Source organism: Mesorhizobium sp. WSM3859, from assembly GCF_002295065.1.
GTDB lineage: Bacteria > Pseudomonadota > Alphaproteobacteria > Rhizobiales > Rhizobiaceae > Mesorhizobium.
The window spans coordinates 227512-339404 of the sequence record NZ_NSGG01000003.1 but is presented as its reverse complement, the minus strand read 5'-3'; the positions used below and the strand labels follow the sequence as shown (position 1 = coordinate 339404).

The following is a 111893-nucleotide window of genomic DNA, read 5'->3' as shown; positions in this document are numbered from 1 at the left end:
CTCGCACTGAGCATCCTTTAAGGCAGCATCACCGCTCCCGCCGCGGTGCCAACCTACCGGTGGCAAGAAATGCCACCGGCCTGTTGTCTTTAACTGAATCATCTGATCATTTTTGCGTAGATCTTGCGGCCCAAGGCTTTTGCATGAGCCCTGTGGCCGCTGATCGCAGGTGGATCGATTTGCAGGCCTTGCGGCCGCTTGCCATTGACAAGCCATCTTTGCTCCGCCACCTCATGCCCGGAACTTTCAGATGAAGGCGACCGGCATGACCGGATATTTTTCCTCTCCCTTCCCGCGGCGCACGTCGGTCGGCGTGTCGGTCGGCGGTGTGATGGTTGGCGGCGGCGCTCCGGTCGTCGTGCAGTCGATGACCAACACCGACACCGCCGATATCGACCAGACGGTCGCCCAGGTCGCGGCGCTGCATCGCGCCGGCTCGGAGATCGTGCGCATCACGGTCGACCGCGACGAGAGCGCCGCGGCGGTCCCGCGCATCCACGAGAGGCTGTTGCGGCTTGGCATCGATGTACCGCTGGTCGGCGACTTCCACTATATCGGCCACAAGCTCTTGGCCGATCACCCGGCCTGCGCCGAGGCGCTGGCCAAATACCGCATCAATCCCGGCAATGTCGGCTTCAAGGACAAGAAGGACCGCCAGTTCGCGGCGATCGTCGAAATGGCGATCAAGCACGACAAGCCGGTGCGCATCGGCGTCAACTGGGGCTCGCTCGACCAGGAGCTTTTGACCCGGCTGATGGACCAGAACCAGGCTCAGGGCTCGCCGCTCACCGCGCAGGAAGTGACGCGCGAGGCGATCGTCCAGTCGGCGATCCTGTCGGCCGAGATGGCCGAGGAGATCGGACTTGGCCGCGACAAGATCATCCTATCGGCCAAGGTCAGCGGCGTGCAGGACCTGATCGCCGTCTATACCGAGCTTGCCACACGCTCCGACCATGCGCTGCATCTGGGTCTCACCGAGGCCGGCATGGGCACCAAGGGCATTGTCGCCTCTTCCGCGGCGATGGGCATCCTGCTGCAGCAGGGCATCGGCGATACGATCCGCATCTCGCTGACGCCGGAGCCGAATGGCGACCGCACGCGCGAGGTGCAGGTGTCGCAGGAACTCTTGCAGACTATGGGCTTCCGCCAGTTTGTGCCGATCGTTGCCGCCTGCCCCGGCTGCGGCCGCACGACGTCGACCGTGTTCCAGGAACTCGCCCAGAGCATCCAGGCCGATATCCGCAAGAACATGCCGGTGTGGCGCGAGAAATATCCGGGCGTCGAGAACCTCAAGGTCGCGGTCATGGGCTGCATCGTCAACGGCCCCGGCGAATCCAAGCATGCCGATATCGGCATCTCGCTGCCCGGCACCGGCGAGACGCCGACGGCGCCTGTCTTCATCGACGGCAAGAAGGCGGCGACGTTGCGCGGTCCGTCCATCGCGCAGGATTTCGAGAAAATGGTCGGCGATTATATCGAGCAGCGCTACGGACACGGCAAGGCCGCGGCCGAGTAGGCCGATGCACCGTTTCCTCACGGTCGCCCTGGCCTTGCTTTGCAGCCTGAGTTGGGTGGCAGGCGCGTCCGCCGACCCGCCGCACTCGAAATCGGCTGCCAAGCGGTTGATCAACCGTGTCTGCGATCTGATCGAAGCCCAGGCCCAGCAGAATGGCCTGCCCAAGGATTTCTTCGCCAGGCTGATCTGGAAGGAAAGCCGCTTCGATCCGAACGCGGTGAGCCCGGTCGGCGCCGAAGGCATCGCGCAATTCATGCCCGGCACCGCCAAGATGCGCGGCCTGGCCAATTCCTTCGACATCGAGCAGGCGCTTCCCGCCTCGGCGAAATATCTCGCCGAGATGAAGGCAGGCTACGGCAATCTCGGCCTCGCGGCGGCGGCCTACAATGCCGGCGAGAACCGTGTGTCGCGTTGGCTGGATTCCGGCGGCTTCCTGCCGATGGAGACGGAAAGCTATGTCTTCGACATCATGGGCGAACCCGTCGACAAATTCTCGGACAAATCTTACGCCGGCACCGTCGAGCCGCTCGACCCCAAGATGAGCTTTGCGGTCGCCTGCCGCAGGCTGCCGGTGATCATGTCGCGGACCGTCGCCATGGCCTCGATCAACGTCAAGCCGTGGGGCGTGCAGGTGGCGGGCAATTTCCGCCGCTCGGCGGCGATCGGCCAATGGCTGAGAGTCAAAGGCCGGTTCCCGGCGCTGCTCGCCAGCCATGACCCGGTGGTCAGCCGGGTGCGCACGCCGATCGGCCGACGCGGCATCTACGCGGTCAGGATCGGCGCCGACTCGCGCGGCGAGGCCAACGGCATCTGCGACAAGCTGCAAAGCGTCGGCGGTGCCTGCGTGGTGATGCGCAACCGATAGCAGTAGGCCGGAAAGAAACGTCGGCGGGACAGCACCCCCCTCTGTCCTGCCGGCCATCTCCCCCGCAAGGGGGGAGATCAGACGTCGCGCCGGCCTTCGCCAATCGCCAACGTCGCAGGACTGAGCGAGGCGCCGAAACTGCCAATCTCCCCCCTTGCGGGGGAGATGGCCGGCAGGCCAGAGGGGGGTTGGCGGGAACTCGGCAGTCGATCCTTATCGAGAGCCGCCCTCGTTCGGCGAAACGCTCAAGCCGTCTTCGCCGTCACCGTCTCGCTGAGCCAGGTGCCGATCTTGGCGCCGAGGCGATCGGGCGACACCGGCTTCGGCAGATAGTCGTCCATGCCGGCCTCGATGCATTTCTCGCGGTCGCCCTTGAGCGCATGCGCGGTGACGCCGATGATCGGCGTGTGATCGCCGCTCTGCTCCTCGATCACGCGGATGGCGCGGGTTGCCTCGTAGCCGTTCATCTCCGGCATGGAGACGTCCATCAGCACCAGGCGGGGGCGCAGCGCACGGTACATTTCGACCGCCGTGCGGCCGTTGCCGGCGATGCGGTAGCTCAGCCCGAAACCATTGAGGATCTGGCCGAAGACCAGCTGGTTCACATCATTGTCCTCGGCGATCAGGATATCGATCGGGCCGCTCGGCGCTACGGTCGGTTCCAGTGCTGCCGGCACGGGAACCGCCGGGCCGCGGATGACGGTGAAGGCCGGCGGCGCCGCCTGCGCCGCGACCGGCTCGCGCACGAAATGAGCCTTGGCGCCCTGCGTGCGCGCCTTCTGGATGGCGGAGATCACCGTGCCCAGCAGCACCGCCGAACGCGCTGGCTTGGTGAGATGCGCGACGATGCCGAAATCGATGACCATCCTGCCGAAATCGACCTGGTCGACCGAGGTGAGCAGTACGACCGGGATGGACGAAAGACGGCTGTCCGAGGCGATCGCCTTAGCGACATCTGCGCCGTTCATGCCGGGCATCTGGTAGTCGAGGATGATGCAGTCGACCGAGGCGCCGAGCTGGCAGGCGCGGTCGAGGAAGGCAAGGCCGACGGCGCCGCTTTCGGCGGCCGCGCAGTCGAAGCTCCAGCTTCTGAGCTGCTCCAGCAGGATCTCGCGGTTGACCGGATTGTCGTCGATGACCAGCACCCGGGCGCCGGTGACGTCGACTGGCACCAGCTTGTCGGCCGCCTCCTGGTTGTGCGCGGGCAGCGGCACGGCGAACCAGAAGACGGAGCCGCGGCCGATCTCGCTTTCGACGCCGATCTTGCCGCCCATCAGGTCGACAAGCCGGGCGCCGATTGCGAGGCCAAGCCCGGTGCCTTCGTGGCGGCGGGTCGACGAGCCGTCGACCTGGGCGAACTTCTCGAACACGCTTTGCAGCTTTTCGGCCGGGATGCCGATGCCGGTATCCTCGACGCGGACCTTGAGCTGGACCACACCGTTGACGACATCGCCGCCGACATCGACCAGCACATGGCCTTTCTCGGTGAACTTCACGGCGTTGCCGAGCAAATTGGTGACGATCTGGCGGAAGCGCCCTGCATCGCCGACGACGAAGGCCGGCAGGCGCGGATCGACGCGCACGATGAGCTCGAGGTTCTTTTCGGCAACGCGCGCCGAGACCAGCGTCGCCACATCCTCGACCGCTTCTGCCAGGCGGAAGGGCGCGGGGTCGAGCGTCAGTTGGCCGGCATTGATCTTCGAGAAATCGAGGATGTCGTTGATGATGGTGAGCAGCGCGTTGCCGGATTTGACGATGACGTCGGTGAAGGTCTTCTGGCGCGGCGTGAGTTCCGTCTTGGCCAGCAGCTCGGCCATGCCGAGCACGCCGTTCATCGGCGTGCGGATCTCATGGCTCATATTGGCGAGGAATTCCGACTTGGCGCGATCGGCGGCTTCGGCCTTGAACAGCGACGCGGCGCTCTCGGCGAAGGCGCGGCGGATCGCGTTCTCCATCGGCCGGAAGATCAGAACCGCGGCGATGCCAAGCACGGCAAACAGCAACCCGCTCGCCCACAGCAGCAGCCGGTCGTTGGAAGCGTCGGCGAGGCGACGCTCCTCGTCGAGCGCGGTGCGCACCTTGACCAGCATCGGCTGCGCGAACAGGTCGTTCTGATTGCGGATTTCGCGGTAGCTCCATTCATCGACCTTCTGGGCGGTCGACATCAGATTGAAGTTGCGCACCATGTCGCGTGCCGACCAGAACAGGTCGTTGTTCACCGAAGCGGTATCCAGCGTGTTGATGGTGTTCCTGGACAGGCGCGGCTTGATCGCGGCAAGCTGGGCGTTCAGGATCTCGATCTCGCCCGTCAGCCGCTCGGAATGCCCGCGCGCGGCGGCGGTCAGCGCATCGCGCGTTTCGCTGCGCCAGGCGGTGCCGGTCGTCTCGGCGAAATTGGTGGCGTTGCGCAGGTCGCGGGCGAAGATGACGAAATTGCCGCTGAGGGCATCGACCTCGTGGCGGTACGAATTCACACGGTTGAGCGCGAACATGACCGCCGCCGAAGCCAGCGCGAAGACAAGCAGTCCCGAAATGTAGCGAATCCGGATCGACCGGAGGAAGGAAGAATATTCCGGCATGCGCAACCCCAACACATACGCACAATTTTAATGGTCGGGATTACGCTTGATTTACATTAAGATTTCGTTGGTGGGCGAGATCCCCCTGCGCTGACGGATCAGGTCGGGCGGGTCGCTCTGCAAGCGGCCCGCTTTTGGTCAATTCAGACCACCCTATCCTTTGGCCCGATAGGCGTCGGGAATGACGAAGACCTCGTCGGCGCGGCCATAGCCCCCGTCGGGAACCTCCTCGATCAGCACCATCGTGTTCGGACGCACACCTTCGCCGAAATAGTCGACGAACATCTGCGTGGTCTTGTGGACCAGGTCCTCTTTTTGGGCCTTCGTGAGAGCGGCTTGCGGCATCTTGAAGTTGGCAAAGGGCATTTCCAGGTTCCTTTCAGGTTGGGTTGCAGGGCTTTGGACGAAGGAGGTCGGCAAGTCCGATGCGCTCAAGGAGCTGGGCGCGGACGCGGTCGGCGACGCCGTTGACGATGGCCGCACCGTCATCGGACGGGTCGATATGGACGCGGAACGGGCGGCGGCCATGCGGCATCGCCACGAGATCGACGATGGCCTCGGCGACTTTCGCGGGATCGGCATCGGCGGGCTCCAGGCCGGGCAAGACCTTTTAACGCCTGCTCATCCGCGCCGGCGCAAGGGCCGGACCAATAGGCCGCGGCGCGTTCGGTGTCGGCCGGCTTGCCGGAATGGGCGAAATGCTCGGTGCCCTTGGTGAAGGCGCCCGGCACGACGATGCTCGTCTCGATGCCGAAACGGGCAAGCTCCAGCGCGTAGCTCTGCGCCAGCGCATCCATGCCCGCCTTGGCGGCGAAATACGGCGCGAGGAATGGCGGCGTGCCGCCGCGCGTGCTGCTCGATCCAACCCATATCATCAAGGCCCGGCCAAGCGAGCGCATGCCGGGAAGGACGGCCCGGTTGACGCGCTGGGTGCCAAGCACATTGACGTCGTAGAGCTGCGCCAGCTGTTCCGGCGTGAAGGCTTCGACAGGTCCGAACACCATGTGGCCGGCATTGTGGATAACGACGTCGATGCGGCCGGCTTCCGCGAGGATGGTTTCCACGGCCGCCTCGATCGACGGTTCCGACAGCACGTCGAGCGCGATGGCGCGGATCGCCAGGTTCTCGTCGCGGGCTAGTCTTTCGATCTCGGCCGCGGCGGCGCCTCCACGCGCTTGCGGATCGCGCATCGAGGCATAGACCCGGTGGCCGACCCTGGCGAGCGCCTTCGCCGTCATCGCGCCAAAACCGCTCGATGCGCCGGTGATGAGAATTGTCCGCTGCATGACCGCCTTCCTCAGATAGCGCCGCCATTGGCGCGGATGGTCTGACCGTTGACCCAGTGGCTGTCCGGACCGGCTAGGAAGGCGACGAGCCCGCCGATATCGTCGGGCTGGCCGAGGCGGCCGAGCGGGATGAGCCTTGTGATCGCCTCGATCTGCGCGGCGCTCTTGCCGTCGGTGAAGAGTTCGGTGTCGACCGGGCCGGGCGCGACGGCATTGACCGTGATGCGGCGCGGGCCGAGCTCCTTGGCAAGGATATGCGTCATGGCCTCGACGCCGGCCTTGGTCGCGGCATAGACGCCGTAGGCCGGCTGGTAGAAGCCCACGACACTTGAAGAAAAATTGATGATGCGGCCGCCATCGTTCAATCGCCTTGCAGCTTCACGCATGCCGCGGAATGTGCCGCCGAGATTGATGGCGAGCTGGCGTTCGAATGCAGCGTCGTCGGTGTCGGCGATCGCCGACAGCTGCATCATGCCGGCATTGTTGATGAGGATGTCGGCCTTGCCAAAGGCCTTTTCGGCCGCGTCGAACAAGGTGGCCATGCCAGTCGGTTCGCCGATATCGGCCTGCACCGCGAGAGCGGCGCCGCCGGCGGCCTCTATGGCCGAGACGACCTCGCCGGCCGCGTCTTTGCCGCGCGCATAATTGACGATGACGGCGATCTCGTCCCGGGCGAGCCGCTTGGCGATCGCGGCGCCGATGCCTCTCGATGCGCCTGTCACGATCGCGGTTCTTGTCTTGTGCATGATCGGTCTCCGTTCGTTTGTTGTGAAGCGGATATAGATTGTCCCGCCTTCCGGATAATCGCCCTGGTATTGACAGCAGCATTCGGATGGAGCGAACAATCAGCCCATGGATCGATTGGACAGGATGCGGCTGTTCGTCCGCGTGGTGGAGCGGCGCAATTTCACCGCGGCCGCGGCCGATCTCGGCCTGCCGCGATCGACCGCGACCGAAGCGATCCAGCAACTGGAGGAGCATCTGGGGACAAGGCTGCTGGACCGCACCACGCGCCATGTCGCCACGACGCTCGACGGGCAGGCCTACTACGAGCGCTGCCTTTTCATCCTTGGCGAGGTGGAGGATGCCGAGGCCGGGTTCCGCAGCGCCGAACCGCGAGGTCTATTGCGCATCGATGCGCATCCGCTGATCACGCAGCGCTTCCTTTTGCCGGAACTACCCGCCTTCCTCGAACGATATCCCGAGATCGGCCTGCATATCGGCCAGGGTGACCGGCTGGTCGACCTGGTGCGCGAAGGCGTCGATTGCGTGATCCGCGCCGGTGAACCGCAGGACAGCGGCATGATCATGCGACGCCTGGCGATGATTAGCGAGATCACCTGCGCGAGCCCGAGCTATCTGAAGCGGCATGGGATGCCGGCCTCACCGGAAGCGCTGGACGGCCATCAGGCGGTCGGGTTCGTCTCCTCGCGCACGGGCGAGGTCCTGCCGCTGGAGTTCACGATCGGCTCAACGGTGCGTCAGGTCACGTTGCCCGGCCGGCTGCGTGTGAATAATTCCGACACCGCCGTCGCGCTGGCGCGCCTCGGTCTCGGGCTTCTGCAAGCGCCACGCTACCGGCTGGAAAAGGACCTCACGGAGGGGACGCTGGTCGAGGTTCTGGGGGATTTTCCACCAACGCCGACGCCGCTCTCGGCGCTCTATGCGCAGAACCGCCAGCTCGCGCCGCGACTGCGTGTGTTCCTGGAATGGGCGTCGGGCATTTTCGCCAAGGCAAAACTGTGAAACCGGTTCGGCTCGGCTAATACCCACGTCTTCAGTTATTGCGCGTCGCCACAAAAGTCGCGGCTTCCTTGAGCAACTCCGCCTGCTCTCCATAAGGCTCGAGCAGCGCATGCGCCTGGTCGATCAGGCCGTGCAACTGGCCGCGCGCCCAGTCGGGTCCGTGCAGCGCGGCAAGCGTGGCCTTGCCGGCGGCGGCGTCCTTGTTCGTCGCCTTGCCCATCTGCTTTGCGTCGGCCGTCAGGTCGAGCAGGTCGTCGGCAAGCTGGAAGGCAAGCCCGATCGCCGAGCCGAATTCGGCCAGCCGCTCGCGGTCGGCGGGCGGCGCGCCGGCGACGATCGCGCCGGCCTCGCAGGCGAAGCGGATCAGCGCGCCGGTCTTCATGGCCTGCAACGTGATAACGCCCGCCTCGTCCGGCCGTTTGCGCTCGGCTTCGAGATCGAACATCTGGCCGCCGACCATGCCGCCGGCGCCGGCCGCACGCGAGAGCGCCAGCACGAGCGCCACCCTACGGTCGGCAGGCAAGGCCGTCGCCTCGTCGGCGATGATGTCGAAAGCCAAAGTCAGCAGCGCGTCGCCGGCGAGAATCGCTGTGGCTTCGTCGAAGGCCTTGTGCACCGTCGGCTGGCCGCGCCGCAAATCGTCGTCGTCCATCGCCGGCAGGTCGTCATGGATCAGCGAATAGCAATGCACGCATTCCAGCGCCGCGGCGACGCGCAGCGCCGCGTCGTTATCGGCGGAAAACAGCGCGGCGCTTTCCATGACCAGAAAAGGCCGCAGCCGTTTGCCGCCATTGAGCACGCCATGCCGCATGGCCGCCATCAGGCGCTCGGGCCGCGCGATCTCACTGGTGAGCGGACGCGCGTCGAGAATCCGGCGCAGCTCGGTCTCGACGGCGGCGGCGCGCATCAAAAGCGCGGTTTCGAAGGCGATCTGGTCGTCTTTGCCCATGGCCGGGAGCGGTAGCCGACACTCAGACATTGCGCAAGCAGGCGCGCGCCTTTATGCCGGAGAGGGCGAGGCACGGGTGGGACGGCTTGACGGAACCGATCGTCGAAGATGGAAGCGAGGGGCTGGACATGGCGCGGTCGCGGCGCCTGAGCCGCGCCAGTCTGAGGCGCATCGGCCGGCGCTGCCTGGTCGTCGCGCTCGTGCTGGCGGCCATCCCGGTCGTGCTCACCTTCCTGTACCTGCCGTCCTTCGTGCACCCTGTCTCGACGCTGATGCTGAAGGACCTCGCGACATTCTCCGGCTACGACCGGCGCTGGGTCTCGATCGATGACGTGGCGCCGGTGCTGGCGCATTCGGTGATCATGTCGGAGGACGGTCAATTCTGCTTCCATCGCGGCGTCGATCTGGGCGAATTGCGCGGCGTGGTCGACGACGCGCTGGCCGGCGAAGCGACGCGCGGCGCCTCCACCATCACCATGCAGACGGTGAAGAACCTTTTCCTGTGGTCGCGGCCGCTTGGCAGCGTGCGCAAGGTGGTCGAGCTGCCTTTGGCCGTCTATTTCGACGCGGTGATGTCGAAGCGGCGCATCATGGAGATCTATCTCAACATCGCCGAATGGGGGCCGGGCATCTACGGCATCGAGGCCGCCGCGCGGCATCATTTTGGCGTCTCGGCCAAGCAGTTGTCGCGAAGGCAGGCGGCGCTGCTGGCCGTCAGCCTGCCCAACCCGATCGCGCGCAATCCGGCCAAGCCGGGGCCGGGACTGAGACGTCTTGCGAGCTTGATCGAGCGCCGCGCCAGCCGGTCCGGCGCCTATGTCGGTTGTCTTGATTAGGGGCGTGATCCCGAAAAGTAGGAACCGGTTTTCGGAAAAGATCACGCTCCAACGAAGACCTGGACAAGGACGGCGTTTCGACGAAACGGCATCCTGATCCAAGCGAAGCGGCGCCCGCTCAAAAAAATTCGCGGCTAACGCTGGCCAAAACGGCGCAAGGCGTGTATAGGCACCCGACTTTCTCAGATTATGGCCTCGATGCGGCCCTTTCGCGAGGGTTGCCGGGGCATTTTGACCATGTAGTGGAGCATATCCATGGCCGTTCCAAAAAGAAAAACCTCTCCGTCGAAGCGCGGCATGCGCCGCTCCGCCGACGCCCTCAAGGCCCCGACCTATGTCGAGGACAAGAATTCCGGCGAAATGCGCCGCCCGCACCACATCGACCTGAAGACCGGCATGTATCGCGGCCGCCAGGTTCTGGAGCCGAAGGAAAGCTGAGAAGCTTCCAAGGTTTACGACTTTCAAAAGACCGGCCTCTGGCCGGTCTTTTTGTTTTGGCGCCCTGCCGGTCCGCCGACTTGCCCCGAAGTCGGCATGGGGTGGCTCTTTCAGAGATCGCGCCTGCAGGAGACGCGATGTCAGCCGGTCAACCAGCTGACATCGTTATTTCATTAGGTCTTACAGCGTGTTCGCCGCCGCGGCGAAAAACCTTGACGGCGCGCTTGCCGCGGATTTTACAAAAGGGTGCCCCATTGGAGTCGCCCAGATGTTCGGTGCCGTTCCGCTGCTGATCGTGCCCTTTGTCCTCTACAATCTCGGCCTGCTCGGATTGTTCGGCGGCGGCGACGATCCCTGGATGACCGAGATGTTCTCCTTCCGCATGATGTCGGGCGGCGTGTTCTCGATGACTCTCGGCGACCTGATGGTGCTGATCGGGCTGATCTTTCTCTTCGTCGAGATCTCGAAATCGGTGCGCACGACCAATGCCTCGATCCTGGATCACCTTCTGTCGACGCTGGTCTTCATCGCCTTCCTCGTAGAGTTCCTGCTGGTGAAGGGCGCGGCGCACTCCGTCTTCTTCACGCTGATGATCATCGCGCTGTTCGACGTGCTGGCCGGCTTCTCGGTGTCGATGCGGTCGGCAAGCCGCGACATCAATCTGAACTAACCCGGCAAGGAAGTTTTGACGGGCCGATTCCGTTGCCGGATGGCATGCGTTGACGGTTGGCGGAAACCGCCGGCTCGCGCAGACCATGGCAGCACGACAGATTCCGGCTGCCAACGCGGCCTCAACCTGTCAAGATCGCCCGACCGCTGAACCAGATCGTGACCTGCCCTCGTATCTCACCGCATGAACCTCATCGGCGCCGCGCTCCTCTTCCTCATCGCAATCCTCTTTGCCCTGGCCGGCGTCACCCGCGCCGGCGTCTGGCTGATCGAGCGACGCAGCCCGCCGGCCGGCGAGTTCGCCGAGATCAACGGCGCGCGCATCCATTATGTCCATATACCGGCGCCCGCCGGCGCCGACCTGCCGCCGGTCGTCTTCATCCATGGCGCCAGCGCCAATCTCATGGACCAGATGCTGCCGCTAAAACTCCTGCTCGAGGGCCGCGCCGAAATGCTGTTCCTCGACCGCCCGGGCTTCGGCTGGTCGGAACGCGGCGACAATGAAACGCTTGCCAAGCAAGCCGACACGATCGCCGCGCTGATGGACCGCCTCGGCATCGAAAAGGCGGTCATCGTCGCGCATTCCTTCGGCGGCGCGATCACCACGGCTTTCGCCCGCCAGCATCCAGAAAAAACAGCCGGTCTGGTCTTCGTGTCACCGGCCACGCATCCCTGGCCGGGCGGCGCGACCGCCTGGTACTACAAGCTCACCGCCATGCCGGTGGTCGGCTGGCTGTTTTCCGAAACGCTCGCCTATCCGGCCGGTATGTTGCGGATCAGCGATGCGACGGCTTGCGTCTTCTCGCCCAACAACCCGCCGGACGATTACATCGGCAGAGCTTCGATCCCGCTGGTGCTGCGACCGTCCGCCTTCCGCGCCAACGCCCGCGACGTCGCCCAGCTCTATGACTATGTCCGGGCCGCCTCGCCCGCTTACCGGGGAATCAAGGCGCCGACCGTCGTCATCTCGGGCGACCGCGACAAGGTGGTCTACGCGACGATCCACTCTGTCGGCCTCGAGCGCGACATTCCCGGCGCCGAACTGGTTTGGGTCCGCAATCTCGGCCACAAGCCGGACTGGATCGCGCCCGATCTCGTGGTCGGCGCAATCGAGAAGGCGGCCGGCGCGCCGATCGCCTTGCAAGCAATGGCAAGGACCGTGGAAGGCCGTATCGCCGGTGATGCCTATAACGACGGAAAATGCCCCGACATCAAAGCGCCCGACGCCGAGCTCGCGCCGACCTGATGAGTTGCGTTGCTATCGCCAAACGACCTCAGGTCAGTGCTGCCCCTCATCGCCCTGCCGGGCACTTCTCCCCGTATAGTGACGGGGAGAAGGACGCCGCCATCGACGATTTCGCCAATCGCCAAACTAGCAGGAAGGGCGCCAGGTTTGCGGCCAGCCCTCTTCTCCCCGTCACTATACGGGGAGAAGGTGCCGGCAGGCGGATGAGGGGCAGCGCCGACCCTGAAAGCTTTCATGTCGCGATCGCGACGGATGCCTTACGGCCCTAGTCACTCGGCAATTGACCCAGCCACTGACAGCTAATGCGTGTCCGACCCGATATACGCAATGCGCAGCATATTGGTCGATCCGGGTGTCCTGAGCGGCACGCCGGCCGTGATGATCACGCGGTCGCCGGGCTTGCCGAAACCTTCTTCCAGCGCGATGCGGCAGGCCCGGTCGACCATGTCATCGAGGTCGGTGGCATCCGGCGAGACGACGCAATGCGTGCCCCACAAGAGCGACAGGCGGCGCGCGGTGTTGAGGATCGGCGACAGCGCCACGATCGGCACCTGCGGCCGCTCGCGCGCGGCGCGTAAGCCGGTCGTGCCCGACGCGGTGTAGGAGATGATCGCCGACAGTTTCAGCGTCTCGGCGATCTCGCGCGCGGCGAGCGAAATGGCGTCGGCGCCGGTCGCCTCGGGTTCCGAACGCTGCGCGTTGATGATGCCGGCATAGGTCGGGTCGGTTTCGACCTTGGTGGCGATGCGGTTCATCATGGCGACGGCTTCGACCGGATAGGCGCCGGCCGCGGATTCGGCCGAAAGCATGATCGCGTCGGCGCCTTCGAAGACGGCGATGGACACGTCGGAGACCTCGGCGCGGGTGGGCACGGGCGCGGTGATCATTGATTCCAGCATCTGTGTCGCGATCACCACCGGCTTGCCGGCGCGGCGCGCCGCACGCGTGATCTGCTTCTGGATGCCGGGCACGGCTTCGATCGGCATCTCGACGCCGAGATCGCCGCGGGCGACCATCAGCGCATCGGACAGCTCGATGATCTCGGGGAGCCGGGCAACGGCCTGCGGCTTCTCGATCTTGGCCATGATCAGCGCGCGGCCGCGCGCGATCTTGCGTGCCTCGGCAAGGTCCTCCGGCCGCTGCACGAAGGACAGCGCCACCCAATCGACGCCGGTGGCAAGCACGGCGTCGAGATCGGCGCGATCCTTGTCGGTCAGCGCGCCGACCGGCAGGTCGGTGTCGGGCAGGCTGACGCCCTTCTTGTCGGAGATTCCGCTACCGGCAACGACGGTGCAGGTGATCGACTTGCCGTCGGCCTTCACCGCCTTCAGCTCCAGCTTGCCGTCGTCGATCAAAAGTCTGTGACCGGCCTCGACCGAGCTCAGGATTTCGGGATGCGGCAGGTACACACGCTTCGACGTGCCGGGTTCCGGATTGTCGTCGAGCGTGAAGGTCTGGCCGACAGTCAGCGCTTCCTTGCCGTTGGCGAACTTGCCCACCCTGAGCTTCGGACCCTGCAAATCGGCGAGGATGCCGATCGGCCGGCCGACGGCGGCCTCGACGGCGCGGATGCGGCCGACCAGCGTGCGCATCAACTCGTGATCGGTATGGCTCATATTGATGCGGAAGACATCGGCGCCGGCTTCGAAGAGCTTCTTCAGCATTTCCTCGGAGGAGGAAGCCGGACCGATGGTGGCGAGGATCTTGACCTTGCGGTTGCGTCTCATTGACTGTTTGTTCCCGGAGCGGGGGTCGCTGCTGGCCCGCCTCCCGTTGCGGGCTCGTCGGTCAGCTGGACCATCCAGCTGGCCTGCTCGCCCGTGTCATATTCCTGAAAACCGGCGCGCTGGAAGCCCCGGGCGACGCAATCATTCACGCCGGCGATTTTGAACTCTTTTTCAGCGACGCACATGTTGATCGGGCCGTCCCAGCGCCCGCCACGCTCGGCGTCTTCTGCATAAAGATAATAAAACCTTGATGACAGCGGACCCTCGATCAGCGTCTTGCAGGTCGATCCTTCGATGTGCCACCAGCCCTCTGTGATCCAGCCGGCCTTGGCGCGATAGCCGATGCCGACGCCCACCAGATTTTGCGTTGCGTTGCAAACGCGGAAGTCGGCCCGGGCCGGCGAGGTCGCGAAAAGCCCGCACGACCCGGCGCAGACGATCAGCAACGGCAGGGCCAGGCGCTTGCGCAGCCGGCCGGCAAAACCCATCGCAGATCCCCTTGCGAACCACATTTGCATCTCTCGAAGCCCCTTTTCAGCAAACTCCGGTCGCATGTCAACGCGCCGTTTTGTTCAATTCCAATCGATTTAGAAGGGCCCGTCGCGCAAATTCACCCCTGCCGGGGATTTTTTGCGGAAACCTTGGCCAAACAACGGCATTGCGCCGGCGTCCTCTTCGTGGAATGACGATACCACATCGAAGCCGCCGTCCCCTTTTCAGCCGATGACCCGATCCACAGTTTTCACGCCGTTCGACATCGTCGACGGCGACCGCAAGAAAGGCGTCGTGCTTCTGGCCGATCACGCCCGTCGCGACCTGCCGGAGGAGTATGGCAGTCTCGGTTTGTCGCCGGCCGAATTCGACCGCCACATCGCCTATGACATCGGCGTCGAGACGGTGACGCGCGAGCTGGCGGCCGCGCTCGACGCGCCGGCGGTGCTGGCCGGCTTCTCGCGGCTGTTGATCGATCCCAACCGGGGCGAGGACGATCCGACCATGATCCGTCAGCTCTATGACGGGACGGTGGTGCCGGGAAACTATCCGATGGCTCCGGAAGAGCGAGAGCGGCGGCTCGACCGCTTCTACCGGCCCTATCACGACGCTGTCGGCGCGATGATCGCGTCCGTGGCGCATGCCTCAGGCAAGGCGCCGTTCATCTTATCCGTCCATTCCTTCACGCCGGTTATGCAGCGCTTTGTCCGCCCCTGGCATGTCGGCGTGCTGTGGGACCGCGACGACCGCGTGGCGCGGCCGCTGATCGACATGTTGGCGCAAGACAAGGCCCTCGTCGTCGGCGACAACGAGCCTTATGACGGCGCGCTGCGCGGCGACACCATGTTCCGCCACGCCATCGTCAACGGCTACGCCCATGCGCTGATCGAGATCCGCCAGGACCTGATCGCCGACCGCGCCGGCGCGCTTGCCTGGGCCGAGCGGCTGGCGCCGATCGTTGACGCCATCGACCGCCGTGCCGATATACACCAGGTGAAAATGTTCGGCTCGCGCACCGGGCCGGCGTGAAGGCCGACAGTCCAGGAGTTTTCCGAGATGACCGAACTCAGCGACGACCAGAAGCGCGATTTCGAGGCAGCCGCCTTCCGTCGCCTGGTAGCGCATCTGCGCGAACGCGGCGATGTCCAGAACATCGACCTGATGAACCTCGCCGGCTTCTGCCGTAACTGCCTGTCCAACTGGTACCGCGAAGCCGCCGAGGCCGAGGGCGTGGCGCTGTCGAAGGATGCGTCGCGCGAGATCATCTACGGCATGCCTTATGCCGAATGGCAGGCGCTCAACCAGACCGAGGCTTCCGCAACCAAGAAGGCCGAGTTCGAGGCGAAGCGCCCGAAGGATCATTGATAGGCCGAGCGCCTTCGCGACTTCGGGATGACGAACGGACAGGCGGTCCTGGCAAATCTCCAAAGCAGCAGCCTGCCACCAACCACGCCGGCCCCTCGGTCGCACTTCGTTGGTCCAAGCACTTCCTCATCACGGTCCTTGACTACGAATTGAATCGATCTAATTTGCCGCGCAAAACCCCTTTGCATGGCAGATTTCAGAACCATGAGCGTGCAAACCACGATGCAGGCCGCGACACGCGGCCGCTGGGCCGTCGCCGGCATTTTCCTCGCCAATGGTTTCTTGACCGGCAGCTGGGCGCCGCAGATCCCGGTGTTCCTGACCCGGCTCGACATCACCAAATTCACGCTCGGCCTGCTGATCCTGCTGTTCGGCGTCGGCGCGGTCATTGCCATGACCTGGTGCGGCCATCTCATCTCTAGACATGGCTCGCGTAGCGTGACTCGGCTGTTCGGCATCTGCGGCAGTTTCGGCCTGCTGATCGTGGCGCTTGCGCCCAATGTGCCGCTGGCGGCGATTGCCATGCTCATCTTCGGCGGCTCGATTGGCGGCATGGATGTCGCCATGAACTCGAATGCCGTGGTGGTGGAAAGAAGGCTTTCCCGGGCGATCATGTCCTCCTCGCATGGCTTCTGGAGCCTTGGCGGCTTCGCCGGCGGCGCGCTCGGCGGCTATTCGATCCAGAACTACGGCTATCTCCCCCATGCTGTCGCGGTGACGGTGATCGCCTTCGCCGTGATCGCCTTCGCCATTGGCCACCTTGTCGCCGATGACAAGCCGCAGGCGGTCGAGCATCAGAAATTCACGCTGCCGCGGCACACCGCCGTCTACCTGGTCGGACTGATGGCGCTGCTCACCATGATTTCGGAAGGCGCGGTGCTCGATTGGGCGGCACTCTTCCTGCATCAGGAACTGGGCGCCGACCTCGCGGTCGCCGGTCTCGCCTATGCCGCCTTCTCCGGCGTCATGGCGCTGATGCGCTTCCTGGGCGATGGCGTGCGCAACCGCTTCGGCGCCGTGGCGACCTTGCGCGGGTCGGCGCTGGTCGCCGCTGCCGGCATGCTGGTCGCCGGCCTGTCGTCCTCGCCTTACCTCGCCATCGCCGCCTTCGCCTTCTGCGGCTTCGGCATCGCCAACATGGTGCCGATCCTGTTCTCGGCCGGCGGCAACCAGGAAGGCATGTCGTCCGGCACCGGCATGAGCGTCGTCACCACCATGGGCTATTCCGGCATATTGGTGGCACCGTCGGCGATCGGCTTCGTCGCGGAGCATTCGAGCTTCGGGCCGATCTTTATCGCCCTCTCAGGCCTGCTGGTGATCGTGCTGTTGATGGCAGGGCTTGCTCACCGGGCTGAATTCGCGCCCGAGCCGGCACCGGCGGAGTAGCGCTTCAGCTCCTCGTGCAGGAAATCCGCCACACGGCGGATGCGCATGCTGGTGCGCACGTCGCGATGCATGGCGAGCCACACGGGCAGAACCGGCAGGGGTACATCGGGCAAAAGCTTTTCCAGGTCCGGATCGCGGTCGGCCAGCGGCTCCTGGCCGAGGCCGATGCCGTTTCCGGTCCGCACCGCTTCCCACAGCACGATCTGGTTGTCGGTCCGGAAACGGAAATGGTTGCGGGCCACCGGAGTGCCGAAGGCGGTGAAGCCGCGAATGATCTCATCGCTGCGGTCGAAACCGACCAAGGCGTGGTCGGCAAGGTCGGCTGGCGTTTTTGGGCGGCCGCGCCGGTCGAGATAGGCGCTCGCGGCGCATAGGCAGAGCGGAATGTCGGTGACCTTGCGCGCCACCAACTCGTTCTGCGCCGGCCTGACCATGCGTATGGCGATGTCAGCGTCGCGACGCAAAAGGTTCTCGACCTGGTTCGAGGCGACGATCTCGACCTCGATACCGGGCTCCTCTTCGCCGAGCCGCGCCATCATGCCCGGCAGTACGAAGGCGGCGACCACCTCGGAAGCAGCGATGCGGACAGTGCCCTCGATCGCCTCGACCGACCCCAGCGCCAGGAGCGAGAACGCATTGGCCTGCTCGCTGACCGCTTGGCCGCGCTCATAGAGCGTGCTGCCGGCTTCCGTCAGCTCATAGCCTCGCCGCCGGCGCCGGAACAGCGTGACGCCAAGTGCCGCCTCCAGCTCGGCGATGTGGCGACCGAGCGTCGGCTGGCTGGCCGCAAGCCTGCGCGCGGCGCCCGACAGGCTGCCGGTCTCGGCGACCGCGACAAAACTCTTGATCAGGTTCCAGTCGAATTCCTTCATTCATTTTTGAATAACAGATCGCCGATCTCAGTCAATTTCAATTCGTTTGTGAACGCCTCACATTAGCCGGGCAAACGCAAACAACGGAGACCAACAATGACCAAGATCGCAATTCTGGGTGCCAATGGCCGGCTCGGCCGCGTGGTTGGCAAGGCTTTCATCGACGCCGGCTTCGACGTTCACGCCGTCACCCGCACCGGCAAGATGCCGGCGGAGCTCAAAGCCGCAACGGCAGTTGCCGGTGACGCGCTGAACCGCGAATCCCTCATCCGCGCCACCCAAGGCGTCGACATCATCTTCAACGGGCTGAACCCGATCTACACCGATTGGGGCAAGTGCATGCCGATGGCCGAAAACGTCATCGCCGCCTGCCGCACCAACAACGCGCTGCATCTCTTCCCAGGCACGGTCTACAATTACGGCTCGCCGATGCCGCAGGTGATCACGGAAGCAACGCCGTTCCATCCGACCACCGAGAAGGGCCGCATCCGCTGCGCCATGGAAGACCTGTTCCGCGGCGAGGCCGAAGCCGGCCGGGTGCGCACCATCCTCCTGCGTGCCGGCGACTTCTTCGGCGGCACTGGCAGCGGCTCCTGGTTCGACCTCGTCGTCGCCGCCAAGATCAGCAAAGGCGTCTACACAGCGCCCGGCCCGGCTGACCTTACCCATGAATGGGCCTATCTGCCGGACTTCGCCGTGGCCTTCGTTGGCTTGGCGCGCAATCTCGACAAGCTCGGTTTTTACGAATCCATCAACTTCCCCGGCCACGCCATCACCGACCTCGACATGAAGGCGTCAGCCGAGAAGGCGCTCGACCGCAAGCTGAAGCTCTCCTTCATGCCCTGGTGGGTGCTGCGCGCCGGCAGCCCGTTCGTGGCCATGTGGCGCGAGATCGTGTCGATGTCCTATCTGCGCTTCGAAGCGCACCGGCTGGTCTCGACGCGGCTGGAAGGGGTCATCGGCGAAATCCCGCACACCCCGCTCGACCAGGCGGTAAAGGAGGCGCTGCGGGATATCGGCATCGCTGCCTCGACCTCGCGTCAGGCTGCCTGATCGCAAGCTGCATCGGAAATGGAACGGCCGGGTTTGGAAGCCCGGCCGCAATTCGTTGAAGTCAGATCCTGCCCATCAGCAGCAGGATCAGAAACACGATCAAAAGGACGCCGACGATGCCGGACGGGCCATAGCCCCAGGAGCGGGAATGCGGCCAAGCCGGCACGGCGCCAATCAGAATCAGGATCAGGATGATTACGAGAAGTGTGGTGATGGTCATGAGAAACCCTCGCCGTCTAATCGAACTTGAGGGAACAATGCAAAAAGCCGCCCGGTTGTTCCCTGGCGGCTTTTGTCCTTGTGGTTGTGAAACCGCTCTATTCCGCGGCTTTCGGGAAGGCCTCCGCCGGCTCGACGCCGGTCTCGGTGGCGGGCGCGTTGGTCGAAATCTCGCCTTTGCCGCGCCGGAACAGGCGGCCGAACCAGTTGCGCCTCGCACCGGGCTTCACCTTGGCGCGGGTGAACACCATCAGCATCGACGGCGTCACCACCAGCGTCAGCAGCGTGGCGAAAGACAGGCCGAAGACGATCGCCGAGGACAGCGATATCCACCATTGCGTCGACGGCGCGTTGATCGTCGTCTCGTGATGGAAGATTTCGAGACCGAGGCCGAAGGCGATCGGCAGCACGCCGAGGATGGCCGACACCGCCGTCAGCACCACCGGACGGGCGCGTTCGCGGCAGGTTTGCAGCACCGCGTCCATCTTGTCCCAGCCTTCCTCGCGCAGCCGGTCATAGGTGTCGATGAGCACGATGTTGTTGTTCACCACCACGCCGGCCAATGCGATAACGCCGATGCCCGACATGACGATGCCGAAGGCCTCGCCGGTCAGAAGCAAGCCTAGGAACACGCCGATCGTCGCCATGACCACGCAGGACAAGACAAGCCACACGCTGGTGAACTTGTTGAACTGCGCCAGCAGCACAAGGAAGATCAGGAAGATCGCAGCACCAAAGGCCTTGCCGAGGAAGGCGCTGGCTTCCGCGCTGTCCTCGTTGGAGCCGGCGAGCTTCCAGCGGATGCCGCTGCCGAGATCCATATCGGTGACGGCCTTGGTCACCTGTTCCTGCACCGCCGCGACCTGCGCGCCGGCACTGACATTGGCCTGCACCACCACGGTGCGCGCGCCGTCGATGCGGTTGAGGATGCCGACGGTCGGCTCGGGCTTGCGCACGACGAAGTTGGAGATCGGCACCGACCCTTGCGAGGTCTGCACACGGAGCTCGTCGAGCGTCGACAGCGTGCGCCGGTCTTCCGGCAGGCGCAACCTTATGTCGACCGCGTCGTCGGCGCCGGCCGGTCGGTATTCCGAGAGCTTGAGGCCGTTGGTGACCAGTTGCACCACCGTGCCCACCGAAGTCGGGCTGATGCCGTATTGCGCCGCCTTGGCGCGGTCGACCTCAAGCGCCCAGTCGACGCCGGGCGGCGGCAAGCCGTCCGAAATGTCAATGACGTTGGGGATCTTGGCGATGCGCGCCGCCACCGCGCGCGCCTTGTCGTCCAGCCCCGCCGGGTCAGCGGCCGACAGCCGGATCTGGATCGGCTTGCCGGTCGGCGGGCCGGCTTCCGGAACGCGCACCTCGACATCGACGCCGGGAATGCCGGCCATCACGCCGCGCAGATCGTCGAGGATCTGATTGGCGGATTTGCGCTCGCGCCAGTCGACGAACTCGTACTGGATGACCCCGACCACGTCTTCCGGAACATCCTGGCCGCCGCCCTGCGTCTTGCCGACGCGCGTATAGACCGACTTCACGCCGGGCCAGCCGAGCAGCCGGCTTTCCGCCGTCTTGGTGGCGGCGTCCATTTCGGCCAGCGAAAGATTGCCGCGGGCATGGACATAGAGCAGGCCGTAATCCGGCTCGACGCTGGGGAAGAACTCGACGCCCGCGCCATATTTCGAATAGGCGAAGCCGACGCCGACCAGCAGGCCGACGGTGAGCAGGATGACGGTGACCGGGAAGCGCACCGCCTGCTTGACGATCGCCATGTACCAGCCATCGCGATTGCCTTCCTCGTGATGCTCCGGCGCCTTGGCGAAGATCGCGCCCAAAGTCGGCGCGAAGACCAGCGCGTAGAGCATCGAGGCCGACAGCGTCACGATCAGCGTGATCGGCATGTACTTCATGAAGTCGCCGATGATGCCCGGCCAGAAGAGCAGCGGCGAGAAGGCGGCGATGCGCGTCATTGTCGCCGCGATCACCGGCCCGGCCATGCGCTTGGCGGCGAGCGCGAAGGCGTCCGCCTTCGGCATGCCCTCGCTCATGCGCCGTTCGGCGAATTCGGTGACGATGATGGCGTCGTCCACCAGCATGCCGACCGCCAGGATCAGGCTGAACAGCACGATCATGTTGATCGTGTAGCCCATCATGGCAAGCAGCAGGATGCCCATCAGGAAGGACGACGGGATGGCAAGGCCGATGAGCAGCGAGGCCCGTCCCGACAGCGCATAGAGGATGACGATGAACACCAGGATGACGGCGATCATCACATGGTTCTGCAGGTCGCCGAGCAGCTGGTTGACGAAGACCGACTTGTCCTGCGTGTAGGTGACGTGCATGCCCTCGGGCATCGTCTTGATGAAATTGTCCGACACTTCCCTGACATGGGTCAGCGTGTCGATGAGATTGGCGCCGATGCGCTTCTTCACCTCGATGGCGATCGCCGGCTTGCCGTCGAGGCGGGTGACCGTCTCGGCATCCTTGAAGGTCGAGCGAATTGTAGCGATGTCCTTCGCCTGGACCACGGCGTTCGGCGTGGCGACCACCGGCAGGTTGGCGACATCTTCCGGCGTCTCGATCAGCGACGGCACCTTGACCGCGTATTTGCCTTCCGAGCCCTCGAGATTGCCTGCCGCCACCAGGCTGTTGGAGGAGGCCACGCCCTGGATCACCTGGTCGAGCTGCAGCCCGTAGGAGGAGAGCTTCACCGGATCGACGACCACCTCGACGAGGTCGTCGCGCGCGCCCTGCAGTGAGCCTTCGAGCACGCCCGGCACTTCCTCGATGCGGTCGCGCAGCTCGCGCGCCGCCGATGTCAGCACGCGCTCCGGCACATCGCCGGAAAGTGTCACGACCAGGACCGGGAATTCCGAGACGTTGACCTCGTTGACCGTCGGCTCCTCGGCCGCCTGCGGCAGGTCGGCCTTGGCGTCCTGCACCTTGCTTCGGGTATCCTGTAGCGCGGTCGCCAGATCGGTCTGCGGCTGAAATTCGACCAGCACGTAGCCGCCGCCCTGGAAGGCGGCCGAGCGCATCTCCTTGAGCCCCTTGAGGCTCTTGAGCTTGCTTTCCATCGGCCTCAACAGCAGCCGCTCGGAATCCTCCGGCGAGATGCCCTGATAGATCAGGCTGACATACATCATCGGAATCGGAACGTCGGGTTCCGCTTCCTTCGGTGTCGACTGATAGGCAACCCAGCCCGCTACGACCAGGAACAGCAGCGCCGATATTGTGAGGCGGGCGTTGTTGATGGCGAGTCTGACGATATCCATGACTTCGGCCTGTTATGCTTCAAAGGCTGCGGACCCACCGCCGGATTGGACTGGTGATGGCGCGTCGTGCTTTACTGCGTGCCGGCGGTGGCTTCGCCGATCAGCTTGTTGATGGTCGCCTGGTCAGCCTCGACCGGCTTCACCAGGTCGCCTTCCTTCACCAGCTCCTGGCCGGCGACGATGATGCGCGCATCTTCCGGAATGCCGCCCAGCACTAGTCCATGCGGCGTGTCGTCGACCAGGTCGATCGGGAAGAACGCCACCTTGTTGTCCTTGCCGACGGCGCGGATGCCGAGATCGCCCTTGTCGCCCAGTGTCACCACCGAGCGCGGCAGCATGACCGCATTGGTCGGCTCGGCGCTGAGCGTGATCTCAGCCGTCATGCCGGCGGGGATGGAGCCGTCGCCATTGGGGATCGCCACTTCGACGCGGAAGGTGCGGGTCTGCGCCGAGGCGTCGCGGCTGATGTAGCGAACCGTGCCGGTGACCTTCTGGTCGTTGACCAGGCGGACATCGGCCTCGTCGCCGATTTTGACATAGCGCAGGTCGCGCTCGCTGATCTCGCCGCGCGCGATCACCGGATCGAGCTTAAGGACCGTCGCCACCTCGCCGCCCTGCATCACCGAGCTGCCGAGCTCCACCGGAATGCGGTCAATGACGCCGTCGAACGGCGCCTTGACCTCGTTGCGGTCGAGCTCGGCCTGCGCGGTTTCGAGCTGCGATTGCGCCTGGGTCAGGTTGGACCGGGCGGTGTCGAGCTGCAGCTTCGGCAGATTGCCGGTCTTGGCCAGCCGCTCGGCGGCATCGAGCTCGGCCTTCCGCTGCACCACAAGCTGCTTCGCGTTGTCGACCATCGAGATTTTCTCTTCGGCGGCAAGCATCAGCACCAGGTCGCCTGTCTTGACGTGGTCGCCCTGCTTGACCGGCAGCTTGTCGATGACGCCATTGACGCGCGTTGCAAGCACCGCGCGCTTGTCGGCCTCGGTGAGACCCGAGATCCGTATCGCCCGCGCGAAGGTCTTGCGCGGCGGCGTCACCACCGCGACGGTGCGCGGCGCGGCCTTCGGCTCGGCTTCGGCAGTGTTCGGCTTGGCCGCCTCCGGCTTCGCGGCGCCGGCCTGTTTGTCGGTGGTGACCGACTTGTCGGTGGTAGCCGACTTGTCGGCGGCGCTGCCGACGGAGGAAAACTCGCCCGTTCCCATCCAGGCCGCGAAACCGATGAGCACAGCTATGGCCGCAAGCTTGTGAAACCTGATTTTCGGCATCGTCATTTTTCCGTTGCAGGACCTGGCGAAGTCGGCGCTTCCGACTCCGGGCGCGCGGCCGATATGGGTGCGCGCAGGGTCCGGTTCAATTTGCCGTGATCGGCGAAGTGCGCCTTCTACCCGAAAGTTGCGGCGCAATATAGTCGGAAAAGTTGCAGGATCATTGCGCCAGGGAACGCAATACCTCGACAAAACGAAGCTTTTCTGCCAGCCGGCCGCACTTTAGCGGGCACGCAGATGACTTTTCCAAGGCTTCCCCAAGGTCACTGGCAGCAGCCGTCAGCATGATGCAAAAAATCTTCGACATCCGGCGGCGATTAGCTGGTTGAGCACGGCCCTGCCCCGGGCTTCCTGGGCTGAAGCTGTCAAGTGATGAGGTTCAGCAACCGGAAGATCCACTCGAAGGTCTTGCCATAGGGCGGACGCAGCAGGCCGCCTGCACTGAACTTAGACTGGATGAAGATCGGCTTTTCCTTGCTGAAGGTGCGGAATCCCCATTCGCCGTGATAGGCGCCGGTGCCGCTCTCGCCGACGCCGCCGAAGGGCTGCCGCTCCTGCACCAGATGCAGCATGCAGTCGTTGATCGTGACGCCGCCGGCCACCGTCTCGCGCATCACCCTTTGGCGATTGGTGCTGTCGCTGCCGAACCAGTAGAGCGCCAAGGGTCGCTCGCCCCGGTTCACATGCTCGATGGCCTCGTCGACCGCGCCATATTCGACGATCGGCAGCACCGGCCCAAAGATTTCCTCGCGCATCAGCCGCAGATTGTCGCCAGCATTGCGCACCAGCACCGGCGCCATCTTGCGGTCGCTGACGCCAAGCGTCTCGTTGGCCGGGTTGACCTCGACGATATCGGCGCCGCTGTCGCGCGCCTCGGCGACCATATCGGCCAGCCGCCGGTGATGCCGCTCGCTGACGATCGCCGTATAGTCGGGATTGTCGCCGAGGCGCGGATAGAGCTTGGTCATGGCGGCGGCAAACTTGTCCGCGACCGTCGCGCCCTGGCCCCGCGGGACCATCAGATAGTCTGGCGCTATGCAGGTCTGTCCGGCATTGAGCAGCTTGCCATAGGCGACGCTGGCGACCGCCGCGTCGAGGTCGCAGGACGGGTCGAAGATTGCCGGCGACTTGCCGCCGAGTTCCAGCGTCACCGGTGTCAGATTGGCGGCGGCGGCCAGCGCCACCTGGCGGCCGACGGCGGTCGAGCCGGTGAACAGGAGATGGTCGAACGGAAACGACACGAACGCCTTCCCGACATCCGCGTCGCCGACCATCACGCTGACCTCGTCGGCGGCGAAGTATTTCTCGACCAGGCTGGCAAGCAGGTCCGAAAACTTCGGCGTCAGCTCCGACGGCTTGATCAGCACCCGGTTGCCGGCCGCGATTGCCGCGGTCGCCGGCGCGATGGCGAGTTGGAATGGATAGTTCCACGGCGAGACGATGCCGACGACGCCGAGCGGTTGCGGCAAGAGGCGGTTGCGTCCCGGCAGGAACGGCAGGCTGGTTGCGACGCGCCGCTCGCGCATCCAGGCGCTCAGATGCGACAGCGCATGCCTGATGCCGGCGCGCACGACGAACAATTCGGCGAGCCGCGTCTCCTCAGCCGAGCGGGCGGAAAAATCGCTGTCGATCGCCGCACATATCTCGGCCTCGTGCTTTTCGGTGAGCGTCAGAAGGCGGTTCAGCCGGTCCTTGCGCACGTCCAGTGTCGGGAAGGGCTCCTTCTCGAAAGCCCTGCACTGCGCTTCAAACCGGACTCCGAGCGCGTTCTGCCTGGTCTGCAGCATCGCAACCTCCCCTTTACGTTCAGGTAAGACTACATCGCGCCGCGGGCATGATCCAGCGCCCCGCCGGTTCCGTTGGGGAAGATGCTGACAGTCAAGGTGGACTTGCTGACAGGCAGCGAGCCGCTCTACGCCCGACGTCGCGCGGATTCCGGCTTGATGCGCGCGGCGAGGAATTCCTTCACGCGGCGCCCCGGCGCGGGGCCGCGCAACGGCCTGAAGCCGTCATCGAGCTCGCCTGAAAGATCCAGCGTGGCGCGCTGGCCGACGGCGTCGTAATTCTCTTCCAGCCAGTCGCTGGCGGCACTGCGGCCGAGGTCGCGCAGATAGGCGATGAAAGCCCATTCGGCATTGACCTTTGACGACGCCGAAAGGTCCTTGAACGCCTCGTCGGCATCGATGCGGTGCATGCGGATGTCGCGGTATTCGCCATGCGGCAGGCGTCCGGCCGCGATCAGTTCCTTGACGAAGGCGATCGAGCGGAATTCGCGCAGCAGCCCGGCGTTGAAAGTGATCTCGTCGATGCGGTTCTGGATCTCGTTGGCGCTTTTCGGCGTGCCTTCGCGCACCACGGGATTGATCTGCACCAGGAGCACATCCTCGGTCGCCGCCGTCTTGAAGAACGGATAGAGCGCTGGGTTGCCGCCATAGCCGCCATCCCAATAGGGCACGCCCTTTATCTCCACCGCCTGGAACAATTGCGGCAGGCAGGCCGAGGCCATCACCGTGTCGAGGTCGATTTCGCCGTCGGAGAAGACGCGCAGCTGCCCGGTCTCGACATTGGTCGCCGAGATGAACAGCTCCATCGACTTGCAGGCGCGCACATTGCCGAAGTCGATCTCCTTCGCCACCACATCGCGCAGCGGATTGAGGCCGAGCGGATTGGCGACATAGGGCGAGAACACCCGCGACATCGTGTCGAAGAAGAGATAGCCCGGCGTGTTCTCGATCGACCAGTTGCCCCACGCGATGTCCCACGGCATGCGCTGTACCGGGCTGAAACGGCCCTTCGAGGCCACCGCCCGCCAGAAATCGTCGAGCTTTTTGCGCGCCCCTTCCACGCCGCCCCGGACAAAACCGTCGGCCAGCGCCACCGCGTTCATGGCGCCGGCGCTGGTGCCGGACACCGCCGCGATCTCCAGCCGCCCATCCTCCAGCAGCCGGTCGAGCACACCCCAGGAGAAGGCGCCATGCGAGCCGCCTCCCTGGAGGGCGATGTTGATCTTCTTCTTTTCCTCCGACTTGCCGTTGTTCGCCATGGCGTTGTCCTTGATATGCCGAGCGCCTCGCTGGATCTGCCATCGGACAGCATCAAAGCGAAATTATGTTGCAGTGCAGCATATAGGCACCCCGAAACACAAGGACACATGAAATCTTTGTCACCAGGCTCCAGACAAAAAGCGCCGCCCTGAGGTGTGTCGAGATTCAGGTCAGGCCGAGTCGGAGTCGAAGACGGGCGCGAAGCGACCAAACTGGGTGGTTTCCGAGAACCGGAGCGAAACGTACTTTGCGTACGCGAGCACCGGAAGCGCAGGAAGCCGCCATTTGCAGGCAGGCCTCACCTGAATATCGACGCACCTAGGCCACCAGATCGGGCACCGGCCCGACATAATGCGACTGCGGCCGGATCAGCCGTCCGGTCGCCTGCTGCTCGCGTGCATGCGCGGTCCAGCCAGCGACACGGCCGGCGGCGAAGACATTGGAGAAAGCCTCTTTCGGGAACCCGACCGCTTCGAGCAGAAGCGCGGTGTAGAACTCGACATTGGTTTGGATCGAGCGCTGCGGCTTGGCGATCCTGAGCACCTCGAGCGCGGCCTGTTCCACTGTCTCGGCGAAGGCCAGCCGGCTACCGGTCTCGTTGCGAGAACCAAGCTGCCGCACGACCGCCTTCAGCGCGTCGGCGCGCGGATCGCGCACGCGGTAGATGCGATGGCCGAAGCCCATGATGCGCTCGCCATGCGCGATCTCATTACCGAGCCATGCGGTGGCGTCGCCGCTGGCCTCGATGGCGTCAAGCATCTCGATCACCGGCCCCGGCGCGCCGCCATGCAGCGGGCCTTTCAACGCGCCGAGCCCGGCCAGGATCGCCGAGGTCAGCCCGGCCTGTGTCGAGGCCACCACGCGGGTCGCGAAGGTCGAGGCATTGAGCCCGTGTTCGCAGACCGTCACCAGATAGCTGTCCAGTGCCCTGGCAAGCGCCGGCGAGGCGGTGCCGGCAAGCATCCTGAGCATATCGCCGGCATGATCGGCTTTTGCGTCGGGAGCGATCGGCGTCTCGCCCCGGCCAAGCCGCAGCAGGGCCGGCGTCAGCACCGCCGGCGCCGCGATGAGCCTGAGCGCGTCATCAAGCCCGTCGCCATCCGGCAGGATGGCCATGCCGGCCCGCGTGCCGCTGTAGATATCGAGCGGCGCAAGCTGGGCAAGCAGCGGTTTCACACGCTCAAATACCTCGACCCGCGCCTTGCCGATCGCCCTTTCCAGTGCGGCATCGCCTGGGAGGTCGTCGAAGAAGCCGTCGAACAGCAGGCGCACCACCTGCGCGTAGCGCCAGCGGCCGACGAGCTCCGCCAGAGAATGGCCGCGGATGGTCAGGTGCCCGCCCGCACCGTCGACATCGGAAAGCACCGTGTCGGCCGCCACAACATCATCGAGCCCATTCGCCATGATCGTCTCCTTGACCTTTTGCGCATTGCAATTAATGCTGCGCAATCAATGCATCAATCTTGATCAAGATAATCAATGTAAGGCGGCAAATGACGGAATGGCTGACGCGGGAGCAGGCGCTGGAGCGGCTGAATGTCCGGCCGCAGACGCTCTATGCCTATGTCAGCCGCGGCCGTATCGGCATGAAGCCGGACGACGCCGACCCGCGCCGCAGCCAGTACCGCGCCGACGACATCGCAGCACTTGCCACGCGTCGCGACCGCGGACGGAGCCCGCAGGCGATCGCCGAAAGCGCCATCGCCTGGGGCGAACCGGCCGTCGCCACGTCGATCTCGACGGTGCTGCATGGCCGGCTGATCTATCGCGGCAAGGACGCGGTGGCGCTTTCGGCGGCGGCGACGCTGGAGGAGACCGCCGAACTCCTGTGGGCCTCCGACCGTCCGGTGTCGTTCGCCTCGCTGACGCCGTCGGCCGCCCGGCAGAGCGGCACGCCGACGGCTTTCGCCAGGCTCTCGGCGCTCGCGGCCGAAGGCTGGCCCTCGCTCGGCCGCAGGCCGGCCATGCTGCAGCAGGACGGCGCCGCAGCGACCAGCGCGCTGGCCACCGCGCTCGGCGCAGCGCCGGATTCCGAGCCCGTGCATGCGAGGCTGGCGCAAGGCTGGTCGGTGGAAGCTGGCGGCGCCGACCTTATCCGCAGGGCGCTGGTGCTTTTGGCCGACCACGAGCTCAACGCTTCGACCTTCGCCGCCCGCGTCGCGGCTTCGACCGGCGCACCGGTCGCCGCCTGCCTGCTCGCGGGTCTCGCGACGCTGAGCGGCCCGCGCCATGGCGGCGCCGGTGCTGCGGCGATCGCGCTGGTCGAGGATGCGGAGCGCCTGGGTCCCGATGAAGCGATCGCCCGCTGGCTCGCGCATGACCGGCCGCTGCCGGGCTTCGGCCATCCGCTCTATCCGGAAGGCGACCCGCGCGCCGAGGGCCTCTTCTCCGGCCTCGAGATCGACGACGGGCTGTCGCGGCTGCGCAAGGCGGTCCTTGCCGCGACCGGCCTGCATCCGAACATCGATTTCGCCCTGGCCGCTACAACGCGCAGCCTGCGCCTGCCGGCCGATGCGCCCTTCCGCCTGTTCGCGCTCGGCCGCAGCGTCGGCTGGACCGCGCACGCCATCGAGCAGGTGACCAGCAATAGGCTGATCCGGCCCCGCGCCCGCTATAACGGGCCTATCAGCGCGGGATGAAGTTTTGCAGATTAGCCGGGACGCGTTTGAGGTCGCATTCTAGGGCGAAGCAAGGAGCGAAGCGACGCGCGCAGGCCCTAGAATCCATTCCGTGACGCCAAAGCGTTGCAACGATTAAAGAATTCTGCGCCGATGCACCCTGCGGCATCGGTCACGGAATGGATCCTCGGGTCAAGCCCGAGATGACGAAGGGATAGGCCTTTGCGCCAATCTCCAGCGTTCGCGATCGCCGCCAAACGGCGGCGCGCTCGTCAGGACATCGTGTCGAGCTTGCGCTGCATGGCCGCGATCTGTGCCTTCAATTCCTGCAGATCGTCGGACTTCTCTTCCTTCTTCGGCGGCTCGGCCGGGGCTGCGGCATTGCTGCCGGCGGGCGGGAACGGCGTGAACATGCGCATGGCGTTCTGGAACATCTCGACATTGCGGCGTGTCTGTTCCTCGAGCGCCTTCATCGGCGTCTTCATCATGTCGATCGGCGTCTTGCCGAAGGCGCCCTTCAGCTGCTCGCGAAACCGCTCCTGCTCCTTGGAGAAGGCGATCATCGACTGTTCGAGGAAACTCGGCACGATCATCTGCATCTGATCGCCGTAGAAGGAGATGAGCTGTCGCAGGAACGGGATCGGCAGCATGTTCTGCCCGTCCTTGTTCTCCAGCTCGAAAATGATCTGCGTCAGCACCGGATGAGTGATGTCGTCGCCGGTCTTTGCGTCCTGGACCGTGAACTCCTCGCCCTTCTTGACCATCTCGGCCAGGTCCTCGAGCGTCACATAGGTGCTTGTGCCGGTATTGTAGAGCCGGCGATTGGCATACTTCTTGATGACGATCGGGTCGTCTTTTGCGGCCATCCGTATCCTCCCCAGGACACCGGCACCTCTAGGAGTAAGCGGCCGGTAACGATTGCGCCCTCTATCGAGGATACGCGCAAAAGCGTCACAATTCCAAGTGGTTTGTGCACTGCGGCATCAATTAATGCTGCACAGCCATTGCAAAATCCGCCGCGCGGCCGACGTCACGTTACCGCGACTGGCGCGCGCTCTGCTTGCCGCGCATGGGGGCCATGCCCATTTCCGGTTTGACTCAGATCATTGAACGGGCAAGAAAAGTCTTCAACGATAGCCTAAAATACGACACCTCGAAGTCTGGAGAAGAAAATGGCCGCTTCCAATTCAATCGTCGTCGCCAGCGCCGCACGCACCGCGGTAGGCTCCTTCAACGGCAGCTTCGCCGCCACGCCGGCGCATGAGCTCGGCGCCGTGGTCATCAAGGAACTGCTCGCCCGCGCGGGCGTCGAGGCCGCGGAAGTCGACGAGGTCATCCTCGGCCAGGTGCTGACCGCGGCTCAGGGACAGAACCCGGCCCGCCAGGCCTCGATCAATGCCGGCCTGCCAAAGGAGACCACCGCCTGGGGCCTCAACCAGGTTTGCGGCTCTGGCCTGCGCGCCATCGCGCTCGGCATGCAGCAGATCGCTGCCGGCGATGCCAAGGTGATCATCGCCGGCGGCCAGGAATCGATGTCGCTGTCGCCGCACGCCGAGCATCTGCGCGCCGGCGTCAAGATGGGCGACTACAAGATGATCGACACCATGATCAAGGACGGCCTGTGGGACGCTTTCAACGGCTACCACATGGGCAACACCGCCGAGAACGTCGCCCGCCAGTTCCAGATCACGCGCGAAACCCAGGACGACTTTGCGCTTGCCTCGCAGAACAAGGCCGAAGCCGCGCAGAAGGCCGGCAGGTTCAAGGACGAGATCGTCGCCTTCACCATCAAGGGCAAGAAGGGCGACACGGTCGTCGACCAGGACGAATATATCCGTCACGGCGCGACGCTCGACGCCATGACCAAGCTGAAGCCGGCTTTCGACAAGGACGGCACGGTCACCGCCGCCAATGCCTCCGGCATCAATGACGGCGCCGCCGGCGCGCTGCTGATGACCGAGGCAGAGGCCGCCCGCCGCGGCATCACCCCGCTGGCGCGCATTGTTTCCTGGGCGACCGCCGGCGTCGACCCGGCGATCATGGGCACCGGGCCTATTCCCGCCTCGAAGCGGGCGCTGGAGAAGGCCGGCTGGTCGGTCAAGGACCTCGACCTCGTCGAGGCCAACGAGGCCTTCGCCGCGCAGGCCTGCGCCGTCAACCAGGGCATGGGCTGGGACCCCTCGATCGTCAACGTCAATGGCGGCGCCATCGCCATCGGCCATCCGATCGGCGCGTCCGGCGCCCGCATCTTCAACACGCTGGTCTACGAGATGCGCCGCCGCGGCGCCAGGAAGGGCCTTGCCACGCTGTGCATCGGCGGCGGCATGGGCGTCGCCATGTGCGTGGAAGCGCTGTGAGCGAATAGCAAATAGGGAGTAGCGAATAGGGAAGAAAAAGCGACGCGCGGTGGGACATCAAATCCCTACTCGCTATTCGCTACTCCCTATTCGCTAAGACGATTTCAAAGGGAGGACCACATGAGCAAAGTAGCAATCGTCACCGGCGGGTCGCGCGGCATTGGTGCTGCGGTATCGGTCGCCTTGAAGAACGCCGGCTATTCGGTCGCGGCCAACTATGCCGGCAATGACGAGGCGGCCCAGAAATTCAAGGCCGAGACCGGCATCCCGGTCTACAAATGGTCCGTCGCCGACTACGATGCCTGCGCCGCCGGCATCAAGCAGATCGAAGCCGATCTCGGCCCGGTCTCAGTTCTTGTCAACAATGCCGGCATCACCCGCGACGCCATGTTCCACAAGATGACGCCCGCGCAGTGGAAGGAAGTGATCGACACCAACCTCTCCGGCGTCTTCAACATGACGCACCCGCTGTGGGGCGGCATGCGCGACCGCAAGTTCGGCCGCGTCATCACTATTTCCTCGATCAACGGCCAGAAGGGCCAGGCCGGCCAGGTCAACTATTCGGCCTCGAAGGCCGGCGATATCGGCTTCTCGAAGGCGCTCGCACAAGAAGGGGCACGTGCGGGCATCACCGTCAACGTCATCTGTCCGGGCTATATCGCCACCGACATGGTCAAGGCGATCGACGAGAAGGTGCTCAATGAGCGCATCATCCCGCAGATCCCCGTCGGCCGCCTCGGCGAGCCGGAAGAGATCGCGCGCTGCGTCGTCTTCCTGGCTTCCGACGAGGCCGGCTTCATCACCGGCTCCACCATCACCGCCAATGGCGGCCAGTACTTCGCCTGACATCATTTGTCGCCGGGGCGGCTCCGGCGTCGGGGCCGCCTTTTTCGCCAGCAGCAAAGCCGGCGCGGCACCTTGCCTCAATTCGGGACGCAAAAGTTAACAGCCCCCGTCGCGCTCTGTGCGCAACCCTCTCACAAGCTGTGAATCCTCGGTGGGTAAGCTGTGGATAACACCATATCTAGGGGTGAACAAACCGGGAAACTTCCTGCATCTCTGATTCGTCGCCGATTCGTTCTGGCTTTGGCCGAAATGTTAACGGCGGAGGGCGAAAACCTTACCCGAATCGTTAAAAGCGATTAAGAAAAATCAACAAATTCATAACCTTGACGACGGTCCTCGAATCGACCGCGACCTTCACCGACAAAAGTTAACGACGGCTCGATCCCGGCGGAGGCAAAGCATGAATCGGGCCAGTTTCCCGATTCAGCATGTGGTGAGACTCACCGTCAAAAAATCCACATATAGCCGTGAACAAAACCTGAATCAGACCGAGTCAGCGATTCGTCGCTGATTCGTTCCAGACTCGTTCCACCCGTTAACGCCAGGCGGTTTTGACCGGGTCCGCCGATTCCCGCCAGCCCAAAAGAACATTCCGCTTTCGCTCGGCGTCCTAAATCCCTATGTGTCGGCTGTCACACGCGGCGGCGCCGCCGCGCGCCGACCAGAAGCGGCAGAAACACTTAATTCCGAGCCGATGAATATCCAGCCGAAACACTCCCAGCCGCTGATCCTTTCGGGCCGCGACGTGACGGCCGTGCTCGGCCCCACCAACACCGGCAAGACCCATCTCGCCATCGAGCGCATGGTTGCGCATGAGAGCGGCATCATCGGCCTGCCGCTCCGGCTGCTCGCCCGCGAGGTCTATGCCCGCGTCTGCGAAAAGGTCGGCGCCCACAAGGTGGCGCTGATCACCGGCGAGGAGAAGATCGTCCCTGCCGGCGCGAGATATTCGGTCTGCACCGTCGAGGCGATGCCGCGCGAGACCGACGCCGCCTTCGTCGCCATCGACGAAGTGCAGCTCGCCGGCGATCTCGAGCGCGGCCATATCTTCACCGACCGCGTCCTGCATCTGCGCGGCCGCCAGGAGACGCTGCTGCTGGGTGCGGCCACCATGCATGGTATCCTGCAGAAGCTCTTGAAGGGCGTATCGGTGGTGACCCGGCCGCGGCTGTCGCACCTTGCCTATGCCGGGTCGAAGAAGCTGACCCGGCTGCCGCGGCGCACAGCGATCGTCGCTTTCTCGGCCGACGAGGTCTATGCCATCGCCGAGTTGATCCGCCGCCAGCAGGGCGGCGCGGCCGTCGTGCTCGGCGCGCTTAGCCCACGCACCCGCAACGCGCAGGTGGAGATCTTCCAGTCCGGCGACGTAGACTATCTCGTCGCGACAGACGCCATCGGCATGGGGCTGAACCTCGACCTCGAGCACGTCGCCTTCGCCCAGAACCGCAAGTTCGACGGTTACCAATACCGCAACCTCACCGCCGCCGAGCTCGGGCAGATCGCCGGCCGCGCCGGCCGGCACCTGCGCGACGGCACGTTCGGCGTCACCGGCCAGGTCGACCCGTTCGACGACGATCTGGTCGCCAAGATCGAGGCGCATGATTTCGACCCGGTGAAGGTGCTGCAATGGCGCACCGCCGATTTCGATTTTTCCAGCCTCGACGCGCTCAAGCGCTCGACTGAGACCAATGCGCCGGTCGAAGGGCTGACCCGCGCACTGCCGGCTGTCGACGCGCAGGCGCTGGAGCATCTGTCGAAGGACGGCGACATCCGCGCTTTGGCCACCGGCAAGGAGCGTGTCGCGCTGCTCTGGGAAGCCTGCGCGCTCCCCGACTACCGCAAGATCGCGCCCGCCCAACACGCCGATCTCATCGCCTCCATCTATATGGACCTTGCGCGCCATGGCCATGTCGATGAGAATTACATGGCCGAGCAGGTGCGGCGCGCCGACACGACGGAAGGCGATATCGACACGCTCTCCCACCGGATCGCGCAGATCCGCACCTGGACTTTCGTCTCCAACCGCCCTGGATGGCTGGCCGATCAGCTACACTGGCAGGAAAAGACGCGCGAAATCGAAGACAGATTGTCGGATGCGCTGCATGAGCGGTTGACGAAACGCTTCGTAGACCGCAGGACTTCCGTCCTCATGCGGCGCCTTAGAGAAAATACCATGCCTGAAGCCGAAATCAGCCCAACCGGAACCGTCCTCGTCGAAGGCCATCATGTCGGTGAGTTGCAGGGGTTCCGCTTCACCGCCGACCAAAGCGCCGGCGGCGAGGACGCCAAGGCGGTGCGCACCGCCGCTCAGAAGGCGCTCGCGGCCGAGTTCGACGCGCGCGCCGAACGATTTGCCGCCTGCGCCAATGGCGACCTGGCCTTGGGCTCCGACGGCGTCCTGCGCTGGATCGGCGCGCCGATCGGCACGCTGGTCGGCGGTGACGAGGCACTGAAGCCGCGCCTGGTCCTGCTTGCCGACGAGCAGCTGACCGGCCCTGCCCGCGACAAGGTCGCGGCGCGCGCCGAGCGTTTCGTCAATTTCCAGATCGAGTCGCTGCTGAAGCCGCTGGTCGATTTGAAGAATGCCGACCAGCTCACCGGTATCGCACGCGGCATCGCCTTCCAGCTCGTCGAGCATTTCGGCCTGATCAATCGCCGCGACATCGCCGAGGAGATGAAGTCGCTCGATCAGGAAGGCCGCGCGGCGCTGCGCCGGCTCGGCGTGCGCTTCGGCGCCTACCATGTCTTCGTGCCGGCGCTGATCAAGCCGGCGCCGGCCGGTCTGGTGACCCTGCTATGGGCGCTGAAGAACGACGGCAAGGACAAGCCGGGCTTCGGCGATGTGGTGCATGCGCTGGCTTCTGGCCGCACCTCGGTCGTCATCGACCCGGCCTTCGACAAGACCTTCTACAAGCTCGCCGGCTATCGCAATCTCGGCCGCCGCGCCGTGCGCGTCGATATCCTCGAACGGCTTGCCGACCTCATCCGTCCGGCGACCAACTGGAAGCCCGGCCTCGGCCAGCGTCCTGACGGCGCCTATGACGGCCACGCCTTCATGGTGACGCCGCCGATGATGTCGATCCTCGGCGCCACCGCCGACGACATGGAAGAGATCCTCAAGGGTCTCGGCTATCGCGCCGAGGCGAAGCCTGCCGCCGAAGTGAAGGCGAAGCTCGACGCGCTGGACGACGCTGTCCGTGAACAGGCTGCCGCCAAGCTGGCGACTGAAGAAGCGGCGCGTGCCGCGCAGGCAGCGGCGGCCGAAGTTGCGACGACGGACACGGTTGCCGAGACATCGGCCGAGGGTTCGGAGCCGGCCGCCGTCGAACCGGTAGCCGAAGCTCCGGCTGAAGCCGTTGCGGAAGCGGCAGCGGAACCTGTCGCGGGAGAGCCGGCAGAGGTTCCGATCGAGGTCGCGGAAGAGGCTCCGGCTGTGGAAGAGACCGAAGCGGTGGACATTGCTGCAGCGACCGAGTTGGCCGCAAGCGCCGACGCGCCCACCTCTCCCTCGATGGAGGAGGTCGCGGCGCGAAGCGACGCGGGTGGGGGTGACGGCGGCGACGATACAGGCAGTGCCGATGCCACCGAAGCCGGCGCTCCCCCCTCCCCGGCGCTGCGCGCCGACCCTCCCCACGAGGGGGAAGGTGAAAGCAGCGCGCCCGCAGCCGAAGCAGAGGAACCGAAACCTGTCCTTCTGTGGCGCCAGGCGCGTTTCGACCATCCGCGCCAGCGCCAGCGCCACGACAACCGTCGCGACAATCGCCCGCGCGGTGGCCAGCCCGCGCGCGAGGCGGGTGCCGCAGGCGGCCAGCCCGGCGACCGGCCGGCCCATGAAGGCCGCCGCGAGCAGAGCGACGGCGCCGGCAAGCCGCGCTTCGACCGCTCGAAATTCAAGCCAAGGCCGGATGCAGGCGACCGCCGCGAGGGCGGTGAACGCCGCGAAGGCAGGCCGCAAGGCGAGCGCCCGGATCGCCACGAGGGGGGCCGCCGCGACGGCCGGCCCGACTGGAAGGGCAACCGGCAGGACGGCAAGGGCAACGCTCCGGGCGGCAAGCCGGCCTTCCAGGGCAAGCCGCGCGAAGAGCGCCCACAGCGCTTCGATCCGGATTCGCCCTTCGCCAAGCTCGCCGCCTTGCGCGACCAGCTGAAGAAATAACCTCGGCCGGTTGCAATGGTTGGAGAAGGCCGCCAGCGCATCGACAAATGGCTGTTCTTCTCGCGCGCGGTGAAATCGCGCTCGCTGGCGGCGAAGGTCGTCGTCGCCGGACGCGTGCGCATCAATCGCGACAAAGCAGCGCAGGCCTCCGATCTGGTGAAGCCAGGCGACGTGCTGACCATCACGCTCGAGGGCCGTATCCTGGTCTGGAAAGTGGTGAGCTGCGGCACGCGGCGCGGGCCGGCCGATGAAGCGCGCCTGCTCTACGAGGACATGTCGCCGGTACCCACGCCCAAAGGCGAGGCCGTTGCGGACGCCATTCCGGCGCTGCGCGAGGCCGGCAGCGGCCGCCCGACCAAACGCGAGCGCCGCCAGACTGACCGTCTGCTCGGCGACGATTGAGACATAACCGGCCTAGGGCGTAGCTGGAGCAATTCCGCGAAAACTGCGCGGCGATCAGGCTCGATGACCTCGATCCGCTCTTCCGGCCGGAATTCCTTTCCGGCCCTCCGGCTCCGCCGGCAATCCCTACCCTTGCATGCGGCGGGCAAAGGCGTTACCTCAGCCAAAAAGCCCAACAAAATGGGACGTTCCGGAGCCTGCAATGACCTATGTCGTGACCGACAATTGCATCAAATGCAAATATATGGACTGCATCGAGGTCTGCCCGGTCGACTGTTTCTACGAGGGCGAGAACATGCTCGTCATCCATCCCGACGAGTGCATCGACTGTGGCGTGTGCGAGCCCGAATGCCCGGCGGACGCGATCAAGCCGGACACCGAGGGCGGTCTCGACAAATGGTTGCAGATCAACGCCGAATACGCCGAGAAATGGCCGAACATCACGGCCAAGAAAGAACCGCCGGCCGACGCCAAGACCTTTGATGGCGAGGCCGGGAAGTTCGAGAAATATTTCTCGACCGAACCCGGCGAGGGTGATTGATAAAGAGGCCGATATCGCTGGCATGACGCCGCGTAACGGGGCCGATGCAAATACTGTCTTGACAGGCAGCGCTGCCGCTTGGCGTTAGCGAACGCGGCAAAACCTTGATTCTTCCGACTTTTTGTGTTACATAAGCTAAACATGCCGGTGACACGACGTCGATTTATGGCGCTAACGCCCCAAATCACTGAAAGGTGAGCTTTTAAATCCGGACCAGAGCGATCTGGGGCAGGCGGTCGCATTTGTGCGATATGCCGGTCCCCTGCTTTTCCGGTGGGTTCATCCTGTTGCGACGGCTAACGGTCGGCTATCGCCGGCCCCATGGGTTCGCGCCGGCATGATGCCGGCGGCACAACTAAGGAGTTCAGGGCGTAATGGCAACGATCACCCCGCAGAAGAAGTCCACCGCGGCCCGCCACGGGTTCAAGACCGGCGAGTTCATCGTCTATCCGGCGCATGGCGTCGGCCAGATCGTGGCGATCGACGAACAGGAAGTTGCGGGTCACAAGCTGGAACTGTTCGTCATCGATTTCCAGAAGGACAAGATGCGGCTGAAGGTGCCGGTCGCCAAGGCGACCTCGATCGGCATGCGCAAGCTGTCGGAAGAGGATTATGTCGACCGCGCGCTGAAGGTCGTGCAGGGCCGCGCCCGCATCAAGCGCACCATGTGGTCGCGCCGCGCCCAGGAATATGATGCCAAGATCAATTCCGGCGACCTGATCTCGATCTCGGAAGTCGTCCGCGACCTCTACCGCGCCGACAACCAGCCGGAGCAGTCCTATTCCGAGCGTCAGCTCTATGAAGCCGCGCTCGACCGCATGGCCCGCGAGATCGCCGCGGTGAACCGCATGTCGGAGACCGAGGCGGTGCGCCTCATCGAGGTCAACCTCAACAAGGGCCCGAAGCGGGGCGCCAAGGCCGACAACGAAGAATCCGAACAGGAAGAAGCTGCCTGAGCTTTTTCCCCTTTAAGTCACGAAGAACCCGGCCTCGTGCCGGGTTTTTTGTCTGTGGACTTCTCGCATACGGCACCTCTCACCAGCCTCGGCTTCGCTCGGCCGACCTCTCCTCGAGGGGAGAGTAGGCTACCAGCGCCGACGCCAAGCTCTTCTCCCCATGGGGCCGCGGAGCGGCCGGATGAGGGGGCTGCCATGTGCAATTGGCTCACAAAGTGGGAAGTAGGAGGCTCAGCCTCCCCCTTCCTTCTGTGCCTCTTCCTGACGCAATGAGGCAATAAAGCGTTTCGTCCGCTCGCGCTCCGGACTGTCGAACACGACCGAGGCCGGACCCTTCTCGATGATCGCGCCGGCATCGAGGAAGACGACCTCCTGCGCGATCTTGGAAGCGAGCCTGAGATCATGCGTGGCCATCACCATGGTCGTGCCCTCGCGCGCAAGCTGCCCAAGCACGTCGACCACTTCCTGCGCCAGTTCCGGATCGAGCGCCGAGGTCGGCTCGTCGCAGAGCAGCACGCGCGGCGACGGCGCCAACGCGCGGGCGATGGCCACGCGCTGCTGCTGGCCGCCCGATAGCGTCGCCGGCCAGGCATCGACCTTGTGCGCCATGCCGACCTTTTCGAGCAGCGCCATCGCCCGCTCGCGCGCTCTCGGCTCGGGCCATTTCAGCACCGTCACCAGCCCTTCCATGACATTCTCGATCGCCGTGCGATGCGGGAAAAGCTGGAAGTTCTGGAACACCATGCCGGTCTGCAGGCGGATGCGCTGGATATCTTTTGACGGCACCTTGCCGCCCGGATGGAACGCAAGCGTCTCGTCGCCGATGCGCAAGGAGCCGGAAGTCGGGATCTCCAGCAGGTTGATGCAACGCAGCAGCGTGCTCTTGCCCCCGCCGGAAGGGCCGACCAGCGCCGTGACGCTGCCTTCGTCGATGCTGACGGTGACGCCCTTAAGGACGAGGTTGTCGCCAAAACGCTTCTCGATATTGGTGAGGCCAATCATGCGTTGGCCTCCAGGAAGCCGCCATAGCGGTTGAGCCGCACCTCGAGCCGTGCCTGCAGCGCCGACAGCACCGAGCTCAGCGCGAGATAGAGCGCCGCCGCCTCGACATAGAGGATCAGCGGCTCGTAGGTGGTGGCGACGATGCGCTGCGCGGCCTGGAACATCTCGGGCACGGTGATGGCTGCCGCGAGCGAGGTGTCCTTGACCAGCGAGATGAAGGTGTTGGAGAGCGGCGGCACCGCGACGCGCCCCGCCTGCGGAAGGATGGTGCGCCGCATCGCCTGGCTCCAGGTCATGCCGATCGAATAGGACGCCTCCCACTGGCCTTTCGGCACCGAGCCGATGACGGCGCGGACGATCTCGGAGGTGTAGGCGCCGATGTTGAGCGTGAAGCCGATCAGCGCCGCGGGAAAGGCATCGAGCAGGATGCCGACCGAGGGCAGGCCGTAGAAGATCAGGAAGAGCTGCACCAGGAGTGGCGTGCCGCGAAAGATCCAGACATAGAAGCGGACCAGCGCGACCAGCGGCTTCGGGCCGAACAGCCTGATCAGCGCCGTCGCCAGTCCGGCGATGAGCCCCAGTGCGAAGGACAGAAGCGTGAGCGGCACGGTGAAGATCAGCGCCGCCCACAATAGTGTCGGCAACGATTCCAGCATCAATTGCAGCCAGTGCGGCACGGGGCGCTTCTCCCTTCCAGATACGGCGGCGCGTTCCCCCGTATGGACTGACTATCATGCAAAAACCGGCGAGCCGTCAAAGACGGCCCCGAAGAGTGTCGTGTTAAAAACGGCGGGCCGTCGAAGACGGCCCGCCGGAATTCAGGCAAAAGACTGTTCGGCTTACTGCGAAACGTCCTGGCCGAAATACTTGTCGGCGATCTTCTTGTAGGTTCCGTCGGCCTTGATGTCGGCCAGCGCCTTGTTGATGGCCGCGACCAGTTCCGGATCGCCCTTGCGCACGATGACGCCGGAATAGTCGGCATTCTCTTCCTGCGCGGCGATCTTCACATTGGCGTCCGGCTTGTGCTTCTTGAAGTCCAGGAAGGACAGGCTGTCGTTGATCGTGGCGTCCGCACGGCCGGTGAGCAGAAGCTGGATCGACTGGTCGAAGCCGTCGGTGCCGACCAGTTCGGCGCCGTTCTTCTCGGCGAGCTTGCCGAAATTCGAGGTCAGCGACTGCGCCGACTTCTTGCCCTTGAGATCGGTGAAGGTCTTGATGTCGGTGTTGTCGCCGCGCACAATCAGCACCGCCTTCGAGGCGATATAGGGATCGGAGAAATCATACTTGGCCTTGCGGGCGTCGGTGATCCCGACCTCGTTGATGACGGCCTCGTAGCGGTTGGCGTCGAGGCCTGCGATTAGACCGTCCCACTTGCCTTCCAGGAACTCGACCTTGACGCCGAGCTTCTCGCCGATCGCCTTGGCGATCTCGACATCGAAACCGACCAGCGCATTGGATTCGTCATGATAGGTGAAGGGCGCATAGGTGCCTTCAGTGCCGACCTTGAGCACGCCGGCCTGCTTGATCTGGTCGAGATTGGCGCCGGCATGGCCGGTGGTGACCGCCACCTGCAGCGTCCCGGCGATGAGGAGCGACTTAAGCCATTTCATTTTTCTGTGATCCCGTTTTGACCGGTGGCCCGGTCCGATTGTGAGAGCCGAAAACTGACAGATAGAAGGTTGCGAAATAAGGAACCAGATTTCAAAAATCTGTCTCCTCAGAAATCTGATCCTCAAAATCACCCGATAATCCGCTAAGCGGCATTCGGGGGCCGCTAACGGAATGTTCCCACCGGCAACATTTGCCCCCTCGGGCGGCGGAACCATCCATGCGCCTGACACGTTGCATGGCTGTTGTAGGGCGCGGCGGCGTCTTTTCAACCGTCGTATGCGCAATCGCCGCCAACAGGAGCCGGCATGATCGAGGACGCGGCAGGACGGACCCTGGTCCGGGCGGCAATGAAGGCTCCCTATCTCGAGCGCGACGAAGAGCATGTCCTTGCGCTGCGCTGGAAGGAAGAGAACGACCAGCACGCCCTGCATCGGATTACCGTCGCCCACATGCGCCTGGTCATCTCCATGGCCTCGAAGTTCCGCCACTACGGCCTGCCGCTCGGCGACCTGATCCAGGAGGGCCATGTCGGCCTCCTTGAGGCTGCGGCTCGTTTCGAGCCCGCGCGCGAAGTGCGCTTCTCGACTTATGCCACATGGTGGATCCGCGCCTCGATGCAGGATTACATCCTGCGCAACTGGTCGATCGTGCGCGGCGGCACCAGCTCGGCGCAGAAGGCGCTGTTCTTCAATCTGAGGCGCTTGCGCGCACGGCTTGCCAACGGCGCCGAGCCGCTCTCCAATGCCTCGCTCTACCGCGAGGTCTCGGCGGCGCTCGGCGTTCCCGAAGCGGACGTGGCGATGATGGACTCACGCCTGTCCTCACCCGACAGTTCGCTCAACGCGCCGCTTGCTGACGAGAACGGCGCCGCCGAGCGGATGGATTTCCTGGTCTCCGAAGACCCGCTGCCGGACGAGATCGTCGGCGAAAGGATCGATGTCCAGCGCCGCGCCCTCTGGCTGAAGAGCGCGCTTGGCGCGCTCAATGCCCGCGAGCTTCGCATCATCGAGGAGCGCAGGCTGAGCGATGACGGTGCCACGCTGGAATCGCTGGGCGAACAGCTCGGCATCTCCAAGGAGCGCGTCCGCCAGATCGAGGCGCGAGCCATGGAAAAGCTGAAGCTTGCGCTGGTGAAGCAGAACCCGGAATTTCTGGCAGAAGCTGCCTGAGAGAAGCAGATAGAAGCCGGTATGTTAGTCAATAAATTTATTAAATAGACATGCACTGAAGATTTTGCCGATATTATTTTCGTAAAATCTGCGAACACTGTGAATTTCCTGACATAAAATCGCGGCGCAATCAGCCTTGTTGAAGCCTCCACGTCTTTACGAATGGGGGATTTGCCATGCTGCGATGCTGCGTGTTTCTTGCGGCCTTGATGCTCGTGAGCCTCACGACCCTCGAGGCTCATGCCGATCGAAGGGTTGCTCTCGTGATCGGCAATTCACAATACCGAGAGATTCCGGCGCTCAAGAATCCGGACGGGGACGCCGAGGATATATCGAACACCTTCCGGCAGGCCGGCTTCGAGGTTTTCGCGGCCAAGGACCTCACCAGGCTTCAGTTCGAAGAGCGGTTCCGCAACTATCTGGCTGCGGCCGACGGCGCCGATCTGGCGGTCGTCTACTATTCCGGCCACGGCTTCCAGATTGGTGGCGAGAACTTCCTGATCCCGGTCGACGCGTCGCTGAGGGACGCGGCCGACATGGAGGTCCAGGCCATCAAGGTCGACGACATATTGCGGCAGCTGCGCTCGAAATCGAAGATCCAAATGATCATCCTCGACGCCTGCCGCAACGACCCGTTCCCGCGCAAGGACTATTGGCTGCGCGACCAGCTGATCGTCGCAGACGGCAGCGGACTTGCACAGGTGACAGGTTCGCAGAACACGCTGATTGCCTTCGCCACCGAGCCGGGGGCCGTCGCCTATGACGGATCCGGCGCCCTCAGCCCGTTCTCGTCATCCTTCTCCCGCCGCGCGCTGGCGCCGAACCAGGAGGTACGCTCGGTCATGGCGGCCGTGCGCCGCGATGTGGTCAAGGCGACCAACGGCAAGCAGGTTCCGTGGGAGAACTCCTCGCTGATCGATGACGTCGTGCTGATGCGCGGCACGGAGCAACCCGTGCCACCGCCACCCGACACCGAACAGGGCCAGCAGGTGGCGGAGCGCGGAATCCAGGTCGCCGCTGCCGCCGAAGCGATCGGCAATCGCGACGTCGGTGTGCCGGTCGGCGTCGGCCCGGTTCCGCTCAAGCTGGATTTTCCAGCTAGGGATGCTTCGGTCAGCCTCAAGCTTGCGCGCTATCCGGCGACCGGAACGTTGTCTTTGCCCGATCGCGTGCTTTCGCCGCAATCGAGTCTGAGCGCTGCCGAAGTCGACAAATTGCGCTATGAGCCGCAGATCGGTTCGGCCGCTCCCATTGAAGTCGGCTTCGATATCCGGGCAGGCAACGCGGCGAGGCAGACGACGATGAAACTGTCGCCGAATGTCGACCCCTGCGACCAGGCCGCGGGCGAGCCGCTGGACCTGCAAGGCATCGTGCCGGGCCGATTGCCGAATGAGATCGGCGGCGGGGCTGTCGAGGCTTGCGAGGCGGCGGTGAAGTCCTACCCCGACATTGCGCGCTTCCGTTACGAGTTGGGGCGTGCGCTGCTGGCGTCAGGCAAGATCGACGAAGCCAGGCAGGCCATCCAGGAGGCCGCTGACAAGGGACATATCCGCGCCCAGTTCGCGCTCGGCTCCATCGCCTCTTCCGGGGCGGCTGTCGACTTCACGAAGGCGAACGACCTCTATTCGAAAGCGTCCGACAGGGGAGATCCCTACGCCATGGCCGTCTGGGGACGCGCATTGTTCAACGGCCTCGGCGTCCAGCGCGACACCGGCAAGGGATTGGACTTTCTGCTCCAGGCAGCGGCGATGGGGCACATCGATGCCATGAAGGAGCTTGCGGTGATCTTCAAGGAAGGCCGCAACGGCGTGCCCGCCGACCCGGTGCGCGCGCTGGCTTTCCTCAAGGCGGGCATGGAGCGGCAGGACGTCTATTCGATGGGCATCCTCGGTCTTCCGGCGCGCAGCGCACCCGTGGTTATGGCGTGCAAGGTTCCGCCGAAGGTCATCACGAAGATAAAGGTGGTCCGCGTGCCCGTGTCAAAGCCGGAGACCGTCACGCCGACAATTCCAACAGTGCCTGAGGTCAAGCCGATGCCAACGGAAACCGGGCGGGCATCCTGGAGTGGCGGCAGCCAATATAGCGGCGCCGCTCGCACGAGAGGCGGCAAGACCGCGGAAGGTAAAAGTGAAGGTAAAAGTGAAGGCAAAGGTGATGGCGAAGGTGATGGTGGCGGCACCGGCAGTGACGGCTAGAGCAATTCCAGGAAAAATGTGAGCGGTTTTCCAAAGGGATAAAGCGGTTCGCCGTTTCCGTGAACCGGCGAACCGCTCCAGTGAGGACAACAGCTCCGGCCGAGCGATCGTCCAAAATCGCCGGCTCGCCGGTGGGTCGGAATTTGCGATTCGCTACTTGTCGGTGACGATCTTGACCTTGTCGCCGGCCGATACGCTGGCACCCGGCGACATGGCGTTGAGCACCCTGAACAGATCGAGCTTGCGGTCGACGCCGACCATCTGCGCGGCGAGCGAACCCATCGTCTGGCCGGCCTGGACGGTGACGACCCGGATATGCAGGGGCTTCAACGCAGCCTTCTCGGCCGGGCTCAGCACCCGGAAGGAGCCGCTGACCGAGCGCGCCACCGGATCCAGCGACACGCTGGCCGAGGGCGCGGCCGTCAGCAACCTGTAGACCTGCCCGCCGGCGCGGATGACCGCGATGTCGAACTGCCAGCCTTGCGCGCTGGCATGCGCCATCGCCGCCTCGTTGCCGTTGATCGTGTCCTGGCGAACGCTGGCGTCTTCGAGCCCCGCCACCCAGCCGCTGCGGATGTAATCGGGGAGCGACACCGACTTGTCGATCGCCACGCCGTCGAAACGGATGGCGATGTCGCCCGGCCCGGTCGCGGTGACTGCGGCCGCCGAATTGTCGATGACGAAACCGTCCGGCACGGTGAAGGAGACACCGAGCTTGGGGTGCATGAAGGTCTGGCCGCGCACATAGCCCTCTTCCGGCGTGTCGCCGTAAAGCAGGCCGTCTATGCCGGCCAGAAATGCGTCGCGGTCGCGCGTGCCGACGCCGGGCGGGCCGAAATTGCGCGCAAGGCGCTGTGCCAATTCGATGCGCTGCGGCGTGTTGGGATGCGTCGCCAGGAAGTCGAGGCTGGCGTCGGTGGCGCCGCTGACCGAGCGGAAATCGGTATAGGCCGACATCGACTGCAGGAAGCGGCCGGCGGCATAGGGATCATAGCCCGCCTCGCCGATCGACTTGATGCCGATGGCGTCGGCCTGCAGTTCCTGGTTGCGCGAGAACTGCGCGAGCCTCAGCTTTCCGCGGATGAGCGCCGCCTTGGCGGTCGGGCTGTCGCCGAGCACATCGGAAACCACTTTGGTCGCCAGACCTTCCTCGGCTTCGAGTTGCTGCCGCTGCAGCCCGTGATTCGCGGTGACGTGGCCCATCTCGTGCGCGATGACGGCGGCAAGCTCGGAGGAATCGTTGGCCAGCGCCAGCAGCCCGCGCGTCACATAGAGATAGCCGCCCGGCAGCGCGAAGGCGTTGACGTTGGGCGAGTTGAGGATGGTGATGCGGTAGGTCTGGGTCGGGTTGGCCGACACCACCGTCAGATTTCCGACGACCTTGGCCACCATGCGTTCGAGCTTCGGGTCGGAATATTCGCCGCCATAGGTGGCGAGAATGCGCGGATGCTGCGCCTTCGCCATCTCGGCGAGCTTGGCGTTGGCGACGACATTGTCGACGGTGATCGGCTTATCGGAAGGCTGGAAGCCGCTCTCTTGCACGTCCGGCGGCGTGAACATCTGACAACTTGCCAGCACGGCAACGCCTGCCAGCGCGAACAATCGTGCAAGCGGCCTCATCCACACTTTCTCAGCGCCGGTCGACAGATCGGCTTCCTTTCGAAATCTTTCGGCAAATCACGGCCCCGCCGGACCAGCATGGCCGACCTAGCCATACTCCCCCGGACAAGGCAAGCAAACGCCGGATCACCCGTTGCAGGTTTGGCCGTAAATTATGTCCGCTTCCGGGCAGTATGTTGTGATCCGGCAACGGTGCCGCCTCGATCGCCGATATAGCGCCGGAACGCATCCGGTCCAGACCGATCGAAGAAATCGTCGGCCGGTCCGGTCGCCGCGATCCTGCCTTCATCGAGAAATGCCACGTCCTGGCCGATGCGGCGCGCATCTTCCGGCTGATGGGTGACGAACAGCACCGTCATTTTGCGCTCGGCATGAATGCCGGCGAGAAGGCCGAGCATGTCCTCGCGCAGCGCCGGACCGAGCGACGCGAAAGGTTCGTCGAGCAGCAATACAGGCCGGTCGCGCAGCAGCACCCGCGCCAGCGCGACGCGCTGCCGCTCGCCGCCGGAGAGCTCGCGCGGCAGCCGCCTTTCCTTGCCGGCAAGGCCGACACGCGCAAGCGCCCCGGCGACGGCGGCGCGATCGGCATCGCCGAGCTTCAGCGACGGCGAGCGGCCGAGCCCGACATTGGCTTCGACCGTAAGATGCGCGAACAGGTTGTTTTCCTGGAACACCATCGACACCGGTCGCGCCGAGGGCGGCACGTTGCCAAGATCGATGCCGCCGATCAGCACCTTGCCGGCATCGGGAGATTCGAAGCCGGCTATCAGATTGAGCAGTGTCGACTTGCCGGAACCGCTCGGCCCCATGATCGCGGTGATCCTGCCGGCCGCGAACCCGGCATTGAAGCGGAAGGAAGATTCGCCATAGCTGAACGACACGTCTTCGAGTGCGACGGTCAGCGCCTTCCGTGCCGCGATGCCGTTGTCCGTCGATGTCATGCTTTTGCTTCTCGACCCAGCCAATCGGCGACAATCACCAGCATCAGGCAAACAAGGCCGAGCAGCAAGGCAAGTCCCGCCGCGTCCGCGGTCCGGTAGCTGCCCATCCGCGCGAGCAAAAGATAGGGCAAGGTCTGCACGGAATCGCTCCCGAACAGCGCGATCACGCCGAGATCGCCGAGCGACAGCGCCATGGCGAAGGCGAAGCCGGTCGCGAGCGGCCGCCTGAGCGACGGCCAGTCGATCAGGCTGAGCCGGTTCCAGCCGGATATGCCGAGCGCCAGGCAAAGCCGCTCATGGCGTTCGCTTGCCGCGTCATAGGCCGGGCGGATGGCGCGGATGGCGAACGGCATTGCCATCACCGCGTTGACGGCGACGACCATGACCGGCGCGATGGCAAAGACATCGGTGACGCCGCGCAGCGCCAGGAACCAGCCGGCGCCAAGCACGATCGGCGGCACGACGAGCACGAAGCCGGCGCCGGTGTCGGCGGCATGTTCGAGCAGCGACATGGCGCTGGGGGAACGGCGACGCAAGGCCAATGCGCGCCGCGCCGCGATCAATGCCAGCGACAGCGACACGCTGAGCAGTGCCGCGAGCAAGGCGAGGCCGGCGCTGGTGAGCGTCGCGCGGCGCACCGCTTCCTCGCCCGCCAATCGGCCGAGATCGGCCTGAAGGCCCGAAACCACCGTCGCCACCATCGGTCCGGCGACGAACAGCAGGGCGAGCGCGATGAGGCCGGCATTCAGCACGCTTTCGATCCGGCCCGCCGAAAGGTAGCGGCGCGGCGCCACCGGCAGATTGGCATCGGCAACCGTGTTGGCGCCAAGCCGCGTGAGAGCGGCGACCACGACGAAGGTGAGCGCGATCTGCAGCAGCGTCAGCACCACCGCACGGGCCGGGTCAAAATCGAAGCGCAGCGCCTGGTAGATGGCGACCTCGAGCGTCGTCGCGGCCGGCCCGCCGCCCAGCGTCAGCACGATGGTGAAGGAGGTGATGCAGAGCATGAAGACCAGACCGGCGACGCCCGGCAGGGCCGCGCGCAGCACCGGCCATTCGATCAGCCGGAACGCCGGCCGGGCGCCCATGCCGAGCTGGCTCGCCAGCCGCCACTGGTCGGCCGGAATCGTGCCCAGCGCCTCGAGGAACAGGCGCGTGGCCAAAGGCAGGTTGAAGAAGACATGCGCGACAAGGATGCCGGAGAGGCCGTAGATGCCGGGCCATTCCCCGCCGCCAAGCCCGGCGAAGACGCCGGCGAAATATCCGGCGCGACCGTAGAGCGCCAATATGCCGAGCGCGGCGACGATGGCCGGCAATGCCAGCGGCACGGTGAACAGCTGCAGGATCAGGCGGCGGCCCAGGAAGTGCGGATGCCGCGACAGGGCGCGCGCCACCAGCAGCGCCGGCGCGACGGATAGCAGCGTCGACAACAGCGACTGCCAGAGCGTGAAGCGGGCGACGCGGAAGAGGTAGCCGTCGAAGGCGGCGGTAGCGTCGGAGAGATTGTGCGCGCCTTCGAGGATCAGGCCAGTGAAGGCGCCGCCGATGAGCACGGCGATGGCCGCGAGCGCGACGACACCGGCGGTGACACGGGAGTCACGCGCGGAGTGCACGCCGCACCATGCGGGCTTGAGCCAGGCAACGCCGCGTTGCTTCGCGCCCCCCTCTGGCCTGCCGGCCATCTCCCCCACAAGGGGGGAGATCAGCAGCGTCCGCGCTTCGCTCATCCCTGCAAGGTTGCCAATTGGCGAAACCGCCGATGACAGCCGATCTCCCCCCAAGTGGGGGAGATGTCCGGCAGGACAGAGGGGGGCGCCGTAGAGCGGTCATCTCACGCGATTGGCCTCAAAGCCTACTTGCTCATCACCGCCAGCCATTCATCCACCCACGCCTTGCGGTTGGCCGCCACCTCTTCCGGGCTGAACAGCAGCGTCTTGGTTGGCTTGACCAGTCTGTCAAAGGCCGGATTGAGCGGCTTGTCGGTCTTGCCGGCCGGGAACATCCAGTTGGTTTCCGGGATGACGTCCTGGAATTTCGGCCCGGTCATGAAGGCGATGAATTTTTGCGCCAGCGGGTTCTTCGCGCCGGTCGTGGTGATGCCGGCAACCTCGATCTGCAGGTATTCGCCTTCCTCGAAAGAAGCCGCCTGGTAGCGCTCGGTGTTCTCGGCCACTATGTGATAGGCCGGCGATGTGGTGTAGGAGAGCACCATCGGCGCTTCGCCCTTGGTGAACAGGCCATAGGCCTCGCTCCAGCCCGGCGTCACCGTCAGCACTTTCGCCTTGAGCTTGGCCCAGGCCTCCGGCGCCTTGTCGCCATAGACCGACTTCACCCAGAGCAGAAGACCGAGGCCGGGCGTCGAGGTGCGCGGATCCTGGATGACGATCTTGTCGGTGCCGGCGCCCTCGACCAGGTCTTTCAGGCTCTTCGGCGGGACTTTTAGCTTCTGCGTGTCATAGACGACGGCGAAATAGCCATAGTCGAAGGGCACGAACGCATCGTCGCTCCAGCCACCGGGCACATTGATGCCGGAGACTTCGCCATGCGGCGCGAACAGGCCGCTCGCCTTGGCGTCCGCCGTCAGATTGGTGTCGAGGCCGAGCACGATATCGGCCTTGGTGCCGGCGCCTTCCAGCTTGACGCGGTTGAGCAATGCGACGCCATCGGCGACCGAGACGAATTCGAGGTCGCAGCCGCACTCGGCCTCGAATTCCTTCTTGACCGCCGGGCCTGGCCCCCAATCGGCGGTGAAGCTTTCATAGGTGTAGACGGTGAGCTTGTCCTTCGCGGCGGCAGGCGCAACGCCCGCCAGAAGCGAAACAAGGCCTGTTGCGAGAACTATACGGGACAGTATCGCGCGCATCGGCGCCTCCTTCGTTCGAGTGACAAGGAATTGAGGCGCCGGATGGTCCGAAACGTCTAATCCCTCCGCCGGTACAAACCGGATCAGGTTCAGCGGGTTGGCTTTTCGCCTCTCAGCCGGATCTCACGTCCGGCACCCCGTTAGAGCGCCCAGACAGATAGGCCCGGCCGAAGCGGCGCGCAAGCGGAAGTTTGCCGGGCAGCTAATGTTCGGGGAAACCGAAGCTCGGGCCGTGCGGCTTCCGTTTCGCTTGGAGGGCTGGTAAGGCGACGGCCATGGGCACATTCACCATCCTGCTTGGCGGCGAGCTTATCCGCACGCCCCGGCTCGAACGCCAGATCGAAGGTTCGCGCGTCATCGCCGCCGACGCCGGTATCGGCCATGCCCGCATGCTTGGCCTGGTGCCGGAGCTGTGGGTCGGCGATTTCGACTCGGTGCCGGCCAACCTGCCGGATGACCTTGCCGCCGTTCCGCGAAAAGTTTTTCCGGCCGAGAAGGACATGACCGATGGCGAGCTCGCCATCGCGGAGGCGATCGCACTCGGCGCCACGAGCCTCGTGCTGGCCGGCGCCTTCGGCGGCAAGCGCGCCGACCACGCCTTCCTGCATCTGGCCCTCGCCGTGCGGCTGGCCGAGGCGGGCACGATCGTGCTGCTGACGAGCGGCGCGCAGGAAGGCGTTCCCGTTCTGCCGGGCAGCGCCGGTTTCGACTATGCGGACGGCACCTTGTTTTCGGTCCTCGGCTTCTCTGACCTGTCCGGCCTGACGGTGACCGGCGCCAAATGGCCGCTCGAACGCGTCGAGGTGGCGTTCGGCTCCTCGCTCACTATATCAAACGAGGTCAAAGGGCGGCTCGGCATCGCGCTGGAGCGCGGCCGGGCGCTGCTTCTGGCCCACCCCTATCCTCTTCCCGAAAGCTGACACCCCAGACATGGCGCCGCCACTTCTCAACCTCGACGGGATAAAACTGACCTTCGGCGGCACCCCGCTGCTCGATGGCGCGGCACTCAGCGCGTCCGCCGGCGAGAAGATCGCGCTGGTCGGCCGCAACGGCTCGGGCAAGTCGACGCTGCTCAAGATCGCCGCCGGGATGATCGAGCCGCAGGACGGCGAAGTGTTCCGCCAACCTTCGGCGACCGTTCGCTATTTGCCGCAGATGCCGGATATGGACGGCTTCGCCACCGTGCGCGCCTATGTCGAGGCCGGCCTCGGCCCGGCCGACGATCCGCACCGCGCCACCTATCTGATGGAGCATCTCGGCCTCACCGGCGAGGAGCGCCCGAACGACCTTTCCGGCGGCGAGGCGCGCCGCGCTGCCCTTGCCCGCGTCATGGCGCCCGAACCTGATATCTTGCTGCTCGACGAGCCGACCAACCATCTCGACCTTTCCGTGATCGAATGGCTGGAAGAAGAGCTTGCCCGCACCTCTTCAGCGGTGATCCTGATCTCGCACGACCGCCGCTTTCTCGAGCGCGTCACCCGCGCCACCGTCTGGCTCGATCACGGCCAGACGCGGCGGCTGGACAAGGGCTTTGCCCATTTCGAGGAATGGCGCGACCAGGTGCTGGAGGAGGAAGAGCGCGAGCAGCACAAGCTCGGCCGCCAGATCGTGCGCGAGGAGCACTGGCTGCGCTACGGCGTAACCGCCAGGCGCAAGCGCAACATGCGCCGCCTCGGCGAATTGCAGACGATGCGCCAGCGTTTCCGCAGCCATCGCGGCACCGAAGGCACCGCCACCATGGTGGCGAGCGACGCCGCCGAATCCGGCAAGCTGGTGATCGAGGCCAAGAGCATCGACAAGAGTTTTGGCGACCTGACCGTGGTCAAGGGTTTTTCGACCCGCATCCAGCGCGGCGACCGTGTCGGCCTAGTCGGCCCGAACGGCGCCGGCAAGACGACATTGCTGAAGATGCTGACCGGGGAGCTGGCGCCTGATGCCGGGACCGTGCGTCTCGGCGTCAACCTGGAGATCGCGACGCTCGACCAGAAGCGCGAGGCCGTCGATCCGGCCGCGACCCTGGCGCATTACCTCACCGACGGGCGCGGCGAGAACCTGCTGGTCAATGGCGAGCAGCGCCACGTCGTTTCCTACATGAAGGATTTCCTGTTCAAGCCGGAGCAGGCGCGCACGCCCGTGCGCGAGCTTTCCGGCGGCGAGCGCGCGCGGCTGCTGCTGGCCCGGGTGCTGGCGCGGCCGGCGAACCTCCTGGTGCTCGACGAGCCGACCAACGATCTCGACATGGAGACGCTGGAGCTGCTGCAGGAACTGGTCGCGGGCTTTGCCGGAACCGTGATCCTGGTCAGCCACGATCGCGATTTCCTCGACCGCACCGTCACCAGCGTGATCGCGCCGGATGGCAACGGCCGCTGGATCGAATATGCCGGCGGCTATTCCGACATGCTGGCGCAGCGCGGCGGCTCGAAGCTGGAAGACCGCAAGACAAGGTCGAAAGCCGAGACCGCCGAAGCTTCGCCGAAAGCCGAACAGGCAGCACCCAAGGGCCCGGCGAAGAAGCTCTCCTTCAAGCAGAAGTTCGCGCTGGATTCCTTGCCGAAGAAGATTGAGGCGGTGACAGCCTCGATCTCGCGGCTGGAGAACAACATCGCCGACCCCGCCTTCTATGAGCGCGACCCCGTCTCGTTCCAGAAGACCATCGCCGCGCTCGACAAGGAGCGCACGACGCTCGCCGCGCTCGAGGAAGAGTGGCTGGAGCTTGAGATGCTGCGGGAGGAGATGGAGGGGTAGCACCCTCATTGCGCCTACGCACTGATGCGCATAAAGTATGCGCATGTCGAGGTGATGTCATGCGCAAGATCGCGACGAACGCAAATCGCCAGCCAGCTAATCTGTCGATCGATTCTCAGCTCATGGCGGAAGCCAAGGGGCTCAACGTGAATGTATCTCGCGCAGCTGAGGCCGGCATAGCGGAAGCGGTTGCTGCGGAGAAAACGCGGCTGTGGAAGCTCGAGAACCGCTCGACGATGGACGCCTGGAATGATTATATCGACAAGCACGGCATCCCGCTCGCCGAGCATCGGCAATTCTGATGGCGCGCTATGACGTCTTCGCCAGCGGCATCGAAGGCGGCTATCTGCTCGACGTTCAATCCGACCTGCTCGACCACTTCAAGACGCGGGTGGTCGTTCCGCTTCTGCCACTGACCTCGGCGCCTTCGCCGATGCGCAAGCTGCATCCGGTCTTTGAGATCAACGGCCGGAAGCTGGTGATGGCCACCCACCTCATCGCGACGGTGGCCGCGACCGAACTCGGCGAAAACCGAACCAATCTTGTGAGCCGCCACGACGACATCGTCGCGGCGCTCGATATGCTCTTTCAAGGCTTTTAAGGCGCCTGTTTTTAGGCAATCCCGGACGGAAAACCGCTCACACTTTTCCTGGAATTGCTCCTCACCCCGACGTCTTCGCCGCCCAGGCCTTCAGCGCCTCATCGAAGACCTTCTCGCCGGGGATGCCCTTTTCCATGGTCAGCAGCGCGCGGCGTCCGGTCTTGTAGACCACCGGCACGTCGATCCAGGACTGCCCCCGAAGCAGCGTCAGGTTGGCATCCTCGTCGGCCTTGGTGTCGTTGAGCGCGACGAGGAAGAAGCCGTCGGCGATCTTGGCCGGGATGCCGATCAGCGGGCTGCCGGCATCCTGCTCCGAGCTCTTCATGGCGATGCGCAGGATGTTGTCGACGCCGCCGCCGTCAAACCCTTCCGGCGTCAGGAAGATCATCCCGATGATATGGCTGGCCGGCAGCGTCTGGTCGGTGTTGCGCCGGATCGTCATGCGCAGCTGGATATTCTTGCCCGGGATCGTCGCCTCGGCGCGGATCGCCGGCTCCGGCGGCAGGTCGCCGCCTGGCGATTCCTGCACCAGGGACCACACGATGCTGCCGGGCTCGGCCGTGCCCTGCTGGGTGCTGGTGCGCTCCTCGTAGAAGATTGCCTTCTGGCCGACCGGCACGGTCGGCTCGGCGGTCGCCGGCGCTGGTGTGGCCGGTGTGGTGCCCGCGGCCGGCGGCGTTGCTCCGGCGGCGGGCGGCGTGGCGCCGGCCGCGGGGGGCGTCGTTGCCGCATCAGCCGCCGGCGGTGTGGTTCCGGCAGCCGGCGGGGTCGGATTGGCCGCGTCGGTCGCCGGCGCCGCCGGCGTTGTTCCCGCGGCAGGCGCCCCGGGCGTTTGCGCGGCCGCAGCGGGCGGGGTCGTCGCTGGCGCCGTTGCCGGCGCGGCCGGCGGGCGCGAAGTCAGCGCCGCGACGGATTCACCCTCGCCGATCGTGGCTTGTCCGCCGGCGGGACCAGGATCGGTCTCCTTGCCCTCGGGCGTCAGGCGCTGTGTGAACTTGGTCGTGTCGGCGGACTCGCCGGTAGCGGCCGGGGCCGGGGCCGGGGCCGGCGCGGCCGCCGTCTCGGTCGCAGGCTTCGCTGGGGCGGGCTTGACCAGCGGTTCGGTCGAGACCGTCTTATTGCCGTTGCCGCCAAGGCCGAAGAGCGAGCCGAACGCGCTCTTATTCAGCCATATGCCGTAACCGCCGCCGGCCAGCACCAAAAGCGCGATGACGGCGGCGATCAGACCGCCATAGCCGCGCTTGCGTTGCGGCTGAGGCCGCAGCCGTTGGAAAGTATCGGCCGCCGGCTGCTCGTCATTGGCAAAGACGTCGCTGCCGTCGTCAGCATCGGCGGCATCCATGCCCGCGAGGCCGACATCGTCCTCGCGCGGCGACGGCATCGGCGGTGGCGGCGCTTTCTGCCAGGCAAGCTCCTGCTTTGCCGCGGCCTGCCAGCTCGGCTCCGTCCTTGCACCGCTCTGCCAGGACGGCTCGGCCTTGGCAGGGCTTTGCGGCGCCGGCTCGGCCTTAGGCGTGCTTTGCCAGCTCGGTTCAGTCCTGGCGGGCGTCGGCGCCGTTTTGAACGGCTCGGATTTGAACGGATCCGGCTTGGCCGGCGCGGGCGCCGCCGGCTGGCGGGCATGGCTCGGCTGGTTCTTGTTGCGGTCGATGGAGGAGAAAATATGCTCCAGCTCCGCTAGCGGATCCTCGGCCGGAGGGCGTTTAGCGTAGTCGCGCTCGACACTGGAAATGGCATCTTCCAGCGAGCGCTTCTGCTTGCTGACGACATCCGGCGCAAGCGGCGGGGAATACTCGGCGAGCTTCTTCGCCAGCACCGCGCGGGCACCGTCGTATATCTGCTTGCGCACCTCGAACGAAGGATCCGCCTTCTTCTCGAGCTGCTTTTTCAGAACACTAACGAAATCTGCCATGCGTCAGGTGACCTGCATTCTTTTCCCGCCGGCCGCAAATCAGCCATAGCGCCGGGAAGGGCTGTGAAACTAGTCTTGAAACGGATCGGTCACAAGTATCGTGTCGTCCCGCTCGGGGCTGGTGGAAAGCAGCGCCACCGGAGCTCCGATCAGCTCCTCGATATAGCGGACATATTTGACCGCCTGCGCCGGCAAATCGTTCCAGCTCCTGGCGCCGGCCGTGGTTCCCTTCCAGCCTTCGAGCGTCTCGTAAATGGGCTCGACCCGCGCCTGCGCGCCCTGGCTGGCCGGCAGGTAATCGATCGTCTCGCCGTCGAGCCTGTAGCCGGTGCAGACCTTGATCTCGTCCAGCCCGTCGAGCACGTCGAGCTTGGTCAGCGCGATGCCCTTGATGCCGTTGACGGCGACGGCCTGGCGCACCAGCACGGCGTCGAACCAGCCGCAGCGCCGCTTGCGTCCCGTGACGACGCCGAACTCGTGGCCGCGCGTGCCGAGGAACTCGCCGATCTCGTTCTTCTGCTCGGTCGGGAACGGCCCCTCGCCGACGCGCGTCGTGTAGGCCTTGGTGATGCCGAGCACATAGCCGATCACGCCCGGACCGACGCCGGAACCGGCGGCTGCCTGCCCGGCCACGGTGTTGGATGAGGTGACGAAGGGATAGGTGCCGTGGTCGATGTCGAGCAGCGTGCCCTGCGCGCCCTCGAACAGGATGCGCTCGCCGGCGCGGCGCCTGTCGTCGAGCACCTTCCAGACGCGGTCCATGTAAGGCAGGATCTCGCCGGCTACCGAGGTCAGCTCCTGCATGATCGCCTCATGCGTCGCTTCCGGATGACCGAGTCCGCGGCGCAGCGCGTTGTGGTGCGTCAGCAGCCTGTCGACCTTCAAGGGGAGCGTTTCCAAATCCGCCAGATCCATCACCCGCACCGCCCGCCGGCCCACCTTGTCCTCATAGGCGGGGCCGATGCCACGGCGGGTCGTGCCAATCTTGGTTCCGGAATTCGAGGCGGCGTCTTCGCGGAATCCGTCCAACTCCCGGTGCAGCGACAGGATAAGCGCGGTGTTTTCGGCTATTTTCAGGCGCTCCGGCGTGACCTCGACGCCCTGGTCCTTGAGCTTCTTCGCTTCGGCCACGAAGGCGTGCGGATCGAACACCACGCCATTGCCGATGATCGAGAGCTTGCCCTGCCTGACCACGCCTGAGGGCAGCAGCGACAGCTTGTAGACCTTGCCGTCGACGACCAGCGTATGGCCGGCATTGTGACCGCCCTGGAAGCGCACGACCACATCGGCCCGTTCCGACAGCCAGTCGACGATCTTGCCCTTGCCTTCGTCGCCCCATTGCGAGCCGACGACCACCACATTGGCCATGTTCTTTTCCCTTGAAATGCCGCGCCGGCGGCCTGAAACGACAGGCCTCTATAGCGTCAACCGCCGGCCGGCGCGACCCTTTCTTTGCCGCCGAAACCATCCCTGGAACATGATTTGAAAAGCGGGAGCCGGCTTTCGGAACCCGATCGTGCTCCAGGAGTTGGATCGGGATGACGATGCCGGCGAAGCCTCGTCCCGATCAGGCATAACAGATTCCAGCTTTCGCATCATTTACTTGCCGCCGCCGCCACTCTAGGCCGGCCTGAACCCTCGAATACCCCTGCAGGGCCGGATCCTCCATGCACAGAGCCGCCTATCTGTTCCTACTGTCGACCATGCTGTTGTGGGGCGGCAATTCGGTGGCGGGCAAGCTTGCCGTCGGCCATGTCTCGCCGATGACCCTGGTGTTCCTGCGCTGGGTCATGGCTGTCCTGATCCTGCTGCCCGTCGGCTGGCGGACGCTGCGCGAGGACTGGCCCGAAGTGCGCAGGCACTGGCGATTGATTGCCGGCCTCGGCGCCTGCGGCTTCACCATCTTCAACGTCATCTTCTACACCGCGCTCAACTACACGACCGCCATCAACGTCTCGATCGAGCAGGCGGCCATCCCGATCGTCATCATCCTTGCCAATTTCATGTTCTTCCGGCTGCGCGTGGGGCCTCTGCAGATCGTCGGCGTCGTGCTCACCATCGCCGGCGTCGCGCTGACCGCAAGCCATGGCGACCTCGGCCAGCTCTTGAAGCTCGACCTCAATTTCGGCGACGCTATCATGCTTGTCGCGGTGCTTTGCTACAGCCTCTATTCGGTGGGGCTGCGCCTCAAGCCGGCAATCCGCTGGCAGAGTTTCATGCTGGCGCTGTCGATCGCCGCGCTGCTGATCTCCCTGCCCTTTCTTGTCTGGGAAGCCGCATGCGGCCGCGTCATCGTGCCGGACGCGTATGGATGGGCGCTCACGCTCTACACGGCGCTCGGCGCCTCGGTCGTCTCGCAGGTCCTCTACATCAAGGGCAACGAGCTGATCGGCGCCAACCGCGCCGGCCTGTTCATCAACCTGGTGCCGATCTTCGGCACGCTGCTTTCCGTGCTGATCGTCGGCGAGCCGTTTCAGCCCTATCAGGCCCTCGCGCTCGCGCTGGTGCTCGGCGGTATCGCGCTCGCCGAATACAGCGGCAGCAAAGCAGCGCTGCAGATGCAGTGATGGCCCCGCGCTGCCCGGGTATTTCTTGACTTGAACGAATACGCTCCGCCTGCTGGTGCGGGTGGAGCGTATTTTTGTGTCGGGCCGTTCACTCGGCGCCGACGTCGAAATGCAGCGGCTTGGCCGAGTCGATCGATTGGTGCGCCCGCAGCTGACCGAGCACTTTTTCCGGGAACGGCGCGTCGAGATAAAGCAGCGCGATCGCGTCGCCGCCCGGCCGGTTGCGGCCGAGCTGGAAGTTGGCGATGTTGACGCCGTTCTCGCCGCACACCGTGCCGAGCAGGCCGATGATGCCGGGCGCGTCGGCATTGGTCGTGTAGAGCATGTGCTGGCCGACCTCGGCGTCGAGATTGATGCCCTTGATCTGGATGAAGCGCGGCTTGCCGTCGGAGAAGCAGGTACCGGCGATCGAGCGCGTCATGTGCTCGGTCTTGACCGTCAGCTTGATATAGCCGTCGAACACGCCCGACTTGTCGCGCTTGACCTCGGCGACGATGATGCCGCGCTCCTTCACCATGATCGGCGCCGACACCATGTTGACGTCGGAGACCTGGGGCCGGATCAGGCCGGCAAGGGCGGCGCTCACCAGCGCGCGCGTGTTCATCGTCGCCGTCGAGCCGTCGAACAGGATCTCGACCTCCTTGATCGGATCCTCGGTGACCTGGCCGACGAAGGCGCCGAGCACCTCGGCGAGCTTGACGAAGGGCTTGAGCCTCGGCGCTTCCTCGGCAGTGATCGAAGGCATGTTGATGGCGTTGGAAACGGCGCCCTTGATGAGATAGTCGCTCATCTGCTCGGCGACCTGCAGCGCGACATTCTCCTGCGCTTCCGTGGTCGAGGCGCCGAGATGCGGTGTCGCCACGACATTTTCCATGCCGAACAGCGGGTTGTTCTCCGCCGGCTCGACCTCGAACACGTCGATGCCGGCGCCCGCCACCTTGCCGCTCTTCAGCGCCGCGACCAGATCGGCCTCGACGACCAGGCCGCCACGCGCGCAATTGATGATGCGCACGCCGTCCTTCATCTTGGCGATCGCAGCCGCGTCGATGATGTTGCGCGTCTTGTCGGTCAGTGGCGTGTGCAGCGTGATGAAGTCGGCGCGGGCGAAGAGCTCGTCGAGCTCGACCTTCTGGACGCCGAGCTCCTCGGCGCGGCTGTCCGACAGGAACGGGTCGAAGGCAATCACGTGCATCTTCAACCCGACGCCGCGCGTGGCGACGATCGAGCCGATATTGCCGCAGCCGATCACGCCCAGCGTCTTGCTGGTGATCTCGATGCCCATGAAGCGGTTCTTTTCCCACTTGCCGGCATGGGTCGAGGCATTGGCTTCCGGGATCTGCCGCGCCAGTGCGAAGATCATCGCCACCGCATGCTCGGCCGTGGTGATCGAATTGCCGAAGGGCGTGTTCATCACGATGATGCCCTTGCGGCTGGCGGCCGGGATATCGACATTGTCGACGCCGATGCCGGCGCGGCCGACGACCTTGAGCCTGGTTGCCGCATTGATCAGCTTCTCGGTGACCTTGGTCGCCGAGCGGATGGCGAGGCCGTCATACTGATCGATGACTTCGAGCAGCTTTTCCTTGTCCTTGCCGAGATCGGGCAGGTAGTCGACCTCGATGCCGCGATCCTTGAAGATCTGCACGGCGGTGGTTGAAAGTTTATCCGAAACGAGAACGCGGGGCGCCATCACGGCCTCCTTGAAGGGGATTGGATGTGTCGGGAAATGGTGGCGGCCCGCAGGCCGCCACGGATTTCAGGCCGCCGCCTTGAGCGACGCCTTCTGCGCGGCGAAGGCCCAGTCGAGCCATGGCAGCAGCGCTTCGAGATCGGCGGTCTCGACGGTGGCGCCGCACCAGATGCGCAGCCCGGGCGGCGCGTCGCGATAGGAGCCGATGTCGTAGGCGACGCCTTCCTTGTCGAGTGTCGAGACGAGGCCCTTGGCGAAAGCCGCCTGACCGTCGGCATCGAGCGCCGCAACATCCGGATCGGTGAAGGACAGGCACACGGACGTGTTCGAGCGCGTTGCCGGATCGACGGCCAGATGGCCGAGCCACGACGACTTGCCAACGAACCGGTCGAGCACCGCAGCATTGGCGTCGGCGCGGGCAATGAGCGCTTCCAGGCCGCCGATCGACTTCGCCCAGTGGAGCGCATCGAGATAATCCTCGACGCACAGCATCGACGGCGTGTTGATGGTCTCGCCCTTGAAGATGCCCTCGATCAGCTTGCCGCCCGAGGTCAGGCGGAAGATCTTCGGCAGCGGCCAGGCCGGCTTGTAGGTCTCCAGCCGCTCGACGGCGCGGGGCGACAGGATCAGCATGCCGTGCGCGCCTTCGCCGCCCAATACCTTCTGCCAGGAGAAGGTGACGACATCGAGTTTTTCAAAATCGAGCCTTTGCGCGAAGGCCGCCGAGGTCGCGTCGCAAATGGTCAAGCCCTTGCGGTTCGCGGGAATGAAATCGCCGTTCGGCACGCGCACGCCGGAGGTCGTGCCGTTCCAGGTGAAGACGACGTCGCGGTCGAAATCGACTTGCGCCAGGTCTGGCAGCGTGCCGTAGCCGGCCTCGAACTTGCGCACGTCGGCGAGCTTGAGCTGCTTGACCACATCCGTCACCCAGCCGGAGCCGAAGCTCTCCCAGGCGACCATGTCAACGCCGCGCTCGCCGAGCAGCGACCACAGCGCCATCTCGACCGCGCCGGTGTCCGACGCCGGCACGATGCCGATGCGATAGCTCACGGGAACCTTGAGGATCTCGCGCGTCAGCTCGATCGCCTGTTCGAGCTTGCTCTTGCCGATCTTCGCGCGATGGGAGCGCCCGAGCGCGGCCTTCGAGAGCGCCTCGGCCGACCAGCCGGGACGTTTTGCGCAGGGACCTGAGGAGAAATTGGGGTTTGCCGGACGGAGTCCGGGCTTGGTAGCTGTCGTCATCGTGGTCTATCCTTCCAGATAGTGGCCCCTCGTTGGGGAGGGGTGGCCCACGGACGGCGATATGCTTTCAGGCTTTCGGCGTCAAGAGCAAAGTTTTTGTCGCTGTCGGGATATTCCCTACCACCTCGGCGCGCCCCGAAATGAAAACGGCGAGCCGTTGGACCCGCCGTGACATTTCGTGACCCCCTTCGCTTTACCAGAGGTCGTAGCGCAGGCCGAATTTGATCTGGTGGTTGCTGATCCCCTTGCGGGTGGGATAGGAGGTCAGGCTCTCGGCGGCCACATATTCCGCGTTGGGGGCGGAGAAATACTGGTAGCCGAGGTCGACAAGAACATTCTTCGTCACCTGATAGGCAAAGCCTGCATTCAGCGTATAGGCGAGCGAGTATTGGGTCTTTTTGCTGCTCAGGGTGAAATCGTTGGTGGAGTCGGCGCTGTCTGTGTATGAGGCCGAAAGCTTGCTTGTCGTGCGAACCATACCAATGCCGGCGCCGACATAAGGCGTGATCCCGACATAGGTGCCCAGATCGACATAACCGTTGAGGACACCGGAGAACGCGTAGTTCTTCACATTTCCCGAGCCCAGGATCGCGGTTCCCGCCGGTGCGACCGCTGAATCGTCGTAGCTGACGCTGACTTTGTTGCCGGGCAGATAACCCAGGTTAAGATCGGCGCGAAGGTAATCGTTGAAGTGATATCCGAAGCCGATACTGGCGAAATACGCCTTCTCGTCCTCGCTGAAGCTTTCGTTGTTGATCGTTGACGGGAAGGTGAAATCCCCGTTGTCGAAGGTCTTCTGCGGCAGATAGGCGACGTCGCCGCGCAGATACCAGCCCGAGCCGACCTCGACCGGCTGGTAGTCGGGCGCCTGGTCGACATAGATCGGCGGATCGTAGTCGGCCGCGAGCGCCGGCGTCATCGGCAACAGGATGGTTGCGGCAAGCGCTGACGCGATACGCGATCTGGATGTCATGGTCCCCGGCTCCCGAGATTGGCGCCAGCCGCGATTGCGAGCGCCGTTTCAAGCAGCCATTGTTAACCATAGTGGTTAAGTGCCGGTTAAGGATAACAGGGAGTTACCGAATTGATTTCGATGAGATTTCACCCGCCGCGCACAAACGAAAACCGCCCGGCTGATGCCGGGCGGTCGAACTGTCGGATGCGGAAACTTACTTGGTGTAGATCGGTTCCGGCTCAGGCTGATAGGCGACCACCGGGGCGGCGCAGCCATTATTGCCGCCGAACTGATAGCGCAGACCGCCGCGCACCTCATGCGTGTTGATGCCGTGGTCGAAACCCGGCCCGGAGCTGGTCGTATCGAATTCGAACATGCGCCCACCCTCAATGTGAGTGAAGCGGTAGCCGGCATCGAGGATGACCTTGTCCGTGAGGCAGTAGGAAGCGCCGGCCATAAGCGCGTAGGCGAAGCGCCAGTTGGACGAACCGGGGTTGGTTTCGGTGGTGTTCGGGTCGTGGACCGTGTCCCACTTGACATGCGCACCACCGATGCCAGCGCCGACATAAGGGGTGATGCCGTTCCACGTGCCGATATCCACATAGGCATTGGCAAGCAGAAGCAGAGCGCTCATGCTCGACTCTTCGGTCGATGTCGTGGTCAGATCCGAGGTCTGGCCGTTGAAGTCCGACTTGAACCAGTAGTCGGCAGTCAGATCCGTACGGAGGTAATCGTTGATCTTGTAGCCGACGCCGGCGCCGAGCGAGAACCCGCCCTTTAGGTCGCCGAAATCGAAATCATTGGTGCCGGGCGGTGGGCCGTAGGTGATGTAATCAATGCTGTCCAAATCCGACCAGTGGTAGTCGATATCGCCGCGGATGTACCAGCCGCCGGCATCGACCGGTTGAGCCTCGACAACCGGCGGCGGCGCCTCCTCGACCGGAGGCGGCTCCGCGAAGTCGGCGGCGAGCGCCGGTCCGGCCACTCCCGCGAGCAGCGCGGCAAACAAAGCCATTCTTGCTGTATTGAACATGCTGTCACCCCTAAGAAGCCTCGGGACGACACCGCCCGAAGATGAACCTCGGCGTGGATAATGAATTGCAAAGGTTAAAAGCCGTTTAACCGTACCGATTAACCACGAATCTATACAATTTTAGAGGGTATGCCGTTGTCCGGCCGTTGAGGGCGCGCACGAAAAAGCCCGCCGGGCAGCGGGCTTCCAAACGCGAAGAGCTTTGGCCCGATCTCTCTATCAGGCGGCGCTGCGGGTTTCCTGGAGGATGCCGACGATGTCGTTGACGACCGCCTCGACCAGTTGCGGATCGTCGCCCTCGGCCATGACGCGGATCAGCGGCTCGGTGCCGGATGGCCGGATGACAAGGCGGCCGGACTTGCCGAGCCGGTTTCGCCCGTCTTCGATCGCCGCCTTGACCGGCGCTTCTTCCAGCGGCTTGCCGCCGGAGATGCGGACGTTCTTGAGAAGCTGCGGCACCGGCTCGAATTTCTTCGACAATTCGCTGACCGGGCGATTCTGCCGCTTGATGCAGGCGAGCACCTGCAAGGCGGAGACCAGACCGTCGCCGGTGGTCGAGAAATCGGAAAGCACGATGTGGCCCGACTGCTCGCCGCCGACATTCAAGCCATGCGCGCGCATATGCTCGACCACATAGCGGTCGCCGACCTTGGTGCGATGCAGCTGAAGCTTCATGTCGCCGAGGAAGCGCTCGAGGCCAAGATTGGACATCACCGTGGAAACGACGCCGCCGCCGGCCAGCCGACCACTCTGGTGCCAGGATTCGGCGATCAGCGCCATGATCTGGTCGCCGTCGACGATCGCTCCGTTCTCGTCGACGATGACGACGCGGTCGGCGTCGCCGTCGAGCGCGATGCCGATGTCGGCGCGCACCTCGTGCACTTTCTTCTGCAGGCCCGCAGGATGGGTCGAGCCGCACTCCTTGTTGATGTTGAAGCCGTTCGGCTCGACATTGATCGCCACGACCTCGGCGCCGAGCTCCCACAGCGCCTCGGGCGCCACCTTGTAGGCCGCGCCGTTCGCGCAATCGACGACGATCCTCAGGCCCGAGAGCGACATCGAGCGCGGCAGCGTGCGCTTGGCGAATTCGATATAGCGATCATGCACGCCGTCGACGCGCTTGGCGCGGCCGAGCCCGTCCGAATCGGCCAGCGCCAGCTCGATGTCCTTGTCGAGCATGCCTTCGATGCGCTCCTCGATCTCGTCGGAGAGCTTGTAGCCGTCGGGCCCGAACAGCTTGATGCCGTTGTCGTAGTAGGGATTGTGCGAGGCCGAGATCATCACGCCGATATCCGCGCGCAGCGAACGCACCAGCATGGCGACGGCGGGTGTCGGTATCGGGCCGAGCAGGAAGACGTCCATGCCGGCCGCGCACAGGCCCGCGACCATGGCGTTCTCGATCATGTAGCCGGAAAGCCGCGTGTCCTTGCCGAGCACGACGCGGTGACGATGATTGCCGCGCTGGAACGACAGCCCGGCGGCCATGCCGACCCGCATGGCGACTTCGGCCGTCATTGGAAATTTGTTGGCGCGTCCGCGGATACCGTCTGTGCCGAAATACTGACCTGCCATGTGCCTTACAATCCCCGTCGGGTTTTCAGCGGCCCGTATTGCCACAATTGAGCCGCATCCGATCATCAAATTTCGTGATTATATATTACCATTCCTTAGAAAAACATTGTCGCGGCGGCGCAAGTGGTTCGACAGCCTATCACCACCTTTTACTTCGCGGCGCTACACTTGGAGGCTTTCGACGCACTGTCCGGCGGCAAAGCTCCGCTGTCGGCAAACCCTCAAGCAATTCATCACCTTATCGGGAGCAACACACTTTGTGAGGGCCCCCATGCCGGAAGCATCTGGCGCAACCGCACATTGAGCGTTATTGATTTGCTATAGGGACACATATTGGCGGCAGCAAGGGAGAAAACGCCATGCTTATTCATAGACTTGCAGCTTTGACGGGTCTCGCCGTCGCAACCTTGTTCATGGCGGCGCCGGCCAACGCGCTGACCATGGCCGAGTGCAGCACCAAGTATAACGCGGCCAAGGATGCGGGAACGCTCGCCGGCCAGACCTGGAACCAGTTCCGCAAGGCGCAGTGCGGCAGTGATGCTTCCACCGCGACCGACACCAAGGCGGCCACCGACACCAAGGCCGCCGACACCAAGACGACCAAGAAGGCAAAGACCGCCGCCGCTGCCGACGACGCGGCCAAGGGCCTGAGTTCGAAGGAATGCAGCGCCAAGTATCAGGCGGCAAAGTCCGCCGGCACGCTCAATGGTATGAAGTGGAACGACTTCCGCAAGGCCGAGTGCGGCCCCGGCGCAACCGCCGCGGCTGCCGCCGCGCCCGCTACCGAAACCAAGCCGGCCAAGACGACCAAGACCTCGACCGCAGCTGCCGACGGCGGTAAGGGCCTGACCATGGTGGAATGCAGCACCAAGTATCAGGCTGCGAAGACCGCCAACAAGCTCAACGGCATGAAGTGGAACGACTTCCGCAAGGCCGAATGCGGCGCCGGCGCCGACGACGACGACACCGTGCCGGCTCCGACGGAAGCCACCTACACCAGCGAGCCTGCGAAGCCGAGCGTCGCCGCGCCGAAGGGCGTGCGCTTCCCGAAGGCGATTTCGCCGAAATTCGCCACCGAAAATCCGGGCAAGGGCCGCATGCATACCTGCCTCGAGCAGTACTATGCCAACAAGGACGCCAACACGCTCAACGGCCTGAAGTGGATCCAGAAGGGCGGCGGCTTCTACAGCCTCTGCAATGCCAAGCTGAAGAGCTGATCGCCTAATTATTCGAAGAGAAAAGGCCCGCGCATCGCAAGATGCGCGGGCTTTTTGTTGCGCGAAGACACCCGCGGCCTTGCTCGCATCTGCATATCGCAGGACTGTCGGCATCATCGGTTCGCCCACACTGCCCACCGCGAGGCTTGTCCCTAGCCGCAAAGATTTCAGTTGAACATACCGGGAACAAACAGTATACAAAAAGACGTCGAGCTTATTCTCAATCAGGAGGGTCTCAATGTTCAGTTTGAAATTGGCGGCGTTGACTGTGACGGCACTGGTCGCTTGGAGCGCCTCACCTGCGAGCGCACTGACGATGAAGGAATGCGGCGAGACTTATCGGGCAGCCAAGGAAGGCGGCACTCTGAACGGCATGGACTGGGCCGCTTTCCGCAAGGAGAAATGCGCGACGTCCGCCCCGGAGAGTGTCAGCGCGGATACGGTCAAAACCGCGGAGCCAGCAGAAAAGGACACCAGCGCGGCGGTCGCCCCCACTGAAGCGCCGGCGGGCGTGACATTCCCGACCACCCTCGCCGCCGAGTTCAAGACCGAAAAACCCGCGAAGGCCCGGATGAAGACCTGCCTGCAGGGTTACCACGACAACAAGGAGGCGGGTACGTTGAGCGGCCTTCGCTGGATCCAGAAGGGCGGCGGTTACTACAGCCTCTGCAATGCGCGGCTGAAAGCTGAATCTTAAAGCACGTCGCGTTGAACCGGATTCAGGCGACGCGCTTTAAGTCTTTGTTTTGATGCATGTCGTTGTCCCAGAGCCGCCGCATACTTCTGGGCGACATGCGATGAATCGAATACGGCGGCTAAAGCGGTTCACCGTTTTTCCCGCAGACGTTGAGCCATCATCCTCGGGCGTGTCCGAGGATCTACTGTCGGGCGCTATGGGCGCCAGGACGAGGGAAGCCTTGCCTTGTCTCCAATTGCCAAACAAAAAACGCCGCGGACCAAGCCGCGGCGTTTCTCGATCGGTCTTTCGCGCACCAAGCTCAGCTTGACGGCTGCGGTTCCATGCCGCCTTCGGGCTCGGGGCCCTTCTTGCGGCGGCCGCCGGTGCCGGCCTTCGGCACCGCCGAGCCGCGGCTGGGCGGGGTGTCGTCGCCGAGGTCGCGGGCCGGCTTGTTGCCTGCGATCAGCTGCTTGATCTCTTCGCCCGACAGCGTCTCGTATTCGAGCAGCCCTTCGGCGAGCGCGATCCATTCCTTCTTCTTCTTGGTCAGGATGGCCTTGGCGGTCGAGTAGGCGTCGTCGATCAGCCGCCGCACTTCGGCATCGATGATCTGCGCCGTCTCTTCCGAGATGTTTTGCGTGCGGGCCACCGAGTGTCCGAGGAAGACCTCTTCCTGGTTGTCGCCATAGGCGACATGGCCGAGCTTGTCGGAGAAGCCCCAGCGCGTGACCATGGCGCGCGCCAGCTTGGTCGCCTGCTCGATGTCGGAGGAGGCGCCCGAGGTGATGTTCTCCTTGCCGAACTTGAACTCCTCGGCGACGCGGCCACCCATCATGATCGCAAGCCGCGAGATCATGTATTTGTAGCTCATCGAATAGCGGTCGCCTTCCGGCAGTTGCATGACCATGCCGAGCGCGCGGCCGCGCGGAATGATGGTCGCCTTGTGCAGCGGGTCCGCCGTCGGCACGTTGAGCGCCAGGATGGCGTGGCCGGCCTCGTGATAGGCGGTCAACTCCTTCTCGGCCTGCGTCATCGCGGACGAGCGGCGCTCGGCGCCCATCATGATCTTGTCCTTGGCGTCCTCGAACTCAGCCATAGTGACGAGCCGCTTGTTGCGGCGCGCCGCCATCAGCGCGGATTCGTTGACGAGGTTCATCAGGTCGGCGCCGGAGAAGCCGGGCGTGCCGCGTGCGATGACCTTGAGGTCGACATTCGGCGCCAGCGGCACGTTGCGCACATGCACCTTGAGGATCTTCTCGCGGCCGACGATGTCGGGGTTCGGCACCACCACCTGGCGGTCGAAACGGCCGGGTCTCAGCAGCGCCGGGTCAAGCACGTCGGGCCGGTTGGTGGCGGCGATCAGGATGATCGACTCGTTGGACTCGAAGCCGTCCATCTCGACCAGCAGCTGGTTCAGCGTCTGCTCGCGCTCGTCATTGCCGCCGCCGAGGCCCGCGCCGCGATGGCGGCCGACCGCGTCGATTTCGTCGATGAAGATGATGCAGGGTGCGTTCTTCTTGGCCTGGTCGAACATGTCGCGCACGCGGCTTGCGCCGACGCCGACGAACATCTCGACGAAGTCCGAGCCGGAAATGGTGAAGAACGGCACGTTGGCCTCGCCGGCAACCGAGCGGGCGAGCAGCGTCTTGCCGGTGCCGGGCGGACCGACCAAGAGCACGCCGCGCGGAATCTTGCCGCCGAGGCGCTGGAACTTCTGCGGATCGCGCAGGAATTCGACGATCTCCTCCAGATCCTCCTTGGCCTCGTCGACGCCGGCGACATCCTGGAAGGTGACGCGGCCATGCGCCTCGGTGAGCAGCTTGGCCTTCGACTTGCCGAAGCCCATCGCTCTTCCGGAGCCGGACTGCATCTGGCGCATGAAGAATATCCACACGCCGAGGATCAGGATCATCGGCAGCCACGAGATCAGGTAGCCGAACAGCGAATTGGAGCCGTCGGTCTCAGGCTTGGCGGTGATGGTGACGTTCTTGTCCTGCAGCCTGGAGACCAGCGACGGATCGCCGGGCGAATAGGTCTGGAAGCCGTTGGCGTTGTCCGTGTAGTTGCCGAAGACGCGGGCGCCGGCGATGGTCACGCTTTTGACCCGGCCCGACGCGACGTCCTGCAGGAATTGCGAATAGGGGATATCCGTCGTCGCACCGCGCGTCTGGGGCGTCTGGAACAGATTGAACAGGGCGATGAGCAGGACCGCTATGATCGCCCAGAGCGCGAGGTTGCGATAATTCGGATTCATCTATTGTCCCGTTGGGGCCCGCCTGCGGGCCCGCGATGATGGAGAAGCTTGGCCTAACATAGGGAGAGCGTCACCCCTTGCCAAGCAGAACAGCACGTATGGGTTAAGCTTTCGCCCACCCTCTCTCACCATCATGGCCGCGAAATGGCGACGCCGGAAACGGCGGTGCGCCGACAAGCGCCGCGACGGCGGCAGCCGGCTCAAGGTCGAAGGACGGCAGGAAGCGTGCAAAAGGGGCAACCGCCGGAACGATCGACACCGGCTGTCGGCCGGCATTGCCGCCAGCAAAATCAAGCTGTTCGCCGCTGGACCACAGCGAAGGCTCCGCAGCCAGCGCTGCGCGCGACAGGCTAGGTGGGATATCCTCGCCCAGGGGCGCTCGCCCGGCAGCCGCGGCCCCCAGCGGCGCGATCACCAAACCGCCCGGTTGGTCTTTCAAAGTGATGCGCCCTCCCAAGGTGACGCGGCGTCGGTTGTCCCAAAGCTGGTTGTCTACCGGTGGAGCGGCGGCGGGCAGGTTGCGGCTTTCGCGGCGAAGGAAAATGCCGGACCGGCGCGCGTCGACCACCGTCCGCGACAATGTGGCGCAAAGCGGCGCGGAACGCAGGCGGGCAAGCAATGCGGCGCAACGCGCCTCGTCGGCCAGGAACGACATGCCGCCAACCGTGGCCAGCAGGATGCGCAGCGCATAGATGGCCGCCTCGCCATCTTCCTGCCCGGCGAAATCGCGATCGAGGCGGATGAGACCCGGAACCGGCCTGCTGGCGAACGCGTCGATGAGCATGGCGGCGCGGCGACCGATGTCGTTGCGCTCACGAGCCGCCTGGGCCGACCGCGCCAGCGCCTCGGCAATGCCCCGATCGCCATCGTCTTGCGCGAGCTTCGCCCGCACACGCGGCCGCTCGAAGCGGACATCCACATTGGTCGGGTCCTCGATCCAGCCGATGTCGCTATGCTGCAGCATGTCGCGCAGCGCCGCGCGCCGCATGCCGAGCAGCGGCCGGACGATCCATGTCCGCCAGTCATGCAGCGTGGCGGGCGCCATGCCGGCAAGGCCGCGGCCGTCATCGTCGCGCGCCTGGCGCATCAGCACCGTCTCGGCCTGGTCGTCCGCGGTGTGGCCGGTCAGGATCAGCTTGATGCCTTCAGCGTCGGCTGCTTCGGCAAGCAGCCTGTAGCGCGCCTCGCGCGCCGCGGCCGGCAGGCCGGTGGCAGGCTTGTCGCCGTGCCAGGCGAGAATGCGATGCGCGATGCCGCGCTCGGCGCAGAAATCGGCAACCAGCCGCGCCTCAAGGGCCGAGTCCGGCCTCAAGCCATGATCGACCGTCACCGCAAGCAGCCTGGCGGCGGGTGCAGTCCGCTCGAGGTGATCTTTGAGAAGGAGGAGAAGGGCGGTCGAGTCGCTGCCGCCGGACACGGCTGCAACGGCGCCGGTCGAAAAGTCCAGGTCGAAGAAAAGGCGGTCTGAGAGGTTGGCTTTGGTATCGGGCGTCAGCACGCCGCCAGCGCCTTTTCCTGCTTGATGCGCTCCTTGAGCGTGACGGAAACATCGGGATAGCGCTTGCCGATTTCATTGAAGGTGGCGCAGGCGACGTCGTTCTGCTTCAGGCCGACCAGCGAAACGCCGAGCTTGAGCAGCATGTCGGGCGCCTTCTTGGCCTTCGGATAATCCTTGCTGGCGGCGAGGAAAATCTCGGCCGCATCACGGTATTTCTGCTGGCCGAGCAGCGACTCGCCCAGCCAGTAATGCGCGTCTGCCGCCTTGGCGTCCTTGGGGAAGCGGGAGATATGATCGCGAAAACCCTGTTCGGCGGTCGGATAATCGCCCGACAGGATGAACTGGTAGGAGTTGCGGTAGAGCTCGTCGGGGTCGTTGGTCGACGGCAGGGCCGCGACTTGCGTGTCGCCGGCCTTGTTCTTCTTGGCCGGTGTTTCGGCAGAAGGAGCGCTTGCGGTAGCCGAGGGCGCTTGCGCCGGCGCGCTGGCCTGCGGACCGGTCTCGGCATTCACCACATTGCCGTTCTTGTCGACGGTGATGGTGCCGAAATTCTTCGGCGGCGCGCCGGTGATCAGCTTGCCCGGATCGCCGGTCTGCGATTCCACGATGACGTCGCCGACCGTCTTGCCGCCGCCATTTTGCCCGCCGGTGTCGGCCGGCGCCTGCGTCGCCGGGGCCTGAGCGACGCTATTATCGGTTCCGGCGTCGCCGGTGCCGGAATCCCCGGTGCCGGCATCGCCGAGGTTGGTGTTGCCGCCGGTTCCGTCCTGAGGCGCGGCTTCCGATTTCTTCTGCCCGGTCGGCTTGGCGCCGCCTTGCGAACCGCCCTCGAGCTGCTGGAAGCGGAACTCATTGTCTTCCTGCTGCTTTCGGATCTGTTCCTGCATCTGCAGGATCTGGAAATTCATCTCCTCGATCTTGCCATTCAGCTGGCGCAGCTGGTCTTCCAGACCGGTCACGCCGCCGCCACTATCCTGCGCGATCTGCGCCTGTTCAGGCTTCTTCTTGTCGCCGAAGATGCCGAGCGTCGGCAGGTGAAAGGTAAAGCCGCTGCCGGAAGCCTGCCCGGCGCTGTCGGCCGAGGCGGCGAGGCTTGGGAGGCATGATACGAGCAGCAGCGCAAGCGTGCCGCTCAGGACCGTTCTAAAATGCATTCTGTCTCTCGCGGTGGGTGTTGGCCTGATGCGCCTTTCCAAATCAGAACAGGGGGAGGAAGCGCCCTCGCGCTCATAGCAGGACGCGAGACTTCGGCCAAATTTTGTTTCAATCCGTTGCAAATGAAAAAGGCGGCCCTGAGGCCGCCTTTGTTTTTGCGATGTTGTATTTTTGCCCCTGTGGCTCGCGCCAAGCGGGCCACGGGCCTGGTTATTAGGAACCGGCGCCCGACAGCGTGGTGACAGCGCGGCGGTTCTGCGACCAGCAGGAGATGTCGTCGCAGACCGCGACCGGACGTTCCTTGCCGTACGAGATCGTCTTCAGGCGATTGGCGGCAACACCCTTGGAGACAAGGAAGTCGCGGGTGGCGGCGGCGCGGCGGGCGCCCAGCGCCAGATTGTACTCACGCGTGCCGCGCTCGTCGGCATGGCCTTCGATGACGATCGCATACTGGCGGTACTGGTTGAGCCACTGCGCCTGGCGCCCCAGCGTGGTCTGCGCATCGGCGCGAATCGACGAAGAGTCGGTGTCGAAGAAGATGCGGTCGCCGATATTGACGGTGAAGTCCTGCGCCGAACCGGGCGTCGCGGCGCCGGCGCCGTTGAGGCCGAGATCGGCCGCGCTGTTCGGGGTCTTCTTCGAGGCGCAGCCGGTGATGGCAAGCGCTGCCACCAGCGCGATCATGGCCGGGTTTCGGGTAAGTGCTGCGATACGGCCCATGCCGCCTCTCCTTCGCATTCGAGTGATTTCGTTGATCACCCAGTAACCACGTTTGGGTTAACCGGCATTCAAGAAACACGGTTAATTTTTGGTTTCGAGTCGCCGTCCGCGACTGCTACGCCCCACGCTTTTACCGGGGAGGACATTGCGCGCGGACCCTAGGCGGAAATGCGGCCAAAACGCGACCAAGACATGAAAGCGGGGATTTGAGGCCTATCCGCTTCTTCATTTCCTCAATTCTTCAGTTCTTCAATTCCTCAGTTCCCCCCTCACTCCAGCAACGGCGACCAAGCCGGGTCCGAAGCATAGTTCGCGGTCGGAATCGGCTGCTCGTTGCGGCCGGTGAGATCGACCGAGACCAGCTTCGGCCCGCCGCCCGAGTCGCGGAAGAACATCAAGACGCGGCCGTTCGGCGCCCAGGTCGGGCCCTCCTGCTGGAAGCCGGAGGACAAGATGCGCTCACCCGAGCCGTCGGTCTTCATGACGCCGATCTGGAACTCACCGCCGCTCTGCTTGGTGAAGGCGATCAGATCGCCGCGCGGCGACCAGACCGGCGTCGAATAGACGCCGTCGCCGAAGGAGATGCGGTGCGGGTTCGAGCCGTCGCCACCCATGACGTAGATCTGCGAGCGGCCACTGCCGCCGCCGCGGTCTGAGGTGAAGACGACCTGCGAGCCGTCCGGCGAATAGGACGGCGAGGTGTCGATCGCGGTCGAATCGGTGAGCCGCGTGGTCGAGCGGCTTCTCAGATCCATGGCGAAGATGTTGGAATTGCCGTCATCGCGCAGCAGGCTCATGATCACCTTCTGGCCATCGGGCGAAAAGCGCGGCGCGAACGTCATGCCGGGGAAATTGCCGACCAGCTCGCGCTGTCCGGTTTCGATCTGCAGCAGATACACCTTCGGCTGTCCGCTCTCATAGGACATGTAGGTGATTTCCTGCCGGTTCGGCGAGAAGCGCGGGGTCAACACGATGGCGCGGCCGTCCGACAGGTAGCGCACATTGGCGCCGTCCTGATCCATGATGGCGAGCCGCTTCTTGCGCGCGTTCTTGGCGCCGGATTCGTCGACGAAGACGACGCGGGTATCGAAATAACCTTTTTCGCCGGTGATCTTCTCATAGATCGCGTCGGCGATGATGTGGGCGACACGGCGTTGGTTGGCGTCGTTGGCGAAGAACTGCTCACCGGCCATCTGCTGATTGCCGAAGATATCCCACAGCCGGTACTGGGCGCGGATGCGGCCATCCGCCTCCTTGCTGACGCTGCCGGTTACTAGCGCCTGCGCGTTGATGACTTTCCAATCATCGAAACGCGGCTGCGCATCCGGATTGGCGATCTTTTCGACAAAGGCGGCCTTGTCGATCGGCGCGAACAGCCCTGACCGTTTCAGATCGGCTGTGACGATCTCCGATATCTGTGGCCCAAGCCCTCCCTGAAAGTCGGGGATGGCGATCGGCATCGGCTCGACATTGCCTTTGTTGACGTTGAGCTCGAGGGTCGCCCGAGCAGGCAAAGTGACCACGGCATTTATGCCCATCGCCATCGCGGCGACCATCAGGAGCGGCTTGAGGATAAATTTCATGTCTTCTCGCTTCTCTTGCTGATTTCTCGGATGCTCAGGCTAAAGACCAAGCATCGCCCTCGGGTCAAAGTTGACGCGAACGTCAGACCATATGTCCTGCTTTCCGGCGGGAACCTGCAGCCCGGCGACGTCACATTTCTGCACGGCGCGAACCGCGCTGGCGTCGAACTGGGGATTGCCGCTTGACTTTTCGACAGTCGGGCGGCCCTCCAGCTTGCCGGAGGCATTCAGGTTGAAACGGACGACCACGGTGAAATCCTCAGAGCCTTCGAGGCCAACCGGAAGGGTCCAGCAACCACCGAGTTGAGCCTCCAACGCCCCCTGCTCCGACTTGGAGAGCTTCTGGCCCTGGTCCTTTTCGCCGCCGAGCGAGGCTTGCTGGGTCGAGCGCTTGGCGCCGCCGCCAGACGGTTTCTGCTTATCGAGCAGGGCCGTTATCTCGTCGGCGTTGAACTGCTTCTCATCCGACTTCGGCTTCGACGTGGCCTCCTTGACCGGCTTTTCTGCATCCTTGCGGTCCGGCGCCTTGGCGCTCTCGGCCTGCGCCGGCTGCGGCTTTGGCCGCGCTTCCGGCGCCGGCGCGGAATCCGGCAGCTTGGCTTCCTCGGTCGGCTGCTGCTGATCGATCGCCTCGGCGACGGCGTCCGGCTTCACCTCTTCCTTCGGGATGGCGGCGGTCGTGTCCTTCGGCGGTGTCGGCGCCGGTTGCTTGGCCGGCGTCGGCTTGGGCTCCGTCTGCTTGACCGGCTCGGGCTTGACCTCTTCCTTCGGCGTAGGCGTCGGCGCTACCTCCGTCGCGGGCGTCGGCTTCGGCTTCTCCTGCGGCTTCGGCACGTCCTCGACCGCCGGCTTCTCGGTCGGCGTCGGCGCGGGTGGCGGCGCCGCCGTCTTCTCAATCGGCTTCGGCTTGGCTTCGTCCGTCACCGGCTTCTCGGTGTCGACCGTGTTCTCGCCGACCTTCTGGGCATTGGGAACGACATCCGGGCGCTTTGTCGGAACGGGCGCGGGCTTGTCATGCATGACTGCTTTCTTGTCGCCCTGCAGCGTTTGCGCGATGGCTTCCATCGGCACGATGTCCACTGACACCGATTCCACATCGCTGGCCGGCATGGCCGGCGGCGACGACAGCGTGAACAGCCCGAAGGCCAGCGCCGCCGTATGCAAGATCACCGATGAGGTGAGACCCGTCCGCATTTGGCGTCTACTGATCCTGTTCCTGCAGCGAGATCAGGCCGATATTCTTGTAACCGGCATCCTGAATGAGACCCATCACCTTCATCGCGGCGCCGTAATTGGTAGCCTTGTCGCCGCGGATGAAGATGCGCTCGTCATAACCGGTCTTCGAGATCGCCTGCAGCTTGGCTACCAGCTCGTCGAGCGGGATCTCGGTTTCCTGCAGGTGGATCTCGCCATTGGCGCCGATCGAAATGGTGATCGGCTGCGTGTCCACATTCAGTGCTTTGGCTTTCGTCTCTGGGAGGTCGATCGGCACGCCGACCGTCAAGAGCGGCGCCGCGACCATGAAGATGATCAAAAGCACCAGCATCACGTCGACCATCGGCGTGACGTTGATTTCCGACATCAGGGCGTGGTGCCGGCCACGCCGCCTGTGGCCGCGTCCGCCTCGCCCCGATCCACTTGCCCCTGCAGCAGACATCCCCATGATCGTTCCTCAGGCCTTCTGCGCTACTTTTTCATCGATTTGGCGCGAGAGTATGGCGGAGAACTCGTCCGCGAACCCTTCCATGCGCATGCCGATCTTGTTCGCGTCCGATGACAGCTTGTTGTAGGCGATAACCGCCGGAATGGCCGCGAGCAGGCCGATGGCGGTGGCGAGCAGCGCCTCGGCAATGCCGGGCGCCACAACCGAAAGGCTGGTGTTCTTCGAGGCCGCGATCGCCTGGAACGACGTCATGATACCGATGACGGTGCCGAACAGGCCGATGAACGGCGCTGCCGAGCCGGTGGTGGCGAGAAAGCCGAGGCGTCCCTCCAGCTTCTCCATCTCGCGCGTCAGCGCCAGGTCCATCGCCTTGTCGATGCGGGTCTGCAGCGCCAGCGCCGATTTCGCTCCCTTCTCAAAGCTTTTCTTCCACTCGCGCATGGCGGCGACGAAGATCGCGCCCATGCCGGTGGTTTTGCGGTCGGCCAGCGTGCGGTAGAGGTCCTCCAGCGACTGACCCGACCAGAACACCTGCTCGAAGCGGTTGAGCGCCATCCGCATCCGGCTATAGGCAACGAGCTTGTCGATGATGATGGCCCAGGTCCAGATCGAGGCGCAGAGCAGGCCGATCATGACCAGCTTGACCACCCAGCCGGCCTGTATGAACAGCGCCCAGATCGATAAATGCGCTGCCGGATCGGCGAGTGCGACGTTTTCCATGACTTAAGTCCTTAAGATTTTCCGGGCATCGCTGGCGGCTCGCCCATGGGCATCCCTTTGGTCCGATCGCGCGAAGCGTGAAGCTTGCGGGACACGCCTCGAATGCACCGTTTCGCGGCCTTTTCGAGGCAAATGTTGGTGAAAGGAAGGCGCGCGAATTGCGCCAATCTTCGCCGATTCCTTCATGAACCGTTATGGTTAAGGATGGGTTAGGATGTCAGGCGCGGCGCATTGCCGCGCTTGACCATCAGCAGAGCCTGCCGGGAACCGTCGAGTTAATGCCTTTGATAGAACCGGCCGGCGCTGAAGATCAGGCCGTCGTTTTCGGCATGAAGGCGGCAATCCACTCCTTCGGGAAACGTTTCGGGCGGCCGCTTTCGCCGACGATCGCCGCCTCGACTCTCGCCTCCACCAGCACCTCCCCGCCGCGTTTCAACTGCTGCCCCATGAAGATGCGCGCGCCGGAAATGTCGTCGGTTCGGGTGTCGATGGTCAGGATATCGTCCATGCGCGCCGGCGAGCGGAAATCGATCTCCATGCGCCGCACCACCCAGACGATGCGCTCGCCATGCTTGCCGTCCAGGAGCTCGGTGTGATGGACGCCGGTCAGCCGCAGATAGTCGGAGCGGCCGCGCTCGAGGAATTCGAGATAGCGCGCATGATAGACGACGCCGGAGAAATCGGTATCGGCATAATAGACCCTGGCCATTAGCCGATGGCCGAAATCCGTCAGCGCGCCGGAAAGCCCGGCGCTGAGCGCCGCCGATTCACCATGATCGTCCATCGCGCTTTCCTTTTCTGGCCCAGAAGGGCAGGTGTCTCTCGCGCGGGAACGGGATGGCACTGTTGGGCACGATGATCAAGACCTTGCTGGCAGCGCTGCTTGCGCTCGCCGTGCTTGTGCTTCCAGCCGGAGCGGCGACGTTCTCGATGAAACGCGGCCTCAATCTCGACCAATGGGTCACCTGGCCGACCGAGGACAAATGGGGCGACCGCCAGGCGATCCTGCCCTATCCGGAGTGGCGCAAATTCCTCAGGGAGGACGACCTCAAGGCGCTCAAGGATGCTGGTCTCGATTTCCTGCGCATGCCGGTCGATCCCTCGCCCTTTCTTTCGGACCGGACCGCGGCCCTTCGCGACGACCTCTATGCCAGCGTGCTCGACTCGGCGCGCATGATCAACCGCGCCGGCCTGAAGGTGATCGTCGACCTGCATCTGATCCCGGCCGGCGGCAACCGCAAGATCGGCATGGGGCAGGTGATGGACGACCCGGCCGTCTTCGATGCCTATGCCGAGGTCGTGCGCAACATGGCAAAGACGCTCGCCCGGGAAGACCCGAAGCAGGTAGCACTGGAGCTGATGAACGAGCCGATCGTCGATTGCGACGCGAACGGCACCAATCTTTGGCCCGACCGCCAGAGAAAGCTGTTCGCGGCCGCGCGAGCTTCCGCCACCAGGCTCACGCTGATTCTGACCGGCGGCTGCTATTCAAACGCGGAGTCCCTGGCCAGGATCGACCCCGGGACGATCGCGGACGACAACATCATCTGGAGCTTCCATTCCTACGATCCGTTCCTTCTGACACACCAGGGCGCGACCTGGGCTGGCGACTTCATCCAACATGTCACCGGCCTGCCCTACCCGCTGACGGCCGTTCCGAAGGCGCGGTTGGACATGACGCTGGACACGATCCGCGACAGGATCAGGGCCGAGGCGCCCTGGACGCGGCAGAGCGGCCTACTCGCCTATCTCGACGAGCAGGTGGCGACGATGGACAGTCCCGAAAAGCTGGCCGCCGTCATGGATGCGCCTTTCAGGACGGTCGAGGCCTGGGCGACGGCCAACGGCGTCAAGCCGCAGGATATCACGCTTGGCGAATTCGGCATGATCCGCAAGGAATATGGCAACGGCTTTGTCATGCCGCCCGCGTACCGCGCGGCCTATGTGCGCGACATGATCGCCCGCGCCGAGGCGCATGGCTTTTCCTGGTCGGTGTGGAGCTATGGCGGCGCCTTCGGTGTCGTCAACGCGTTCGATGGCGAGAAGGCGGAACCCGACGTGATGGATGTAATTCGCCAACTTCCGCGTTAGTCACCAGCGATGCTACCATTTCTGCGCTGGCATCTGGGATTGGGGCTATGCGCTCGCTGCTTTACACGACCGGGTCACCTTTCGCGCGCGGCATTCGCGTCGTGCTCGACGAAATCGGCCTCGACTACGAGCGCCGGGAGGAGACGACAACGCCATCCGCCGCGTCCCGCGCCGAATGGACGCCGGCGCTTCAGGTTCCGACGTTACGCGATGGCGACCTGACGCTGTGGGAAAGCGGAGTGATCGCCGAATATCTGCTCGCCACCTATCCGCAGCGCGTCGAGCGTGATCCGGCTCTGGCACCCTCGATGTGGCGGGCCGGATCGGAATGGCAGGACCGCCTGCTCTTTGCTTCGATCCAGACGTTGGGCACTGCCGCGACGACGATCAGCCAGATGCAGTGGTCCGGAGTGAGGCATCACGGCAATTCGCATCTGACGCGCTGCGCCGAACGCATTGCCCATCTGATCGGGTGGCTGGAAGAGCGGATCGACCGCGACGGCGAGGGACTTTTCGGCAAGGTCGTGTCGGTCCACGACATTTTTCTGACCTGCCACCTTCGCTTTATCGCCAACCGGCCTCTGGACCTGGATACCCGGCTCGACGCGCATCCGAAAACCCGCGCCCTTGTGGACAGGATGGAAGATCGCGCCAGCTTCCGAAACAATCCGGTGCTGTGGTGGGAGCCCGGCATCACCGGGTACGAAGCCGACGGCACCCCCATCCGCGCCAGCTGATGGAAGGTTCAGCCTAAATCGATCTGCAATATCTCCGGCCGCACACCGAAACGGATCGGGGCGACGCTGAAGCCGAGACCGCCAGAGACGATCAGGTTGCGGTCGTTCTCGACGACATGGCCGTAAGCATAGCGATTGCCATAGGCGGAAGGCACGACCGGCGAATAACCGAACAGCCGCACCTGTCCGCCATGCGTGTGTCCGGACAGCGTCAGCGAGACCCGCCACGGCACTTTCGGAAAAATGTCCGGCTCATGCGCGAGCAGGATGATGGGATCCCTGTCGCCGACCTTGGCCAACGTGCCGGGCAGGTCGTCGAGACCGGTGAGCCCATAGCGGCCCTTTGCCCTGTCCGGCAGCAGCGCAATCTGATCGGCCAGCCCCGCAATCCAGAAGCCTTTGCCGTCCTTTTCCAGGCGCACGACGTCGTTCTCCAGCACCGGTATGCCGACCGCCTCCAGCGCCTTGCGCGAGATGGTCGGCCCGGCTCCGGCGGCCTGGGCGGCGCGATCCTCCCACCAGTCGTGATTGCCGAGGATCGAGAACACGCCGAGCGGCGCCTTGAGCCCGGAGAGCGCCGGCGCCCACTCCGATGCGTTCACCCAGCCGGTAACCATCCGGGTTCCGGCAGGGTAGTCGCCGAGCATGACGATGACGTCTGGCTGCAGCGCATTGGTCTGTTCGGCAAGCGCTGCAATCCGCTCCGGCGTCATCCATGGACGGCAGGCATGGATGTCGGCCAGCGCCACGACGCGCAGCTTAAGCCCGGCCGGCCAGTGCGGCGGCGTCAGCGCGTAGCGCTTCACATGCGTCAGCAGCATCGGCTCGATGCCGACCGCATAGGCGCCGAGCGACACCATGGCGAAGGCCGAGCCGCCGACAAGGCGCAGGAAAGCGCGTCTGGTGATCATGGATCGGCCCAAGCCCCCTTGGGATTGCAACATATAAGCTGCCTTAAAGGCGCCAATTGCGCCCTGAGCTGGGCCAAGGCGCGCAGATTCCGCGCAGATCGGCCCCTTGCTTGGCCGAGCGGCGAACAAATCTGCGTTACTCTTCCTGGAACAGGCTGATCTGCTGCTGGGCGATGTCTTTCGGCGGGTCGAGACCGAGATGGCGCCAGGCATTGGCGGTCAGCACCCGTCCGCGCGGCGTGCGCTGGATGAAACCCTGCTGGATGAGATACGGCTCGATGATGTCCTCGATCGCGTCGCGCGGCTCGGAGAGCCCGGCCGCGATCGTCTCGATGCCGACCGGCCCGCCGCCGAAATTGCGCGCGATCATCGACAGATAACGGCGGTCGAGCGCGTCGAGGCCGAGCGCGTCCACCTCCAGCCTTGTCAGCGCCTCGTCGGCGATCTTCCTGTCGACATGCGCGGCGCCGGCGACACTGGCGAAGTCGCGCACGCGGCGCAACAGCCGGCCGGCGATGCGCGGCGTGCCGCGCGCGCGGCGCGCGATCTCGACCGCGCCGTCGTCGCCGAGCGGCATAGAGAGAATCCGGGCGCCCCGGCGCACGATCTGCTCCAGCTCCTCGACCGTGTAGAAATTGAGCCGCACCGGAATGCCGAAGCGGTCGCGCAGCGGATTGGTGAGAAGCCCGAGCCTTGTCGTCGCCGCGACCAGGGTAAAGCGGGCAAGGTCGATCTTGACCGAGCGCGCCGCCGGCCCCTCGCCGATGATCAGGTCGAGCTGGAAATCCTCCATGGCCGGATAGAGGATTTCCTCGACCGCCGGATTGAGGCGGTGGATCTCGTCGATGAAGAGGACATCGCGCTCCTCGAGATTGGTGAGCAGCGCCGCGAGGTCGCCGGCCTTGGCGATGACCGGGCCGGAGGTCGAGCGGAAATTGACGCCGAGCTCGCGCGCCATGATCTGCGCCAGCGTCGTCTTGCCGAGCCCGGGCGGGCCGACGAACAGCACATGGTCGAGCGCCTCGCCGCGGCTCTTGGCGGCGTCGACGAAGACCTTGAGATTAGCGCGCACCGCCGCCTGGCCGACAAACTCGTCGAGCGACTGCGGCCGCAGCGTCTGATCGGCATCCTCGCCGCGCTTGTCGGGGGCAATGAGGCGGGGCGAAAGGTTCATGCCGCCTTCCTTGCATAGGACCGATGGCGGAACAAGCGTCGCCTCACCGCGCCAGTTCCTTCAGCCCGAAGCGGATCAGCTTGGACGCGTCGGCGCCCTCGCCGGCCGATTTCAGCGCCGCCGCAACCGCGTTAGCAGCTATGTCGCGCGAATAGCCGAGATTGACGAGCGCCGAGACCGCATCCGTGATCGGTGCTGCTGCCACCCCTTCGCCAAGTTCCTGCTTGAGGCCGATCGTGCCGGTGGCCGCGCCAGCATAGGCCGGGGCCTTGGTGCGCAATTCGGTGACGATGCGCTCGGCCACTTTCTTGCCGACGCCGGGCGCGCGGGAAACCATGGCGATGTCGCGCAGCGCGATCGCGTTGGCGAGGTCGGCCGGCGCCAGCGTCGACAGCACCGCCAGCGCCACCTTGGCGCCGACGCCCTGCACATTGTTCATCAAGAGCCGGAACCACTCGCGCTCCAGTCCGCTCTGGAAGCCGTAGAGGCGGATCATGTCCTCGCGCACATAGGTCTCGATGAACAGCACCACCGCCTCGCCGGGTGACGGCAATGATGCCAGCGTGCGCGCCGAGCAATGGGCGACATAGCCGACGCCATGCACGTCGATGAGGCAGCTATCCTCGTCGATCTCGTCCAGCGTGCCTTTCAGCTTGCCGATCATGATTGTCCCCTCATCCCGCCGCCGCCATCCGATAGGCGACGCTCGGGCGGTGATGCGCATGGCAGATGGCGATGGCAAGGGCGTCGGCGGCGTCGTCGGTATCGAAGACCGCCCTCGGCATCAGCACCTTGACCATCATATGGATCTGCTTTTTCTCCCCGTGGCCGACACCGATCACCGCCTTCTTGACCGCATTGGGGGCATATTCGGCGACGACCAGCCCGGCGCGCGCCGGCACCAGCATGGCGATGCCACGCGCCTGGCCCAGCTTCAGCGTCGCCGTCGCGTCCTTGTTGACGAAAGTCTGTTCGACGGCCGCCTCATGCGGCATGGCCTGATGCAGCACCTCGGCCAGCCCGTCATGCAGCTGGCAGAGCCGCGTAGCGAGCGGCGCCTTGTCGTCCGAACGAACGGTGCCGGACGCGACGAAGCGCAGCGAATTGCCGAGGCTGTCGATGATGCCCCATCCGGTGCGCCTCAGGCCCGGATCGATGCCGATGATGCGAATCGCTTCCCCCATGCGCCAAGTTTAACCTTGGCGGCAAGCGATGCCAGCGAAATGTGAACAAACCAGAAACGGTCGCGATCCTGAGATCGCACCCAAAAATCCCATTGAGCCGGCGCTCGCGGCCGGCATGCCCAGAACCTAATTCGTCACGCGACGGATGGTTTTCGACAGCCGCGTGAGAACTGCCGGTCTGGACGATGCGACCAGTTTCCATGCCAGGACCGCGTTGCCCATGCGCCGCGGCAGGATTCCGATGCAAAGGAACCAGGCTGCCAGGGCAGCCCGCCGCCGCCAGGATGCTCTCATTTCCAGGCTGGCGGCGGCGCCCGCTCTTGCGAGCCCCAGCCGGGAGTCGGTCGCAACCGGATGCCGGGGCTCGTCGACGCAGAGCGAAGCCAGCCGCTCTTCCAGATGAACCGGATCGCGAAGGCCGGCATCCGGCGGCACGGTCAAGCCGATCTCGGCCGCCCGGCCGGACAAGGCTTCGAGGCGCCGGAAATCATGCTGCATGCGCCAGCGCGCCCGCTCGGCAAGCTTTTCGGCAAAGACCGAATGGTTGGAACCGTGGATGCGGTAGGCGCCAAGGCAGGAGTCGATGGATTTTACCTCTCCGTGAAGCGGCGCGAGTGTCGCGAGATAGCCATCGGCGCCTTGCCGGAAATCGCTTTCAGGCATGGGCATTATCGGTTCCAGCGCCTCGCGGTCGAACGCCAACCCGCTTGTCACGGTCGTATAGTAGCGTCCCTTTCGCAGCAATTGCGGGACGACGTCGCCCGAATCGAACGGCTGTTCCGGAGGGGGAAAGACATCCTTGATCTGCTGGTCCTCATCGACGAGATGCAGTCGGAATTGTGCCTGGACGACATCCTCGTCCCACTCGTCCAGGACCTCGGAGACGGCGTTCGGATAGAGATAGTCGTCGGCGTCGAGGAAAAGAATGATCTCTCCGGTGCTCGCCTCGAACCCGGTGTTGAATGCGGCGGCATGCCCGCCATTCCTGCGCCTGAGGCACGGACGGATCTTGTCGCCATAGGATTCGATAGACGGCGACCGACGCGTCGGTCGAAGCGTCGTCGACGACCACGACCTCGACATTGCGGTGGTCCTGTTCCAGGGCGCTGTCGATGGCGCGTCCCAAAAACTGTTCGTAGTTATAATTCGGGATGATGATCGATACCGGGATGCGGTCCAATGGCGAATGCACGGGTCGAGCCTCGCAATCTCATTTGGTCACAGTGACGGTGATTTGATGCAAAACCGGGTCGGATTGCCCGGATGCGGCGAACGGCCCCAACTAGGGGCCTATCGCTTCAAGGCAAGGGCGAAGGCGGCCATAGCCGTCAATGCGGCGATGGCTGCCGCAGCATCAAAGAGCGGTCGGGGGGGCCGCAGGCGTCCAAAACCACGGCTCGCCAGATCACAATCCGTTAGAGGCTATGCCAGCTCTGTGGGGCTATCGGGGTGTTTGACGAAACGCTGTTTCAGCCGCGCGCGAACGCCGTGTTCAAAAGGCTGATCTGGTCGGAAACGGGATTGGCCCGGCGGCTGGGGGCGTGCGTCTCGGCGACCACGCCGCCATAGATTTCCTCGTCCATGCGCCGCACCAGCGCCTGCAGGCGCAGCGAGCGCGTCACCAGATCGAGAAATTCCTTCGGCAACTCGTTCCAGCCGAGCGCCTCGTCATGCGCCGACGCGGTATCGAGCCGCACCTTGGATTTCTCCGAGGCCACCTGGTCGCGCGTCATCTCGCCGGAATTCGCCGCACGCTGCAGCAGAAGCCAGGAGGCGACCTGCATCAGCCTCGTGGTCAGCCGCATCGATTCAGCCGCGTACAGCGTCGCCGCCGTGCGCGACAATTTCTTGGCCTCGAGCCTGCCCTTGCCATCGAGATATTCGGCGGCCTGTTCGACCAGCCCCATGCCTTCCTGGTAGAGCGGCTTGAAGGATTGGGAGAAAACCCGGCGCTCCGCCAGCTTGATGGTTTTCGCGCTGCCCTTCGAAGGCTCGTTCATCGATACGCCCCTGCACTGCCGCCAGCCGATTCGACTATCCTTGCCGACGTGGCCAGCACCCTAAATGACTGAGGCTTGAAAATGCGCTTCGACGCCCATGAAGGCAAGCGCATGTTTAACAAACGGTTAACGCCGGCCGCGTTGCAGCCATCCGCCGGCGGAAGGCAACGGCCGGCCGTGCGCGGACAAAAAAAGAGCCGCGGATAAGGCGGCTCTCAGGAGTTTAACAGGGAGGCGTCAAACAAAGTGGCTCCAACCACTCGGTAAGAATCCAGCAAAACTGGATGTGGATAGTAAACGCCTGTAAAGCTTAATGAAGCCTTAACGCCGCTGCGATTTTTTAATCGAACGCGCTTTCATGTGCCGGAACAGGACAGCCGGCCGCCTTTTCCAAGATCGTCCGAGAGCCGGATTTTCGGCCATCGGTCGCGGCTTCGAAACATGCCGGCCGCTGCCGCGGCATCGTTCAGAAACACGCGCCACGCAAAAGGCCGCTCCTCTCAAGCGCTACGCAAACCCGCGCCGGCGCAAACCAACAAGCACATCCGGGAGCAAACCATGGACTGGTATTCGATTGTCAAATTCCTGCACGTTGTTTCGGCCATTTTGTGGGTCGGCGGCGGCTTCGTGCTGTTCCTGCTCGGCGTGCTGGCCGAGCGCGCCGGCAACATCGAGGATAGGCTGCAGGCGATGCGCGCCACCGGCCAGCTCGGCAGCAAGTTCTTCGCGCCGATGTCGATGCTGACGCTGGTCTTCGGTCTCGTCATGTGCGGCTTCTGGGTCGGCTTCACCGAACTGTGGATCGTCATCGGCCTCGTCGGCTATGCCACGACCTTCTCGATCGGCATGCTGGTCTTCAAACCGACCGGCGAGCGCATAGGCGCCATGATCGCCAAGGAGGGGGTGACGCCGACGGCTCTCGCCATCGGCCAGCGCATGATGAAATGGGCGCGCCTCGATTATGCTGTGATGCTGGTGATCATCGCCGACATGGTGCTGAAGCCGACTTTGCACGACATCGGCATTCTTGCCGGCATGGCGATGGTGGTTGCGCTGGGCGCCGCGCTCGGCTTCGGCGGCGGCCGCCAGATGGTGCCGAGCGCCGCCTGATGTTCCGCCCGAGACGCGTTGAGATTCAGGTCAGGCCGAGGCGGAGTCGAAGACGGGCGCGAAGCGACCAAACTGGGTGGGTTCCGAGAACCGGAGCGGAGCGTACTTAAGGTACGTGAGCACCGGAAGCGCAGGAAGCCGCCATTTGCAGGCCGGCCTCACCTGAATATCTGCGCGCCTCACATCAGGCCGGCAATGCCATCCCAAAGCAGCTTGACGGCCACCACCGCCACCGTGGCGTAGGTGAACGGATAGAAGATTTCCGGCCGCATCCGGCGCACCAGCCAGGCGCCGACGATGGTGGAAAGCGGCGCCAATGGCATCAGCACCGCCGAGGCGGTGAGGTTGGCGGTGTCGAACTGGCCGAGCGCGAAATAGGGGATGAGCTTCAGCGCATTGGTGGCGGCAAAGAAGATCGCCGCCGTCCCCGACAGCACTTTCGGATCGAGCCGGATCGGCAGCGCATAGACCTGGAAGGGCGGACCGCCGACATGGGCGACGAAGCTGGTGAAGCCGGCGACCGTGCCCCAGAAGGCGGCGGCAATTCGGTTCGGCGCCGCCGCATGGTCGGCGCCATGGCGGAATTGCAGGTAGAGCCAGCGCAGCACGAACACCAGCGCGACGGCGCCGACGATCAGCCGCACCATCTCCTCGGTGACCAGGGCCGCGGTCAGCCAACCGAGCCCGATGCCGATGACGGCGCCCGGCATCATGTCGACCAGCATCTTGCGGTCATAGACGCCCCACCATGTCCATACCGAAACGATGTCCATCAGGCACAGGATCGGCAGCAGGATGGCAGCCGCCTGGACCGGCGGGATGGTCAGCGCCATCAGCGGCACGCCGACGAAGCCGACGGCGCCGCCGAAGCCGCCTTTCGACAGGCCGACAAGGATCACCGCGGGAATGGCGGCGGCATAGAACCACGGATCGCTGAGCAGGCCTGACATCGGCAAGGGGAGGTTGAGGACGGCGGGAATTCAGCCATAGCGCAGAACACAGCCTGCGGGATAGTCATTTATGCCGGCATCCATTATGCCGGCCGACATAGGCGGCCGGCCGCATCACAATGCTTTGTCGGCCGGTTCGCCAACTCCGAGGTGTGGAAATGAGCGCCATCAGCATTCGCCAGGCGATCGAAGCAGACGTTGCGGCGATTGTCGCGATGCTTGCCGACGATGCGCTCGGCCAAGCCCGTGAAGACGCAAGCCTGCCGCTGGCGCAAGCCTATCTGGACGCCTTCGCGGCGATAGACGGCGATCCGAACCAGCTTCTCACGGTGATGACCGATGGCGCCGAAATCATCGGCACGCTGCAGATCACCTTTCTCGCCGGACTATCGCAGCGCGGCGCCCGACGCGGCCAGATCGAGGCCGTGCGCGTCGCGTCGGGCCGGCGCGGCGAGGGGCTGGGACAGCGCCTGTTGGAATGGGCGATCGACAAATGCCGCGAGCGCGGCTGCCGGGTCGTGCAGCTTACGACCAACAAGAGCCGGACCGATGCGCACCGCTTCTATGAGCGACTTGGCTTCAAGGCCAGCCATATCGGCTACAAGCTCGAACTCTAGAGCAATTCCAGGAGAGGTGTGAGCGGTTAGGCTCGGCGCCTTCGCCGTAGCCTTCCGTCCGGAATTGCGTAAAAACAAGAAGATAGCGCGTTTCGCCGTTTCCGTGAAACGGTGAAACGCACTAGCGATTGGCCGCTGGCTGCCGGCAATTGCGGCCGCTGCCCTACATCTTGTCCGGTCCCGGGTCGCCACCGGCGGCGGTGATTGCGAGCCGGCCCAGATAGTGCGTCCAGCCCTTCTCGTGGCTGTCGCAAATCTCTCGGTCGGCAAGGCCGCTATGGGTGAGCTTGACCCGCGTCCCGCCCGGCTCTTCGACCAGATCGATTTCGACAAGGCTCGAACCGGGTGGCGTCCGATCGTTGCCCTCCCAGCCGAAGCTGTAGGCAAGGCGGTGGACGGGTATGACCTCGGTGAATTGGCCGCGAGCCGTGGCTCTTCCTCCCAAATTCAGCAGATAGAGACCGCCAGGGTTGGGTCTGCCGTTGCCTCCGTTCCCATCCAGCGCACAATCTTGTCCGGATCTGTCAGGAAGGCGAACACCGTCGCCGGCGGCGCCGCGATCTGTACCTCGCGACGAACGATCAAGGGTTCAGCCATCGAAACCTCCCGGGTTTGCGCGCCAACACGGCTCGCCTGGCAGGTGGCGCCGGGCCAGCGCTTTCGATTCGAAGCCAAATCGCCCTGCCGTTCAACTAAAATCTCGTTGGGTCGATTCGCGCTGGTGACAGCGACGGAACGCCGAAGCATGATCGTATCGATGCGGCTTTCTTCAACTTTCGCCTGGCTGGTCGACAGCGCCGGCGGCGCCGTCCAGCCGGATGATTTTCTGGCCACGCTCGGCGCGCGGCTGGTTGACGACGGGTTGCCGCTCGCCGGCGGAGCCCTGACGCTCGCCGCGCCGCATCCGATCATAACGCGCCGCGCCTGGCTGTGGCGGGCCGAGACAGGCGTCGTCATGGAGGCGCTGGGTTTTGGCGCCGGCATGATGCCTGGAACCGCAGAGGCAGATCTCGGACGCGAATGGCTGGCGGGACTGGGAACCGGTGTCGTGCACGATTACACGGTTGGCCCCGAGCGCGAGGATGCGCAATCGGGGAATCCAAAACTGAACTGGGCCGCGGCACGCCCTCTCGCGGAGCACGAATCGAAAACACTGGACCAGGTGGCGCGCTTCGCCGTGGCGCCGCTTGCCGCTCTCGCCGCCAGGTCGACGCTGTCGGCCCTGCTTGAGGCCTATCTTGGGCAACGCAGCGCGGCGCAGGTGTTGGCCGGCCGTTCGCGGCGCGAGGTTGGCGAGACAATCCGCGCGGTCCTGTTCTACAGCGATTTGCGCGACTTTACCGCCCTGTCGGAAGAGACGGACGCCGAGCAGGTCGTGGCGGCGCTCAACGCCAGCTTCGACCGCATCGCCGGCGCCGTTCACGCTTTTGGCGGCGAGGTGCTGAAATTCATCGGCGACGGCGTGCTGGCGATCTTTCCTGTCGGCGAGCGCTCGGTCTCAGAGGCTTGCGAGGCGGCGTTGCGCGCGGTCGCAGCGGCGCGGGCGGGGATGGCGCAGCTCAATCAGGTTCGTGCCGGACAGGGCATGCCCGAGCTGCAATTCGGCATGGCGCTGCACATCGGCGACATGGTGTGGGGCAATGTCGGCACAGCCGACCGCCTGGATTTCACCGCGATCGGCCCGGCCGTGAACCTCGTCAGCAGGCTCGAAGGCCTGTGCCGTCCGCTTGGACGGAGCGTCCTGATCTCCGGCGCTGTCGCGGCGGAAACCTCGGCGCCCCTGGTCCCGCTGGGCGAACACCAATTGCGTGGAATTGTCAGGCCGTGCGCCGTCTTCAGCCTGCTGGACGGGTGATCCCTGGAGCGGTTCGGCGTTTCCGCGAACCGGCTCTGTAACCACGGCCAGCGCGACGATCCGGCGGCGTCCCCGCGCTCGACGATCCTGCTTAGCCCTCCTGTTCAAGCTGGCCGCTTTGCTCTATGCCGCAATGCAACCATCTTCGCCCGGCATAGGCGAAACCGGGATCGAAGGCCAATGAACGATTTAACCCCGCCCAATCGCTGCCGCATCGTGCTGATCGCGCCACCGCTCGTACCGGCGGAGCAGATCTGCGCGGCCTTTGAGGGCGGCGACGTCGCCTCGCTGATCCTGCCCGACAACGGCATGGACGACGCCTCCTTCCAGGCCTTCGCCGAAAGGATCGTGCCGATCGCTCAAGGCGCCGGTGTCGCCGTGATCATCGCCGGCGACAGCCGCATCGCCGGTCGCGTCCAGGCCGACGGCATCCATGTCGAGGCAAAGCCGCGGGATCTCGCCGAGACGATCGAGCGCCTGGCCGGCAAGATGATGGTCGGCGCTGGCGGCGCCAAGACGCGCGACGAGGCGCTGGCGCTCGGCGAGGAGCGGCCCGACTACATGTTCTTCGGCCGTTTCGGCTACGACAACAAGCCGGAGCCGCATCACCGCAACCTCGCCCTCGGCGAATGGTGGGCTGAGATGATCTCGATTCCCTGCATCGTCATGGGCGGCTCCGAGCTTGCTTCCGTCGAGACGGTGGCCGCGACCGGAGCCGAGTTCGTGGCGCTGTCCAGCGCCGTCTTTGCCGACGGACGCGACCCGCGCGCGGCGGTCGCCGCCGCCAACGCGCTGCTCGATGAAACCGCGCCGCGTTTCGAGGACTGACATGCGCTTGCGTGTGCTTCCTCTGGCCGTCCTGGCCGGCTTGCTGGTTCCGGCTTGCTGGCCGAGCGAAACGGCGAGCGCGACCGAGACCGTGCCTCTGCCCCAGCCCCGGCCGGAGACGAGTGCGCCGGACAAGGGCACGCCCGACCCAGCCAAGCCGGATGCGACCAAGCCGGACACGGGCACGACGGGCACGGGTAAACCGGACACAGCCACGCCGGACGCTGGCGCCCCGGATACGAGCAGGTTCGGCAGCGATCTGCATATCGACAAGCCGATCCAGAACACCTTGCCGCAGCCTGCCACCATGACGCCGCCATCGGCCGACGCCGTCAACCCCGACCGTTTCGGCGCCAAGCAGCCGGACGCCGCCTATGGCGCCTTCCAGCGCGGCCTTTACAAGACCGCCTACAACCTTGCCATGGAGCGTGCCAAGAACGGCGATCCGGCGGCCGAGACACTGGTAGCCGAAATCCTGTCGCGCGGGCTGGGCGTGCCGCTCAATCCGGCCGAGGCCGCAAAATGGTATGGGCTGGCCGCCGAACAGGGCGTGCCGGAGGCGCAGTTCCAATATGCGCTGATGCTGCTCGATGGCCGCTATGTGAAGAAGGACGAAAAGGGCGCCTTCGCGCTGATGCAGGCCTCGGCCGAGGCTGGCAACCGGCTGGCGCAGTTCAACTTCGCCCAGTTGCTTGTCCAGCAGGATCCCGGCGATGCCGGGCTTGTGAAGGCCGCCGTCTACTACGAGCGCGCGGCCGCCACCGGCCTTGCCGACGCGCAATATGCGATGGCGCAGCTCTATGCCAATGGCGCCGGCGGCAAGCCGCATAACGACGCCCAGGCGCGTATCCTCCTGGCGCAAGCCGCGCGGCAGAACTACGACACGGCGCAGATCGACCTCGCGGCCTGGATGATCGAGGGACGCGGTGGCGAGCGCGACCTGAAATCCGGCTTTGCCTGGATGAGGCGGGCGGCGCAAGGCGGCAATGTCGCCGCCCAGAACCGCCTCGCCAAGCTCTATATGGGCGGCATCGGCACGGACCCCGACCTGATCCTCGCCGGCGCCTGGTATATCGTCGCCCGCCGCGCCGGATTGATCGACCCGCAGATGGACGACTTCCTGCAGGGCCTCGACGACGACCAGACCAAGCAGGCGCTGCAAAAGGCAAATCGGCTGCCTTGAGGCGCGTCGCCGCGGCGACCGCTTGGGCTCCTCCCTTGCCACTATGTGCGATTTGTGGTCTTGGAGGCGCCAAAGCGCGACCCGCGCCAGAAAATCTCACTCGGATCAGTTCACCATGGCCAAGATCAGTGGCAACGAAATCCGTCCCGGTTACATCATCGAGCACGATGGCGGGCTTTGGGTTGCGGTCAAGACCAACACAGTCAAGCCCGGTAAGGGCGGCGCCTACAACCAGGTCGAGCTGAAGAACCTGATCAACGGCACCAAGCTCAACGAGCGTTTCCGCTCGGCCGAAACCGTCGAGCAAATAAGGCTCGACCTCAAGGACTTCTCCTTCCTTTACGAGCAGGGCGACGCGCTGGTGTTCATGGACACCGAAAGCTACGAGCAGCTCGAGCTGGCCAAGGACTTCGTCGGCGAGCGGGCCGCTTTCCTGCAGGACGGCATGATGGTGACGGTGCAGCTTTACGAGGAGCGGCCGATCGGCATCTCGCTGCCCGATCAGGTGACGCTGACCGTCACCGAGGCCGACCCGGTGGTGCGGGGCCAGACGGCTGCCTCCTCCTACAAGCCGGCGGTGCTGGAGAACGGCATCCGCGTTCTGGTGCCACCCTTCATCTCGGCCGGCGAGCGCATCATCGTCGACACCAACGAAATCATCTACATGCGCCGCGCGGATTGAGCGCCGGCCGGTAGAAGACAAAGCCAGGAAGAAAAAATGGCGCGTTCCGCTCTCCTCAACGTCATGGTCCAAGCCGCGATGAAGGCCGGCCGCTCGCTGTCGCGCGACTTCGGCGAGGTGCAGAACCTGCAGGTTTCGATGAAGGGACCGGGCGACTATGTCAGCCAGGCCGACCGCAAGGCCGAAGAGATCGTCTTCGCCGAATTGTCGAAGGCGCGGCCGGGCTATGCCTTCCTGATGGAGGAGCGGGGTGCGGTCGAAGGCGAGGACGCCCAGCACCGCTGGATCGTCGATCCGCTCGACGGCACCACCAACTTCCTGCACGGCATCCCGCTCTTCTCGGTGTCGATCGCGCTCGAGCGCCAGGGCCAGGTCGTCGCCGGCGTCGTCTACAATCCGGCGATGGACGAGCTCTACACCGCCGAGCGCGGCGGCGGCGCCTTCATGAACGACCGCCGGCTGCGCGTTGCCGGACGTTCCAAGCTGACCGACGCGGTGATCGGCTGCGGCGTGCCGCATCTCGGCCGCGGCCAGCACGGCAATTTCCTGATCGAATTGCGCAATGTCATGGCGGAAGTCTCGGGCGTGCGCCGGCTGGGCTCCGCGGCGCTCGACCTTGCCTATGTCGCTGCCGGACGCATGGACGGTTTCTGGGAAACCGGCCTGTCGTCCTGGGATATCGCTGCCGGCATCCTGCTGGTGCGCGAAGCCGGCGGCTTCGTCTCCGACATGGATGGCGCGCAGGACATGCTGAACAACGGCGAGGTCGTCGCCGGCAACGAGCTCATCCAGCGCGCGCTGCTTAAGACCGTGAAGACGCCGTTGGCTCCTCGTTGACCGGCAATGGCGCTGACGCCCTTAGTCCGAAAGTCGGAATCGATTCTCGGAAAGGCTCGTGCAAATTAAAGTGCTGCAGCGTCGAAAGGACGCGCGGCGGCGCAGTCGCAAAACCGCAACCGAAGCTTGAAATAATGGTCCGCGACCGCCCAGATTAGGGTCTGCAGGATCATTCATGAACGACACGCGTGCAGATACGAGGCTTGAGATCCCCTTTGTGGGGCGCTGGCACTATTCGCGCGCCGAGATGATCGCCGATGGCATCGTCCATGCTGTCGGCATCGTGCTTGCGATCGCCGCCGGTTCGGCCTTCCTGGCGCTCGCCGCATTCCATTCCGGCCCGGGCGAGTATGTCGCCGCCGTCTTCTATGTCGTGTCGCTGCTCACCGTGCTGTCGGTGTCGCTAGCCTACAATCTGTGGCCGGTGTCGTGGCCGGCGAAATGGATCCTGCGCCGCTTCGATCATGCCGCGATCTATCTCTTGATCGCCGCCACCTACACGCCCTTCCTCGCCCAGCTCAACAACTCGCCGCTGGCGCTGCCTATGATCGTCGTCGTGTGGGGCGCGGCAGCGGCCGGCATCGCCATCAAGATGTTCCTGCCCGGCCGCTACGACCGGCTGGCCATCGTCTTCTACCTGGCCATCGGCTGGAGCGGCGTCGTGCTGGCTGGACCGCTGGTCCAGACACTGCCGACCGCCTCTGTCGCGCTGCTCGTCGCCGGCGGCATCGTCTATTCCTGCGGCGTTATCTTCTTCGCCTGGAAGGGCCTGCGCTTCCACAATGCGGTCTGGCACGGCTTCGTCGTGGCCGGGGCCGGCTTGCATCTCGCCGCCATGGTCGACTGCCTGGTCGTCAACCGGTTCTAGGCCTACGGCGCGGGCCTATCGGGCGATATTGCAAAGCGCCATTCAATTTGGTCACAATTCCGTTTAGAGTCGCGGCAATTCTGCGGCGGTGGCATCGGAAACGGGGCACGGATGGCTTTTCTCAGATCCTTCGGCAGGCGATCGGACGTCCTGGTCTACGATCCGCACAAGCTGTCGAGCCCGCAGGTCTTCCTGCTCACCATGATGATCTTCCTGATCATCGTCGCTTTCATCGCCGCCATCCTCACCCGCCAGATCTCCACCGCCTTCTCCAGCAATCCCGGCCTCAACGGATTGATCGTCGGCGTGCTGGGGGTCGGCATCCTGCTTGCGTTCACGCAGGTGGGACGGCTGTTTCGCGAGGTGCGCTGGGTCAACTCCTTCCGCGCCGGCTCCGAGACCACGGAGCCCGTCCTGCTGGCGCCGATGAAGGCGATGATCGGCCGCTCGTCCTCGATGGCGTTTTCGACCTCCTCGATGCGCACGATGCTTGATTCTATCGCCACCCGCCTCGACGAAAGCCGCGACACCTCGCGCTATCTGGTCGGCCTGCTTGTGTTCCTTGGCCTGCTCGGCACCTTCTGGGGCCTGCTCAACACCATCGCCTCGATCCGCGAGACGATCGAGGCGCTGGACCCCGGCACCGGCGATGCCGCGGCTGTGCTTGATGCGCTGAAGCAGGGCCTGTCTGCGCCGCTCGCCGGCATGGGCACCGCGTTTTCGTCCTCGCTGTTCGGCCTTTCCGGCTCGCTGGTCCTCGGCTTCCTCGACCTGCAGGCCGGCCGCGCCCAGACCCGCTTCTACACGGAGCTCGAAAACTGGCTGTCCTCGGTCACCGACCTGTCGTCGGACATCGTCGTTTCCGACACGGCCAAGACCGAATCCTCCGAGGACATCCGACTGCTGTCGGAGCGGCTGCGCAGCCTGCAGGAAAATGGCGGCGGCTCCAATCCGCGCGTCGCCACCGCCATGGCCAATCTTGCCGACGGCATCTCGGGGCTGGTGAAGAACATGCGCTCCGAGCAGCAGATCATGCGCGACTGGGTCGAGGCCCAGTCCGATGAGCAGAAAGCCATGCGCAACACGCTGGAAAAGATCGCCGACGCGCTGAAGAAGCAAGGGGTCCACTGACGTGGCGCTGGCAAGACGGCGCGCCGACCGCCGCATCGACTATTGGCCGGGCTTCGTCGACGCGCTGTCGACGCTGCTTCTGGCCATCATGTTCCTGCTCACCGTCTTCGTGCTGGCGCAGTTCCTGCTCAGCCGCGAGATCTCCGGCAAGGACACGGTGCTGAACCGGCTCAACTCGCAGATCAACGAGCTGACCCAGCTCTTGGCGCTGGAGCGCACCAACAGCCAGGACAAGGAAGATACGCTCTCCAACCTGCAGGCGTCGCTGTCGGCCGCGCAAGCGGAGAAGAGCCGGCTCGAACAATTGCTGGCGCAGGGAGCCGGCGCTGGCGACGCGGCCAACAAGCGGGCCGACCAGCTTTCCGGCGAGCTCAGCAACCAGCGCCAGATCAGCCAGCAGGCGCTGAGCCAGGTCGAGATCCTCAACCAGCAGATCGCAGCGTTGCGCAAGCAGATCGGCGCGCTGGAAGACGCGCTCAACGTCTCCGAACAGCGCGACCGCGACTCCAACACCAAGATCGCCGATCTCGGCCGCCGCCTGAACGTGGCGCTGGCGCAGCGCGTCCAGGAACTCAACCGCTACCGTTCCGACTTCTTCGGCCGCCTGCGCGAAATCCTCGCCGACCGCGAGAACATCCGTATCGTCGGCGACCGCTTCGTCTTCCAGTCGGAGGTGCTGTTCCCGACCGGTTCCGACGAGATCAACGATGCCGGCAAGGTGGAGATGAAGAAGCTCGCCGACGCCATCATCGAATTGCAGAAGGAAATCCCGCCGGAGATCAGCTGGGTGCTGCGCGTCGATGGCCACACCGACAACAAGCCGCTGTCCGGCACAGGCCGCTATCGCGACAATTGGGAACTGTCGACCGCGCGCGCCACCTCGGTGGTGAAGTTCCTGATCGAGAACGGCGTGCCGGCCAACCGCCTGGTCGCCGCCGGTTTCGGCGAGTTCCAGCCACTCGACCCCGCCGACACCGACGAGGCGCGCAGCAAGAACCGCCGCATTGAACTGAAGCTCACCGAACGGTGAACTATCGTCACGCCAAGTCACGGGAAGTTGTTCGTCGGCTGAATACTTAGCGCGCCAAGTTCCGGCGGCAAGACCTGAAAACATTATCTTTTTTTAATTACACATCGGCAATCGGCGCACCTAATTTGTCGCGCAGGGCCGGGGACCGCCGGCGATGCCTCCCATCGCGACGCGACGGAACCGGATGGCCCGCAAGGTCGGAAGGCTGGCGGCGCGACCGCTCCCTTCCTTGGCAGGAGGATGCGTCGCCATGCGCGCTTCAATTTCACTCAAGACTGCAACCCTCGCCGCGGCTCTGGTCGCCGCCCCGCTCGCCGGCGCCCACGCGGCCGGGCATCACAAGGGGGCGCTCGACGCGAGCGATCCAACCGATTTCACCGGCCCGCGCGTGACCAGCCTGATCGAGCAGATCCGAGGCGTGGACCAGGGCATCACGGACGCCCGCGAAGCAAACAACATCTCGGCTTCCGAAGCGCAGCAACTGCATAAACGCGCCGCGCGCATCAGCCAGGCCGCCGAGCATGTCGCGGCTTCGGATCACGGCAGGATTCCGTCCGCGCAATATCATGAGCTGCTGCGCAGGCTCGACAATGTCGACCAGAGGCTAATGAACGACACCGGCAGCGGCTTCATGATGGGCGACGGCTCCGACGGCGGAAACTATCCGAACGGCTGACGTCTTCGGAGGAACGGAAGGGACCACCTGGCGCCTCCGGGATTTGGCCCCGAGGGCGTCCTTTTTCGATCGGCGTTTCGATTACAGGCCGAACCAGAGAGCGAGGATGGCAAGCACCGCCGGCACCGTCTGGATGAAGAGGATCTTGCGGCCGACGGTCGCCGCGCCGTAGAGGCCGGCTATCGCGACGCAGAGCAGGAAGAACATCTTGATCTGAAAGCCCGCAGTGCCGAGGTAGAGACCCCAGATCAGGCCCGCGGCGAGAAAGCCGTTGTAGAGTCCCTGATTGGCGGCAAGCACCTTCGAAGCGCTGGCGAATTCAGGCGTCAGCTTGAACGCCTTGTGGCCGCTCGGCGTGTCCCACAGCACCATCTCCAGATAGACGATATAGCAATGGATCAGCGCCACCAGCCCGACCAGGATATTGCCGATCATCGTCCCCTCCAGCATTTTGTTCCCGGCATTGATCACGCCGCAGCCTCACAAGGCAAGACGGCTGGTCCCACCGCTCCCAGGCAGGGTTGCCAAGCGCGATGCCTTGGTATCTTTTCGCGCCAGCCAAATTGAAGCTGGGATCCATCATGTCCTTCCAAAAACTCGACGAACTCGGCCACAAGCTCGAAGCGCTGGAACACGCGCTGGCCATCCTCGGCGCCGACGAGGCGACCCATATGGCGGTCGGCGGCGGCGAGAAGCGCGCCGAGGCTATGTCCTCGCTTGCCGGCATGCTGCATCGCCAGGCGACCGCGCCGGAGATCGTCGACTGGATCGCCGCCGCCGAAGCCGAACCGCTCAGCGAGGAGCAGCAGGCGGCCGTCAGGGAACTGCGTCGCCAATACACCAACCTCACCTGCCTGCCGGCCGAGTTCGTCGAGCGGCAGACGGTGGCGCGCATGCGTTCCGAGCAGCTCTGGCGGAGCTTGCGCGCCAGGAACGACTGGGCGGGCTTCCTGCCGGCGCTGGAAGGCGTCGTGGCCCTGGTGCGCGAGGAAGCGGCGCTGCGCGCCGATGCGCTCGGCCTCGCCCCCTATGACGCGCTGATGGAGCAGTATGATCCCGGCAACCGCGCCGCCGACATCACGCCGGTGTTTGCCGAGCTGAAGGCCTTCCTCAAGGATTTCCTGCCGCATGCGCTGGCTGTGCAGGATGCACGGCTGGCGAAGCACCCGTTGAAGCCGCTCTCCGGCAGCTACGCCATCGAAAGGCAGCGCGAGCTCGGCCTTGCCATGATGGCGTCGGTCGGCTTCGACCTAACCCATGGCTCGCTGTCGGTGTCGCACCATCCCTTCTGCGGCGGCGTGCCGACCGATGTGCGCATCACCACCCGTTACAAGACCTCCGATTTCCTCTCGGCGCTGATGGGCGTGCTGCACGAGACCGGTCATGCGCTCTACGAGCAGAACCTGCCGAAGGCCTGGTCGCATTGGCCGCTCGGCAAGGCGCGCGGCATGGCGGTGCATGAGAGCCAGAGCCTGTTCGTCGAAAAGCAGATCGGCCGCAACCCGGCCTTCTGGCGCTGGGCGCTGCCGATGGTCGAAAGACATCTCGGCGAAGCCTGGTCGCTCGACGACATCCTGCCGCATGTCCACCATGTCGAGCGCGGCCTGATCCGCGTCGACGCCGACGAGGTCACCTATCCGCTGCATGTCATCCTGCGCTACGAGCTCGAGCAGGAACTCGTGTCCGGCCGGCTGGAAGTTGCCAACCTGCCCGAGGCATGGGACGCCAAGATGCGCGACTATCTCGGCCTCTCGACCATCGACAACCCGGCGGACGGGCCGATGCAGGACGTGCACTGGCCGGGCGCCGCCTTCGGCTATTTCCCGTCCTACACGCTGGGCGCCATGATGGCGGCGCAGCAATGGGCGGCCTTGACCAGGGAGCACCCGTCGGCCGACGAGGAGCTCGCCAAGGGCGATTTCAGCGCCATCAACGAGTGGCGTCGCGCAAGAATCTGGTCGCAGGGCTCGCGCTGGTCGACGCCGGAGCTGCTCGAGCGCGCCACCGGCGAGAAGCTGAACGCAGCCTATTTCACCGAGCATCTGCGCAAGCGCTACGGGAATTGACGCGCGGCAGTTCAGGACCAACTGGCTGCGGCGGGGCTACTCCGCCGCGCCCTTGAAGGCGCCGGCGCCCGTCTCGAACTGCAGCTTGGCGAGCCTCGCGTAAATGCCGCCCTTGGCGACGAGGCTCTGATGCGTGCCTTCCTCGACGATGCGCTCGCCCTCCATGACCAGAATGCGATCGGCCTTGAGCACGGTCGCCAGACGGTGGGCGATGACGATGGTGGTGCGGCCGCGCATCAGCCGCTCCAGCGCCCTTTGCACCAGCGTTTCGCTTTCGGCGTCGAGCGCCGAGGTCGCTTCGTCGAGCAGAAGGATCGGCGCGTCGCGCAGGATGGCGCGCGCGATCGCAATGCGCTGGCGCTGTCCGCCGGACAGCGTCACGCCGCGTTCGCCGACCTGGCTGTCATAGCCCTTGTCGAGCCTGGCGATGAATTCGTCGGCAAGCGCCGCCTTGGCCGCTGCCTCAATCTCGGCCTCGCTGGCGCCCGGCCGACCGAAGCCGATATTGTCGCGCACGCTTGCCGCAAAGACCGTGACGTCTTGCGGCACGATGGCTATGCGTTGGCGGATGGCGGCCGGATCGGCCTCGCGCAGATCGACCCCGTCGACGACGACGCGGCCGGTCTCGGGATCGTAGAAGCGCAGGATCAGCGAGAAGACGGTGCTTTTGCCGGCGCCCGAAGGCCCGACGATCGCCACCGTCTCGCCCGGCTTCACCTGGAAGCTCAGGCCGTGCACCGCGGCGCGGTCCGGCCGCGCCGGATAGGAGAAGGAGACGTCGTCGAAGCTGATCGCGCCCTTGGCCGTGGCCGGCAGCGGCTGAGGATCGACCGGCCGCTGGATCGTCGGCGTCTCGGCCAGGATCTCCGTCAGCCTCTCGGCCGCGCCCGCCGCCTGCGACAGTTCGCTCCACACCTCCGACAAGGCGCCGAGCGCGCCGGCGGCGAACACCGAATAGAGCAGGAACTGGCCGAGCGTGCCTGGCGACAGCGTGCCGGCAAGCACGTCGCGCGAGCCGAACCACAGTACCGCCACCACCGAGGAAAAGATCATGAAGATGGCGAAGAAGGTGAGGAAGGAGCGCGCGAACACCGAAGCCCGCGCCGCCTCGAAGGCGGCATCGACCGCGTCCGCGAAGCGGCCGGTGACCAGCTTCTCGTTGGTGAAGGCCTGCAGCGTGCGCACCGCGCCGATCTGCTCGCTGGCATAGGCGGTGGCTTCGGCAAGCGTGTCCTGCGCCTGCCGGGACTTGCGCCTCACCGAGCGGCCGAAGGCGACCAGCGGCAGCACGATCAGCGGAATGGCAGCGATCACCAGGGCGGAAAGTTTTGGACTGGTGACGACCATCATCGCCACCGCGCCGAGGCCGAGGATGACGTTGCGCAGCGCGACCGAAGCGGTGGCGCCGACCGCCGACTTCACCTGCGTGGTGTCGGCGGCAAGCCGCGACACGATCTCGCCCGAATGTGAGCGATCGAAGAACGCCGGTGACAGCGTCGTGACATGGGAAAAAACGTCGCGGCGGATGTCGGCCACGACCCGCTCGCCGAGCGTGATGACGAAATAGTAGCGGCTGGCCGAGGCGGCCGCGAGCAGCGCCGCCATCAAAACCAGCGCCGCGAAATATTCCGCGATGAAGGTGGAGCCCGATGCCTGGAAACCGTGGTCGATCATGCGCCGCACGGCCATCGGCAAGGCGAGCGTGGTCACCGCCGCGACGATCAGCGAGACGATGGCGCCGACCGCGAGCTTGCGGTAGCGGGTGATATAGGGGAAAAGGCTGCGGAGCGGCCGGACCGAGCGCCTGCGCCCGTCTCCACTGACACCGATATCCGCCATGAGCGTTTCCTCTGGCCGCTTGCCGGTACTGCGCTTCAATATGCGCTTGCCGCGGCCTTGTGATTCAATTCCGGCTGATGTATAGGCTCGCCGACCGTTTTAGAAGCCGTGGCTTTTCATTAGCTGCGGCTTCGAGTTTTAAAAAGGGGCGCATCGACGCAGGCCTTTGGCCCGTCACCGGCGCCGGCAAGCCAGGAAATAAGACAATGAAGGCCTCTATCCATCCCGACTACCACACCATCAAAGTCGTCATGACCGATGGCACCGAATACCTGACCCGTTCGACCTGGGGCAAGGAAGGCGACACGATGAACCTCGACATCGACCCGACCACGCACCCGGCCTGGACCGGCGGCCAGCAGACCCTGCTCGACCGCGGCGGCCGCCTGTCGAAGTTCAAGAAGCGTTTCGAAGGGTTCGGCCTCTAAGCCGGATACGGTTGCAGGATTTGAAAAACCCGCCTTCGAGGCGGGTTTTTGTTGGCTGCGCCTGCCCCTACCTCCTCCTTGTGGGGAGGTCGGACCGAGGTCCGGGTGGGGGACTGCACTGCCCCCTCCCCGCTGCTGCGCAGCGACCCTCCTCACGAGGGGGAGGGTGGGCTTCCTACGCGCCCACCAGCTCCCTCAGCGCCATGCGCTTGTAGGCCTCGACCAGCCTGTCGCCCTCTTCGCGATCGACCGAGATCGCCAGCCGCACCGCAGCCTCGCCCATCTGCCAGACCAGAAAGGCCGTCGTCTCCAATTCGAGCGGATCGGTATCGGGCCTCAGCCGCTTCAGCACAGCGACCAAAAATTCGGCATTGGCCCGGCTGTCGGCGAGCTCCAGCTCCCGCAGCGCCTTGTCGGCCTGCGTGCCTGACCAGACGTCGCGTATCACCGGCTCGGCCAGGAACAGCTGGTAGTAGATGTCGACCAGCTCCGAAAACGCCTGCTTCAGCCCTTCGGCGTCCCTGACATCGGTTAGCGCGGCCGAAATGCACGCCTGGCTTTCGGCGGTGTAGCGTTCGGCCAGCGCCCAGACGATCGCCCGCTTGTCCGGAAAGAACTGGTAGAGCGAGCCGATCGACACCCCTGCCCGCTCCGCCACCTCGCCCATCCGCATCGCATCGCTGCCCTGCTCGGCAATCAGCGCCGAGGCGGCCGCGAGCATGCGCTCGACCCGCTCGCGGCTGCGTTGCTGGCTTGGCGACCGGCGCGGCGAGCCGATGACGGCCTGATCCGGCTTGGCGGCGGTTCTCTCATCCATGGCTCTCTCCGGACGCTTTTTCCGAAACTGGCTTGACTCGCAAAATACGAGGGTTTATCACGTTTTGCAAATGTGAGGATTACTCACATTTTGAATGAAACCCAGTCTCTGGAGCAACTGAGATGATGAAACTTCTTCCCACCCTCACCTTCATCGCAGCGATCGGCTCAGGCGTGGTTGGCGGCGTGTTCTTCGCCTTTTCCAATTTCGTCATGGCAGCACTTGCCCGGCTGCCCGTCCCGAGCGGCATCGCGGCGATGAATTCGATCAACGACACGGTGATCACGCCGACCTTCATGACCGCGCTGTTCGGCACCGGCCTCATCTGCCTGGTGTTGATTGCCGCCGTTTTCTTCGGCTGGAGCCAGTCCGGGTCGTACTGGCTGCTTGCCGGCGCCGTGATCTATTTCGTCGGCAATCCGCTCGTGACCATGGTCTTCAACGTGCCGCTCAACGACGCGCTCGCTGCTGTCGATCCTGAGAGCGCCAGCGGCGCCGCCGTGTGGGCGAACCATCTCAGCCAATGGGTGATGTGGAACCACGTCCGCACCGTCACCGCCATCGTATCGATGGCCTGCTTCATCTTGGCATTGATCTGAGGATGAGCAGCCAGCAAATGCGAAAGACCCGGCCTCAGGCGGGGTCCTTGGTCTTGTGTCCCTTGCGATCCGAGTGCCCCAGATCTCGCTCCGGATCAATGACATCGCGGACCAGCTGCTTGAGCTTTGCCGCATCCGGGAAACCACCGTCCCGCTTACGGTCCCACACAAGCACCTCGTTGCAGGAGATCGTAAAAATGCCGCCGGTGCCCGGCACCAGCGTGACTTCGCCGAGATCGGTGCCAAACGTCGAAAGCAGCTCCTGCGCCATCCATCCGGCGCGCAGCAGCCACTGGCATTGCGTGCAGTAGGTGATGCGGATGACGGGAAGCGGCTTCTCGCTCATCTGGAACCGGGCAGCCGATCAGGCCGCGCTGAGCTTGGCCATGGTCTCGTCATCGACCTCGAAATTGGCGTAGACGCTCTGCACGTCGTCATCATCCTCGAGGGTGGCGACCAGCTTCATCAGCGACTGCGCACGTTCTTCGTCGACCGGGACGTTGTTCTGCGGCTGCCAGATCGGCTTCACCGATTCCGCCTCGCCTAGCGCAGCTTCGAGGGACTTCGACACTTCGCCCATATTTTCGAAGCTGCAATAGATGGTGTGGCCTTCCTCATCGGACTCGACATCCTCGGCGCCGGCCTCGATCGCGGCTTCCATCACCTTGTCGGCGCTGCCGGCCGAAGCCGGATAGTAGATTTCGCCGACGCGGTTCCACATGAAGGACACCGAGCCGGTTTCGCCGAGCGCCCCGCCGGCCTTGGTGAAGGCGGCGCGCACATTGGAGGCGGAGCGGTTGCGGTTGTCGGTCAGCGCCTCGACGATCAGCGCCACGCCGCCCGGGCCATAACCCTCGTAACGCACGGCTTCGTAGTTTTCGCCGTCGCCCGCGGAAGCCTTGTTGATGGCGCGCTGGATGTTGTCCTTCGGCATCGACACCGCCTTGGCGTTCTGCACCGCAAGGCGCAGGCGCGGATTCATCGCCGGGTCCGGCGTGCCGGTCTTGGCGGCGACGGTGATTTCGCGCGCCAGCTTGGAAAACATTTTCGACCGCACCGCGTCCTGACGGCCCTTGCGGTGCATGATGTTCTTAAACTGCGAATGGCCAGCCATGGCACCCCTGTCGTGTTCGGCTAGAGCATCTTGAAGCGAGGTGTCGTCACCGCGTCTTCGGCAGAATGCTCGAATTCAATTTCAGAACGCTCCAGGCATGCCTGCGAAGGCATGCGGCGCTCTTTGTCGGAATGGCCGGCTTATAGATAAATCGGCTCAATTCGTCCAGACGCACCGTTATGGCTGGACTGAGGCGCCGGCTTCGCGGCACAAACTCACCCCTCGAGATCGGACTTCAGCCGGTCGAGGATGCTGATGGCGTGGCCGGCATACTGGCTGATCCAGCGATCGTGGATCTGCTTGATCGGCAGTGCGTTGAGATGGTTCCAGCGCTCGCGCCCCTCGCGCTTCGCAACAACCAGGTCCGCGTCCTCCAGCACTTTCAGGTGCATCATCACCGTACAGCGGTCCATGTCCGGAAAAGCCTCGCACAGCATCCCGGTGGTTTGCGGCTGATCCTTCAGGCGATCCAGCAATTCGCGACGGCGCGGATGCGCTAACGCCTTGAAAACATGGTCGTCCGTGGTTTGACTTGACATGTTATATTTCTATAACATATTGTTTTGACGAGCAAGGAAGGAGCTGTGGATATGTCCCTCGGATTCAGGATTTCCGGACGCATTGGCAAATCGGTCGCCGAGGTCTTCGACGCGGTGGTCAATCCGACGAAGCTCAGCGGCTACTTCACCACCATCGGCGGCGCCTCGGCTCCGCTTGTGGCGGGCACCACCGTCACCTGGTGGAAGTCCGTGCCGGTCGAGGTCGACGAGGTGACCAAGGACAAGCGCATCGTGCTGCGCTGGGACGCGACCGACGCCGAGGGCAAGCCCGCCTACAAGACCCGCATCGAGATGAATTTCGAGCCATTGGAGGACGGTGGCACCTTCGTCAACATCGCCGAGCAGGGCTGGCAAGAAGGCGAGGTCGGCCTGAAGAAATCCTACCTCAACTGCGAAGGCTGGTCGCAGATGCTGGCCTGCATGAAGGCCTATCTCGAATACGGCATCAATCTGCGCGACGGCTATTATCGCAGCGAGTTGCGCGGCGAGCCGGCCAACGAGACCAACATCTGAGTCCGACTTCAAGTCCCGATCACCCGGCAGAAGGAGGCCGCCCGATGACGAAAGCAACACCATTCCTGATGTTCGAGGGAACGGCCGAAGAGGCCATGACCCTCTATTGCGGGACCATTCCCGATAGCCAGGTCCTCGACGTCACGCGCTACGGCTCGGGCGAGGACGGGGCGGACGGAACGCTCAAGCTGGCGCGCGCTTTGATCGGAGGCGTCGAGGTCAGGATCTACAACAGCCCAGTGCACCACGCCTTCACCTTCACGCCGTCCTTCTCCTTCTTCGTCGACTGCTCGTCCGAGCAGGAACTGGAGCGGATCGTTGGCGTTCTCTCCAAGGACGGCGGCTTCCTGATGCCGACCGGCAACTACGGCTTCAGCCGCCGCTTCGCCTGGCTCAACGACCGCTTCGGCGTCTCCTGGCAAATCAATCTGCCTTGAAACAGGGCAATTCCAGGGGAGGGCGCGCAGCGTTTTCCCCTGGAATTGCGAACCACAAATGCCTCAAGGCAAGCTGGCAACTAAGGAGGAGAACCGTGGAACTCAAGCAAGCTCCAACTGCCGAAACCGCCATGCTGATCCGCCGGCCGGTGGCCGAAGTCTTCGAGGCGATCGTCGATCCGGCGGTCACCACGAAATTCTGGTTCACGCATTCCAGCGGCCGGCTGGACGAGGGCAAGCCGGTCGAGTGGGAGTGGCGAATGTATGGCGTCTCGACCAGGGTCGAGGTCAGCGAGATCGTCCCCCGCGAAAGGATCGTCATGCGCTGGAACGACCCGCCGACCACCGTCGTCTGGACCTTCACTGATATGTCTGGCGGTACGACCTTTCTCGAAGTCCGCAACTTCGGCTTCGTCGGCCCAGGCGACGAGCAGGTCAAGCAGGCCGTCGATTCGACCGGCGGCTTCTCGCTGGTGCTGGCCGGCGCCAAGGCGTGGCTGGAACAAGGCCTGACGCTCGGCCTGGTCGGCGACCGTCACCCGAAGGGCCTAAAATGAATTCGTCATGCTAGGGCGGAGCAAGGAGCGAAGCGACGCGCGCAGACCCTAGCATCCATGCCGTGACGCTGACGTTCCGCCGCATCTCAGGATGAGACACCTAAATCCCGACAGATGTCCCCAGCCGTTGCTCAATTCTGCTCCGCTGCATTCTTCGGCGTGGGTAACGGCATGGATTCCAGGGTCTGCGCTCCGCTTCGCGTCGCTCCGCCCTGGAATGACGAAGGGTATGCCAGTCTCAGTGCCCGTCGCTCGCTCCCTGCTTCTTGCGATTCCGTGCCAGCATGTTGAGGCCCTCGACCAGCGCCGAAAAGCCCATCGCCGCGTAGATGTAGCCCTTGGGCACATGGTAACCCATACCGTCGGCGATCAGCGTCATGCCGATCATCAGAAGAAAGCCCAGCGCCAGCATGACGATGGAGGGGTTCCTGGCGATGAAATTGGCGAGCGGCGTCGCCGCCAGCATCATCACGCTCACCGCCACGATTACCGCGATATACATGATGGCGATCTCGTCGGTCATGCCGACAGCGGTGATGATGGAATCGATCGAGAAGACGAGGTCGAGCAGCAGGATCTGGAAGATGGCGCCGGCAAGGCTCATCTGCAGCGTACCCACCATCGTGTCCTGATGATCCTGGGGGTCGACCGTGTGATGGATTTCCTTGGTCGCCTTCCACACCAGGAACAGGCCGCCGGCGATCAGGATCAGGTCGCGCCAGGAAAAGCCGTGCCCCAACGCCGTGAACACCGGCGTCGTCAGCTGCACGATGATCGAGATGGTGGCGAGCAGGACAAGGCGCATGACCAGCGCCGCCGAGATGCCCAGCCGGCGGGCCCGGGCGCGCTGCGATTCCGGCAGCTTGTTGGTGAGGATCGAGATGAAGATCAGATTGTCGATGCCGAGCACGATCTCGAGCACCACCAGTGTCAAAAGCGCGATCCATGCGGTCGGATCGGAAACAAAGGCAAAGCGCGGCGCCAGGAATTCGACAAGCTGCATGGAGGTCGTCCCCTCTACGATCTAGAGCAGTTTCGTCGCCAGTTAGGCACTGACCTCGCCTATATCAATGTCAGGACCAGAAAGACGGCGCCGTTTCTTCCAGCCGCGGCCCGCGACGAAACGGCGCGATTTTTTCGGCAAGTCCGGTGCGATCGGAAATATCGACACCAACCCCGCAGAGCGTCGCCGGTCCAGTCGCCGCCTCGAAGCGGCCTTTCGGCACCTTGGAAAGAAACCGATTGAGCGGCTCTTCCTTGTCCATGCCGAGCGAGGAATCGTAGTCGCCGCACATGCCGGCATCCGAAATATAGGCGGTACCGCCATTGAGGATCTGATGGTCGGCTGTCGGCTGGTGCGTATGCGTTCCGACCACGAGGCTGGCGCGGCCGTCGACGAAATGCGCGAAGCACATTTTCTCCGACGTCGCCTCGGCATGGAAATCGACGATCGCCGCATCGGCCTGCTCGCCGAGCGGACAGGCGGCGAGCTCACGCTCGCCGGCCTGGAACGGGTCGTCGAGCTCCGGGTGCATGAAGACGCGGCCCATGATGTTGGCGACCAGCACGCGCGCGCCGTTGCGGGCGATGTAGACGCCCGAGCCGCGCCCCGGCGTGCCTTTGGGAAAATTGGAAGGCCGCAGGAATCGCTCCTCGCGCGGCGCGAAGATCAGCGCGTCGCGCTGGTCCCAGACATGGTTGCCTGTGGTAACGACATCAGCGCCCGCCGCGAGCGTCTCGCGAAAGATCTCCTCGGTGATGCCGAAGCCGCCGGCGGCGTTCTCGCCATTGACGATGACGAAGTCGAGCTTGAAGTCGGAAATCAGCCCCGGCAGCTGTTCCCAAACCGCCGTGCGCCCTGTTTTGCCAACCATGTCGCCAAGGAAGAGAAGTCTCATGCGGCGCTACGCGTACCGAGCGCCCGCGACACCGTTTCCGGCTCCTTGGCGATAACCTGTAAATAGGCCTGCGCCGCCTGGTCCGGCTCGGTCCTGCCCTGCTCCCAGTCTCTAAGCGTGCCGAGCGGAATGCGATAGCGGACGGAAAATTCCTCCTGGGTAAGATGCAAAGCCCGACGGATCACCTTGACGCGCGCGACAGATGTTACTCCCGGCCGATCCGTGTCGAGCGGAGGATTGTCCTTGTCCGCCAAGGCGCCAACCTCCGCCTCAGCGTCGCTCATGGCGCGCAGACGGCTCCAATCGGTGCCGGATTCAGTCTTGGCGTGCTTGGTCATATGCTTTCTGCTCATGGCGCGTCGCCTTTCTGGCGGAGATCAGTCTTATTCGGTCGCCGCGCTCGGTGTAAACCACTGTCAGCACCAATCCATTGACGATACCGATGCCGATGAAGCGCTCCTCTTCGTAGTCCATCGAGCGATCCGAATAATGCAGTGCATGGATGTCGTCGAACAGCCGTTTGGCATCCGCAAACGCCACACCATGCTTGGTAAGATTGCTCGCGGCTTTCTCGTCATCCCACTCGAACTCAAGCATTGTTGCCTACTGGAATTCAGTAGTATTCGCCAGTTGGGCACGAACGTCAAGCCGTGGCACGGCGTCCTCGCAGCCAGAAGAACCAGACATAGAAAGCGCTGAACCCGCCCGTGGCGGCAAGCAGCAGCAGCCCGCCGCGCCAGCCTTTCATCGCGGCGGTGTCGAGGTTCGAGGGATCGGCGGGGTCGTAGTAGAACTCTACCCTGTCGCCTTTGGCCGCCTTGTAGAGCCCGATGTCCTTGTCCTTGCCGGACCATGTCATCGGCGCGTCGTTGGCGACATAGCTGACGGCGACATTGATGCCGTCCGTGGTGAGACCGTTCGCCCGCGTTTCGCTGTAGGGGCTGACATCCGTCACGGTGGCGACGGTGTGTTGCCAGGCGGCTTGGTGATGCAAGCTTGTGCCGATGATGTGTGCTCCCATCGCAAAGAGCACTGCGGCGATCAGGGCGAAAGGCATCAGAAAGTAACGTGCGAAGATAAACACCACGACCCCCGTCGGCTCGGACTATATTACACGAATATCACCCGACGGTTCTTTGAAACGCGTTAAGCAGATCGCGATATTTTAAGCGATATCGAAGCGCCTCAGCCCGCTTTCGGTCAGTATTTCCGGCATGACGACGTCATGGTTCTCTTCCGGCACCCGCTCGACTTCCTGGCAGTCGAAGGCGATGCCGATCAGCCTCGGCGTGATGCCCTTTTCGGCCAGCCTGGCGATCGCCCGGTCGTAGTAGCCGGCGCCGTAGCCGATGCGGTGGCCGCGGGCGTCGAAGGCGGCGAGCGGCACCAGCATGAGCGTCGGATCGAGCACTTCCGCCTCTTCATGCGGGCCGATCGTGCCGAAGCCCATTTCGACCATCGGCGCGCCGCGCACCAGCTCGCGGAAGACGATCGTGGTCTTATCGAGGATCGCCGGCAGGCAGAGCCTGGCGCCCTTCTCGCGCAGCGCGAACATCAACGGCCGCACATCGACCTCCGAGCGCATCGGCCAGAAACCGGAGACGATCCTGCCGGGCTCGAAGTCGATTTTTTCCTTCGCGGTCTCGGCCATCTCAAGCGCGATCTCCACGCGCCAGAATTCGTCGAGCGCATCGCGGCGCGCTAGCGCTTCCTTGCGAAGCTGTTTTTTGAGGTCTTTGGAAGGTGACATGCGTCGACGCTAGAAAAGGTCAGATTTGGATGGAGTTTTAGGAGCGACGTTTTGGAGGAGCGGAGCGAACTTTTTTGTTCGTGAGCACCGCACAAAGCGGCGCGACGACAAAATCCGCCAAATATGGCCTTTTCGGGTAAAGTGACGATCCACACAACCGGTGGAAAGGTCGATCCCGGGTGCCTACAAAGTAGGTGGGCGCCGTGTGAGAAAACCCACGGGTCTTCTCAGGGACAGCTCCCTAAGGATCGATAAGGCCCCGGGGATAAGTTTCTCCTGCCGGGAAGCGCAGACCGCCAGCAGCGAATATAGGCCGGTGGGTGGCCGAGCGCTAGAGAAACGGATGGGCGTTTGAGCGTTATTTGCTTGGTCGGCTATCGCCAAGGCGGACCACTTTGGCTTCGAAGCTTGCACCCATGCGCATGGCTCCTTACGGTCGCCGCAACATAGCCAGGAGAAGAAATGCGTTTCGAAGGCACAGCGGCTTATGTCGCCGACAAGAATCTGATGGTCGCGGTCAACGCCGCGATCGCCCTGGAGCGGCCCTTGCTGGTCAAGGGCGAGCCCGGCACCGGCAAGACCGAGCTCGCCCGCCAGGTGGCCTCGGCGCTCGGACTCGATTTCATCGAATGGAACGTCAAATCGACCACGAAGGCGCAACAGGGCCTTTACGAATATGACGCCGTGTCGCGGCTGCGCGACAGCCAGCTCGGCGACGAGCGCTTCAACGACATCGCCAACTACATCAAGCGCGGCAAGCTGTGGGATGCCTTCGCGGCGCGAAAGAAGGTCGTGCTCTTGATCGACGAGATCGACAAGGCCGACATCGAATTCCCGAACGACCTCCTGCAGGAACTCGATCGGATGGAGTTCTTCGTCTACGAGACGGGCGAGACGATCCGCGCCGAGTTTAGGCCGATCGTGATCATTACCTCGAACAATGAGAAGGAACTGCCGGACGCTTTCCTGCGCCGCTGCTTCTTCCACTATATCCGCTTCCCCGACATCGACACGCTGCACCGCATCGTCGAGGTGCATTACCCCGGCATCAAGCAGAACCTGGTGAGGGCGGCCCTCACCCAGTTCTACGAAATCCGCGACGTGCCGGGGCTGAAGAAGAAGCCGTCGACCTCCGAGGCCCTAGACTGGATCCGCCTGCTGGTCGCCGACGATATCACGCCCGAAGATTTGCGCGCCGACCCGAAGAACATGCTGCCCAAGTTGCATGGCGCGTTGCTTAAGAACGAGCAGGACGTGCATCTGTTCGAGCGCTTGGCCTTCATGGCCAGGCGGCAGGGTTAAGCCGGCAGCAATAGCGCTTTTCCCGTCTGTGGACCGTGGCCGGCAAGCGACCGCTGCCGCAGCTTCGGGTGCAAATGTTGGAGGAGAGAAATGTCCGAGATCACCATCCGCCCGCTCGCGCAGTCCGATCACGCCGAATGGCGCCGGCTTTGGACCGACTATCTGACCTTCTACGAGACGAAGCTCCCGGAAGAGGTCTACGCCATCACCTGGAAGCGGCTGTTCACGGAGGGCGAGTTCGAGCCGAAGGGATTTATCGCCACACTGGACGGCAAGGCTGTCGGCCTAACCCATTACCTCTATCACCGTTCCTGCTGGTCGCTGGTCAACAACTGCTATTTGCAGGACCTGTTCGCCGACCCGGACGTGCGCGGCAAAGGCGTGGGCGCGGCGCTGATCAAAGCGGTGCAGGACGAAGCCGGCAAGATCGGCGTCAAGAACGTCTACTGGATGACGCACGAGACCAACGCCACGGCGCGCCGGCTCTACGACCATGTGGCAAGGCGGACGGGCTTCATCGAGTACGATTTGCTATAAGGGACTGATGTTCATCCCCTTCTTCCTGGAACTGAAGGCCGCGCGGGTTCCCGTATCGCTCCGGGAATATCTGTCGCTGCTGGAAGGGCTGGAAGCTGGGCTCGTCGACTATGACGTCGAGGCTTTCTACTACCTCGCGCGCTCGGCCCTGGTGAAGGACGAGCGCCATATCGACCGTTTCGACCAGGTGTTTGCGCATGTCTTCAAGGGCGTCGAGGCGCTCGGCGGACCCGATGCCGTCGATGTCGCCAACATCCCGGAGGAATGGCTGCGCCGGCTGGCCGAAAAGCACCTGACCGAGGAAGAAAAGAAGCTTGTCGAGGCTTTGGGCGGTTTCGACAAACTGATGGAGACCTTGAAGCAGCGGCTCGAGGAACAAAAGGGCCGCCACCAGGGGGGCTCGAAATGGATCGGCACCGGCGGCACCTCGCCCTTCGGCGCCTATGGTTACAACCCCGAAGGCGTGCGCATCGGCCAGCACGAGAGCCACCACCGCCGCGCCGTGAAGGTTTGGGACAAGCGCGAATTCAGGAATTTCGACGACACCGTCGAGCTCGGCACCCGCAACATCAAGGTCGCGCTGAAGCGGCTACGCCGCTGGGTGCGCGAGGGCGCCGAGGAGGAGTTCGACCTGCCCGGTACCATCCACGCCACCGCCGAGCATGGCTATCTCGACGTCAAAACGCGGCCCGAGCGGCGCAACGCCGTGAAGCTCCTGATGTTCTTCGATGTCGGCGGCTCGATGGATGACCATATCCGCGGCGTCGAGGAGCTGTTCTCGGCCGCGCGCGCCGAGTTCCGCCAGCTCGAATATTTCTACTTCCACAACTGCCTCTACGAGCGCGTGTGGAAGGACAATCGCCGGCGCCTGGCCGCGACGATCCCGACCTTCGACCTCATCCACAAATACGGACCTGACTATAAGGTGATCGTCGTTGGCGACGCCTCGATGAGCCCTTACGAGATCGCGCATCCGGGCGGCTCGGTCGAGCACTGGAACCCGGAGGCCGGCAGCGTGTGGCTGGCGCGGCTCTTGCAGCAATGGCCGAACGCGATCTGGCTGAACCCGGAAGCCGAGAAGAACTGGCGCTACACCCACTCTATCGCCATGATCAGCGAGATCTTCGGCGGCCGCATGTTCCCACTGACATTGGCCGGTCTTGAGGCGGCGACGAGGCAGCTGTCGCGCAAGCACTGATCTGGTGGGTGCAACGTTGAAATTCAGGTCAGGCCGAGTCGAAAATGGTGGCATCCGAGAACCGGAGCGGAGCGTACTTAAAGTACGTGAGCACCGGAAGCGCAGGATGCCGGCATTTGCAGACCGGCCTCACCTGAATATATCTGTAACAAACGCCTATGTTCCGACGAATACCCATCGCAAGCAACAACGAGCCGCCAAGGCCGAGGAGATTTCATGGACACCCACGTCTATCCCGTCACCCGCACCGATGCCGAGTGGCGCGCCCGGCTGACGCCGGAGCAGTATGCCGTCATGCGCAATCACGGCACCGAGCGCCCCGGCAGTTGCGCGCTGCTCTACGAGAAGCGCGCCGGCACCTTCCATTGCGTCGGCTGCGACCAGCCGCTGTTCGAATCCAAGCTGAAGTTCGAGAGCGGCACCGGCTGGCCGAGCTTCAACGATCCCGTTCCGGGCTCGATCGAGAACACCGTCGACCGCAGCTACGGCATGGTCCGCACCGA

At 64.4% G+C, this 111893-nt stretch carries 106 protein-coding genes, 1 other RNA gene, 3 pseudogenes and 1 riboswitch (2 of these 111 only partly in view); of the genes and pseudogenes, 51 read left to right on the top strand and 59 right to left on the bottom strand.

Features of this window, described 5'->3' with window-relative positions; translation table 11 throughout:
• The 3 genes from CK230_RS08490 to CK230_RS08480 form a co-directional block, all read left to right on the top strand.
• Positions 1-10, top strand: the end of a protein-coding gene (locus CK230_RS08490; protein ID WP_095816731.1) for a YdcH family protein. 170 nt of this gene lie to the left of the window's left edge; 10 of the gene's 180 nt are visible here — the last part of the coding sequence; its start codon lies off the left edge, out of view; it ends in the stop codon at positions 8-10.
• A gap of 255 nt (positions 11-265) precedes the next feature.
• Positions 266-1516 carry a flavodoxin-dependent (E)-4-hydroxy-3-methylbut-2-enyl-diphosphate synthase gene (ispG, locus tag CK230_RS08485; protein ID WP_095816987.1) on the top strand — a complete coding sequence of 417 codons (1251 nt, stop codon included), beginning with the start codon at positions 266-268 and terminating at the stop codon, positions 1514-1516.
• Between the two features lie 4 nt (positions 1517-1520).
• On the top strand, positions 1521-2381 hold the full coding sequence (locus tag CK230_RS08480; RefSeq protein WP_095816730.1) for a lytic transglycosylase domain-containing protein: 861 nt from the start codon (positions 1521-1523) through the stop codon (positions 2379-2381).
• 245 nt (positions 2382-2626) lie between these two features.
• Here the strand turns inward: CK230_RS08480 and CK230_RS08475 are convergent, their stop codons facing one another.
• The 4 genes and pseudogenes from CK230_RS08475 to CK230_RS08460 all read right to left on the bottom strand — a co-directional run bounded on the left by CK230_RS08475 (position 2627) and on the right by CK230_RS08460 (position 6992).
• Positions 2627-4960, bottom strand: a complete 2334-nt coding sequence (locus CK230_RS08475) for a response regulator (RefSeq protein WP_095816729.1) — start codon at positions 4958-4960, stop codon at positions 2627-2629.
• 153 nt (positions 4961-5113) lie between these two features.
• Positions 5114-5326: a 4-oxalocrotonate tautomerase family protein gene (locus tag CK230_RS08470; protein ID WP_095816728.1), complete on the bottom strand. Its 213-nt coding sequence runs from the start codon at positions 5324-5326 to the stop codon at positions 5114-5116.
• A gap of 13 nt (positions 5327-5339) precedes the next feature.
• Positions 5340-6246, bottom strand: a pseudogene (locus CK230_RS08465) (SDR family oxidoreductase).
• Between the two features lie 11 nt (positions 6247-6257).
• Positions 6258-6992 carry an SDR family oxidoreductase gene (locus CK230_RS08460; RefSeq protein WP_176480050.1) on the bottom strand — a complete coding sequence of 245 codons (735 nt, stop codon included), beginning with the start codon at positions 6990-6992 and terminating at the stop codon, positions 6258-6260.
• A gap of 106 nt (positions 6993-7098) precedes the next feature.
• Between CK230_RS08460 and CK230_RS08455 the strand changes: the two genes are divergently transcribed.
• Positions 7099-7992 carry a LysR family transcriptional regulator gene (locus CK230_RS08455; protein WP_095816727.1) on the top strand — a complete coding sequence of 298 codons (894 nt, stop codon included), beginning with the start codon at positions 7099-7101 and terminating at the stop codon, positions 7990-7992.
• A 31-nt stretch (positions 7993-8023) separates the two neighbouring features.
• Here the strand turns inward: CK230_RS08455 and CK230_RS08450 are convergent, their stop codons facing one another.
• The gene (locus CK230_RS08450; RefSeq protein WP_245429870.1) at positions 8024-8899 is read right to left on the bottom strand and encodes a polyprenyl synthetase family protein; all 876 of its coding nucleotides are present in this window, start codon (positions 8897-8899) and stop codon (positions 8024-8026) included.
• 170 nt (positions 8900-9069) lie between these two features.
• Here CK230_RS08450 and CK230_RS08445 point away from each other — a divergent pair, with 170 nt between their 5' ends.
• From CK230_RS08445 to CK230_RS08430, 4 genes are all read left to right on the top strand, one after another.
• Positions 9070-9777, top strand: a complete 708-nt coding sequence (locus CK230_RS08445) for a transglycosylase domain-containing protein (protein ID WP_176480066.1) — start codon at positions 9070-9072, stop codon at positions 9775-9777.
• 255 nt (positions 9778-10032) lie between these two features.
• On the top strand, positions 10033-10215 hold the full coding sequence (rpmF, locus tag CK230_RS08440) for a 50S ribosomal protein L32 (protein WP_006203806.1): 183 nt from the start codon (positions 10033-10035) through the stop codon (positions 10213-10215).
• A 268-nt stretch (positions 10216-10483) separates the two neighbouring features.
• Positions 10484-10885, top strand: a complete 402-nt coding sequence (locus CK230_RS08435; RefSeq protein ID WP_095816725.1) for a hypothetical protein — start codon at positions 10484-10486, stop codon at positions 10883-10885.
• A 183-nt stretch (positions 10886-11068) separates the two neighbouring features.
• Positions 11069-12130 (top strand): alpha/beta hydrolase, encoded by a 1062-nt coding sequence (locus CK230_RS08430; protein WP_095816724.1) that lies wholly within the window; start codon positions 11069-11071, stop codon positions 12128-12130.
• 299 nt (positions 12131-12429) lie between these two features.
• Here CK230_RS08430 and pyk read toward each other — a convergent pair whose 3' ends face one another.
• Both pyk and CK230_RS08415 read right to left on the bottom strand, forming a co-directional pair.
• Positions 12430-13857, bottom strand: coding sequence for a pyruvate kinase (pyk, locus tag CK230_RS08420; RefSeq protein WP_095816722.1), 1428 nt, complete (start codon positions 13855-13857; stop codon positions 12430-12432).
• The gene (locus CK230_RS08415; protein ID WP_176480049.1) at positions 13854-14411 is read right to left on the bottom strand and encodes a DUF1036 domain-containing protein; all 558 of its coding nucleotides are present in this window, start codon (positions 14409-14411) and stop codon (positions 13854-13856) included. Before CK230_RS08415 ends, pyk begins: the two co-directional genes overlap by 4 nt.
• A 169-nt stretch (positions 14412-14580) precedes the next feature.
• Here CK230_RS08415 and CK230_RS08410 point away from each other — a divergent pair, with 169 nt between their 5' ends.
• From CK230_RS08410 to CK230_RS08400, 3 genes are all read left to right on the top strand, one after another.
• On the top strand, positions 14581-15378 hold the full coding sequence (locus tag CK230_RS08410) for an N-formylglutamate amidohydrolase (RefSeq protein WP_095816720.1): 798 nt from the start codon (positions 14581-14583) through the stop codon (positions 15376-15378).
• Between the two features lie 27 nt (positions 15379-15405).
• Positions 15406-15714, top strand: coding sequence for a DUF1244 domain-containing protein (locus CK230_RS08405; protein WP_095816719.1), 309 nt, complete (start codon positions 15406-15408; stop codon positions 15712-15714).
• 204 nt (positions 15715-15918) lie between these two features.
• On the top strand, positions 15919-17100 hold the full coding sequence (locus tag CK230_RS08400; RefSeq protein ID WP_095816718.1) for an MFS transporter: 1182 nt from the start codon (positions 15919-15921) through the stop codon (positions 17098-17100).
• Here the strand turns inward: CK230_RS08400 and CK230_RS08395 are convergent.
• The gene (locus tag CK230_RS08395) at positions 17058-17972 is read right to left on the bottom strand and encodes a LysR family transcriptional regulator (RefSeq protein WP_095816717.1); all 915 of its coding nucleotides are present in this window, start codon (positions 17970-17972) and stop codon (positions 17058-17060) included. The two genes, CK230_RS08400 and CK230_RS08395, sit on opposite strands and share 43 nt — an antisense overlap.
• Positions 17973-18068: 96 nt before the next feature.
• Between CK230_RS08395 and CK230_RS08390 the strand changes: the two genes are divergently transcribed.
• The gene (locus CK230_RS08390) at positions 18069-19025 is read left to right on the top strand and encodes an SDR family oxidoreductase (protein WP_095816716.1); all 957 of its coding nucleotides are present in this window, start codon (positions 18069-18071) and stop codon (positions 19023-19025) included.
• Positions 19026-19086: 61 nt separating this feature from the next.
• Here CK230_RS08390 and CK230_RS08385 read toward each other — a convergent pair whose 3' ends face one another.
• The 6 genes from CK230_RS08385 to CK230_RS08360 form a co-directional block, all read right to left on the bottom strand.
• Positions 19087-19245 (bottom strand): DUF3309 family protein, encoded by a 159-nt coding sequence (locus tag CK230_RS08385; RefSeq protein WP_095816715.1) that lies wholly within the window; start codon positions 19243-19245, stop codon positions 19087-19089.
• Positions 19246-19342: 97 nt separating this feature from the next.
• On the bottom strand, positions 19343-22519 hold the full coding sequence (locus tag CK230_RS08380; protein ID WP_095816714.1) for an efflux RND transporter permease subunit: 3177 nt from the start codon (positions 22517-22519) through the stop codon (positions 19343-19345).
• 71 nt (positions 22520-22590) lie between these two features.
• Positions 22591-23784 (bottom strand): efflux RND transporter periplasmic adaptor subunit, encoded by a 1194-nt coding sequence (locus CK230_RS08375; RefSeq protein ID WP_095816984.1) that lies wholly within the window; start codon positions 23782-23784, stop codon positions 22591-22593.
• Between the two features lie 365 nt (positions 23785-24149).
• Positions 24150-25571 (bottom strand): coniferyl aldehyde dehydrogenase, encoded by a 1422-nt coding sequence (locus tag CK230_RS08370; RefSeq protein WP_095816713.1) that lies wholly within the window; start codon positions 25569-25571, stop codon positions 24150-24152.
• A 125-nt stretch (positions 25572-25696) separates the two neighbouring features.
• Positions 25697-26827, bottom strand: coding sequence for a patatin-like phospholipase family protein (locus CK230_RS08365; RefSeq protein WP_095816712.1), 1131 nt, complete (start codon positions 26825-26827; stop codon positions 25697-25699).
• Between the two features lie 319 nt (positions 26828-27146).
• Entirely contained in the window at positions 27147-28232 is a 1086-nt protein-coding gene (locus tag CK230_RS08360; RefSeq protein ID WP_095816982.1) for a citrate synthase/methylcitrate synthase, read from the bottom strand.
• An 89-nt stretch (positions 28233-28321) separates the two neighbouring features.
• Between CK230_RS08360 and CK230_RS08355 the strand changes: the two genes are divergently transcribed.
• Positions 28322-29467 carry a citrate synthase gene (locus CK230_RS08355; RefSeq protein ID WP_095816983.1) on the top strand — a complete coding sequence of 382 codons (1146 nt, stop codon included), beginning with the start codon at positions 28322-28324 and terminating at the stop codon, positions 29465-29467.
• 251 nt (positions 29468-29718) lie between these two features.
• Here CK230_RS08355 and phaR read toward each other — a convergent pair whose 3' ends face one another.
• Complete coding sequence (gene phaR / locus CK230_RS08350; RefSeq protein WP_095816711.1) at positions 29719-30312, bottom strand: polyhydroxyalkanoate synthesis repressor PhaR; 594 nt, start codon at positions 30310-30312, stop codon at positions 29719-29721.
• A 306-nt stretch (positions 30313-30618) separates the two neighbouring features.
• Here phaR and CK230_RS08345 point away from each other — a divergent pair, with 306 nt between their 5' ends.
• The 6 genes from CK230_RS08345 (at position 30619) to CK230_RS08320 (ending at position 38704) form a co-directional block, all read left to right on the top strand.
• Entirely contained in the window at positions 30619-31803 is a 1185-nt protein-coding gene (locus CK230_RS08345; RefSeq protein WP_095816710.1) for an acetyl-CoA C-acetyltransferase, read from the top strand.
• 120 nt (positions 31804-31923) lie between these two features.
• Positions 31924-32649, top strand: a complete 726-nt coding sequence (gene phbB / locus CK230_RS08340; protein WP_095816709.1) for an acetoacetyl-CoA reductase — start codon at positions 31924-31926, stop codon at positions 32647-32649.
• Positions 32650-33343: 694 nt separating this feature from the next.
• Entirely contained in the window at positions 33344-36805 is a 3462-nt protein-coding gene (locus CK230_RS08335; RefSeq protein ID WP_095816708.1) for a helicase-related protein, read from the top strand.
• 15 nt (positions 36806-36820) lie between these two features.
• Complete coding sequence (locus CK230_RS08330) at positions 36821-37207, top strand: RNA-binding S4 domain-containing protein (RefSeq protein WP_095816707.1); 387 nt, start codon at positions 36821-36823, stop codon at positions 37205-37207.
• Between the two features lie 202 nt (positions 37208-37409).
• The gene (fdxA, locus tag CK230_RS08325; protein WP_095816706.1) at positions 37410-37748 is read left to right on the top strand and encodes a ferredoxin FdxA; all 339 of its coding nucleotides are present in this window, start codon (positions 37410-37412) and stop codon (positions 37746-37748) included.
• 374 nt (positions 37749-38122) lie between these two features.
• Positions 38123-38704: a CarD family transcriptional regulator gene (locus CK230_RS08320; protein WP_095816705.1), complete on the top strand. Its 582-nt coding sequence runs from the start codon at positions 38123-38125 to the stop codon at positions 38702-38704.
• 231 nt (positions 38705-38935) lie between these two features.
• Here the strand turns inward: CK230_RS08320 and CK230_RS08315 are convergent, their stop codons facing one another.
• From CK230_RS08315 to CK230_RS08305, 3 genes are all read right to left on the bottom strand, one after another.
• Entirely contained in the window at positions 38936-39706 is a 771-nt protein-coding gene (locus tag CK230_RS08315; RefSeq protein ID WP_095816704.1) for an amino acid ABC transporter ATP-binding protein, read from the bottom strand.
• Positions 39703-40383 (bottom strand): ABC transporter permease subunit, encoded by a 681-nt coding sequence (locus CK230_RS08310; RefSeq protein ID WP_095816703.1) that lies wholly within the window; start codon positions 40381-40383, stop codon positions 39703-39705. Before CK230_RS08310 ends, CK230_RS08315 begins: the two co-directional genes overlap by 4 nt.
• Before the next feature lie 162 nt (positions 40384-40545).
• Positions 40546-41316 (bottom strand): amino acid ABC transporter substrate-binding protein, encoded by a 771-nt coding sequence (locus CK230_RS08305; RefSeq protein ID WP_095816702.1) that lies wholly within the window; start codon positions 41314-41316, stop codon positions 40546-40548.
• A 306-nt stretch (positions 41317-41622) separates the two neighbouring features.
• On the opposite strand from CK230_RS08305, the gene CK230_RS08300 reads away from it, so the two are divergent.
• The gene (locus tag CK230_RS08300; RefSeq protein WP_042647759.1) at positions 41623-42486 is read left to right on the top strand and encodes an RNA polymerase factor sigma-32; all 864 of its coding nucleotides are present in this window, start codon (positions 41623-41625) and stop codon (positions 42484-42486) included.
• Positions 42487-42662: 176 nt separating this feature from the next.
• A complete protein-coding gene (locus CK230_RS08295) occupies positions 42663-44681 on the top strand; it encodes a caspase family protein (RefSeq protein ID WP_095816701.1) in 2019 nt (672 codons plus the stop codon).
• Positions 44682-44834: 153 nt separating this feature from the next.
• On the opposite strand, the gene CK230_RS08290 is transcribed toward CK230_RS08295, so the two are convergent.
• The 4 genes from CK230_RS08290 to thiB all read right to left on the bottom strand — a co-directional run bounded on the left by CK230_RS08290 (position 44835) and on the right by thiB (position 50105).
• The gene (locus CK230_RS08290; protein WP_095816700.1) at positions 44835-46301 is read right to left on the bottom strand and encodes a M48 family metalloprotease; all 1467 of its coding nucleotides are present in this window, start codon (positions 46299-46301) and stop codon (positions 44835-44837) included.
• A gap of 152 nt (positions 46302-46453) precedes the next feature.
• Complete coding sequence (thiQ, locus tag CK230_RS08285) at positions 46454-47242, bottom strand: thiamine ABC transporter ATP-binding protein (RefSeq protein WP_095816699.1); 789 nt, start codon at positions 47240-47242, stop codon at positions 46454-46456.
• Positions 47239-48969, bottom strand: coding sequence for a thiamine/thiamine pyrophosphate ABC transporter permease (gene thiP / locus CK230_RS08280; protein WP_245429858.1), 1731 nt, complete (start codon positions 48967-48969; stop codon positions 47239-47241). The genes thiQ and thiP overlap by 4 nt, the downstream gene beginning before the upstream one ends.
• 125 nt (positions 48970-49094) lie before the next feature.
• Positions 49095-50105 carry a thiamine ABC transporter substrate binding subunit gene (gene thiB, locus CK230_RS08275; RefSeq protein ID WP_095816698.1) on the bottom strand — a complete coding sequence of 337 codons (1011 nt, stop codon included), beginning with the start codon at positions 50103-50105 and terminating at the stop codon, positions 49095-49097.
• A gap of 43 nt (positions 50106-50148) precedes the next feature.
• Positions 50149-50255: riboswitch (TPP riboswitch) on the bottom strand.
• A 125-nt stretch (positions 50256-50380) separates the two neighbouring features.
• Between thiB and CK230_RS08270 the strand changes: the two genes are divergently transcribed.
• From CK230_RS08270 to CK230_RS08255, 4 genes are read left to right on the top strand one after another with little or no spacing between them, the layout of a single operon-like run.
• On the top strand, positions 50381-51025 hold the full coding sequence (locus tag CK230_RS08270) for a thiamine diphosphokinase (RefSeq protein ID WP_095816697.1): 645 nt from the start codon (positions 50381-50383) through the stop codon (positions 51023-51025).
• 10 nt (positions 51026-51035) lie between these two features.
• Positions 51036-52850, top strand: a complete 1815-nt coding sequence (locus tag CK230_RS08265) for an ABC-F family ATP-binding cassette domain-containing protein (RefSeq protein ID WP_095816696.1) — start codon at positions 51036-51038, stop codon at positions 52848-52850.
• A gap of 59 nt (positions 52851-52909) precedes the next feature.
• A complete protein-coding gene (locus CK230_RS08260) occupies positions 52910-53152 on the top strand; it encodes a type II toxin-antitoxin system CcdA family antitoxin (RefSeq protein ID WP_095816695.1) in 243 nt (80 codons plus the stop codon).
• Entirely contained in the window at positions 53152-53451 is a 300-nt protein-coding gene (locus CK230_RS08255) for a CcdB family protein (protein WP_095816694.1), read from the top strand. Before CK230_RS08260 ends, CK230_RS08255 begins: the two co-directional genes overlap by 1 nt.
• A 61-nt stretch (positions 53452-53512) precedes the next feature.
• On the opposite strand, the gene CK230_RS08250 is transcribed toward CK230_RS08255, so the two are convergent.
• Both CK230_RS08250 and CK230_RS08245 read right to left on the bottom strand, forming a co-directional pair.
• Positions 53513-55363, bottom strand: a complete 1851-nt coding sequence (locus CK230_RS08250) for a hypothetical protein (RefSeq protein ID WP_095816693.1) — start codon at positions 55361-55363, stop codon at positions 53513-53515.
• Positions 55364-55432: 69 nt separating this feature from the next.
• Positions 55433-56731, bottom strand: a complete 1299-nt coding sequence (locus CK230_RS08245) for an adenylosuccinate synthase (RefSeq protein WP_095816692.1) — start codon at positions 56729-56731, stop codon at positions 55433-55435.
• A 299-nt stretch (positions 56732-57030) separates the two neighbouring features.
• Here CK230_RS08245 and CK230_RS08240 point away from each other — a divergent pair, with 299 nt between their 5' ends.
• A complete protein-coding gene (locus CK230_RS08240; RefSeq protein ID WP_095816691.1) occupies positions 57031-57930 on the top strand; it encodes a DMT family transporter in 900 nt (299 codons plus the stop codon).
• 88 nt (positions 57931-58018) lie between these two features.
• Here the strand turns inward: CK230_RS08240 and serA are convergent, their stop codons facing one another.
• The 5 genes from serA to glmM all read right to left on the bottom strand — a co-directional run bounded on the left by serA (position 58019) and on the right by glmM (position 64422).
• A complete protein-coding gene (gene serA, locus CK230_RS08235; RefSeq protein WP_095816690.1) occupies positions 58019-59620 on the bottom strand; it encodes a phosphoglycerate dehydrogenase in 1602 nt (533 codons plus the stop codon).
• Between the two features lie 66 nt (positions 59621-59686).
• Entirely contained in the window at positions 59687-60862 is a 1176-nt protein-coding gene (locus CK230_RS08230; protein ID WP_095816689.1) for a phosphoserine transaminase, read from the bottom strand.
• Between the two features lie 193 nt (positions 60863-61055).
• Positions 61056-61835, bottom strand: coding sequence for an outer membrane protein (locus tag CK230_RS08225; protein ID WP_095816688.1), 780 nt, complete (start codon positions 61833-61835; stop codon positions 61056-61058).
• 196 nt (positions 61836-62031) lie between these two features.
• On the bottom strand, positions 62032-62850 hold the full coding sequence (locus CK230_RS08220; protein ID WP_095816687.1) for an outer membrane protein: 819 nt from the start codon (positions 62848-62850) through the stop codon (positions 62032-62034).
• 219 nt (positions 62851-63069) lie between these two features.
• Positions 63070-64422 carry a phosphoglucosamine mutase gene (glmM, locus tag CK230_RS08215; protein WP_095816686.1) on the bottom strand — a complete coding sequence of 451 codons (1353 nt, stop codon included), beginning with the start codon at positions 64420-64422 and terminating at the stop codon, positions 63070-63072.
• 359 nt (positions 64423-64781) lie between these two features.
• On the opposite strand from glmM, the gene CK230_RS08210 reads away from it, so the two are divergent.
• Both CK230_RS08210 and CK230_RS08205 read left to right on the top strand, forming a co-directional pair.
• On the top strand, positions 64782-65639 hold the full coding sequence (locus CK230_RS08210) for a hypothetical protein (RefSeq protein ID WP_095816685.1): 858 nt from the start codon (positions 64782-64784) through the stop codon (positions 65637-65639).
• A 238-nt stretch (positions 65640-65877) separates the two neighbouring features.
• Positions 65878-66336, top strand: a complete 459-nt coding sequence (locus tag CK230_RS08205) for a hypothetical protein (RefSeq protein ID WP_095816684.1) — start codon at positions 65878-65880, stop codon at positions 66334-66336.
• A gap of 301 nt (positions 66337-66637) precedes the next feature.
• Here the strand turns inward: CK230_RS08205 and ftsH are convergent, their stop codons facing one another.
• From ftsH to ybgC, 9 genes are all read right to left on the bottom strand, one after another.
• Positions 66638-68572: an ATP-dependent zinc metalloprotease FtsH gene (ftsH, locus tag CK230_RS08200; protein ID WP_095816683.1), complete on the bottom strand. Its 1935-nt coding sequence runs from the start codon at positions 68570-68572 to the stop codon at positions 66638-66640.
• 103 nt (positions 68573-68675) lie between these two features.
• Positions 68676-70070 carry a tRNA lysidine(34) synthetase TilS gene (tilS, locus tag CK230_RS08195; RefSeq protein ID WP_245429857.1) on the bottom strand — a complete coding sequence of 465 codons (1395 nt, stop codon included), beginning with the start codon at positions 70068-70070 and terminating at the stop codon, positions 68676-68678.
• Positions 70064-71224, bottom strand: coding sequence for a tol-pal system protein YbgF (gene ybgF, locus CK230_RS08190; protein WP_095816682.1), 1161 nt, complete (start codon positions 71222-71224; stop codon positions 70064-70066). Before ybgF ends, tilS begins: the two co-directional genes overlap by 7 nt.
• Positions 71225-71438: 214 nt before the next feature.
• Positions 71439-71945 (bottom strand): peptidoglycan-associated lipoprotein Pal, encoded by a 507-nt coding sequence (pal, locus tag CK230_RS08185; RefSeq protein ID WP_095816681.1) that lies wholly within the window; start codon positions 71943-71945, stop codon positions 71439-71441.
• Between the two features lie 269 nt (positions 71946-72214).
• Entirely contained in the window at positions 72215-73528 is a 1314-nt protein-coding gene (gene tolB, locus CK230_RS08180; RefSeq protein ID WP_095816680.1) for a Tol-Pal system beta propeller repeat protein TolB, read from the bottom strand.
• 39 nt (positions 73529-73567) lie between these two features.
• A complete protein-coding gene (locus CK230_RS08175) occupies positions 73568-74722 on the bottom strand; it encodes a TonB family protein (protein ID WP_095816679.1) in 1155 nt (384 codons plus the stop codon).
• 7 nt (positions 74723-74729) lie between these two features.
• Positions 74730-75185, bottom strand: a complete 456-nt coding sequence (tolR, locus tag CK230_RS08170; protein WP_095816979.1) for a protein TolR — start codon at positions 75183-75185, stop codon at positions 74730-74732.
• Positions 75186-75200: 15 nt separating this feature from the next.
• Entirely contained in the window at positions 75201-75911 is a 711-nt protein-coding gene (gene tolQ, locus CK230_RS08165; RefSeq protein WP_095816678.1) for a protein TolQ, read from the bottom strand.
• A 310-nt stretch (positions 75912-76221) separates the two neighbouring features.
• Complete coding sequence (gene ybgC, locus CK230_RS08160) at positions 76222-76695, bottom strand: tol-pal system-associated acyl-CoA thioesterase (RefSeq protein ID WP_095816677.1); 474 nt, start codon at positions 76693-76695, stop codon at positions 76222-76224.
• A gap of 53 nt (positions 76696-76748) precedes the next feature.
• Between ybgC and CK230_RS08155 the strand changes: the two genes are divergently transcribed.
• Positions 76749-78002 carry a cellulase family glycosylhydrolase gene (locus CK230_RS08155; protein ID WP_095816676.1) on the top strand — a complete coding sequence of 418 codons (1254 nt, stop codon included), beginning with the start codon at positions 76749-76751 and terminating at the stop codon, positions 78000-78002.
• A gap of 47 nt (positions 78003-78049) precedes the next feature.
• Complete coding sequence (locus tag CK230_RS08150) at positions 78050-78739, top strand: glutathione S-transferase family protein (protein WP_095816675.1); 690 nt, start codon at positions 78050-78052, stop codon at positions 78737-78739.
• Between the two features lie 8 nt (positions 78740-78747).
• Here CK230_RS08150 and CK230_RS08145 read toward each other — a convergent pair whose 3' ends face one another.
• From CK230_RS08145 to CK230_RS08120, 6 genes and pseudogenes are all read right to left on the bottom strand, one after another.
• Positions 78748-79650: a metallophosphoesterase gene (locus CK230_RS08145; protein WP_095816674.1), complete on the bottom strand. Its 903-nt coding sequence runs from the start codon at positions 79648-79650 to the stop codon at positions 78748-78750.
• Positions 79651-79786: 136 nt separating this feature from the next.
• Entirely contained in the window at positions 79787-80824 is a 1038-nt protein-coding gene (ruvB, locus tag CK230_RS08140) for a Holliday junction branch migration DNA helicase RuvB (protein WP_095816673.1), read from the bottom strand.
• 43 nt (positions 80825-80867) lie between these two features.
• Positions 80868-81488 (bottom strand): Holliday junction branch migration protein RuvA, encoded by a 621-nt coding sequence (ruvA, locus tag CK230_RS08135; RefSeq protein WP_095816672.1) that lies wholly within the window; start codon positions 81486-81488, stop codon positions 80868-80870.
• 10 nt (positions 81489-81498) lie between these two features.
• Positions 81499-82008: a crossover junction endodeoxyribonuclease RuvC gene (gene ruvC, locus CK230_RS08130; RefSeq protein WP_095816671.1), complete on the bottom strand. Its 510-nt coding sequence runs from the start codon at positions 82006-82008 to the stop codon at positions 81499-81501.
• Between the two features lie 126 nt (positions 82009-82134).
• Positions 82135-83200, bottom strand: a pseudogene (locus tag CK230_RS08125) (glycosyltransferase family 2 protein).
• A gap of 277 nt (positions 83201-83477) precedes the next feature.
• Positions 83478-84008, bottom strand: coding sequence for a DUF1465 family protein (locus CK230_RS08120; RefSeq protein WP_042645727.1), 531 nt, complete (start codon positions 84006-84008; stop codon positions 83478-83480).
• Positions 84009-84566: 558 nt separating this feature from the next.
• Here CK230_RS08120 and CK230_RS08115 point away from each other — a divergent pair.
• Positions 84567-85118: a DUF2269 family protein gene (locus CK230_RS08115; protein ID WP_095816978.1), complete on the top strand. Its 552-nt coding sequence runs from the start codon at positions 84567-84569 to the stop codon at positions 85116-85118.
• 179 nt (positions 85119-85297) lie between these two features.
• Here CK230_RS08115 and CK230_RS08110 read toward each other — a convergent pair whose 3' ends face one another.
• On the bottom strand, positions 85298-86068 hold the full coding sequence (locus CK230_RS08110) for a sulfite exporter TauE/SafE family protein (RefSeq protein ID WP_095816670.1): 771 nt from the start codon (positions 86066-86068) through the stop codon (positions 85298-85300).
• Positions 86069-86226: 158 nt separating this feature from the next.
• Here CK230_RS08110 and CK230_RS08105 point away from each other — a divergent pair, with 158 nt between their 5' ends.
• On the top strand, positions 86227-86685 hold the full coding sequence (locus CK230_RS08105) for a GNAT family N-acetyltransferase (protein WP_095816669.1): 459 nt from the start codon (positions 86227-86229) through the stop codon (positions 86683-86685).
• Between the two features lie 163 nt (positions 86686-86848).
• Here the strand turns inward: CK230_RS08105 and CK230_RS08100 are convergent.
• Positions 86849-87282, bottom strand: a pseudogene (locus CK230_RS08100) (SRPBCC domain-containing protein).
• Positions 87283-87442: 160 nt separating this feature from the next.
• Between CK230_RS08100 and CK230_RS08095 the strand changes: the two are divergent.
• The 9 genes from CK230_RS08095 (at position 87443) to CK230_RS08055 (ending at position 95775) form a co-directional block, all read left to right on the top strand.
• Positions 87443-88540: an adenylate/guanylate cyclase domain-containing protein gene (locus tag CK230_RS08095; RefSeq protein ID WP_095816977.1), complete on the top strand. Its 1098-nt coding sequence runs from the start codon at positions 87443-87445 to the stop codon at positions 88538-88540.
• Between the two features lie 180 nt (positions 88541-88720).
• The gene (locus CK230_RS08090; protein ID WP_095816668.1) at positions 88721-89368 is read left to right on the top strand and encodes a thiamine phosphate synthase; all 648 of its coding nucleotides are present in this window, start codon (positions 88721-88723) and stop codon (positions 89366-89368) included.
• Position 89369: 1 nt separating this feature from the next.
• Positions 89370-90551: a tetratricopeptide repeat protein gene (locus CK230_RS08085; RefSeq protein WP_245429855.1), complete on the top strand. Its 1182-nt coding sequence runs from the start codon at positions 89370-89372 to the stop codon at positions 90549-90551.
• Positions 90552-90666: 115 nt separating this feature from the next.
• Positions 90667-91233 (top strand): elongation factor P, encoded by a 567-nt coding sequence (gene efp, locus CK230_RS08080; RefSeq protein ID WP_095816667.1) that lies wholly within the window; start codon positions 90667-90669, stop codon positions 91231-91233.
• 36 nt (positions 91234-91269) lie between these two features.
• The gene (locus CK230_RS08075; RefSeq protein WP_095816666.1) at positions 91270-92070 is read left to right on the top strand and encodes an inositol monophosphatase family protein; all 801 of its coding nucleotides are present in this window, start codon (positions 91270-91272) and stop codon (positions 92068-92070) included.
• Between the two features lie 175 nt (positions 92071-92245).
• Positions 92246-92938 carry a hemolysin III family protein gene (locus CK230_RS08070; protein WP_095816665.1) on the top strand — a complete coding sequence of 231 codons (693 nt, stop codon included), beginning with the start codon at positions 92246-92248 and terminating at the stop codon, positions 92936-92938.
• A 111-nt stretch (positions 92939-93049) separates the two neighbouring features.
• A complete protein-coding gene (locus CK230_RS08065; RefSeq protein ID WP_095816664.1) occupies positions 93050-94069 on the top strand; it encodes a MotA/TolQ/ExbB proton channel family protein in 1020 nt (339 codons plus the stop codon).
• Between the two features lies 1 nt (position 94070).
• Positions 94071-95099 (top strand): peptidoglycan -binding protein, encoded by a 1029-nt coding sequence (locus CK230_RS08060; RefSeq protein ID WP_095816663.1) that lies wholly within the window; start codon positions 94071-94073, stop codon positions 95097-95099.
• Between the two features lie 250 nt (positions 95100-95349).
• Positions 95350-95775: a hypothetical protein gene (locus CK230_RS08055; RefSeq protein ID WP_095816975.1), complete on the top strand. Its 426-nt coding sequence runs from the start codon at positions 95350-95352 to the stop codon at positions 95773-95775.
• A gap of 81 nt (positions 95776-95856) precedes the next feature.
• Here CK230_RS08055 and CK230_RS08050 read toward each other — a convergent pair whose 3' ends face one another.
• The gene (locus tag CK230_RS08050; RefSeq protein WP_095816974.1) at positions 95857-96210 is read right to left on the bottom strand and encodes a DUF1304 domain-containing protein; all 354 of its coding nucleotides are present in this window, start codon (positions 96208-96210) and stop codon (positions 95857-95859) included.
• A 146-nt stretch (positions 96211-96356) separates the two neighbouring features.
• On the opposite strand from CK230_RS08050, the gene CK230_RS08045 reads away from it, so the two are divergent.
• Positions 96357-97841: a carboxypeptidase M32 gene (locus tag CK230_RS08045; protein ID WP_095816973.1), complete on the top strand. Its 1485-nt coding sequence runs from the start codon at positions 96357-96359 to the stop codon at positions 97839-97841.
• A gap of 36 nt (positions 97842-97877) precedes the next feature.
• On the opposite strand, the gene CK230_RS08040 is transcribed toward CK230_RS08045, so the two are convergent.
• Complete coding sequence (locus CK230_RS08040) at positions 97878-99680, bottom strand: ABC transporter transmembrane domain-containing protein (RefSeq protein WP_095816662.1); 1803 nt, start codon at positions 99678-99680, stop codon at positions 97878-97880.
• Positions 99681-99886: 206 nt separating this feature from the next.
• Between CK230_RS08040 and rpmE the strand changes: the two genes are divergently transcribed.
• Positions 99887-100108, top strand: coding sequence for a 50S ribosomal protein L31 (rpmE, locus tag CK230_RS08035; protein ID WP_095816661.1), 222 nt, complete (start codon positions 99887-99889; stop codon positions 100106-100108).
• A gap of 175 nt (positions 100109-100283) precedes the next feature.
• Here the strand turns inward: rpmE and CK230_RS08030 are convergent, their stop codons facing one another.
• On the bottom strand, positions 100284-100925 hold the full coding sequence (locus tag CK230_RS08030; RefSeq protein ID WP_095816660.1) for a TetR/AcrR family transcriptional regulator: 642 nt from the start codon (positions 100923-100925) through the stop codon (positions 100284-100286).
• Between the two features lie 122 nt (positions 100926-101047).
• Between CK230_RS08030 and CK230_RS08025 the strand changes: the two genes are divergently transcribed.
• The gene (locus tag CK230_RS08025) at positions 101048-101524 is read left to right on the top strand and encodes a DUF1772 domain-containing protein (protein WP_095816659.1); all 477 of its coding nucleotides are present in this window, start codon (positions 101048-101050) and stop codon (positions 101522-101524) included.
• A gap of 34 nt (positions 101525-101558) precedes the next feature.
• Here the strand turns inward: CK230_RS08025 and CK230_RS08020 are convergent, their stop codons facing one another.
• The 3 genes from CK230_RS08020 to CK230_RS08010 all read right to left on the bottom strand — a co-directional run bounded on the left by CK230_RS08020 (position 101559) and on the right by CK230_RS08010 (position 103177).
• The gene (locus tag CK230_RS08020; RefSeq protein WP_095816658.1) at positions 101559-101870 is read right to left on the bottom strand and encodes a SelT/SelW/SelH family protein; all 312 of its coding nucleotides are present in this window, start codon (positions 101868-101870) and stop codon (positions 101559-101561) included.
• Positions 101871-101888: 18 nt separating this feature from the next.
• A complete protein-coding gene (locus CK230_RS08015; RefSeq protein ID WP_095816657.1) occupies positions 101889-102638 on the bottom strand; it encodes a YebC/PmpR family DNA-binding transcriptional regulator in 750 nt (249 codons plus the stop codon).
• A 215-nt stretch (positions 102639-102853) separates the two neighbouring features.
• On the bottom strand, positions 102854-103177 hold the full coding sequence (locus CK230_RS08010) for a helix-turn-helix domain-containing protein (protein ID WP_095816656.1): 324 nt from the start codon (positions 103175-103177) through the stop codon (positions 102854-102856).
• Positions 103178-103228: 51 nt separating this feature from the next.
• On the opposite strand from CK230_RS08010, the gene CK230_RS08005 reads away from it, so the two are divergent.
• The 3 genes from CK230_RS08005 to CK230_RS07995 all read left to right on the top strand — a co-directional run bounded on the left by CK230_RS08005 (position 103229) and on the right by CK230_RS07995 (position 104705).
• Positions 103229-103711 (top strand): SRPBCC domain-containing protein, encoded by a 483-nt coding sequence (locus tag CK230_RS08005; RefSeq protein WP_095816655.1) that lies wholly within the window; start codon positions 103229-103231, stop codon positions 103709-103711.
• A gap of 44 nt (positions 103712-103755) precedes the next feature.
• Positions 103756-104148 (top strand): VOC family protein, encoded by a 393-nt coding sequence (locus CK230_RS08000; protein WP_095816654.1) that lies wholly within the window; start codon positions 103756-103758, stop codon positions 104146-104148.
• 95 nt (positions 104149-104243) lie between these two features.
• Positions 104244-104705, top strand: coding sequence for an SRPBCC family protein (locus CK230_RS07995; protein WP_095816653.1), 462 nt, complete (start codon positions 104244-104246; stop codon positions 104703-104705).
• 238 nt (positions 104706-104943) lie between these two features.
• Here the strand turns inward: CK230_RS07995 and CK230_RS07990 are convergent, their stop codons facing one another.
• The 7 genes from CK230_RS07990 to ssrS form a co-directional block, all read right to left on the bottom strand.
• On the bottom strand, positions 104944-105708 hold the full coding sequence (locus tag CK230_RS07990; RefSeq protein ID WP_095816652.1) for a TerC family protein: 765 nt from the start codon (positions 105706-105708) through the stop codon (positions 104944-104946).
• A 70-nt stretch (positions 105709-105778) separates the two neighbouring features.
• Positions 105779-106603: a YmdB family metallophosphoesterase gene (locus CK230_RS07985; RefSeq protein ID WP_095816651.1), complete on the bottom strand. Its 825-nt coding sequence runs from the start codon at positions 106601-106603 to the stop codon at positions 105779-105781.
• On the bottom strand, positions 106600-106956 hold the full coding sequence (locus CK230_RS07980; protein WP_245429854.1) for a helix-turn-helix domain-containing protein: 357 nt from the start codon (positions 106954-106956) through the stop codon (positions 106600-106602). The genes CK230_RS07985 and CK230_RS07980 overlap by 4 nt, the downstream gene beginning before the upstream one ends.
• Complete coding sequence (locus tag CK230_RS07975) at positions 106919-107200, bottom strand: BrnT family toxin (protein ID WP_095816650.1); 282 nt, start codon at positions 107198-107200, stop codon at positions 106919-106921. Before CK230_RS07975 ends, CK230_RS07980 begins: the two co-directional genes overlap by 38 nt.
• A gap of 46 nt (positions 107201-107246) precedes the next feature.
• On the bottom strand, positions 107247-107687 hold the full coding sequence (locus CK230_RS07970) for a DUF3592 domain-containing protein (protein WP_141246007.1): 441 nt from the start codon (positions 107685-107687) through the stop codon (positions 107247-107249).
• Positions 107688-107768: 81 nt separating this feature from the next.
• Complete coding sequence (locus tag CK230_RS07965; RefSeq protein ID WP_095816648.1) at positions 107769-108353, bottom strand: 5-formyltetrahydrofolate cyclo-ligase; 585 nt, start codon at positions 108351-108353, stop codon at positions 107769-107771.
• 142 nt (positions 108354-108495) lie between these two features.
• Positions 108496-108651, bottom strand: a non-coding RNA gene (gene ssrS, locus CK230_RS07960) — 6S RNA.
• A 164-nt stretch (positions 108652-108815) separates the two neighbouring features.
• Here ssrS and CK230_RS07955 point away from each other — a divergent pair.
• From CK230_RS07955 to msrB, 4 genes are all read left to right on the top strand, one after another.
• A complete protein-coding gene (locus CK230_RS07955) occupies positions 108816-109655 on the top strand; it encodes a MoxR family ATPase (protein ID WP_095816647.1) in 840 nt (279 codons plus the stop codon).
• Positions 109656-109745: 90 nt separating this feature from the next.
• Complete coding sequence (locus tag CK230_RS07950; protein ID WP_095816646.1) at positions 109746-110192, top strand: GNAT family N-acetyltransferase; 447 nt, start codon at positions 109746-109748, stop codon at positions 110190-110192.
• 7 nt (positions 110193-110199) lie between these two features.
• The gene (locus CK230_RS07945) at positions 110200-111390 is read left to right on the top strand and encodes a VWA domain-containing protein (RefSeq protein ID WP_095816645.1); all 1191 of its coding nucleotides are present in this window, start codon (positions 110200-110202) and stop codon (positions 111388-111390) included.
• Positions 111391-111606: 216 nt separating this feature from the next.
• A protein-coding gene (gene msrB / locus CK230_RS07940; protein WP_095816644.1) for a peptide-methionine (R)-S-oxide reductase MsrB crosses the window boundary here: on the top strand, positions 111607-111893 show its 5' portion. The gene runs 118 nt beyond the window's last position; the window shows 287 of its 405 coding nt (coding positions 1-287); it begins with the start codon at positions 111607-111609; its stop codon lies beyond the right edge, outside the window.

Bases quoted from the DNA above. Each gene is read 5' to 3' on its own strand.
- CK230_RS08265 (WP_095816696.1), top strand. From the start codon at position 51,036: ATGGCGCCGCCACTTCTCAACCTCGACGGGATAAAACTGACCTTCGGC.
- CK230_RS08075 (WP_095816666.1), top strand. From the start codon at position 91,270: ATGGCGCGTTCCGCTCTCCTCAACGTCATGGTCCAAGCCGCGATGAAG.
- CK230_RS08010 (WP_095816656.1), bottom strand. From the start codon at position 103,177: ATGTCAAGTCAAACCACGGACGACCATGTTTTCAAGGCGTTAGCGCAT.
- rpmE (WP_095816661.1), top strand. From the start codon at position 99,887: ATGAAGGCCTCTATCCATCCCGACTACCACACCATCAAAGTCGTCATG.
- CK230_RS08390 (WP_095816716.1), top strand. From the start codon at position 18,069: ATGACCAAGATCGCAATTCTGGGTGCCAATGGCCGGCTCGGCCGCGTG.
- CK230_RS08045 (WP_095816973.1), top strand. From the start codon at position 96,357: ATGTCCTTCCAAAAACTCGACGAACTCGGCCACAAGCTCGAAGCGCTG.
- CK230_RS08380 (WP_095816714.1), bottom strand. From the start codon at position 22,519: ATGGATATCGTCAGACTCGCCATCAACAACGCCCGCCTCACAATATCG.
- CK230_RS08315 (WP_095816704.1), bottom strand. From the start codon at position 39,706: ATGATTGGCCTCACCAATATCGAGAAGCGTTTTGGCGACAACCTCGTC.
- CK230_RS08400 (WP_095816718.1), top strand. From the start codon at position 15,919: ATGAGCGTGCAAACCACGATGCAGGCCGCGACACGCGGCCGCTGGGCC.
- CK230_RS08260 (WP_095816695.1), top strand. From the start codon at position 52,910: ATGCGCAAGATCGCGACGAACGCAAATCGCCAGCCAGCTAATCTGTCG.
- CK230_RS07955 (WP_095816647.1), top strand. From the start codon at position 108,816: ATGCGTTTCGAAGGCACAGCGGCTTATGTCGCCGACAAGAATCTGATG.
- tolR (WP_095816979.1), bottom strand. From the start codon at position 75,185: ATGTCTGCTGCAGGGGCAAGTGGATCGGGGCGAGGCGGACGCGGCCAC.
- CK230_RS08410 (WP_095816720.1), top strand. From the start codon at position 14,581: ATGACCCGATCCACAGTTTTCACGCCGTTCGACATCGTCGACGGCGAC.
- CK230_RS08225 (WP_095816688.1), bottom strand. From the start codon at position 61,835: ATGACATCCAGATCGCGTATCGCGTCAGCGCTTGCCGCAACCATCCTG.
- CK230_RS08445 (WP_176480066.1), top strand. From the start codon at position 9,070: ATGGCGCGGTCGCGGCGCCTGAGCCGCGCCAGTCTGAGGCGCATCGGC.
- CK230_RS08430 (WP_095816724.1), top strand. From the start codon at position 11,069: ATGAACCTCATCGGCGCCGCGCTCCTCTTCCTCATCGCAATCCTCTTT.
- CK230_RS08480 (WP_095816730.1), top strand. From the start codon at position 1,521: ATGCACCGTTTCCTCACGGTCGCCCTGGCCTTGCTTTGCAGCCTGAGT.
- CK230_RS08345 (WP_095816710.1), top strand. From the start codon at position 30,619: ATGGCCGCTTCCAATTCAATCGTCGTCGCCAGCGCCGCACGCACCGCG.
- CK230_RS08290 (WP_095816700.1), bottom strand. From the start codon at position 46,301: ATGAGGCCGCTTGCACGATTGTTCGCGCTGGCAGGCGTTGCCGTGCTG.
- CK230_RS08150 (WP_095816675.1), top strand. From the start codon at position 78,050: ATGCGCTCGCTGCTTTACACGACCGGGTCACCTTTCGCGCGCGGCATT.
- CK230_RS08205 (WP_095816684.1), top strand. From the start codon at position 65,878: ATGTTCAGTTTGAAATTGGCGGCGTTGACTGTGACGGCACTGGTCGCT.
- glmM (WP_095816686.1), bottom strand. From the start codon at position 64,422: ATGGCAGGTCAGTATTTCGGCACAGACGGTATCCGCGGACGCGCCAAC.
- CK230_RS08050 (WP_095816974.1), bottom strand. From the start codon at position 96,210: ATGATCGGCAATATCCTGGTCGGGCTGGTGGCGCTGATCCATTGCTAT.
- CK230_RS08370 (WP_095816713.1), bottom strand. From the start codon at position 25,571: ATGCTGCAGACCAGGCAGAACGCGCTCGGAGTCCGGTTTGAAGCGCAG.
- CK230_RS08085 (WP_245429855.1), top strand. From the start codon at position 89,370: ATGCGCTTGCGTGTGCTTCCTCTGGCCGTCCTGGCCGGCTTGCTGGTT.
- CK230_RS07975 (WP_095816650.1), bottom strand. From the start codon at position 107,200: ATGCTTGAGTTCGAGTGGGATGACGAGAAAGCCGCGAGCAATCTTACC.
- CK230_RS08470 (WP_095816728.1), bottom strand. From the start codon at position 5,326: ATGCCCTTTGCCAACTTCAAGATGCCGCAAGCCGCTCTCACGAAGGCC.
- CK230_RS08300 (WP_042647759.1), top strand. From the start codon at position 41,623: ATGATCGAGGACGCGGCAGGACGGACCCTGGTCCGGGCGGCAATGAAG.
- CK230_RS08110 (WP_095816670.1), bottom strand. From the start codon at position 86,068: ATGTCAGGCCTGCTCAGCGATCCGTGGTTCTATGCCGCCGCCATTCCC.
- CK230_RS08415 (WP_176480049.1), bottom strand. From the start codon at position 14,411: ATGCGACCGGAGTTTGCTGAAAAGGGGCTTCGAGAGATGCAAATGTGG.
- CK230_RS07980 (WP_245429854.1), bottom strand. From the start codon at position 106,956: ATGAGCAGAAAGCATATGACCAAGCACGCCAAGACTGAATCCGGCACC.
- fdxA (WP_095816706.1), top strand. From the start codon at position 37,410: ATGACCTATGTCGTGACCGACAATTGCATCAAATGCAAATATATGGAC.
- CK230_RS08020 (WP_095816658.1), bottom strand. From the start codon at position 101,870: ATGAGCGAGAAGCCGCTTCCCGTCATCCGCATCACCTACTGCACGCAA.
- CK230_RS08105 (WP_095816669.1), top strand. From the start codon at position 86,227: ATGAGCGCCATCAGCATTCGCCAGGCGATCGAAGCAGACGTTGCGGCG.
- CK230_RS08255 (WP_095816694.1), top strand. From the start codon at position 53,152: ATGGCGCGCTATGACGTCTTCGCCAGCGGCATCGAAGGCGGCTATCTG.
- pal (WP_095816681.1), bottom strand. From the start codon at position 71,945: ATGGGCCGTATCGCAGCACTTACCCGAAACCCGGCCATGATCGCGCTG.
- tolB (WP_095816680.1), bottom strand. From the start codon at position 73,528: ATGAAATTTATCCTCAAGCCGCTCCTGATGGTCGCCGCGATGGCGATG.
- CK230_RS08305 (WP_095816702.1), bottom strand. From the start codon at position 41,316: ATGAAATGGCTTAAGTCGCTCCTCATCGCCGGGACGCTGCAGGTGGCG.
- CK230_RS08120 (WP_042645727.1), bottom strand. From the start codon at position 84,008: ATGAACGAGCCTTCGAAGGGCAGCGCGAAAACCATCAAGCTGGCGGAG.
- CK230_RS08030 (WP_095816660.1), bottom strand. From the start codon at position 100,925: ATGGATGAGAGAACCGCCGCCAAGCCGGATCAGGCCGTCATCGGCTCG.
- CK230_RS08330 (WP_095816707.1), top strand. From the start codon at position 36,821: ATGGTTGGAGAAGGCCGCCAGCGCATCGACAAATGGCTGTTCTTCTCG.
- CK230_RS08210 (WP_095816685.1), top strand. From the start codon at position 64,782: ATGCTTATTCATAGACTTGCAGCTTTGACGGGTCTCGCCGTCGCAACC.
- CK230_RS08395 (WP_095816717.1), bottom strand. From the start codon at position 17,972: ATGAAGGAATTCGACTGGAACCTGATCAAGAGTTTTGTCGCGGTCGCC.
- CK230_RS08455 (WP_095816727.1), top strand. From the start codon at position 7,099: ATGGATCGATTGGACAGGATGCGGCTGTTCGTCCGCGTGGTGGAGCGG.
- CK230_RS08450 (WP_245429870.1), bottom strand. From the start codon at position 8,899: ATGCGCGCCGCCGCCGTCGAGACCGAGCTGCGCCGGATTCTCGACGCG.
- ruvB (WP_095816673.1), bottom strand. From the start codon at position 80,824: ATGAACCTTTCGCCCCGCCTCATTGCCCCCGACAAGCGCGGCGAGGAT.
- CK230_RS08375 (WP_095816984.1), bottom strand. From the start codon at position 23,784: ATGCCGAAAATCAGGTTTCACAAGCTTGCGGCCATAGCTGTGCTCATC.
- CK230_RS08245 (WP_095816692.1), bottom strand. From the start codon at position 56,731: ATGGCCAATGTGGTGGTCGTCGGCTCGCAATGGGGCGACGAAGGCAAG.
- rpmF (WP_006203806.1), top strand. From the start codon at position 10,033: ATGGCCGTTCCAAAAAGAAAAACCTCTCCGTCGAAGCGCGGCATGCGC.
- CK230_RS07965 (WP_095816648.1), bottom strand. From the start codon at position 108,353: ATGTCACCTTCCAAAGACCTCAAAAAACAGCTTCGCAAGGAAGCGCTA.
- pyk (WP_095816722.1), bottom strand. From the start codon at position 13,857: ATGAGACGCAACCGCAAGGTCAAGATCCTCGCCACCATCGGTCCGGCT.
- CK230_RS08055 (WP_095816975.1), top strand. From the start codon at position 95,350: ATGCGCGCTTCAATTTCACTCAAGACTGCAACCCTCGCCGCGGCTCTG.
- ruvA (WP_095816672.1), bottom strand. From the start codon at position 81,488: ATGATCGGCAAGCTGAAAGGCACGCTGGACGAGATCGACGAGGATAGC.
- CK230_RS08270 (WP_095816697.1), top strand. From the start codon at position 50,381: ATGGGCACATTCACCATCCTGCTTGGCGGCGAGCTTATCCGCACGCCC.
- CK230_RS08475 (WP_095816729.1), bottom strand. From the start codon at position 4,960: ATGCCGGAATATTCTTCCTTCCTCCGGTCGATCCGGATTCGCTACATT.
- CK230_RS08405 (WP_095816719.1), top strand. From the start codon at position 15,406: ATGACCGAACTCAGCGACGACCAGAAGCGCGATTTCGAGGCAGCCGCC.
- CK230_RS08220 (WP_095816687.1), bottom strand. From the start codon at position 62,850: ATGTTCAATACAGCAAGAATGGCTTTGTTTGCCGCGCTGCTCGCGGGA.
- thiB (WP_095816698.1), bottom strand. From the start codon at position 50,105: ATGCGCGCGATACTGTCCCGTATAGTTCTCGCAACAGGCCTTGTTTCG.
- ispG (WP_095816987.1), top strand. From the start codon at position 266: ATGACCGGATATTTTTCCTCTCCCTTCCCGCGGCGCACGTCGGTCGGC.
- CK230_RS08070 (WP_095816665.1), top strand. From the start codon at position 92,246: ATGAACGACACGCGTGCAGATACGAGGCTTGAGATCCCCTTTGTGGGG.
- ftsH (WP_095816683.1), bottom strand. From the start codon at position 68,572: ATGAATCCGAATTATCGCAACCTCGCGCTCTGGGCGATCATAGCGGTC.
- CK230_RS08355 (WP_095816983.1), top strand. From the start codon at position 28,322: ATGACGGAATGGCTGACGCGGGAGCAGGCGCTGGAGCGGCTGAATGTC.
- CK230_RS08365 (WP_095816712.1), bottom strand. From the start codon at position 26,827: ATGGCGAACAACGGCAAGTCGGAGGAAAAGAAGAAGATCAACATCGCC.
- CK230_RS08460 (WP_176480050.1), bottom strand. From the start codon at position 6,992: ATGCACAAGACAAGAACCGCGATCGTGACAGGCGCATCGAGAGGCATC.
- CK230_RS08360 (WP_095816982.1), bottom strand. From the start codon at position 28,232: ATGGCGAATGGGCTCGATGATGTTGTGGCGGCCGACACGGTGCTTTCC.
- CK230_RS08000 (WP_095816654.1), top strand. From the start codon at position 103,756: ATGACGAAAGCAACACCATTCCTGATGTTCGAGGGAACGGCCGAAGAG.
- CK230_RS08230 (WP_095816689.1), bottom strand. From the start codon at position 60,862: ATGACGACAGCTACCAAGCCCGGACTCCGTCCGGCAAACCCCAATTTC.
- phbB (WP_095816709.1), top strand. From the start codon at position 31,924: ATGAGCAAAGTAGCAATCGTCACCGGCGGGTCGCGCGGCATTGGTGCT.
- CK230_RS08385 (WP_095816715.1), bottom strand. From the start codon at position 19,245: ATGACCATCACCACACTTCTCGTAATCATCCTGATCCTGATTCTGATT.
- CK230_RS08005 (WP_095816655.1), top strand. From the start codon at position 103,229: ATGTCCCTCGGATTCAGGATTTCCGGACGCATTGGCAAATCGGTCGCC.
- CK230_RS07945 (WP_095816645.1), top strand. From the start codon at position 110,200: ATGTTCATCCCCTTCTTCCTGGAACTGAAGGCCGCGCGGGTTCCCGTA.
- CK230_RS07985 (WP_095816651.1), bottom strand. From the start codon at position 106,603: ATGAGACTTCTCTTCCTTGGCGACATGGTTGGCAAAACAGGGCGCACG.
- thiP (WP_245429858.1), bottom strand. From the start codon at position 48,969: ATGAGCGAAGCGCGGACGCTGCTGATCTCCCCCCTTGTGGGGGAGATG.
- tolQ (WP_095816678.1), bottom strand. From the start codon at position 75,911: ATGGAAAACGTCGCACTCGCCGATCCGGCAGCGCATTTATCGATCTGG.
- CK230_RS08155 (WP_095816676.1), top strand. From the start codon at position 76,749: ATGGCACTGTTGGGCACGATGATCAAGACCTTGCTGGCAGCGCTGCTT.
- CK230_RS08090 (WP_095816668.1), top strand. From the start codon at position 88,721: ATGAACGATTTAACCCCGCCCAATCGCTGCCGCATCGTGCTGATCGCG.
- CK230_RS08295 (WP_095816701.1), top strand. From the start codon at position 42,663: ATGCTGCGATGCTGCGTGTTTCTTGCGGCCTTGATGCTCGTGAGCCTC.
- efp (WP_095816667.1), top strand. From the start codon at position 90,667: ATGGCCAAGATCAGTGGCAACGAAATCCGTCCCGGTTACATCATCGAG.
- ybgC (WP_095816677.1), bottom strand. From the start codon at position 76,695: ATGGACGATCATGGTGAATCGGCGGCGCTCAGCGCCGGGCTTTCCGGC.
- CK230_RS08015 (WP_095816657.1), bottom strand. From the start codon at position 102,638: ATGGCTGGCCATTCGCAGTTTAAGAACATCATGCACCGCAAGGGCCGT.
- CK230_RS08025 (WP_095816659.1), top strand. From the start codon at position 101,048: ATGATGAAACTTCTTCCCACCCTCACCTTCATCGCAGCGATCGGCTCA.
- CK230_RS08240 (WP_095816691.1), top strand. From the start codon at position 57,031: ATGCACAGAGCCGCCTATCTGTTCCTACTGTCGACCATGCTGTTGTGG.
- CK230_RS08250 (WP_095816693.1), bottom strand. From the start codon at position 55,363: ATGGCAGATTTCGTTAGTGTTCTGAAAAAGCAGCTCGAGAAGAAGGCG.
- phaR (WP_095816711.1), bottom strand. From the start codon at position 30,312: ATGGCCGCAAAAGACGACCCGATCGTCATCAAGAAGTATGCCAATCGC.
- CK230_RS08335 (WP_095816708.1), top strand. From the start codon at position 33,344: ATGAATATCCAGCCGAAACACTCCCAGCCGCTGATCCTTTCGGGCCGC.
- ybgF (WP_095816682.1), bottom strand. From the start codon at position 71,224: ATGCATTTTAGAACGGTCCTGAGCGGCACGCTTGCGCTGCTGCTCGTA.
- CK230_RS08040 (WP_095816662.1), bottom strand. From the start codon at position 99,680: ATGGCGGATATCGGTGTCAGTGGAGACGGGCGCAGGCGCTCGGTCCGG.
- CK230_RS07990 (WP_095816652.1), bottom strand. From the start codon at position 105,708: ATGCAGCTTGTCGAATTCCTGGCGCCGCGCTTTGCCTTTGTTTCCGAT.
- CK230_RS08435 (WP_095816725.1), top strand. From the start codon at position 10,484: ATGTTCGGTGCCGTTCCGCTGCTGATCGTGCCCTTTGTCCTCTACAAT.
- serA (WP_095816690.1), bottom strand. From the start codon at position 59,620: ATGGCGCCCCGCGTTCTCGTTTCGGATAAACTTTCAACCACCGCCGTG.
- CK230_RS08115 (WP_095816978.1), top strand. From the start codon at position 84,567: ATGGACTGGTATTCGATTGTCAAATTCCTGCACGTTGTTTCGGCCATT.
- CK230_RS08095 (WP_095816977.1), top strand. From the start codon at position 87,443: ATGCGGCTTTCTTCAACTTTCGCCTGGCTGGTCGACAGCGCCGGCGGC.
- thiQ (WP_095816699.1), bottom strand. From the start codon at position 47,242: ATGACATCGACGGACAACGGCATCGCGGCACGGAAGGCGCTGACCGTC.
- CK230_RS08145 (WP_095816674.1), bottom strand. From the start codon at position 79,650: ATGATCACCAGACGCGCTTTCCTGCGCCTTGTCGGCGGCTCGGCCTTC.
- CK230_RS08320 (WP_095816705.1), top strand. From the start codon at position 38,123: ATGGCAACGATCACCCCGCAGAAGAAGTCCACCGCGGCCCGCCACGGG.
- ruvC (WP_095816671.1), bottom strand. From the start codon at position 82,008: ATGGGGGAAGCGATTCGCATCATCGGCATCGATCCGGGCCTGAGGCGC.
- CK230_RS07950 (WP_095816646.1), top strand. From the start codon at position 109,746: ATGTCCGAGATCACCATCCGCCCGCTCGCGCAGTCCGATCACGCCGAA.
- CK230_RS08175 (WP_095816679.1), bottom strand. From the start codon at position 74,722: ATGCGGACGGGTCTCACCTCATCGGTGATCTTGCATACGGCGGCGCTG.
- CK230_RS08065 (WP_095816664.1), top strand. From the start codon at position 93,050: ATGGCTTTTCTCAGATCCTTCGGCAGGCGATCGGACGTCCTGGTCTAC.